The organism is Paenibacillus sophorae, from assembly GCF_018966525.1.
Lineage (GTDB): Bacteria > Bacillota > Bacilli > Paenibacillales > Paenibacillaceae > Paenibacillus_AQ > Paenibacillus_AQ sophorae.
Genome location: NZ_CP076607.1, coordinates 1,958,235 through 2,067,270, shown reverse-complemented (window position 1 = coordinate 2,067,270; position 109,036 = coordinate 1,958,235). Strand labels below are relative to the sequence as shown.

The window sequence follows — 109,036 nt, the reverse complement described above, 5'->3', positions numbered from 1 at the left end:
ATTTGCTCTCTTTTTCTCCGGGTCCAAATTCAAGAATTCCGGCGGACACCCGCTTACTCCGTTCAACAGGCGGGGGTTGGAACTTATGAGATTCGTCAAACTTGTTCTGTCTTTCAAACAGCGGTGCCGATCCGAATCCAACGGGCAATCTAAATTCCGGATCGTCAGCGTCTTCTTCCAAGAACTCCTCCTCTTCCGACTCACCCCACCCGATTTTCCCCATCCATGCAAGGCCGCTTATTGCTGCTAGCACAACCGTGGCGAATCCGCAGAGCATCAGCAGCAGACTTCCGGGATGGTCAAGATATACATATTTCCACAGCAGAGCGTCCAGCAGAATGCATCCGAGCAAAATATACGTTTTCTTGGAGGAGTTTCGGCCGTTAGATGGGCGGTCTGTATCAAGGGCTAAATCAGGCTCAGCATCGTCCTCGTCCTTCCATCGTCTCTTCTTTTCTCCGCCAAGCTTTATGTTATCCTGTTTGTCCTGAAAAAAAGAACTGCCGCCCCTCCATTCGGCAACCGGCAATTTGACAGCTTCCGTCGAAGATGAAGCCGCTGCCGCAGTCTCCGCATCCACTATAGAATGCCGCTCCCCGTCATCCTCCGTCAGCAGCTCCGAGAGAAGCTCCTTCCATCCCGAGGCGGTACATTCCTCCTCCCCGCAGTAGTGCAGCAGCCGCTGGACGCCATCACCATTCAGCTCCGTCACGCTTGGCATCAACGCCATTATTAGTCCCTTAAGACTCTCTCCCAACGACTGCGCCGGTTCGATCATCTGCAGAGGGACATACGCTAGATACACCTTCCCTGTTTGCAGCGGACCTTCGATAAAAATGTAATCCTCATGCAAAGCGTACTGCTCGGGACGCAGCATATGCAGTCTGCCGTCCTCCATACCTTGAGCGATCTGCAGCAGCAGCCCGTAGAGTTCGGCGAGGCTCAGTCTTGCTCTTTTGAGAAGATGCGAGAGCAGTTTTTTGCCGGATACCGAATATTCCAGTGTTACACTCAGGTCCACCTCTTTGAGAAACAAGCGCAGATGATGCGGAATGCTTAAGGAGGACAGCATGCGGCTCTGGACCGTATTCAGCCTCGATATCGGCATTCCCTCCCGTCCTCCCAGCACCATCCGGATGCCGTCCTGCTGCACAAAATCCCGGGTTAATCCAAACAACGGCGCTCACCCCCAATTCCAAATAAACAGATACTAATTATGTCCAGCCTCCCAGAAAAGCCGCTACCGCTCCGGGAAACACCGCCAGCATGAAGGGAAACCGCAGCGTTTCTCTGTCACGGCCTTTAAACAAAGTCCATCTTGGTAAATAAAAGATTCCCATAAGCAGTCTTGCGACACTCTGCAGCCTCCGGAAAGTTTCCCGTCTCTTAAGCATAATTATCCAGCCTATCACCGCCGCGAACAGCAGCGAGTAAATGATTACCTGAGCGGTAAACGAAAACCCGGTCCAAGCGCCGATTCCGGCAAAAAGCTTAACATCGCCCGCCCCGACAGCCCCGATAATATGCATCAGTAAAAGGAGCATAAATCCTGCGGCCGCTCCGGCACCCGCGAACAGCAAACCTTTCCAGCCTCCGGCCAGCCCTTGAGTCAGAAGGCCCGCAAGCACGGCCGGCGCTGTAATCCAGTTCGGTATTTTCATCGTCAGCGTATCCGTCAGGAACGCCGCTGCCAAAAAGGGCAGACAACCCCAAAATGCCCATTCATCCATTTCCCAAGCTCCTCTTTTTGTAAATCAGTCCGGCTTATCCGCTACGAAAAATTGGCCTTCCGCCGATTGGCCATCCTCTGTCTCAATGACGAATGTTGGCCAGGAACCCGGCGTCGTTTTGCCGCCGATCCTCCATTCCCACTCGATGAAGCCGTTCTCGTCCGCTTTCTTCCACCCCAAATATTTGGCGGTACTTTTCCCGCTTTTATAGAAGACCGTAAGATTTGCCGAAGCATTCGGCGCTATTTTAATCCGGATGACTCCTTGTTTGTTCGGCCTTGCAGGATTCGGCTTCTCCAGAATGGCAATGGAGCTGGTATCTTCCTCTCCGCCTTCTTGATCGCCGCTCCCGCTTTCGCCCGTATCCCCTATCCACAACCGCTCGACGGAAGAGGCTTCAAGCACAATGCTCCAGTTCAGGAACGGCACCTTCATCGGCAGCTCGTAGCTGACCTGAAGGCCGAAGTAAGGCTTCTCGCCGTCTTTTAGCTTCGGAACAATTACATTCGAGACATGAATTCGCCTGTAATCCAGCATATCTGAAGCGATGTATGGCTTGAGCAGCGGCTTGACGGCTGCGTCCAAAACGGCCTCCGAGCCCTCGGCCTGAAGCTCCTGGAGAGGTCCTTCTCCTTTTTTTGCAGCGCTTCTGATCCACTCATCAAGCGGCGGAGGCAGCTCGGCGGCGTATTGTTCGGCCCAATCGGCAACCGACAACCGCGGGATGGTCCACACCGACGTCTTGCCTGAGCCAGTGGCTTCACTGCCTACGTTGTCTGAGGCTGACTGGTCATCGGTCCCGTTCTCGGCTTCTCCAGAGGTTGTTCTGGCCTGTTCCGCCTTTTCCGCCGTCAAAGCGACAGGGTACATATGAGTGGCCACCTCTTTGACGGTGTCGGATACTGTACTTTGAAGGGCGGTCGAATACAGCGTCATTTGCACGATAAAGATCAGGAACAGCACGAACAGCAAAAATACGGGCAGCACCATTGCCGCTTCCACGACCATGCTGCCTTCGTTTTTAGACATCCATCCCCTCTTGCGCCGATCCTCCATCTCCTTCGTATTCCTCCCGTTAGTACGCAAAGTCTGCCTTAACCGCGCTGAAATAAGTTTGGCCGTCAATTTCCCCCGGAACCGCGCCGGTGTGTTGAAGCAGCTTCATTATGCCAGGCAGGAACCAGAGCCGCATTCCTAACCTTATCTCTGCGGAGGCATAGGTGCTCCTGTCATCCGGATTAATGCCCGTATTCAGCCGGATCAGGGCCAGCATCCGTGAGAGCTCGGCTTCTCCCGAGCCATGCAGCACCATGAACAGACGTAGATAATCACGGTAGGTCAGCTTGGCAGGCACATATTCGGACAAAGGAACAGCTCCCTCCCGGCAGAGCATAATCATGTCTTTTACCGCTTCCGTCACCCCGTACAGTATTGCGGCAGCCACGACGAGCAGCGGATTGCCCAGCCCCGCTTTCTTCACAAATCCTTCCATTGTGCGAATAGCCAGCCGCACCGCGAAGATCTCACTGTATGCTGCCCCTACATTCAGTCCCGGCTGATCGAAGCCGTACAGAATGTACTCCAGTTCCTGGCTGTGCGGATCGAGTTGCTCCTTAAGTTTCTCCCCGATCTCTTCAGTGGAGCCTTCGGCAATGCCCGTAAGCTGAGTAATATCAAAATGCGGAAAATACTGAGCCGCATATTCGCTTTGGAACAGTCTGTCCCTCGAGGCAAGCATAACGCCGCTCAACGCTTCATAAAGATTGTCCATTTGATCCATTGCGGCGTTTTCGGCGGCGTATGGGTCGTTCTCTGCAGGATTATCCGGCGAATGTTCACGTAAGCCTCGGTTATAATCGAGATTTTCTTCGTAATATTGATTCAACATTTCGTAACGCTCCAGCGCTTCTTCAGCACCGCCACTCAAATTGCGAAGAGTGTCGGCAACTTTAAGCGCCTCCCCAAGTTTAGTCTTCGCTTCTCTTTCCAGCTCTTTACGCTGGTTGTCCGAGCCTCTGTGCTCCTCGATTCCAGACGCTTCCTGGCCGATAACGGCCCCTCCGTTTCCGTAATCATGCAAATAGGCATCTACGGCCTCCGCCGCGCCGGTCACCGCTGCTTTCATTGCGCCACTGTTGCCGTTAAGCCCCACCGATAAAGGGTTAATTCCCCCAGAAAGAGAGGAAGCTCTAGATTCCGCATTCCGATAAGCCGCTTCCTGCATCGCCAGATTATTCTCCATGCCTCGGAAGTCTGCGGAATCCAGCAGCAGCTGTTCCGCTTGCTCCAACAGGTTAGGACGGGCTGTAACATTCGCCTCTGAGTTAGGGATATCCCAGGAGACAGAAGAGTCATAACCGCTTCCTGCACTCGCGCTTCTAGCCTGTCGTATGGCTTCTCTCATTTCTTGGTTGACCGCCTCGGCTTCCTTAAGGGCATCGCCTGCCTTACGCATTAATGGGGCATGGTCATTCTGCCAATCAGCAAGCAGACTGCCCAGTTTGGAAATAGCCGCCGCGGATTGCGCTAGATAAGAATTAATAGCCCAGGTATATTTCGGCGATTCTTTCGGGTCCCTGTATAAATCCGCATAGTACTTGTTCACATAATCGTTATATTGGGCAGCGATATCCGCAGCGCTGGATATAGTTCCTATAGAACTGTCGGCAATGCCTCCGGCTGCCGGATTCTTAATAAGCGTGAGCGGCGTCCGCGCATTTTCCGCAGCTTGCCGCCTATGTTCCAGCATCCGGTCGAGAGCCGCCTCCCGCTTGTCATAAAGCGGCTGCAATTTAGCGAACAGGTCTGTCGTACGCGAAGCCTCCTCCATGGCTCCGGACAGCGGCTTGAACTTTCCCGCGATTTCGAGAGCGAAATCAACCGGCGCTTTGTATTTCATTTCCTCGTTGATCTGACGGCGGAATACATCATAGCTGCCCAGCGAACGGCTCCATTCCAGCGTAGAGGTGTCAAGACCGAGGTTCACCAGATTGAAGCCGTCCCCTCGTCCGCTTTTACGAAGAGAATCATCGAGAACCCGGGCCATCAACTCGTCTCCATCGCTCCCGCCGAAGGCAAACAGCCCGTATTGTTCCCGCAGTTCCACATCGTACGCGGACATCACCGACCGAACAGCTGCACGCGCCAGACGTTCACCCTGCACATTAGCGGCGGCCATTCTCGCATAATCAATGAGTACTGCGGAGAAAAGAAACACAAAGGCCAGCACCATGATCAGAAACACCGATACCGATCCTTCTGTTTGCCTTCTCCAGCGTTTAAACCGCATGGCGCAGCGGCTTAGGACCGTAATTCGTCTTTTCATCCTTTTTTCCTCTCATTTATACATGTGCAGTGATTGCGTTGGCCGCAAACCTTTAAGTACTATTACATCGGATGGTCTGCTGGCCCTTAGCGGTTCCCAAGTTTGGACATCATGGCGGAAGCATCCTGCTGCTTCATGGTCTGCTTCGGTTCATTATTCGCAGACTTCCCCCGGAATTTGGCTCCATAGTAGCGCATCAAATCCACGGTGCGGATAAACTCCACCGGCTCGGCTACAAGAGACTGGGCGGTAACCTCGGGCTGCGCTCCGTCCGAAAGAATATCGTCCAGAACGGGCAAATGCAGCATCCTACGAAGTCTGGCATTTACTTCTCTCCCCGTGAGCTTGTAGTTGTAGCTCATTTCTCCCAGCATATTGTCCGGAACCCGAACAGCGGACTTCCCTAGTTTGGCGAAAGGCAGATTGTCTTCTTCCACGCTGCCGCTTGGAAGCTGTATCACAGCGGCCCCGCCGTTCTCTCCAATCCCAAACAAGCTGCCCAGCAGGTGATCGTCCCCGATTCGCCAGTAGAGGGAATCATATTCCCCTTGCGGGAACGATCCGTCCCTGGCTTTATGGCTGTTGTCCCAGTTGTACGCTGCCCGCTCGGTCGCGGAAGACGCAACCTGAAGCAGCATTGATTTCTGGTAGCTGTACAAGCAGAAGAACAGCAGCAGCATTGTAATGCACATGATAATCGGCAGCACCATCGCCGCCTCCACGGTGAAGCTTCCTTCGTCGCTGCGCAGTTTTGTTCTCATCCAATACTCACTTATCTTCAAATACTTCCTGGCTCTTTTCACCCGCGGTATCAATCAGATTCGAAATTACCTCTCTGATCTTTTGGCGGAACAATACAACCACAGCGACCAGTACGGCAATAATCAGAATCATTTCGAGCGTGCCCAAGCCTTCCTCATCCAGCCAAAAGTTTTTGCTCTTCTCCACAATCGTTAACATGTTTCTCATCCTCCTACATATTCATCATCATAAAAGCCGGAGTGCCCACCAATACAATTACAATTACAAAAATAACGACCATCGGGAAAACCAGCTTCGAGGATGCCTGCTCCCCCCGCGTCCGGCTGACCGCCTTGCGCTTCTCCCACAGCTGCCGGGATAAATCCCGAAGCGCGAGCGCAAAATCCCCTCCTCCTCTGCGTACATTCAGCAGCACCGTCGTCGTGAAGAGCGAGACCTCCTGCACGGCGCAGCGCTTGCTGAAATTCTCGAATGCCTGCTGAAGCGAATAGCCGCTCTCCCACTCGCCGGTCATTGTTAGCAATTCCCGGTAGAGCGGATGGCTGTCATTCTTTCTGCTTTCCAGGCAGCGAGTAATCGCCCGCTGCACCGTCTCACCCGCACTGACCAGCAGTACAATCCCGCTCAGCAGATCAGGCAGTTCCATCATGATGAGCTGTTCGCGCACCTTGACCTTTTTGTGCAGATCGGCCGCAAGTGCGGCGGGAAGCAGTATAGCCAGCAAAATTCCCAGAACGAGCGCAGACGACTCTCCGCCGAGCGCTGCCAAGCCGCAGCCTCCTAAGACGAGCAGCCAGCTGTAGGCCAGCATCTCTCCCATAAACAGCAGCGTTATTTCCGCACTGTGGCGCTGCCCGTATATTCGCTGCACCGACCGCTGCAGCCGGAATGCGAATACCGGAAACTTCCGTGTAGCTCCACCCTTCTCCAGAAGCATTAGCAGCGGTTCCGAAAGACTGCGCAGCCGCAAGCCGTCCACAGGTATGCTCCGCAGGGCAACGTATCGCTTCCCGCTTCTGGCGCGCAGCGCTATCCAACCCACGATCAGCGCAAGGGCCGCCAATCCGCAAATCCATCTCAGATTCCCCACTCTCCTTACAGTGGAATGTCCATAATTTTGCTGATCCAGAAATAACACAGAACCAGCCCAGCCAGCGCAAACGTCGAGATAAGCATGCCGAACCCGGTGTACATAGGCTGCATATAGTCCCCGGCGCTAAAGCTCATAAATAACAGCATAATGAGCGGGGAAACAAGCAGGGCTTTGGACTCGAACCGTTTCTGGGAAATGCTGACCGCGATCTCCTGTTGGACATCCAGCTTCTCGCCGATGATGCTTGAGGTGCAGCGGACCACCTCCACCAGATCGCCACCCGTTCGTTTGCACACGGAGAAGACATCGGCGAACCGCCGGATATCCTCCATATCCGCCCTCCTGCTGAAATCATGCAGAGCTTCTTCAATGGGCTGTCCATATTCAAGCCGCGTGCAGATAATGTTCAGCTCGGCAATCATATCGCTGCCGCCCTCCGGATCAAGCATTTTCAAATCCTGCACCGCTTCACGAAACGCATTTTCCACCGACCTGCCCGCGGACAGCGAGGAGGAGAGCGAGAACAGCATTTGCTTGAACTGAAGGTTAAGCATAGCGCGGCGGCGCTTCTTCAGATAATCCCTCCACATACGCGGGGTGAAGTATCCTCCTGCCGACAATAACAAGGCAATAACCGGGTTGTGATAGAACAGATAGCCAACCCCAAACAAAATGAGGCCGCCTGCCGCCGCCGAAATGATTCTCTGCCGCGAATTCAGCGTGTATACGGTGTAATCCGGCAAGCGCGGCGCAGCGACATGCCCGCTCCCCGCCTGCTCTCCGCTGGCATGACTCCGTTTAACCGTCTTGGACCGGGATGGTCCCCGGATAGCCGGTTCACGGATGACCGGGTTATGATCGGATGCTGCACGATCAGCCGGACCCCGATTCTTTCTCAATATTTCGGGCAATAGTCCCGCCTCCCTTCCTTATTTAAACTTCTCCCTTAGAAAGCCTCAGCGAAGTAACGGTCATTCCCGCCATGGTTAGCTTCTCCGTATCCCGTAAAGGATTGCCGCTTGCTTCCAGCGCGCCCCGCAGGCGTCCTCCGCTCTCGCCGGTTTCCCGGAATTCGTACAGCGAATTCAGCCGCACTTCTCCGTCATCCAGCCCGACTACCTCGCTGATCTCTGTGACCCGCCTCGAGCGGTCGCGCAGCCTCGCCAGATGGACAAAAATGTCGATGGCCGAGCTGATCTGCTGCCTGACGACGGCAACCGGAAGATCGGCGCCGCTCAGCACCATTGTTTCCAGACGGCTGACCATATCGCGCGCGCTGTTGGCATGGCCGGTGGATAACGACCTATATAATAGAATGTGGTACGGACACATTTTGCTTATGAATTGCACAATCTACTCAATGGACTCCTATCTATAGCTTTGTGGTAACGATAAAGGCCCTCCCGGTTTGGGAAGGCCTTTATCGTTCTTATGTAGTTGCCAACAGGATCTCATCCATCTCAATCCAGTCCCAATCATCATCCGACCACCGTAACTTAATACGCTTCAGTTGCGGATCTACTGCCAGTACAATTCCCTTGGCCTCACGGTCGAGGAATGGGTCCCAAAGCTTGAGTGTAACCGGAGCGCCGTCGCGCTTAGAGTAATACAGCGCTTTGTCGATCTCCTCCAGTTGCTGCTCATCCAGGATGGGCTTCTCCCGACACTGGCTCTCCCGCAGATCCCGCTCCATCCGAGCGCGATGTTCAGGTAGAATGAACTTGCTCTCCCATAATCCGCCTTCGAGTTTCTTCATAGACAGTCTCTCCTATCTTCTCCGCCGCCGCCGGCTCGGTCCGGTTTCCTCCCGCTCCCACGCCTCCAGGATGACCACTGTCTCCGGCAGCGCGCCTGGCTGCCACTTGATGTAACGCTCGTCAACCAGCTCCTGCAGCGCGGCCCGGATCTGCTCTGGCCGACGACTCGACCTGCGCTGCAGCTGCCACATCGGCGGCATGTATCCAAAATGATGGCGGTAGGCAACCATGATCCGCAGCAGCTTCCGCGCATTATCAGACAGCATGCCGCGTACCCGCTGGCTGCCAGGCCAGGATGTTCGCGGTCAGAAAGACGCGCGGCGCGCCAGTGGTAAGGCATGTCGCCCGAATACGGCCGTCCTTCATGCCCTTGACTTCAATCCGATGCTGCGTGATCTTTCCGGATTTATCTTGATATACGATTTCGACGATTTGACCAACGCTCATCTTCACATTGTCCGCCTCCAAAATAGGAACATTTGTTTGTATTATATTCGAACATTCGTTCTTTATGCAATGGTAAAAAGAGCCGTTAAGGTCTAATCCTGTAACGACTCTACGTTTTGACATTATGGGGAATGATTTATTTATGCTGGTATATCTTTAGCATCAGGTATCTTACCAATTTGCTTATAATTTGGGTTATTCTCTATATCATTTATTAAAAGCTCAACCTTAGCAAGACGATTTTCTATTTCAACATCCAATTCCTTTTTACTAGAAGCACCTTCTACATTAATGACTTTCTTAGCAATCTCCACTATTTTATTCAGAAAAGAAAGTATAAATTCCGAGCTAAATCCACATGTAAACATAATGATGTTAACGGCAAGTATACCAACTATTTGATTCCCGTTTATTTTGAAAAGATTCATAAAAACGACAGGAAATAATATTGTTATTAACATTCTAAAACTAAAATCCCTTTCTCCTCCAATTCCTTTAGTAAAGAGATTCAGAAGAGCACCTGCAACCCCCACCATTGTGAAGCATAAAAAACTGAAAAAATCATTGGTTAAGGGATCTTTTGAGTACAAGGCTATGTATCGAAATACAATCAATCCTAATCCGTAAATCATAAAAATATAAGTTGAACCAACGACCAAATTTGTGAACTCAGTGTCTGAGTAATTTTTATGTCTTATTCTAAGTTTAATGAGTCTATAATTAAGTTTGATAAGACCCTTCTGATTCAGTTTATCTTTGTTTAGCTTTATTTCTATTTTCTCGCACTCTCTTAAAAGCTTTCTATATGAACTATCGCCATCCTGAATTTCATTACGCAACCTTGTGATTTGTTCTAATAATCCCATTTGAGATAATTTCTCCAAAATTAGTATTCCCCCTAGTTTTTTCCTTTCTATAAATTTATCGGACATTCATCCGACATAGTTAATAAGAATCAAGTTTTACAATCATTTTCAAATATCAATATGATTAAAGAAATTCTCTTGTGACAAAAGAACTAAAAAATTGCAATTGAAAGGGGCTAAATATAAGTATAACGTAACGATTTAGATAAGAAGGCTATTTTTGCGAGGAAGCAAAGATCCCAAACCAACAAGATATTACATACATAATCTTTTGTATTTATAATCAATATATAATAAAGGAGATTTAAGTGCGTGAAGTATAAAAAGAAGTTAAATTATCTTTATAGAGTTTGGATGCACAAATATTTAATATGGACAAAAAATAACGTTAAATTAGCTTATCTCTTACTCCTGTTTTCAATTCTCTTTATTTTTCAGATTTCGGACATTATTGGCCCTGAAAATACAATAACTTTGATGAAACCAGTATGGATCATTACATTATTCGTAATAGGTGTTGATGCAGCATTCTCATTTTTATTTTCAAATGTAAATGAATACCTAGCCGTCAATAGGTTTACAGGAACCTTAAGCATGAGATCGGATATTAATATAAACTTTATACAGCTTACACATAGATCAACTGGTGTAGGGAGAGATGTTTTAATCTCTTTGGCTTTTGAAGATGGGATAGAAGAGATTAAAAGAATTCACACAAAAACAAAAATTCGTAAATTGTTGCTACCTTTCCTTTTCTACAAGAAAAATTTATTTACGAAGACAAATGATGCGATCTATAGTGTATTCGCAAAGAAATATAAATTTAATTATAAGGAGATTGAATCTAAAGCAATCGGCGAGAAGTTATTATTTATGACAGATATTCAAATTAAAGTAGCCTTAACAGAACCCAAAAAGAAAAATAAATCTGAAAAACAATATCAGAAAGAAAAAAGAAACCATGAAAGATGGAAAGCCCATCTGTTAAAAGAAGTGAAATGTTACAGGATAAACATTCCTATTAAAGAAATCGAAATTAACGAGAACTAAATATGACAAATAACCCACGAGACTCTTTGCTTGTCGGGTTATTTTATGTATGCCCTAAATTCGAACCGTTCCCGGAAAAACCGACTCCCGGCGATCTTAATTGTCTCTGGGGTGTATCCCTCTACTATCCCGCCGTAATCCATCAGGTGGCCGATTGGATCGGGGTCAAGCCGGAATCAGACAGACACTTTGGACTGCGTCAGGGCGGTCGTAATGCACTTGGTGTAGGTTGCAGAAATATTAACAACCACAATTTTATGACGCCTTGGTTAGTGTGGATGATTTTGTAAATATACTACCACATAGACATAAAACTATTTTATTCCTAAAATACAAATATTAAAATATGCTCTCAGGAGGTAATTATGGCAGGGAAAATCAAACTAATCCCGAATGCAAATTTGGATCATATTATCCCATCTGACTCACTTCTTACTACAACCGATTACTTATCTGATAAAGTATCTGATGAGGTTCAATATCATAAGAAAGAGTACTTAGATTTCAAGGACTTTCAGCCCGACTTTTCTGGTTTCTCAATATGGGACAGATTCAGAAAACCTGAATTTCAAAGACAAACAAATAGTTGGACTGACGAGAAATACATAAACTTATTAAAGACTCTTAAAAATAATCAAGTTATTCCAGGCGTCATTTTTTGGCTCAATCCAGAAACAGGTCATATTTTTGTTCTAGATGGCGCGCATCGATTATCTGCTATAAGAGGATGGATCACGAACGATTGGGGAGATTCAGACGAGGCCAAAGAATATGGATATTTAGAAGAAGATGAAATACGTGCTTCAGCAAGGCTTAGACAATCTGTAAAAGATTCAATAGGAGATTTTGAAGAATGTCGCAAAGCGATAAGTAAATTCAAAAAAATAGTCGATCAAAAAAAGAATCCCAAAGAAGAACTCGACCCAAAAATTGAAGAGATGGGCAGATTTATGTACCATTTAAATACATCATTAAAAGTTCCAATTCAATGGGTCACGGGTGGATATCAGGATGCTGAACAGTCTTTTGTAAATATTAATACTGGGGGGACTCCCTTATCAACCGAAGAAGCGCTATTTATTGAAAATAGGAGATCTCCAGTTGCAAGGGCTATGGCCGGGATTATAAGTAATGGTTCTAAACCCTCTCTTTGGATCGATCACGGTGAAAAATGTACAAAACTCAGCCAAACCCTTTACAAGTTACTACTTGCTCCCTCGGATAACATTCCATCAAAAATTAAAGTTTCTGATTATCCATTAATATTGTTGAAGAAACAAAACAGCTATGATAGATATCAGTTCTTGCAGTATCTCTTTTGTATAATTAAGCACGGTCAAACAGGTGACAATAATATCACTGAGACTTTAAAACATCTAGCTAATGAAAGTAATGACGAAGTTGTTGCAGATGCAACTTTAGATGAACTTGAACGGACACTATATCACATAACTAGCTTAATCGGTAATTCCCCTCAAAGTTTAGGTGTATTACCTGTCTTTTATTTCTATTCATCAAAAGGGCAATATAGTAATTTGTTATTCTTCTCTTTTTTGATGTGGCTATTTAAAGGTACCGAAAAAGAAATATTAAATAGAAAGCTAGAGTTCACACTCCATCGTAGTTATTTTGAAGAAATGTGGATATTAATAAAGGACCATGTAATTAAACATCTTGGACGAAAAGGAGGACCTAGTAGGCTATCTAAAAACCAGGCTGAATTATTCAACTCACTTATTGAGTGTATAAAAAAATGCAAAGTTTCTAATACGTCGCCCGATGAAGCTGTAGAAATATTCCTTAAAGATTTAGATTCAAAAGCCTATTCAGAGTACTTAAAAAAGAAAAATGAGAGCGGCAAACCATTCTCTCAATTTTCCTCTAACACAAAAATCCAACAAGAAGTAGCTGCATACTTTGAAGGATCATATAAATGTGAGCTTTGTAAGGGTGCGATAGACTTAGGTGTATCACAACAGTTTGATCACATTGAATTAAGGAGCTTAGGTGGCACCAATTCGATTAATAATGGTAGGGTTGTGCATCCATGGTGTAATAATCATCGTGATAAGTTGCCCAAACCTAGATACACAACCTCTAATCCCATTGATCCACCACAGATTGAACCAAAACCGGATTTAGTATACAACCAAGTTGAATTCAATTTCTAAATTTTATCCCGCCATTAAATAAAATGGCGGGATTGAGTTGTTTAATCTATTCTTTCGTTGTTCCCGTCCGATTATTAAACACCAGTTCAAACAGCCCTGTCGCTGATAACCCGGCCAATCCCCCGGACCACAACCGCAGCACCAACTCCAGCTCGGTAAACGGCGCAGCTGCCCAACCGATCACTAGGCCGATCCCAACGCCGATCAGCGGGATGATGTTCTTGGGCAGTGTGATTGTCCTCTTAACGAACTGCACTCCAGCCAGTACAAATACAGCCAAGACGCTGGCGAAGGCCAGAACGTCAGTGAGATTTTGATTATTCATGTGATTTATTCCCCTTTCTCAATTTGGGTCAGGCGCCGTTTCAGGGCCTCGATATCCGACACATTCCCGGCGATTAATTTGAGGAAGTTGCCCCGCAATTTATTAAGCACGACAGACGTCTCTTCCCTCGTGATCGGCGCGCCGGGCCGTATGCCATCGAAATAACCGTTCTCCTGCATTTCTTCCCAAGCATCTTTCGCCCAGCCACTTACTTTGTCGATATCCCGCTCTGCTTTTCCTTCTGCCACCTTAACCTCAGCCCCCTTGGTTTTTGTGAATCTCGCTTTCAGCTCCGCTACCGTACCGGCATACTCGTTCAGATCAACATACCCGCTAACGCCGGCTACCTTGCGCCCGCCTCCGCTCCGCTCTCCCCCGTTCTGCCCGTCGCTGTACTGCCAGAAATCCCAACGGGGCCAGGCAGTGACCTCAGTCGGCGCCTCCTTGCTGTACCGGGCAACCCAAAGCGGATACTTCCCGATGGCCGCGGCGAAATTGGCGGCAAAGGAATTGCCGGTGTAGACGATGGGGCGGACACCTGTCTTTTGCTCGATCTCAAGTAGAAATGCCGCGGCGATGGCATTGATCCTTGCTTTGCTGATGCCGCCTGGGTTGTTCTCGTAGTCCATGACTGGCGGCAGGTCAAGCACATCCATGCCTCCGGCAGCCTCGATTGCCGCGAAAAAGTTTGCCGCCTCCGCCTTGGCATCCGCCTCATTCACCGCTCTGACGAAGTGGTAAGCACCGACCAGAACGCCGACAGCGCGGGCGGCTTTGACGTGGACAGCAAACGTGTCGTCCCTGTAAGTCTGTCCCTCACTCGCCTTGAGAAAGGCGAACGAGATACCGTCCGCTTTGACCTTGGCCCAATCTACAGGACCGTTGTGGTGAGAAATGTCGATGCCCTGCGCGTTTTTGCTGTTACGTGCTTGCATTGTCGTAGTCCTCCTCGATCTTTTTATCCATTCGACGCAGCACCATGAACTGATCGTATTTTCCGGTAAACGTCAGCCAGGCCAGCGCGATCAGACCGGCAGTCGTACCCATCTGTGCCAGCGTCCAGCCGTAAAGCAGCCACTCCGCCAGCCGGGGCGATCCGAACCCAAAAACAGCGGCTGCCCTGAACAGCAAAACGATAACCATTTTGAACGTGTACGCAGCCAGGAAGAACAGCATTGCCAGCATAAAAATGCTGATGGTACCCTTCCGGAATCGTTCGTGGAAATATGCTTTATGGCGGTGAATAATGTACAGCGAGCAGCCGATGGCCACGATGTAAAGGACGATAAGCAAGTAATTAATGAGCATGATGATCCCCCTTGTCATAAACAAGAAACCGAGCAAACTTATTTCTTTCAATCTCGGCTTGTATCTCCTGAGACATATTTTTGTACCGGGCGATAGTTATCGTCACCCGGCCGGATGCTTGCACCAGCTCCTTTTCTCTCTTGCGGTGCTGGGGCGATAGGCGATTGATCCATTTCATCATCACGTTATCCTCCCCTGTCCTCGTCATTTCCGTTGCTGGCCGCGATATGGTCGATTTTAAGGCGCTGGAGGACTTCCAGCGTCGGGGCCATAAAGTCGGCCCGCTCTTTATCAAGGATGGCCTGTAGCCGGTCTCGGTCCTCCTCCGCTCGGTCCAGCAGCTCGCGCGGTACTAAGTCACCCCTGACGATCGCACGTAGCAGGAAAATCAATATAATGAGCAAAATGAGTGCGACCACATAGGCTAGGCCGTACTTGTCTGCCAGCGGCAGCAGTTTCTCCAGATTGGTTACGTCGTTGCTATCCATTCCCCCGCTCCCTTCTCTCTCTGATATTAAGGCAAAGCAAAAGCACGCCCTATGCCGAGCGTGCCGGTCCTTCCTGCGATTCTTCAGTTGCAGCCTTTCCCTCTTTCGCCTTTGCCTTCGCTCGCTGGATTTCCGCCATCGCCTCGCCGATCTTCAGGTCGAGCTGCTCCAGTATCTCTTCTTGCCGGCCGGGCAATGAGTTGGTGACGATTGATATCACATCTACGAGCTCGTTGACTGGATTGGCAAGGTCGATGCTAACGTTTATCCCTGATACCTTTGCCAGAGGGACCACCTCCTTTCCTCAAAAAGAAAAGAGCCCTCCGAAGAGGACTCACTTTGAACTTTAATCGTCTACCCATCCTGTCTCTTGAACATACCGCTGCGTATGTCCAGTGAAATTGTTCACCTTTATCTGAGTGAACGAACCACCATTCATATATTGCAAGTACCTATATGGGGTAGGGTAGATCAGCAGGCTGAACGCGACCATGAGCAGCAGAATGCCGATGAAATAGAGAATGGGCTTCTTCATTATTTTTGAAGGTCTGCAAGTTGCTTCTGCAATTCTGTGATCTGCTTTTGTAAATCGTTCAATTCAGCCTGTAGTGATTTGTTACCATTAGATACACTGGACCAGTTCGGGACAATAACTTTTCCCTGCTCGGTTGGGGCCAACTTAATTGTATCCCCGGACAGTGTAAGTTTATCGTGTCCTGCTACGACAAGGCCGGATTTCGGTGAATTAAAAATCACCGACTCTTTGCCATTGTCTTTTAGTATAATTTTGCTGAGGTCCGCATCGTAAGTCGGAATGAACAATCCACTATCTTTGCCGGAGTATACGGCTAATGCCACGCCAGGCTTACTATACTCGACTTGCGGATATTTTGTTGAATCCAGTGGAACGACTGTTCCAGGAACCGTGCTTCCCGAATTCTCACCGAAAACAGAAGCCGCTGACATCAGCAGCAACCCTGATATAAGTCCAGCAATAAATTTTTTCAAAATTCCTCTACCTCCCTATATGTTACCTTATCTTACCATTAATACGGAAAGGCGTAAATGAAGATTCATATTACTGAGAACCGGACGTTTGGAATGTCCCGCCCCAGTTTTGATTAGCAACATTACCATGGTTATGGGTTGGCAAAGTGACGGAATGTGTATGATTAGCTGAGGCTTTACCGGCAATAGCTGCCCATATTGCATTTAATTCCTCTTGAAGTGACGAGTAGCTACCTTCAGAATAAAGGCTGGACCATGAAGGAATGTGCACCTGTTGGGATGATGATAAATATATATGTGCACCTACAATGCGAGCATCGGCATAAGCGACAAAGTTAAATCCGGCAGTGGGGGAATTGTAGATTGCTGACTCGTTTCCGTTTGCAAGAAATTTGATTCTGCTCATGCCACCATCATAGGCCGGAATCAGGATTCCGTTGTTTTCGTCTGAGTAAACGCCGAACGCAATGCTTGACGGGTCGATTTCAACGCGCGGATAAACACCGGGGTCTGCCGTCCGAATGATGGCTCCGGTAACTGTACCTCCGGTATAAAAGCCCCCATCCGCATAGACGTATCCGGCGGAGCTGACCGTAAACCTTCCGCTACCGATATTGATCGAGGATCCTACAATATCCCCGTCTTGAAAATGGGAACTGAGAATATTTGCGTAATTTGCCGTGAGGCTATTCGCGAGCAGGTTCCCCGCCATGTCCAGCCTAAAAGGAGCGCTGTTGAAGTCGGCATGCCCGGCAGAAATCCCGTTTGTGTTGATCTTCGTTACGTTGTTTCCCTCGCCGATCTCCATGCTGACGAAGCTGCCGAGTACGCCAGCGATGACTTCCGCCGCAATCCCCCGGCCCGTGATGGCTGTCCTCGCCGTAGCCCCACCGTCCTCCGTGATGATGATCCCCCGGGAAGTCTGGATCACCTGAATATTGTGGTCGTCTACATCCTGCAGAACGATACCGCGGCTGTCATAAATGATCTCGCTCTTGCTGTTGTTGATGTCAATGACCGCCTGCTTCGCAAACTCCTCAAACGCCGACGCCCGCACCCTCCCGCCGGACAGAAGATCATTCAGAACCTGCTTGCTCCGCTCCAGGTCCGCCAGCACCTGCGTGTCATCCCGCAGCATGTAGTTGGCCAGCGTCGCCTGTGAATGCTTGTCCCGGGCGAAAGGATATTCAGTCAACTCCATGACACGGCAGCTAATGTTGGTCATCTCCATGTCTGGATCGTAGGCGTAGACGGTGTCGCCCAGGCCCGCCGGCTCCTCTTCGTTGTCGATCTTATGGATGTCGGCGGCGCTGACGCCGATCTCGAATTCCGGCATTTCCTTCTTCCGGAGCGCCTCGCGGGTTGCCTTCAGTAACTCGACTGGATCTTCGATATTCTGATCGATCAGCTCGCCGTCGTAAAAGGCGTTGACGTCATTGGTCCAATACTGCGCATAGGGCGAAATCAGATAATTGACCATGATTTTGCCGTCTTGGATGGAGCCGGGCACCGACTGCAGCAGGCTGAGCTCCTCCACTGTCAGGTTGTCGGTCGAAAGACCAATGAAGGTCCGACCGTCCTTCATCTGTGAATACATCCGGGTGACAAGAGAGTTGGAGTCGTCTTTGAAGGTGTCACTAATGATGTTTTTCCCCAACCGGTACTGGAAACCCTTGTCCGAGCCGATCTTCTTGTACAGGTGAATGACGAAGTTATCCGGCTCAATCTCGCAGCCGTACAGGTTAACAGTATCCTGCAGGGCGGCCAGCGCTGTCGTTCGGCCCCAATCCTTAACGTCCCGAAGGTCGAAGGTATCATGGGTGACAAAAGTGTAAACGCCGCCCGTAGCCGCGCTTATCTTGTCCAGCAGCGTGCTGATGTGAATACCGTACGCCTCGTCAATATACTGGTCGTACGGTATCTTGAAGTCAATCATCTTGAACATGATGTGTGTGCAGACGATTTGGGCTGTTAGCGCCTTGTTGCTCCGATCACGCGCCCGGCTCTGGACGACATAAAATTGGCCACGCTCGTCTTGAACGTGGCCTTTAGGGATGATCTTCTCTTTGTAGTCGTCGCTGGTCATCGGGACCATGAAGGAAAGCTCGTAGTCGCTGTTGATCCGGCGGCGGCGCTGGACTTCGGTTACGGAAACCAGCAGTCCGGTCGGGGAGCGGTTTCGGTCGAAGGATTTGAGGTACTGCATAGCAGTTCCCCCTTTCTAGGACATGAAAAAACCACACCCGGGATGAGTGTGGTTTTTAAAAATCTAATTACAAGGAATTGAAAATTTTTGTAGCAACGCTTCTCAGAGTGGGATCATTGTATGATCCTAATGGTCTTTGGAAGTCGAGATCAATTGTAACATCCCTGACGTCTCCATCTTTGACATAGAAGTTCAGGAAGCCAGTTTGACCTTTGAATGATACGTCAAAGAAGTAAAAATCTTCTTTACTTTTAGTCTCGTCCTTTTTGAAACTAAAATTATTCCACGCCTTGATAATTTTTTCGCCATCTCCAGCACTTCCGACTAATCGTGTCATTTTTATCACCCCTTTTAAACAATTTTACACTAAGTGGAAGAAAGTAAGAATGGAGAATTAGTAAACAATATGGCCCTACAAAAACAGACGTTCTTTATATTGAGTTGATAACAATTCCTCAAAATCCAAAATTTTGTGAGCTTTGATTACCAAGCCCAAATTCATAGGTATGTGAGAAAACGCTACTGGTCTCGGAGAAGTGGGGATATTCATCATTGCTATCTCTCCAGTAGCCGTAAATTGTGGGCCTCCATACATCACACCCAAAAACAACACCCTGGTTCCCGCCATTAATCCGTTTTTTGTAAGAAAAGACCCTTCATTAAAAACCAAAACAGGCGAACCACTTGACCCTGGATAACATGCAGCATCGATCATAATCTCTTCTTTTCCATTGTAATTAAACTTCGGATGTGTTGCTGTGATTCCTCTACGAATGAGAGGTAAATTGTTTATCTGGTCCCATATCCCAATAGGATAACCGACCATGGTTACGTCTTCACACGCGCTCAATTCTGATAACTGTTCGGTGGTAGGAATAAGGTCTTTTGTAAGACTGGAAAAGAATAATTTTTTTCCTATGTCGTCTGCTTGTTTTAATAATGGTGCAATTGGCATAATACACAGATCCACATTAGGATCTGGGTGAAATATCCACATACTTTGAAATTGATCAAACTGAAGAGGTAAGTGCTCTTCATTTTTAGGATTTCCTTCCGAATCAGATACCGTCATGAGAAATCTGCCTTGTATGGCTCCTGCAACGACATGTTTATTAGTCACTATAGCAGGTACGTGCATATTGCCATCCTCTAGAAAACTAAAGAAGAATCCAGTTCCTGTACTTCCGGTTCCGTCGCCAAGCAGACACTCAATTCTAACAGTAGAATACATTAGATGTTCTGAAAGCCCCGTTTTAATTTCCACATAACTCATCCCCCGTAAATAATTTACAAGGTTTATTATGGAACAATCGGAGGCAACTAGACAAGCTTTATTGTGAAGGCTTGAATTTACTCACTATGCGCTCATAGTCATAAGGTCTTTTCGACAAAGAGTACCTTTCGTTCCCTTTTTCGCCACATTTGCTGCATATCCATGGGTGTAAAGGTGGGTTGCAGTTGAGTACGTACATAGCATACACCTTTTCATGTTTACAATGACCCATGACATTATATCCCCCTTTACGCGTCCACTGCCTGCGAATGCTCTGGCAATGTTTTAAGATATTGATATCCTTGTTTGATAAAGTTCGGTGCGTCATCAGCTACAGAAGGGACGAAGTTATAAATTTTCTCTTCGATCCACGGGCAGCCAGCTTGGCAATTTTCCAAAGTGGTGTATGTGTGTACTCGAAGATTCACATTCCCTTTATCCCCGCTTTGCTCATCAATGCGAAGGTAAGCAGCGTCCAATGTAATACCGTGCGCTGTTGTCACTGTCATTTGTAAGGCCATTTGATTTCTCCTTTCTAGAACTGTGCATCAAGCATTAATACCCGTTGTATTGAACGTCCGCCAATTTGTGCCATTCCACCAGCACAGCTTATCCAGTGTTTGATCATGGATAATCATCCCAGTATACGGATTAGTCGGTCTATTCGCAGTCGTACAAGAAATTGCAAGTGGAGCATAGACCACTGTGCCGTCTCTCAACGTTCCACTGGTTTGGGCGATTCTTGCCCATCCAAGCACAAGGCGATTAGCAAAGTCAGAATTGAGGTAGAAATTATTGACCTTAGCGCCGCCATCCCACTGTACATCAGAACCATCAGCCGCAGTCGTCGGTCCTTTTAGCCCCATGATGATATTGTTAATGGGGATGGCTGGAGTATTTAAATACCAATCCCAGTATCCGGTTGAACGAAACGGCAACAGCCCAGTAGTTCCTTTGGTGATTGGTGCTTCAAGCGGACTCACGAATACACTTATATTGTCGCTGCTCATTGTGCTAATTTCTGAGTATTTAAACTTCGTCGGGCCATTCATTAATAATGCTTCGACGATAATATTTGAGTTCGTACCCGCTGTCCAAAGATACCCGGCTAAGGTAGCGCCCATAATCATATTAAGTTGCCTAATCCGCAAGGTGCTGCCGTTCGCATTGATCACAGTCCCTGCATCCAAATTACTTTGAAAAAAGTAAGCATTGTCGATTGTGACCTGACTATTACTTAACCTTATCATGGTGTCGCAGTTGGGACTCTCTCCGCCAATAGCGGTACAATGAACTGAGCAGAAGGAAAAGTGATACATCGTTCCATTGCAAAAATCACCGTAAGTATTGATTATCGTGGAATACACACCGACAATGTGATAGGCGGTTTTGTCAGTACTCGCAAAGCAATTTTCAAGTAAAGTGCTGGTACTATTAGACGCAATATAAAATCCATAATCACCGCTGAACGTACAGTCTCGAAGACTGCATGCCCACATAGACCTAATATAGAATGCGTACCTATCATGAGTAGAAACGGTTGGTAAATCTTTACTAGTAACGAATGAGCAATATTCCGCAATTACTCTTGACCCGTTATCTCCATATACAGCATAGGTGGTATTGCCTGTACTGGTATTCGTGATCCTAATATTTTTGAATCCTGCGGCGGAAAAAGCATCTGCCAGATTCATGGTCGAACCTTTAATGAGGATAACTGTCGCATCCAAGCCGTACGATTGAGCGGTTCCGACTTTAATAATGGCGCTTCCCCGATTTCCCTTTCCAAGAAAAACAATTGGAGGAAAATCATAACCTCCATCTGTAGCAGGTAGCTTCATTAAAATGGGTGCAGTCGTTTTGTAAGCTTCTTCGGGATAATATAGTACTCCACCACCAGAAGCATAAAGTGCATCAGCGGCGTTTTGAATGGCAATCGTATCATCCGTTCCTGTCCCTGTATCCGGATCATAGTCGCCGACGGCCCCAAATTTTGCGACATTGATAACCGTTGTATTTTTCGCAATCTCCGCCAACTGCGCACTAACGGCGGTATGCTCCGTGTCCAGCCGCACCTTAAGATTTCCGTAATCGTGGCCCGTTGCATCGATCGCCGCTTGCGCCGCTGCTGGCCCACTATCTCCCTCCATGACTGCCGTATTGAGCTGCTGCTGCACGCTGTCTACCGCGCCCTTAATGTCCGAGGCGCCAGCAACCGGTCCGGCATATGTGATGTGCTCAGCAGCATGCGCGGTCGTAGAAGCCTTATGGTTGTCGATATCATCCTTAGCGACCGTGATCCGCTCCTCGTGATCGGTCAGATCGGCTTCGATTTCGGCGTAGTTGTCATTGTGACGCTGAAGATCTACTAGGTCCAGAAACTTAGTGATTACTCTTCGATTAAAGATCATGTCTGGTCCTCCTTTCAGAACAGATATTTATAGCGGTAGATGATTTCCAGTGTGAAGCTTGGGCTTGTTGCCGATACGGTGAAGGTCGTTTCCCCGGGAGCCAGCGCGAAGAAAACCCCGTTGCTCCGCGAAAAGGCGTTCTGCCCGTTCAGGCGGACACGGCACTTCGACGGATTACAGTCAATCTCCAGAACATCATTTCCCCCGATTGAGCCGGAGAAGGTGAAAGCTTGGTCTCCGTCGCTTAGCGACAGGTCCGTGAATGCTCCGGTTATCCGGATCAGCGGATAAGCAACGTCGGAGCCATCATTATTGACAGTGACCGTCTGCCCGCTCGCCGTGATGGTAAAGTAGGAATCGCTGATATAGAAGTATCCCTGACCATATTCCAGCCCCTCGCCGTACTCCCGCAGCTCAGTTGTCTGCCGCGACTCCGGGAATGGGTCGTCCATCTTCAGTGGAACGTTAATCAGCCGGTTCCCGGTCGAGGTGTCGAAGCTGATGAACCCCCGATATTCGGCCATATAACGCTTGTCCATCCGGTCCGAGAAAACAATGACCAACGTGCCCCTCCGAATATTGATGATACTGGCCAGCTTACCGACGACACCGTCATAATCATCGCCCATGACAAAAAGGCCCAAGCCTATAGGCCGAGCACCATAAGTGCTGCCGAAATTCAGTTGTCCATCCCGCCCAGCAAGCTTGACGGCGTTCTCCTCCGTCTCCGGCAGCATCGGTATATCCCGGCTTACCAGCTGTGCGCCGATTTCCGAGAGCCACTGTCCATTGATCGAGACGTCAAAGTCCTCCATCTACTTCACCCCCATCGTCTGCAGTCGGCGTGCCGTCTTTTCCCGCTCCGAGTAAAGGATTTCGGTGTCAGCCCGGTCTTCCAGCGTCACACCGTTGACTGACATGTCGAAGGTGTTGTGAATGACAGTCTCTGACTTGGCGGCGCCTGCCGGGCTTACCGGGCGGGTGGAGTCCAGCAACCGGAATAGCATCCGCTGCTGTTCGGGATTGATAATGATCTCGCCGCCATGAGCAAGGATAGGTACTGGAGCGCCCCATGGTCCGGGCACAGTTCCCCCAACATCAAAGGAAGGAAGTTTTCCGGTATCGGTCGTGATCCCGTAAAGATCACGAATCTGCTGATTTTGCGTAGACAGCCGCGCCATTTCCGCCTTGTTCCCCGTCGCCTTTGCCGCATCGTAGGCATCCTTGTTCGCATTGTACTCCGCAAGGTCGGCGGCTTTTTTCGCTTCGGCATTGTTTGAAGCGATCTGCGCCATTTTGGCGTTGTAGTCGACTATAAAGGTATCGAGGTCCGAAAGGATTAGCTGATTTGCCCCTCCGGCGGAAGAAACACGGAAGGCTGCAATGCCGGATTCAATCGTCTTGATATCGCCGGAATAATTATCGAATGCCTCCTTTAAGGAATCGTACTGCGCTTCTTTGGCATCCTTCTCCGCATCAAAGGCGGCGGATTGCGCGTCCTTCTCTTCCTCCAGCGCATCCTTCTTCGACTGAAGCTCACGCTTTCGCAGATCACGACCGTGCTCAAGCACCATCTGATCTCGTTCCTTGATCAGCTGCTCGCGTTCCTTCTTGCCTTCTGGACCGACAGCGGTGGCCAGGAGATCAATACGGGCGTTTTTTGCAGCGAGCTGCGACTCGTAATCAGCATCGGCATTCATCTGCTCTTCTGCTGCCATCAAGTCCTCAATCGCCTTGATCTTCGCGTCCTGTGCGTTGACGTAAGCGTCCTTTCGGTCCTCGACCGCATCCAGGTCAGCCTGCTTCGCTTTCTCGATCGCATCCTTTTCCTTGTCAACCAGGTCGTCGGCAAGGTCTGTCAGCTTCTCGACAAGCTCCTTCCGGGCTTTATAAAGTTCCTCGTCGGCATTTGCATAATACTCAGAATCAGCAGCGTACTTGTCCCGAAGTTCAGTCCATTTCTTGACCTTGAGTTCTGCAATCTCGACTTCGGTTGCTCCAGAATCTTCAAGTCTTCTAACTTCCTTGTCAATCAGGTCTGACCGTTTCTCGTAAGTGTTCCGCTCCTCTTCGATTGTGGCTTGAGCCAAATCCTTCCGAGCCTGCCGCACCTGTTCGTCAGCCTGCTTATATTGTTCGGAGTCTTCAGCATACTTCTTCCGAACATTAGTCCACATATAAAGCCGCTGGTTCGCCATTTCCCTTTCTGACTTTCCCGCGTCCTCCATCCGCTTCATTTCCTGATCGATAACAGTGGCCGAGAAATCGTAACGATCCTTCACAGAATCCTCGTTCAGCCGCTTGATCTGAAGTGTGAGGGTCCGCGCATCATCCACGCTTTCCTTGAGAAACTGAGCATGCTTCTTCCGGAGCGCCTCGTACTTCTGAATCTGCTTCTCGGCGGACAGGTCATAGTATTCCGCCTGAAACTGGACCGTCTTTAGATCAGCCTCGTATGCCGCCTTGCGGGCTTCGGCGGCGAGTTCGGCAGCTGACTTTCCTGGTTTCTCCGTCTTAGGCTTGGACGTTTTAACTTTAGCCGGAGCGCTCAGATCGATTGGCGCTCCTTTGGTATTGGCCCCTAAGGAAAAATCGCCGGAGGAAAGGGAAGCCGCTGCCTTCTCAATCTCCCGCTGCTTGTCCGCTATTTTCACCTGTTGCTCGGTTAGTGCCTTCAATTCCGCCGCTGCCTGGGCTTTTGCCGTGCTCGTTACGATATCCATCACGTTTGGTGTACCGCCATTCATTCGCTGCTCGCCCTGCTTTACGGACTCAGCAAAGGTCGACGCCCTCGCTCCGGAAACAGCGGCCATGGCAGAGAGCAATTTGCTATAATTCTGAATTTGGGCCTCGACGGATGCCCGCTGCGCCTTTGCTTCGGCGGCAAGGTTCTCAATCCGAACCCGAGCATTGGTAGCCGCATTGTTGGTCATAGTCTTATCCGCATTGATCTGATCCTGAATCGTACCGATGTTCTGAACACGAATGCGTCCATCCTCTTCTTGGACTGCAAGCAAGTCTGGATACTCCCGCTTCAAGGCGTTCACCGCATTGATTAGCGCCTGCTTCTGGGCTTGATCAAGCTTTTGAGCAGCAGATAGTTTCTGGATGGTCGCTATTTCAGCTTCCGCTGACTCGACGCGCTGCTTTTTGGTGGCCAGCGTCGCCACACTGGCTTTTTGTTCCTCGAAAAGCGCGCTGACTGAACCGTTTATAGCCTTGTTCATATCATTGAGGCGGGCCGTCGCATTCTCTACACCGTCATAACCCATGCCACGAAGCTTCCTATCGATCTCGTCGAGCTTCTCGCTGATCTCGCCAGCCTGATTAAGGATTTCCGGTGCGTTTTCTCCTGCCTTGATCTGCGAATCAAGATCATTAAGCTGATTCTGCAGCTTGGCTCGCTCTTCAAGGACAGCGTTCAGATCTGCTGTCTTGTCCCGCAGGTTCTTCAGTTCATCGACCGTTCGGTTAATCGGAGACTCGTTAAGCGTCTGATTGAGCGCCTTCTGTGCCTCCTCGAAGTTCTTGGTTGCTTCTTTGGCGTCAGCATATTCACCAGCAAGATAGGCGGCTCCGGCTGCTACTGCACCAATTACTAATGCGATCTGTCCAACAACAGGTATGCTCATTCCCATAGCGGCCATCGATATGCGAGCGGCGTCTATGGCCTTCTTCAAGGTGTAGAATGCCGTCACCGATCCGAGTACCAGAGGCGTGACCGTTGTAAAGGTGACGATCGACTTCTGTGCTGCCGGATCAAGTTCAGTGAACCCAGTCAGCAATGCTGTAATCCCTTCAACAGCCTGACGCACCGAGGGGAGGAATGTGTCGCCTACCGTGATGCCGACAGATTCCAAGGCGCTGGTCATGTTATCGACCGAACCTTTGAGTGTATCCATCTGCGTACCGGCAACACGTTCCGCTGTCCCGCCTGCGTCTTGCAGCGATTCCGTATACCCATCGAGTGTCTCCGTCCCGGCTTCAATAAGAGCAATAAAGCCGGAAGCGGCTTCCCGGCCAACCAGCGTTGTGGCGACGTCGGCCTGCTGCGCTTGAGTAAGTCGTCCCCATACAGAGGTAAGCTGACCGATCAGGTTCGACAGCGGGACAATATTTCCGGCGCTGTCCTTGATGCTCACACCGAGGCGGTCCATGTAGAATGCTGCTTCCTTGGACGGGGACGCCAACGCCAGCAGGATCGCCCGGAGCGATGTTCCCGCTTGCTCCCCTTTGATGCCGGCGTTTGATAGCTCACCGACGGCAGCGGTCGCTTCTTCTACGGACAGGCCCATCGCTGCAGCAACAGGAGCAACATATTTCATCGCCATCCCAAGGTCGGTCACATTCGCATTCGTATCAATTGAGCTCTTCGCTAACACGTCTACAACGCGCGAAGTCTCCGTCGCCTGTAAGCCGAATCCGCGTAAAATAGACGAAGCAATGTCCGCTGTTGTCGCCAGATCGACATTGCCGGTAGCAGCCAGCGAGAGAACGCCGGGCATTGCCGCGATAATCTCTTTGGTCTTAAATCCAGCCTGGCCAAGTTCAGCCATTGCATCGGCAGCCTGCGACGCAGAAAACTTGGTGTCCGCTCCGAGCGAAATGGCTGTCTTACGGAGCTCTTCAAAATCCTGGCTCGTTGGCTCAATTATCGCCCGGACATTTTGTATAGCCTGCTCAAACTGCATCGCCGTCTGGACGGCCTTCGCTATAGCCGCAGCAATCGCAACAGCCAAAGCAGCGTAGGCAACTCCGAGAGCGTCAATCTCCGCACTTGTTGCACTGGTCGTCTTGTTCAGCCGTTCCATCTGATCAATGATGTCATCGATTTCCTTGCTACCGATGCCCAAGGATTGCAATTCTGTCCTAACGTTCGCCAGTTGCTGTTGCAGGAGTTCTGGATGGGATCGGCGTAGCGCGGCGTTGATTAGTTCTACCTGTTTAGAGTTGGCGCCTACATCCTGCAGAGCCATGTTTAAATCCATAAAGCTTCCGACAGCTTTATGTGAATGACCGCCGAGTTTGTCTACTGATTCACCGGTTATCTTGACCTTGTCGTCTACATCCTTGACCTTTTTGGCCGCCTCTTCAGATGAGTGAGAAAGATGATCCATCGATTCGCCTGCAACGTCAATCCCACTCTTCCCATCGCCAATCTTCTTGACAGCTTCTCTCAGCTCGCTTACTGACTTAGCCGCTTTATCGCCCTGCTCACCCAGCTTTTTGACAGCTTCGGCGGAAGCCTTGGCCCCTTTTTCAGGCTTGGTCATAGCCTCGGCTACCTTCTTGATCTGCTCAGCGCTCAATCCTGCTTTGGACAAAGCGTCGTTTAAGACCTTCAGATCGGCAGCCGTCTTCTTCGCCTGAGTCCCAAGGTCTGCGAAATCCTTCTTGGTACTCCGGATCTCCTGCTTCATTCCCTGAGCTTCAGCGGTCAGGCGCGCCCGCAATTCTCCGATCTGTACCGGCAATCCTCATCCTCCTCCTTTCATACGCGCGAGCTGAGCTTGGTACTGTTCCTCTGCGGACTTCGAAGGTGCCTTAGGCGGCTTCGGTAGATTCCGGGTGATCCGCTTCAATATCGCTTCCCGCGCCTTCTTGTCCATAATGTGCGGGAATGATTCAACATCGATCTGCTCCAGCAGCTCCGCCGCGTGGATCTGATCTTTTATCAGAAGGAGCTGCGGCAGATCGATCAGGCAATATTCATTCTCGACCTCGAACTGCGTCTTCCCGAGGATGATGCAGCAGCGCAGGATAAACTCATCCAGCGTTATTGTCCGGCGGCCTGATTCATCCTTTGAACGATCGACTGCACGAACTGCTGCGCCATCGGCGGAATCAGGCCCTTTAAGTTTCCCAGGGCGGCATTCATGTCGTTCTTTTGCCAAGTGAGCAGGAGGTATTCCGTGCATTCGGCAATACTTGCCTGCTCACTCAGCTCCTCTATATCGATATCGCTGAGCAGCGATGTGATTTCGTAAATTTCGTCAATCGTCACGTCCGCGCCGGCCACGATAAACACGGAACGGTCTTCTTGCGGTGTGAGAAAAAACTTCACCAAAAAGTCTCCAATCGTTCCGACATGCTCGGTCAGCTTCTTAAGCCGATTCCGAGTTAGCTTAGGGACCTCGACACGCCGGTTCCCGAGCTTCAGGACTTCCTTTTTACCAAAATTGAGCATGGGCCTTCCCCCTTGTTATAAATAAAAAAGGAGAAGGCTCGCGCCCTCTCCGTGATTAAAATTCAGTATTAAGCTGTGGCGGTGATGTCTCCCCAGGTGTAAAGCAGTCCCTTCGGCGTGGCATCGAGCGCCGGATAAGCCATGGCCGAGACGGTAAGCCGGAGGTTATTGTCCAAAACGAAAGCCGCATTCATGTCGAACTTGATACCAACGCTCTCGATGTAGATGAATCTCTTCGGATCGTCAACGCCTTGCGGCTTGATAACCGCCCGCTTCCGCGGAAGTTCCTTGCCGGCCAGACCGGTTACTTGGTACTTAACCTTTGTCGGCGTTGTACCGTCTACGATCTTATCCGCATTCGGGTTATACAGAATGACCTTTTCGAAGTCCATATCCGGAGTCTCAAAGTTGATTGCTCCAGTCGTTCCGGTAGAAATCGACTTCACCGGCGCTGTACCCGTCTGGTCCGTCGCCGGCTCAAAATAGGTCGTCGTGGTCGTAAAGGTGATGCCGCCTTGAGTCAAATCAATCGTAATTGCATCGGTTTCCTCCGTGCCGTCAGCCTCGATTCCCCAAATGAAAATACCAGGACCCGCATAGATATTGTTCACGTCACTCATGTGGTTGGTGCCTCCTTCGTATAGAAAATGAAATTGGTTGAATACATCGGCCGGTCCATAGCGTCAAGTCCGAGATAAATCGGCTGCTGCGCGGCTGTGCTTGAAAAGACATGCGTACTGCCCGCCTGGTAATTAGCAAGGCGGTGTAGCCGCTTGACCAGTCCCTTTGCGACAACTTCAGCGGCTGCCATGTTGGCCGGGTTGGTCTTGTAGGACTTGCCCTTCACGATAATCTGATAGGTCGGCCGCTCGGTCGGAACAAACTCTCCCGGAGCGTACCCGCCGGAGTCTTGGACAAAGAGGCACGGCAGCTTAGCATCCGGAATATCTGCAGGGATGAAATTGGCATCAGGATAAACGGTGTAGCCGGATGCCGACAGGAAGCTGATTAAGTCACTCGCAAGCACGGTTCATCCCTCCAATATTTTGGAGAGCTCGGTCCGGATCAGATCTTCGTTCATCTTGATCGCGTTCTCCAAATACTTTTTGCCGGGCGTATAGCCGTTGTACTGCCCTTTGCTTCGGGTTTTCTCGCCCGGCGTCAATTGGACTATGGCTCCACTCGCTGTCTTCCTGAAGCCCTCATGCTGCACGACTGCGTAGGAATCAACCTCCGGGCTTGTCCCGAATTCGATGTACCGCTCAGTCAGCATTTGTTTGACCTCACCGACGATAAGCGCAGCCTCCAGGTCGCCGCTGTCGATCGGCGCCAGTCGCTTGGCGTCGTGGATGATCTTCATGGCCAGCTTGGTCAATACGGCATCAATCCGGCGATCCAAATCTTTCTCCAGATCGTCCAGGTGGGAAATGATCTCTTCAAGCCCGGTCAATTCTATGAAGAATTTTCCGCGGCTACCCATAGATGACCACTTCCTTCACCTCGTCCGTTCCAAGGTACTTTCGGATCTCGTAATGCCGGACATCGATGCGAACCTCCGTGCCAAGGGCATTCGTATACTGCAGCCAGTCGTCGAAGCCGACGGCATTTACGCCCTCTAAATACACGGTGTAGGCAACCGTGATCTCCTCGCCTTGGGCATTTCGGATCAGGCGCTGCTCCTCGACGACCTTGGCCGCCTTCTCGACTGGCTCCGCCGGCAGCGGGCGGCCCCACTCATCGACGCTCGGGTGGTAATGCTGGACAGTTGCCGGGTAACCAAAAAGGCTCATATCAGGCACCCGCCATACTGCGGACCGGGGGCATCCTCGGCTTCTTCAGCCAGCTCGAATGCAGGCTTGCCGAGCAGCTCGCGCACCTCCGGCGCCACGACATCGCGGATGCCACTGTATGTGATACCCTCGCCGTTGTCGTTTAGCGACTTAACGGCGTGACGTTGAAATTTGAGAGCGGGGTCAAGGCCCTGCAACTCCCATATCGCCTGCAGGGATACGACCTCAACCATCAACTCTACCTCCGGGTACCAGCGGGAGAGGTTGCGCTCCGCTTGCTTGACGGCAAGCGGTTGTTTCTCCGGTTTCTTGTCCCACGCCTCCGTATCCAGAACGTTCCCTACGATCCAAGCGGCGACTTCTTCCGTTGTTGGCATGACCGTCACCTACTTTTTCTCAGCTTCAGCAATCGCCGCGATCAAATCCTCGACGGTTTTACCCTCAATGTCCTCAATGCCCAGCTCGGCAGCCTTCGTTCGCAGCTCAGCGTCCTTCTCTGCAATACCTTCCTTCAGCTTGGCCTCGCCCAACCGACCGGCATTAGGCACGCCGAGCACCTTCGCACGATCGCGCAGCTCCTGAAGTTCGGATGCATCCTCTTCAGGTTGAGGCTCGATTTCCTCGGCGACGCCGGCAGCGATCAGCTCCTCGGCGATCTCATCATCCACCTTCCGAATGATGTCGCTAGGCTTGCGCCATTTCCCGCCTTGCTTAACGACTCCCGTCAGTTTCAAGTCCACTTCAATCACCCTTTCTGATTATTGATAAAGAAAAGGAGCCCTCTAAAGAGCTCCTTAAATAACAGTCGCGGAAACGACAGAGTCGGCCCAAGCAAATGCCGGGAAGTTGAGGGCCACACCAGCGGTGCGAACGCGGATAGGATTCTTGGTCACATCTCTGAAAACATAAATGCCCATGTCTCCAGTTTGCTCTGCTTCAATCTCAGCCATCATTTCCTCTGTCGTCTTGGCCCACAGATAATTGCCAAGTGGACCTTCCGGAAGAAGAATAAACCGATTCTCCGGCACCATCCGGACCGTGGTAAAAGACAATTTTCCACCAGTGAGCGCGCGATCCTCGGTGCGGGCTTGCGTGTCATAGGCAACGATTGCCGGGAACTCCATCTCATCAAAGACAGATTGCAGTTGGCCGTTGGTAAGGGATGGCGGCTGCGCCGATCCGCTCGGGTCGCCGTGGTATTGCTTCCGGATGGACAGGTTACGGCGAAGCAGCGTGATAATCTTCTGCGACGTAAGTGCCCGGCGCAGGCGAATCCCTTTCGCTCTCCAAGCATCAACCCACGTTTGGATATCATCAAGCGGCGTGGAGTTTTCGATATCATCCCACTTATCCGTTCCGGCTAATACCGGCTTCTGTTCGGTTGTATAGCCAAAGTCCACGGTAACTCGAACATCACCCTCGACATAGTTGACTCCTCCGCTCCATACACTGGTCAAGGCAACCCACTCCCGACGCGCGCGGATGGAATCAACAGCGAATTGAGCATCATTCAATTGCCGGTTACGGAGTTGGTTCTGCTCCTCCGACCGCAATCCGTAACTTTGGGACGCCTGTAACGCAAGCCGGACAAGGCGTTCGTCCATATAGCGGCCCAACTGGATTTTCGGAATTTCGATGCGAGTACCCTTCAGTCCTTCCCGTGATGCGTATTCCACCTCGGTTCCGAGTTCCGCAATCTTTGCCATTACCGGCAGCCTCGGTGACTCTTCTTGAATAACGTCGACCGTCAGTTCCGCAGTCTCTCGGGGCGGGAACAGCAACGGGTGGAGATAATCATTCGACGTTTCGAGGTTCCGGGAATAGACCAGCAGGTCTTCCCCGGTCAGCGCTTCTTCCAGGGTAAGATCAATTGGATCGCCTGCAGCGAAAAGCTGAAGGTCGAGTTTGTAGCGATATTGGATCGTGTTCATGTTTTGAATTCAGTCCTTTCTATGACCAGGATTAGGCGAATACGATATTCGGCATCTTGCTACGGAGCGTGGCGTCAACGGTCACCGGAACGCGGGCGGCGATGATCTTGGCGACTTCGTACCCGCCGACGACATGGTCGCCGTCCTTGACGTTTACGGTTCGCTTCAGGATCGCCGTCGGGTTCTGGCTGCCGTCGGCTCCAGCGGAATTGTACGGCACATATTTGCCGGAAGCAGTCAGCTTCGCCATCGGCATGCCCTTCTTGATGATTTTGTCGCCATTACCGTCGGCTGTAATCGCCGCAGAATCAATGGTAATGCCGTTGGCTACCTCACGGATCACTTCAAACGAGGCGAGGATTTCATACTCATCCTGCACCGTCACGCGCTGTCTCGGTTGCAAATTCATGAATTATTCCCTCCTTATTTTCTGGACCACGGATCATGCACGGCCTGACCGCCAGTCATAGTTCCGCGACTCTTAGCCAAATTGACAATGTCCTCGCGGCGCTTCTTCTTGTCGTCGGCAGAACCTCCCGAAATGTCGGCGCCGATCCGGCCACTGCCCTGCTTGGCTTTCAGCAGATGCGGCTTTTTCTTGGCGAGGGCTTCAAGGGCTTCTTTTACGCCATCCAACTCGCCCTTGTCGTTCTCCTTCGCTGCAGACAGGTCGGCCAAGGCGCGGGCATCCTCCCAATCGGCAAACCCGAGTTCGTTTGCCAGTACCTTTACCTCGGCGTTAAGCAAGCGCTGAAAGGTCTTATCGTTCTGCTCTTTCTCGCGCGCCTTGATCTTCTCGTCGACCAGACGATCGACTTCGGCGGGGTCAAGTTTCCCGCCCTTGTCTTTGTCCTTCAGTTTCAGGGAGGTCTGCATGGCTTCGACAGAATCAAAGCCCAACTCTTTGGCCAGAGCGGTTTGAGCGGCTTTCTCGGCGCGGGAGACGCGGGACTGAATCTTAGCGTCAAGCTCGGCCTGAGAAAACTTCTTATCGGTTCCCTCACCACCGGCGCCACCTTCCCCGCCGGAACCGCCGCTGCCTCCCTCTCCCCCTCCACCGCCGCCTTCACCTCCACCACTATCAGCGGCAAAGAGTTGAAGATCCAAACGGTAACGGAAACGACTTACGATATATGGATACATGGTTAATGACCTCCTGTTTTATGCCCGGGTAGGCGTCCTCGATAGGCAGTTTAAAGTCATGCCACGGTTTGGACATAAGAAAAGGCCACTCCCTCGAGCGACCTACTCCCGCATATGCTGCATTACATCGTCTTTGCCACACTCCAGCAATCCAAGCGCCTCAATGCTCTGGACATGGCTCCATGTCGTCTGGATCGTACCGTCAGCCAGCTTCACGACGGCAACGAATGCCTCAATGCGCCCATGTTCAGCCGCCTGCAGCAGACTTTCAGCACAAGCCAGCGGCGTTACCTTGCCCGCACGGCGATCACGACGCTCCTTAATTTCATCCATGGCCGATCCCCCTAATAAATCCCGGTAACCGTGCAGTCATGGTAATCCAGACCATGGCCTTTCATTCGCTTCAGGCCATGCCGGCGGCCGAAGATTCGCACAAGAAAGTAACCGAGCTGTGTGAAAGGCAACTTCCATCCGTAAGACCACCGATCATGATGGACCCGGTGGATGCCGGTCAAGAATTGCACCAATCTGAATACCGGCTTTCTTGCCCTTGAATTCCTTGCCTTCATTCTCAATTCCACTATGTCATCCTCCCTGCTTTTTGATCTCGATATTCACCTTCCGGTAAAGCTCCTGCAGTTCCGCATATTTCTTCGTGCCGCGAACCTTATGGCTGGCGAACTGTTTCAGGTTCGGCGTGTCGTTTGGCAGGACCGCCTTGTAACGAATCCACTGCTTGCGGGTCTCATTCTTCCGGGACTTCTCGCGCTGCAGTTCCTCATACCTTCGGATATTGGCCTCGGTGCGATTGTCCTCAAACGGCCGATTGGAATCCTGTATGGCCTGCTCGATCTCCGCCGCCGACGTGTACTCCTCCACCCAAACGGACATTGAATGCACGCAATGGCTGTGATATGGCGGACGCCGCTCCAGCCGAGGGAAGCGCGGATCATTACCGCTGATGCTGTACACGCGGCCCTGATACTTGGCGCAGATCGAACAGGTAATGCCGACGTAATTAACGTATAGCAGATCACGGTCGTTCTGGATTGCCATTTGCTCAACTCCGGTGACATGCGCCTTACGCTGATGGAACTGCACGACGCTGGCCATGTATTTCTCCGCCGGTATTCGGGCTCCATTCTTAGCGACCATACCAGTGATGCCCTGGGCGTTGGCATCGGATATCGCCTGCTTCGTTGCCTTGCGCCGGCTCACGCCATCCACCATCGACAGCTGATTCGCGGCCTGCACGATGTCCCGAATGCGCCGCTTGGCGTCCGCAGTCATGTGCTCGGAAGCCTCCAGTATGGAGTAAAAGGCTTCGTCCATGATCGCCTGAGCCGCCTGCTGATGGATAATCGGTTCAAGTGAATCATTGATCAGTTCCACCGTTACCTTTGCTGCGGCCAGTTGTTCGACAGCAGCCATGGCGCCGGCTCGGTACTGTTCTCCAATCAGCTCGGCGAGTTGCTGCCCGACCTCTCCCGTCAGTTCGGCGATGATGGCATCGATCTGCTGCTCCAGTTCCCGTTGTCGGCGGGCGGTGAGGTTGCCGGACTCCAACTCCTGCAGAAGACGGCGAAGCCTTTCATCCGCCGCGATGTAAAGTGCAATGATTTCATCCGGCGTCGCCATCCTACACCGTCACCTTCGGTGGCTGCGTGTAGGTCGGGTTCAGTGTGTCGACTGCCTTTTCGTCCTGAATCTTCTGGATCTCGGCAGCGATCGCATCCTCCGACCAGTCCGGGTGCATCCGGCGGACCGTGGTTTCAAGCGACTGCACGCCGCCGGTGTACTTCCCGACTTCCTCAGTGTCGCGTTCGCTCTCGGCCTTCGGCAGCATGTCGCCCCACTCGATTACGGGATTCACCGGCTTCAGTCCGCCGGCGCCGATCGCATTTTCGAGAATCATGCACTTCCGGATGGCGTCTTTAATTGCGCCGTCGAATTTATCCTTGATGGCCTCAGCCTTGATGACCGACTGAATCCAGAGATACAGCAGCGCGATTCCGGTGTCGCCCTTGGCATCCTCCAGTCCGGCCGCTTGGACAGATGTCTTGGATACGGCCAGCATGTACTTGATCAGCCGATCAACGTGCTCAAATGACTGCTTCGTCTTGGCATCCCAAGTGATGTACAACGGTACGGCACCGTTATTCTCGTTGTAGCTGACGACTTCCAAGTCCGCATTTCTTACGAAGCGGGCACCGTAATTCGCCTGATTGGACTGTGCGACTGTGTCCCACAGCCCCCGCGGGATCGCCAGCTTGGGCTTGCCGTGCTTTTCAAACACGATGGAATCCCGTGTGATCGTCCAGTTGATTTCCTCCTGAATTGTGTCGATGTTCCGGAGCGCCGAGCGTCCGCGGGGATGCAGCAGCGACTCGTCGTTGGTAACGTATCCGCAGAGCAGCTCGCCGATGCCCGGGAGCTCGGCGTCCTCGGGAATGTCGAGCCCGTGATCGGCGGCGTAATGTTGGGTATCGACCTGGTCACCCACGTTGTCGCTGTCCATCTTGTAGACGAGCTGCTGAATGGTCAGATCATCCCCGCTCAGCTCCTGACGCTCGACACGAAGGAAGCGGTCCTTTGCTCCCTGGCCGTTATCCCACTCTTCAATCCACGTAAGGTCGGCGCCGCGGCCATCCTCATGTGGGAAGTATCGGTCTCCGAGCAGCCACTCGAACCAGACCTTGCCTCCGCCGTCCCGCCGGATGCGGTACGCGATCAGGCCGTCGACTTGGTGCTGAGTAACCGCGGACCAAATCTTATCGTTCGGCTTAGACGAAGAAACGACGCCTGAGACAAAATCCAGCTCCGGCCCCGTCTCCACATCCGCCGATACATTGCCGAGCGATCGGTTGATCAGGTCCGCTGGGACCTCAGCGACCAAGCTCGCGAAGTTAACCACGACGTATTGATGCTCGGTCGACACTTTGAACTCCGCCTTCTGACCGCGCCGGAAGAATCCCGGGCGAGACCGACGTATGATCCGCTCCGTGGTCTGGACGCTTCGTGCCCGCGGGAAGATCAGGTCATGATCGCCGTCGTACAGCAGCCGGAAATAGAGCATGTCCTCGACCTCGGCGTCGTATGGCGGCGGCGGGAAGCGGCGTTTGGAATAAATAATGGTCAATGAATTCACCTTCCTTTTACCAGCCTGACGGCCGTTGATTCGAATACTGCATATCAGGTTCAGTAACAAATGACAGAATTACTGCATCAGCACGGTCAGGCGAATCAAGGCCGCGTTTCTTCATGTCCTCTTTCCGCTCAAGAGCAATTCGCCCTTTGCTCGTCATGCGGTACTTCCGTTGTGAAAGCTGGGTAATCAGCCTCTCGTCTGGAGGAAGCTCAATCCCCATCGGTTCGCCTTGTAGATATTTTGAAAAGGCCTCCTGAAGGACTGTCCTCATGATCGCCCAAGACTCAGTTCCTCTGTTTTCGTAATGATCCTGCTCGTCATCGATTGGTTTGCTGCCGTTGTTGACCGGGATCACTCTCCATCCGGAGAGTCCTTCTTCCGCAATGACCTCATTCAGACGGTCAGTAACCCCGCCGCCGACTCCGCTGTCATCGACCTTGATCTCTACCCTGCGAAGACGCGGGTAAAGCTTCATCGTTTCTCTCCCCGCAGCGATCACACGACCGGCTGTAACCATGGTGTCCTGCTTGTTGTAGCATTGCAGCGGGAACACCTTCATCCCAATCCGAGGAGCAATGACGGTTTCGTCGTCTCCGAAACGCGCGACGTCGACTCCAAGATGAAGGATGTCTCCTGAAACCTCCACCTTCGCAGAAGCAGCAGTTTCGGCCAGTTCCAGCGGAATAAAAGCGTCGGCCTCAGCCTTTGGAAACTCGCCGAATACCCGGACGCGAATCACATCGCTATCGGCACCGTATTTCTCGATCAACATTTCGATGTTTTCGCGGCTGGTCCGCTTGCTGTCGCGGCTGTCGACCTTATGGGTCCGGAACTTTGCACGGTCCCGGTTATGGGAATCATAAAAAACCCCGCTCGTCCGAGTAGGGTTACCGCACATCAAAAGCTTATTTTCATCACCGGACAGCGTGCCGAGTATGGCTTCCATGATTGGGTCCGCAACCCCAGAGGCTTCGTCCACGATAAATAACATGTAGTCTTCGTGAAAGCCCTGCATATTCTCCGGCTTGGTCGCGGTTCGTGCGGTCGCAAACCAGCGCTCCTCATGCCCTACCATATAAATCTTGGTTTTGGTCCATTTAAGAAGATTCTTCACCAACGACTTCTCCAGCCACTTCGCTACCTCAGCCCACAGCACATCGTGAAGCTGCTGCTTGGTTGGAGCGGTGCAGACTACTTTAGGATTTGGCCGGCAACAAAGGAACCACATGACCAATGCCGCCTCAAAGGCTGTCTTCCCTACTCCCTGTCCGGACCTTACACTGGTCCGCGGATACTTGGAAACATCGGACATGGCTTTGCGCTGCCAATTGTCTGGGTCAAAACCGAGCATGTCCTCTGCGAAAGCGACGGGATCATCCCAATACAGATCAACAAGATCCGTCAGAGCTGCGAGGACATTGTATGGTTTAATGCTCATTCTGTTCACTCACCCTCGCCGCTCTACGACGTTCTGCAATCTCACGGATCGCATCCGTCCAGCTCGCTGTTGCTCCTTCGGCGCCCTGCAGCTTCTGCAGCTCGATCTGAAGGATTGCTGTTCGGACTTGCTTTTCATCGTCGACAGCTATGAGCCGGTTCTTGAGCTCAATGGCGCGGATCTTTTTATCCTGGATGCGGGTCAGGGATTCTTCCAGCTTCAGAATGTCGTCCAGTTTCCGAAACGAACTGATCTCCACCTTTGACTTCACCAGCTCATCCCGAGAAATAGGAACCTTTTTCGTGAGGCCCGTTTTCTCGTCGTGGATAACACCAACGTCCTTCTTCGTTTTCAGCTCATAAAGGACGCTACGCTCCTTCTCGTTAAGGCCGTCCATCAAGTCCTTTATGCGCTGCATCATACGACGTTCACGGAAGGAAAGCAGGGTAATCGATTCATTGGCCTGAACGATCGGGTCTGTATTGATCTGCTCCATGAGCTGCTGCTCAGCCTCCGTGAGCGTGTCCATCCAGATCGTCTCGTACTCACCGGTGGTGACCGCCTTCTTGTTGCCAAGCGGCCCGCCAGCGCCACCCCGATTACCTGCTGCGTTCGTATTGCCTGGCGGCGCACCGCCGCGATTGCCGACCGCGTTCTTGTTCCCTTTGGGAGCGCCACGGCGTTTGGAACGCTCCGTATTTTGCGGAACGTTCCGTTCGTCTGATCGGAGCGTTTCGTTCAGCTTGGCTTCCCACTTGTCTTTTGACTTCCACCCGCGGAGTGTACCATCTGATACGCCGAGCTGCGCTGCGATTTCCACAAGGTCGATCTTCCCGCCGCTGGCTTTCCATATCTCAAATGCCTCGTCACGTCTCGGGTCTCGCTTCTTAGCCATGCTACATGTCACCACCCCCGACAAATAAGCTTAGTTCTAACGAAAAGGAAAGAGGTATATATGAATTCGTGTATCACACAAAGGAGGAATTAAAATGATTGACGTTCACCAACAATGCAAAGGATGCGGAAAGAAAACTCCCCACATAATCGATCGGTTACTTCACGCTGGTCCGCGTCCAGGCGATCGGGCAGTATTCGGTCATTGTCAAGAATGTGAAGAGCAAAGTACCTGGTACAGTTATCTGCCTGATGATACCGACTATTTATAATTCATCCTTCTGCAGCTCAATATCAATCTCAATCAACTTCTTCAAGTCATCGACAGTTCGAATCTCAATCCGACCGTCCTGAAAGTCCTTGACCCACTTGGCTATACCGGCCTTAATGATTTTCCTGTATTGCGCCTTGCTTTCCAGGATGCCGGCCATCACTTCAAGCTCGTGTTGCAATAAATCTTCATCTTTTGTTCCCATTGTGTTCCCCTCGGCTTCCATGTAGTATTGGAAACGAGACAGCGGATGTCTGAGAATGCCACGCGTGGCGCGCCGCTGTCTCAGCCGGGGGATACCCTGGATGATGGGGAGGACGTTCGAGCGTCCTCCTTTTAATTTGGACAAAAGAAAAACCGCCCTTTTGCAAGGCGGCTGATTTTCTCTGTATTACTGAGGGAATGATATATAAGTCAAAAATTGATTTCCAAATGTGGTGGTCCTCGGCGCCATTACGCCACTTCCAGTCATCATTATATGGAGACTATCTATTCCAATTAACCCCTGAGTGTTCAAATCTTTGATAATGACATCATAAAAATCTCGTCTACCACGAAGTTCTGGAAATGCAGATTCCAGTAATTCAACCGGTGATCCTAATGAATAAAACTGCTTATTGTGTTCTATAGTCCAAGAGCTAGGGTTTTGGAATAATTTTAAGATACGAAGATGCCAAGGAGTAATCGTGTCAATTAAGCTTAAAAACATAAGCTGTATACTTTCCTCAACATCAATTCCAACAGCAGAATTAAGAACCGCATTCCTTAATGCAACCAATTTTTCTTCTTGGTGATTCCTAATCGCAATTTGGGAAGCTTGCAAAACTGTTGTGATGAAAACCTCATTTTCCGCAAGCGAATTGATATCGAATTCATGGATCTTCTCTTTGAGTTCTTCAATTCCTTCGGCTACTTTAACTAACCACCTGTCCCTTCTTTTTGAAACTGGTGGGGCAATTAAAAGTGAAAATAACTCAGATGCTCCGCCGCCGATTATTGGAATGGCCGATAATCCTGTCCTAACAACAGAATGGACGTAATCACCTGATGAATTTCCTAAATCTTTCTTTATATCGCTCAATAGATTCACCCCATTTATAGAATCAAATCTATTGTAAAATATTGTCGATAGGAAAGCTATGCCGCGGGATCGGCGCGGTGGAGAAGTTGCGGCTCTATGCCGGTTTTATCCTTATACCGCCGCTTAATGACATCGCAGAAGATCGGGTCTAGCTCCATGGTCCGGCAGATCCGACCGAGCTGGTCGCATGTCATAAGCGTTGAGCCGCTGCCACCGAAGAAATCAGTAACCGTGTCCCCGCTCCGGCTGCTGTTCCGGATCGGAATGGCAAGCAGCTCCAGAGGCTTCTGCGTTGGATGAACATACTTGGTGACGTCGCCGCGGCTTACCTCCCAAACTGTCTCAGGAAGCGGGTCCTCTGCTGGCAAGCCTGCACGCCATACCGTAGTCTGCTTGCGGTCTCCGTACCAGGCCGGAGCCTTCCCACGCAGGTGTGCGTAAAAGACCGGCTCATGTTTGAAGCGATATTGTGCCCAGCCAAAGGTGGCCGCGTTCTTGACCCAGATGCACTGCGTCCGGACCTCGATGCCGGCAGCATTCATGGCGTCTTCGAACTCCCGCTGATAGGACGACGGATGGGAGACGTAGATCGCGGCAGCCGGGTCCATGATGGCGGCGTATCTCTCGAAGACGGCATGCAAAAAGCCTGCAAATTCTTCTGCGGGCATGTCGTCATTCATTATGGAGTCGCGGCCGTCAGCGGCAAGGCGGGCGGAGCTGCTCTCGACAGCGACATTATACGGCGGGTCCGTCACCACAAGCGCGGCCCTGGCGCCGTCCATAAGCCTCCGAACATCATCCTCGCTGGTGGCATCGCCACACATCAGCAGATGCGGTCCGAGCTGCCAAATGTCTCCCCTCTGTGTCTCCGGCTCCTCAATAGCGAGCAAAGCGTGCTGCACATCAAAATTATCCTCTTCAACAAACACATTATCATCGCTGGGCTGCTGCAGCCCTGACAGATATCCTTCCAGATCGATTTGCAAATAGCCGGTTTCAAGGGCAATCTCCTCTAGCGTATACGAACCGGACAACTCCTCAAGCAATGAAGCCAAAAGTTCCTCATTCGTCCTGCCCCGGAGATTACTGAGGCTGATCGTCAGAAGCTTGGACTCTTCCTGGCTGGACTCTACGATGACACAAACCATTTCTGCTAAGTCCGCCTCTTTGGCGGCTCTCCAACGCTTCTCGCCCTTGATAATCGTCATATCCGCCCTAATCAAGATCGGCTGCAGCACACCGTGCTTCTTTACGCTGGCCACCAATGAGCGGTAACGATGATCGTCCATTTCATTCGGATTCCAGCCGTTACTGCGCAGCTGTTGAATTGGTATTGTCTGAACCCTCACCCTATTTCCCCCCAAACCATTGAAGATGTATTTGCTCTGCAATCCGATACATCATGAGCGGCGGAACGCTCATACCGCAAACGTACTGAACGTCCGCATCCATGAAGTCGTAATCGACCGGAAATGTTTGAATATGGACAATATCCTCATTTGATATACGGCAAGGTTCATCATGTCGTAGATAAACAGACGAGGACAGCAAGGTATTCGCTACCTTGTTATTGGCCAAGAGGCGGGTATTAAAGCTGCTCTGCCGGCCTTCTATCCGCTTGGTGATATCCCCGATATCCGCATCGGAGGGACGTCTCCGCAGCCACCGCTTGTAGGTCACTTTGTCGCGCTTGATAGGCGTTCCGGACCCGCTTCGAATGTCTCCGTACAACAGGGGGGGCTCATCAAAATTCAGCCGCAGCGGAGAGAACGGCTGATCCGACCGCGCCGCGATAAAAAACAGGCGCTCCCGCTTTTGAGGAACGCCCATCGTGGCCGAGTTTAGATGAAAGAGCTGCGGCTGATATCCAATTTGCTTCAACCTAGACAGGATCAGACTGACGTATCCCCTTGCCCGTCCCCGGATCATGCCGGTTACGTTCTCCGCTACAATGACCCGAGGCTGGAGTTTCGCGGCCACATCCAAGAAATCAAAGAAGAGGTCATCCAACCGCTGCACGGCCTGCCCCTCCCGAAAATGGTGTTCGCTCCCCCATTTGGCTTCCCGCTGTCCAGCCATGGAGAACACACTGCACGGCGGTGATCCGTCCAGAATGTCCAGATTAAATAATTCCAGCGGCAGCTCCGCATCTGGAATCGACTTGAAGTCCTGAATCGGCATCAGGAACGGATAACGCGGGCTATGGTTGCGCTGGTAAATACGCATCATCTGTGGATCAATCTCCACGTTCCCCAAGACCGTGTATCCGGCCAGCTTGTACCCCATCGTGGAGCCGCCTCCGCAGCTGAAGCAGGAGAACACCGTACGGCCATGCTGCGGAACATCCGCCAAATCGGTTAGACGCCAATCCCAAGCGGGCCGTTTCATGACGCATCCGCTCCTGATTGATCAAAGACGAAGCCGCAGCGCGGACATTTGCAGTCGAAGCGGGATTCATCGAAGTCCGCTACATCCATCTCCCGGTTTTGAAAGTCTCCAAGCTGATCCGCCGGCGGCTCCGTAAATTCCGCGATTAAGTCGTCAATTTCATCCGCATCAAAGCCAGACAGTGATATGTCCAGGCCGCCTTGCTGCAGCTCGCCCAGCAGCCGCGCCAGCGCCTCGTCATCCCAGCGTCCTGAAACCTTGTTTAGTGCAAGATTAAGCAGCTTCTCCCGCTCCGGGTCCAAATTCACGACGGAAACGGCCAACTCCGTGCATCCCTGCTCTTTCACCATCACCTTGTACCGCTGATGGCCGCCGACCATATTGCCGGTCTGCTCGTTCCAGACGATCGGGTCCACATAGCCGAATTCATCTAGGCTGCGGCGGAGCTTTTCATACTCCGGATCTCCGGGTTGAAGGTCGATACGCGGGTTATAGGCGGCTGCGTTGATCTGCTCTATCGGTATGGTTCTGATGTCCATAAGGACCTCCTTTATGTTGAGTTGGTTTTTTATCATGGGACTGCCACAGGTTTCGACACAGGCCAACAGAATCGGCTCATGCTGCCATTCTGGCGCTTCACCCCTGCAAACGGACGTTCCCACGAACTAGCGCTCAGAACAGCTCACAGAAGGCTGTTTTCGCGCATGAAAAAAGCACCCTTAAAAAGGATGCTTTTCGGTTACTTGTGTTTTTTAATTGAGCGTATTATTTTATTTAAACGGTCGCGTTCTTTTTTCTTTTCCTGACGAGAATAAAAGGGATTCTTTCTAGCATTTTTTTTCTTTTTCCTTATTTCTTTAATTCTCAATTTTCTTCTTAATCTACTGCTCATATGAAAGTCGTTATATAGTTCTCCATAACTCTTTTTTATTTGTTTCAGAAAATTCAAATACGATCTATACTTCTGTATTGCGATATCTTCTGTAACATATTCTTCTTGATCTCCCGCTACAACTTCAAGCCATTTTATTAAGTCTTCATATCGTATAAGGTGTATATTTTTATAGATCATTTCTGCAGTTTCATCAATCGCCTTAGTCCACAAGGAAGAGTCTTCAATATAGGGAACTTCTATAAAGTACTCTTTACCATTTTCATCAACGTTATAAAGTTCGTCTCTAGTTGAAATAATTAGTAGCTTTTCATACTTCACACTTATTGTGAATAAATAGTTATATAAGTCTATTAACATTTTTTCCGCTATATTTCGTTTAGTAGCACCCTTCTTTTGAATCCAATCTTTTACCACGAGGATTATTGTAGTGAATAGAGCTGTGGTCAATGGAATAACAAAAAGTCTTATTAATTCTTCCCTTTGCATTATGCGAGAATCTCCTCCTGACATCGTTAATAAGTAACTTTCGACATTCAGGGATTTTTTTCCTTCTGGCACTTCACCCTGCCACAAAACTGTGCTGATCCTTCCCACCGGCCCCAGATACAATCCTTGCATCGGATCGGCTGCCTGGGCGGGTCTTTTAACCGCTGCTGCTGTTGCTTCTTCTTTTTCAAGAACAATTCCCCCAATAGAAAAAAAGCCGCTCATAAATGAACGACTTCGACTGTGCTATGTACGCTTTTCAGCGATAAAATAACGCTTTTCGCGAAATTCACACGCTTTTTAAAGAATGGCGTCCGCTCCGCGCCCGCAGCAAATGCGCTGCGCTCTTTGCTATAAAAGCATCTGTACTTTGTAACAAGAGAGGAAGAACAAGACCATTTTACTGATCTGCTGAAATTGGAGTCAAAAGCTTCAACAGCGATTACAGGTGATCTATTAATAATATCCCCCGCCAGACTCCTTATTGCTCACTCTTTCATATTTGAGCAGTAAAACAACTGAAGGAGCATAGCCAGAAACTCTTATCAGGAGTTTCCCTTTGCTCGACTGCCTCCCGGTTGGCCCATCAGTTGCTTTACTCCTGAAATAGAAAAGACGAGAGGAGGTACGCCCCGGTTCATCGCCGCAGTTCGCGGCCGTGCGTGTCACTCTCGCCTGATTTCCACAGTACAAATTTATCATGAATAAACCATAATGAACGGCCATTGTGCGGTCATAAAGCGGCCCAAAGACGGCCAAATTTTTATTTATATCGGATATTAAATCCTGAAGTAAGATTCGAACTCCTTGCAAAGAACTCATATAAAATTAAAGAAAGGATATTCATCACCTTTGCGGTTATTAAACTGATCTTATACAGCAGTTCACTTTCTGAAAGCTCGTATTGTTTACCTAGCTCAAATAACCAATTTATTTGTATTTCCTCAGCGAAATAAAAGTCATGCTCTCCACTCATTACTCCAAGTTTATATCCTGTGTAAAAGTTTTCATCGTACATAGACTGAAGGACCTTTTCAGTACTCTCGAAATCATACTCTTTTGACTGATCAATCCAATTTCCTTTATTGTAATGAAAGATATTATTTCTTGCATTGAATAAGACATCTCTATAGAAAGAGCCTTTGCTTTCTCCCTCACACAATTCTAATAGTTCATCATAATTATCTTTAAACCCTTTAATCTTTAAAAACTCATTCCATATAATTTGATATTTTTCTCTTGCCTTTTTTAAAAGTCCTAACGACTCATTTACATGTCCAATTGACATTTTGGCGTAGTAGATAAAATTTTCTCTTTCAGTAGTGTCAATCAATCTTGCTATTTGGTTATTCACAAAATATAGGTCTTGTCTAGCGACCCCTACCGATGTAATCCATAAATGATATTTATTATTCTTGTTTATTACATCAGCTAATCTGAATCTTTTCTCTAATTTTATTGCCATCTGCTTACCACCCATTTGTAGGAATTTATATAAATAGTAATTTCGATAAGTAATATAAATCCCCTTTAAAATGCAAAAACTGGCTTACGCCAGTTAAATAATCACAGTCGGATAATGTTCTATTAATACTTCTAACCCCAACGCACATGCCAACACATAAATCGCTCTCGACTTCACTCGCCGATACTTCCGTTCACTCATGCCCAGTTCACCGCACAGGATCGAATCATACTCGTCCTCATAGTCCAAATAACGCCGTTGAATAATATCCCGCTCAGCTTTCTTCAGCCTCCCCATCGCCAAATCCAAAAGCTTCGACTGCCGCTCGAGCTCCGCCGCTCTATCGGTATTCCATATCGCTATATTCTCCGTCTGCCGACTGATTGCATTGGTTGATCCATGATACCGCGGTTCCGGGCTGGCCGTCATAGCCGCCTGGCGCCGCACGAAGCCGATCTGTCGGTACACGCGGACCGTCTCCAAATACTCTTCCACCCGGCGACGGGTCTCTGTTTCGTCGATCGGGAGGATGTCAAAAGCTAGTTGGATTGCTGTTTTGTCGCTTTTCCCCATGATAATCCCCTCACTCGTGGTATAATTCGAATGAAGGTAAGAGATTGGACCCCCGCGCCCGGCCAGGTTATGGGGGTCTTTGCATTACTTTAGATATCGGCTCCAGCGGTCTTGCCTCGGAATCATGAAGAGCCTCCATATACTCTTTTCAAAACTGCCCGCGCCCGTTCACCGCCATCTGCCAACACTGGCGCGGATTTATCGGTGATGAATTCCCAATTCAACCGATCGGCGTAGAACTGCAGGACCTCCTTCATTCCTTCCACTATAATTTCTTGATTATCTGATCCTCGGAGTATACGAATTGTTCGCGGTCCATCTGAGCTCTTAGAAATGTATCCTTTTTGACAAAGCAGATCAATATGTCGGAACGCTGTCGATGAAGAATAGAGATTAAGCAGATTCGCAACCTCACGAACAGTCGGGGAATATCCGTTTTTAGCTATGAATGACTGAATGACTTCCAGTGTCCTGGCTTGTTTCGGTGTTAAATTCTTATCGGTCATAGTATGAGTGCCTCCCAATTCCACAGGCCTTGCTGCCCCTTGGCCGGGAATGGCTCCGGCAGCGGTTGAACGTCCGCCAGCTCCCAGGCATATCGGCCTTCGGAGTAGTATCCAAAATCGCTTTCCGGCTTACGGATGAACTCGACCTTGTCGAAGTCGTATTTACCATTTGGACATCTGACAATATGTGTTCCGTTATCTATCGTGTCGTAGATCGTGTAGCACCCTGCCAGTTGTGCTATTGCCACTACTACCCCTGTCGGCAGATTATCCGCCGTGAATCCATGTCGGGCCAGTGCTGCGCGGATCTCCACCTGCTCGCAGACTTCTTTGTCCACCTGCTTGCCCGCGTGAATAGCGAGGGGGCCGCGGTGCTTCGTGGCCCAAGAACGCGTCTCGAACCGTTTCTCACCGAGCGCGATCAACGTCGCCCAGGGCTGCTTTATGGTAATGGCCTTCATGCTTTCGCTGCCTCCTGAAGCTCTTTGTATTCTTTCTCCGAAACTTCGTTCACCTCGATCCCGGGATATTCCCGCTGAAGAAGATTAATCTGATCAGCAACCATATCTGGGCAGTTGGATTGGAATAATCCAGCAAGCACCTGGCCGCGTGATACTTTGTAATATTTGATAGGCCCAGCCTTCTGCATGTCTTATATCCTCCCTTGGGCCTTAGCCCGGATTAATCGATGCTTAACTGCCAATCCACATAATGCCGGTATTGCCGATTGGCAAAAACCTCGAATGTATCACCGTCGGGTCTCGCGCCGAAATATGGGCTAGGACGAAGCGTCTTTACCACTTCAAGCACGTACCGCTCTTCCTCCTCATTTGATTTATCCTCGATTATCTTGACCTCTGCTTTCCAGCCACTTTCCCGAAATATTCCCTTTTTCATATTCATTTCTCCTTTGTGGGGAAAGGGTGTAGCCTCTCCCCCTAAAATAGCTGCAGCTGTCTGACCTGACCAGCGGCTACAGGGTTTATCCAGAGGACTTCCGTCCGGCTTTGCCCTGTCTCGATAACCTGCTGTCGTTCTTCTCGCCTCCATCCTGCCAAACGCTCGTTATAAAGCTGATTGTCGTAACCGCTAAGGAATGTAGGCCCCTGATGGGCTGCGAGTGCGGCGAGCAATGCTTCGTGGTCGGCATCCGTCATTTCGTTGTCGTAGATTGCCCCATTCCTGGTTTCGAGAAGATATGGCGGATCGGCATATATCAGAACGTCGGGCCTGTTATACCGAGCAATCACCTGCATCGCCGGGCGATTCTCTATTTGAACGTCTTTCAGGCGCTCGGCAACCGCGGCGATTTTTACCGGCAAATTGTTCCACTGCTTCACCCTGTAGGAGTCATCTGGCGTTCCGCGGCACTTCCAACCGCTGATTGACCCAGTCTTTACCCGGATGCTTTGCCAACAGCGGACCAGGAACCGGCGGGCCCGCTCTAGATCCGTATCCCCGCCTTTCTGGCAAACAAGGTATTCCTGTCGAGCATATGGTGACCAGTACACTGCACGGGCCAGTTCATCAGGCTGATCACGGATGACACGGAAGAGGTTAACCACGTCCTCGTCCAGGTCGTTCACCGTTTCCAGTGCAGACGGTGGCTTGTTAAACAGTACCGCCCCGGAGCCGAAGAAAGGCTCCAGATAGGTCGTATGCGGCGGCATATGGCTGATAATCTAGTCGGCCATGCTCCATTTTCTGCCGGGGTAGTGCAAAATCCGAGGAACTTTCAAACTAATTCCTCCTTTCATATTCAACATGACACTGGTGTCATGTCATGGATACCGAATCTTTTGACGACGAAGATGTCGCTTCATAAGGCGGATGCCCGCTTGGCACCGGCACCGACGGGCCGGGATATAGCTGCCAGCTGGGCCAAAACCGAATGCAGCCTTACTTATGGTCGGAATCATGCATGGGTGCGTTGTTCCGACATATTCGCTGACGATGGTGTTCACGCCGACCATGGCTATCGCTGCCAGCGACGCGTCTACCCGACTGAGCTAAGGCCCCAAGCAGAGCGAGTACGATGGTCGTCTGGGAACTTACGCCACCGGTGGAATGTTTGTCCGCCGGCTTGTAAAGCTCCAGTGTCAGTGTCTCCCGCCCCGCTTCCTCTCTCCGATCTTCTTATAGATATCTGCCATAATGACACCGGTCCGCGTCAGCTCTGCATCATTCTGAATGAGCCCTCGTTTGTTCATGATGGCCAATTGCCCGCGGGTGACCATGATCAAGTTATCCGGATCAAAGTTACGCCGATTGCCATCCCCGAAGATAACAGCATTCCCCTTCGGAACGTGGCGTCCGTGGTGCCGCTCCCAGACTATCAGGTGCTTTCCCCGCCATTGATTCGGATCAGCAACCTTGATATCTACATAATCATCGCCGTTTACCCTTTCAGAACCTACAGGAACATAATTGTGCGGCTTGTGACCCTTTTTGAACTGCGTCTCCACTCCGCCTTGACTAAGCCCCTTCTTCCCTTTGTTGGGTGGAACGCTTCCTGGTTTAATCCTTGCATCGATGCCACTTTTAAGGCCATTGTTCTTCACAAAAGCCCGAATTTGTGAGGACTTAAGGTTAATGCCAAAATGAGCATTAACCATCTCCGTCAGTTCCTCGATGTAACGACCTTTGATATTGGTTTTAATAAAATCGACCTGATCAGATGTGAATCGGAACATACATCATCCCTCCAACATCTTGGGGATGGTCGTGTTAGCATTCAACTTGTCATCAGCAATTTTTATCGCATCCAAAACAAGAGATCCGTTTGCAATAATTTGAGAAGCAACGCTTGTCACAGCCTTCGCCCTGCTGATCTCGTCCACCAATTTTTCTCCGGTCAGTTCCTCGTCGCTCAGTCGCTCTAATTGAGCAAATAAGTGATTGTTCAAATCTCCTAAAGTATTTCGCATGCCTACACCCCCACATTTTGAAATTCTTTGCCTTCCGTCTCCTCAATCGTAATTGTGGCCATGCCGTCCCAGGTCTCGCGGATCTCGTTGGCCTTTGCTTTAACCGCTGCGGCCTGCTTCGGCTGCAGGACAATGGACATTGCCTCATCATAATGCTGAGCTGCTGCGGCGTAGGCCCGGGAGTGTACGAAATTCATCCAGCTCCAAAATTTAGCGTTCGACAGCGACTTGACCCATTGAAAAGCCTTACGGCGCTGTTGATCATTCATGAGTCCCACTCCTTTCAAAAAGTGAATCTTATTCCCACTATTTCCCGTAATAGAGAATGAGGTGATATAGTGACAATTAGAAAAATGAAACGATGGGTAAAAATTGTATTTGGACTTCTATTTATCTTTGCGACAGTAGGAGTAATCGGGTTAATTGGCCTAATGATTTTTCTTGCTTTCATTGATGACCAGGTAATCACAAATGCAGCTATAATTAATAGAATCACTCTGCTTCTAGCAGGAATATCGTTGCCTGGACTGATCATCCAACTACTCTCACTGCTTACTATTAACGAAAAGAAGACTTTCACATTGGAAAAAAAATGTCCTCATTGCAAGCAACTCATTGAATTGAAACTTACTGAGGATTAAGCGGCTGGGCTTTCAGCCGCTTTTTCATTCAATCCCACCGCGAGATTCTCTTGATCCGTACTTTCAGCCCATTAAGCAGGAGCTTGGGGCTACGGACAATGTAGTAATCCGTCCCATTGTGCTCAATCCGGGAATATACCCATCGCGGGTCGTATCCATCGTAGCCCGCGTCCAGATATTCGATCGATTGGCCGGTGGTAAACTCTGAGCCGTTCAAACTATACCGACCGTTTTTGCCCTTTCTCAAGATCCCCTCTTCTGCCACCGGCGCTGCAGCCACACGGAGCAACTGCTCAACGTCACCCAGTTTATCGCCCACCACATTAAAGATATCTCGAAGGTACATGTCATCCGGATTTGTCCGATCATAATGTGCCGTCCAAGAATCCTCTGCCTCCTGGATCATCTTCGTAACCCGCTTGAACTGCGGCATTAGCTTCTGCAGCTCCGCTTGTATTTGATCTTTCATTCGATTTCATCCTTTCTAATCCCGGCCAGCTCCGCCGAATATCGATAGAATGCTTTGGCATCCCGCTGGTCCAGCGCCTGGTCGATCAACATGCGTATCCGCTTTTCCCGGAATCTCTTTATGGCGTTTTCCAAAATCACTTCTGCCAGCACACCACGAGCCTGTTCATACCGCATCTGCATATAAGCGTCGATAAACATTTCGGCTCCTCCTTCTAATAGAAGAAGCAGCTTTACGCTGCTCCTCCGCCTCCTTGCATTTTCTTCGCCGCCAGTTTGCGGTAAGCGGACCATTTGGACGATAACTGCCCGCTAGTCATACCGCTCTCGATAGCGATATCACGCCAAACTTTATCTTCACGCTTTCGCTTTTCCAAGAGATCGGGAAAAGGGATAGGTTCACCGTTGAATTCGATTTCCGGAAACAATGGACGTTCCTTGAGAATAAATTCATCGAGCGCTTCCTTGCTCACTTCGACCTCAGCGGCAGGATCTTCCTGATCGGCGCCGCCGGATTCCCCACCTTCGCCAGAAGCGGACTCTCCTGAAGCTTCACCTTCAAGCCCATCACCTTCACCGTCAGCCGTCGGATCAGCCCCCTCTTGTTTTTCGCCTTCAGAATCCGCATGGTGTTTATCGTCCGGACCAGGTGCCGAGCCTGCCGCTGCCGGTTCAGCCGGCGCCTGGCCTTGCCGCCATTCGTCCCATTTGGCGGCCATTGGTGCCACGCGCTTCCGGTACTCGTCCACCATAACCACAAATACGCCGACACCCATGTCCACATCTGCAGCGATCTTCAGATAGGTTTCACCGTCAAGAAGGCGCTGCTCGATTTCTTGAAAGTCATAATCCATATCTTCGAAGTGAGGCGCCAGCCCATTGAGAATGAAAGCTTGAATGACTTCAAGATCGATATGCTCCGGTTCTGCCTTAACCTCCACTTTTTCCGGTGGCAGACCCAAATCCATAGAAAGCTGCTCACCTTCCGGTTGGGCTACGGACACGACCCCGCCGTTGTCCACAGTATATTTCGTAAGCGGCTGTCCAGTTTTGGCGTTTTTCATAACCTTGTACGTGACAATCTGCGAGTCCAACCCGCCGATAACCTTAAGCTCCAGCATGCTTTGCAGCGTATTATATTGACCGTCCAACTCCTCAGCAGGAATGCTGATTGTGATTTCCGTCTCATCGGCAGATTTCAGGTTAATCTTCTTGACCGTCCCTTTGAAATTGATATAGCTCATCTTTAAGCCACTCCCCTGATATATTTTTGGTGGTACGCCCAGCACAGCGCCAAAGCGTCGGAAGGATCGAACAGCCGCTGCTGTACGTCCCCCTTCTTGTACTTGCCTCTTGGGTCGTCTTTTTTGTACAGGACCGGGATCGCCAGCTCGTCGTAATCAATACCGAACAGCATCTGCATTTCAACGGCGACCGTTTCCTTGTCTGCATTGCCTTTTCCGGTCTGCATTTTGAGCTCGGAAGGCCGGATCTCGCCGATCTGTACGCCGAGATGCAGGGCGGCCAGCGTCACCATGGAGTAGGCGCCGACCAAAGCCAGTACGCTGCTCGCATTCTTGAAGTGAACCGGCCGCTCCAGGATCACCATTCCCGGCTGCTCCTGCTCCATCATCCGGAAAGTATCCTGATAGATCGCATCCAGCACATCCGGCATCTTGATTTTGCTGTAGTCACGAAGGCCGAGTTCAATCGGCTTTCCGTTCTGCATGGTGGCCCATCCTGCGTAATTTGTTCCGTGATCGATGCCCATGAGCTTCATGTTTACGTACTCCCTTCTTCCGCTGCGGCATCATGGCTGAATCCAGCACATAAACCGTTCCGACGATCTGACCGCTGTCGTCCCAAATGGTGAAGAAATGCTTCCGCTGGAAAAACGGGTCCGGCAGCGTGCGTTTATTCTGCAACTTCCGCATCGTTCCCGCCCCCCTTACGCTCGCCGAAAGCAATCTCGTATTCGGCAATGCCTTCATCAACCACCGAAGCCTGCAGGTCTGCGAATTCGGCCAGTAGATCTGCCCGCTCAGGATGCTTACCGGTATCCATCACCCGGCGCCGGATGTGATTGTAAACGTGCCAATAATTACGTCCGCTCATCAGGCACCTTTATTGATCGTCTTCGGCTTGCCGGATTTTCGATGAATCAACACAAGCTGTGTCGGAGTTTCCCGCTCCACCAACCAATTCTCCAGCACCAGCCCTTTTGCCGCTGCAATCATGATTTTCTGTTTCTTCGTTGGCCGCTTCCCCTGCTTCATTGCCTGTTTCCCCCTTATTCAATTGCTTCCACTCTTCCGGCCAGACATATTGGCCGTCGATCATCTGGACGACCGTAAAATCGCCACTATCGGTGACACGGACCTCACGAAACATTCCGGTTTTACCGTGCAACTGCGTATAGCGATAAACCTCCTCTGGCGTATTTAGCGTCACCGGGGGCGTATGCCAACCATCCGGCTCCGGGAAACAGTACCCGAAAAATTGTTCTTGCTCTCCCATGAGTACCTCCTTCACGCCCATTTGCGCTTGTCCATATTTTTCACGTTGCCGGCCGGCGGCGGCGACTGATCCGCATGCGACCGCTCATAGTTGACGAATTTATTGAATTCCTTCAGGAATACGAGTTCCACCGTCCCAACTGGACCATTCCGCTGCTTGGCTATAATGACCTCAATGATGTTCTTCTTCTCGCTCTCCTTGTCGTAATAATCATCCCGGTACAAGAAAGCAACGATGTCGGCATCTTGCTCAATGGCGCCGGATTCCCGAAGGTCCGACATCATCGGCCGCTTGTCCTGACGCTGCTCCACACCGCGGCTGAGCTGGGATAAGGCGATTACCGGCACCTCGAGCTCCCGGGCAATTTGCTTAAGTGTCCGGCTAATTTGAGACACCTCTTCCTGCCGGTTGGCCCCGCGGCGCCCGCTTCCCTGAATCAACTGCAGGTAGTCGATGAGGATCATGCCAAGGCCATTATCCTTCTTGAGCCGCCGGCACTTGGCTCGGATCTCGTTCACCGTTATGCCAGGCGTATCGTCTATATGGATGTCTGCCTCTGAAAGTGAGCCGACAGCTGTAGCCATGCGCTCCCAGTCATCGCCCTCAAAGCGGCCTGTCCGCATCCGGCTGGCATCGATCTGGGATTCTGCGCAGACCATCCGCTGTACCAGTTGGGCCGCACTCATCTCCAGGCTAAAGATCGCCACCGTCACTTTTGCACGTACCCCGACATTCTGAGCAATATTCAGGGCAAACGCCGTTTTCCCCACCGATGGCCGCGCCGCCACAATGATCAAGTCGTTGTCTTGAAACCCTGCTGTCATCCGGTCCAAATCCGCGTATCCAGACTCTATACCTGTGATGCCACGGTTAATATCGCGGACGTTGTAACGCTGCTCTGCCTCTTCCCAGACTTGCATTAAGGCATCCTTGATTCCAACAAACTCACGAACCGGGACCGTCTGGTCTGATAGCTTGGATACCGCTGTCTCGGCCATTGCCAAAAAGCCTTTAACGTCCTGCTCTTCCCCGGCGTTACGGAGCAGATCCATCGCCGTATCAATCGCCTGACGCCGCAGAAACATCTCCTGTACCCGCTCAGCATAGTAGGTCGCATTGGTTGTCGTCGGAACCGCATGTGCGAGCTTCGCCAAATAACTGACCCCGCCTACCTTTTCGATCTCCTCGCTGTCCTGCAGTTGAGAAGTCAGGCTAACCAAATCAATCGGTTGGCCCGCATCACTAAGCCGACGCATTGCTCTATATATCCGGGCATGGCCATCGTCGCTAAACTCGCCGCCCTGCAGGATATCCGCCACGGTGTCATAAGCGGCTTGGTCAATCAGTGAAGCCCCAAGCACCGCTTGCTCGGCCTGCAGGTCAACTGGCTTCTCGATGCCCAGTTTCTCAAGTAAATCATCACGTTCAAGCATCCGTTCCACTCCGTAATTTCTGCTTCATGGCTTCCCAGTAACCTTCCGGTGGAGGGGTGTTGTTCGCGCTCCATGCATCAAGCTGAGCGAAATGCTCTGCGGCAGCCTCCTTACTACGCCGGCTGTCCAACTGATCCCCCATCCGACCGCGGATATGCGCGATCTTAGGCTCAGTAGTCTCAGTGAGTATGTGCTGATCTACGTTGGCGCGAGCCTCATCAGCCGGGAAATCCTTCAGGTATCGGTAGTCCTCTTTGACCTTCTCGACGGAAGCGTCGAAGAACGGATAATGCCTCTTAATGTGTTTATAGAGTTCCGCAATTTCAACCATTTCCACGCCTTTTTTCCTCCTCGATGAAACGGTCCAATTCCTCAAATTCCCGTTGTCGCTTAGTTTTTCGCTGCGGCTGCGGACTCCCAATGGTGACAGGCACGTGCGGCACCGCACCTGTTATGGGCTCTTCCTGCTGCAACTTCATCCACTCGTCATAGCAGCGAGGAATGCAGTAGGTGATGCTTCGGATTTCATCGAGCTTATGCTTCGGTTTGTAGCTGTCAAAGGATTCGTCAATGACTCGGTTTATGAGTTCCACCGGAAGCCCATCGACGATCATCCGCCTGATCTCGCTAAAGTCTGACGGGGAAACGCTGAACCCTTTTCCCCGTCTCAAGCAGAAGTGTCTCTCGACTTGAGAAACGGAATCTAAAATTCGATCATCGCTAGAAGCAGAAGAAGCAGCTTTATATATCTCTGTAATATCTTTATTAGATCGGCAGTTTTCTGCCGCGTGATCGGCAATATTCTGCCGATCACTTCCATCCAGAGTGGCAATATTCTGCCGCTCTCCATCGTCAGAGCGGAAGTTTTCTGCCGATCTGTTTTGGTACTTTTTAGAGTTACGAACGCTAAAAATGAGTCCATACGGCGCTCGGGTCACGCGAATGTAACCATAGTCTTCGAGCGTTTTGATCCAAGATCGGACGGTTCGATTACTGACTCCGAACGTCTCTTCAAGCTCATTGATTCGGATAGGCTTGTTCCCGAGGACGATGCCCCAGACAGTCCCCTCTTTCTCCTTCTCCGCTGTCGTGGAGCTGATACACCACAGGAAAAGCCATATCGCGCTGCCTATTTGTTTGTAATGTCGCGGCTCCAAAAGCCCTGAGTATGTCGGAAAAGGGTAACTGCCTTCAGGCATCAAAAATCATCCCCTAACTTGCCATCAATCCCGCTTGATTGTAATAAGAGTCGATTTTACTCCGTTCATTTCAAGACCAGCATGGACGCCAGCAGTCAATGCTTCGACCAGTTGAGCGAGAGAAGGACCGATTCCTTCCGGAGATACTGAATAAGGAAGGAACGTTCCGATTGTGAATGCCGCAGTGGTAAAGAAGTGATCTACTCCTTCCGCGCCGTCCGCATGCGCTTTATCCCATTGCCGCTCAAGCGCCTCAAGGATCTCCTTTGTCCGACGATCCGTCTTATCAAGTGGCATTTGCACTACCTTGCTCATATAGCACGCTCCCTTTTAGTTTTTTCTTGCCATTCACGATCCAGGCCGCAGCCCTTCGCCGAGACCTCATAATGCCGGTGGCCACGGACGAAGGAAACAAATTTGTCCGTCGCCCGCTCGTAGTACATGCCATTAAGGACCGGCGGCGCTGTGTCAAAAAGGTCCTCTTCACCGAATAAGTCCAGTTGCACAACATCATTCATGCTTGCTGCCCCCGATCATCGCGGATATAGATATGCGGGTATTTGGCCCGAATCACTGTAAAGTCAGGATGTCCTCGAGCGAAATACTCTTTTACGGCTGTCTTAAAAGCTTCCTGATCGCTCTCCATCAGCGCCCAAATGTGCTCTCCGATCATGCTTTTCCAGACCCGTCCGCCAAGCTCATCGCCGTTCATCGGTCGGCCACCCGGACGACAGCACCGGTCAACTCCTGGATTTCCCGTTTGAAGAGCTCGGCATCCGAATTCCCGTCCGATAAATGCAGCAGCCAAATCTCCTCGACATTCCGGGTATCATTGGCTTTCAGAAAATCCTTAACATGCTCCAAGCTGAAATGAGAACGCAGCAGCCGCTTTTTTTGGGCGGGATGAAGCTCTCCGGCCAGAACGCGACGATTGACAATCTCCAGCGAATAATTGCACTCGATCATGATGTGGGTTAGGCCCTGAAACTTGTATCTGCAGTAATAGGAGTCCGTCAAAAACACCAGCTTGTCGCCGTCCTGATTCGCCAGCAGGAAGCCCAGCGGCTCCGCTGCGTCGTGTTCGATACCAAAAGGCATGATTGTCCATGAACCAACCTCGAACGGCTGCAGCGCGGTTACGGTGTGTAGGCGGTGCCCGGAAAGCCCAAGGGCATCAGCCGTACCGCTACTGGTGTAAACCGGGATACCGGCACGCATGATGTCCGCTGCAGCGCGGCTGTGGTCGCCATGCTCATGAGAGATCAAGCAGCCGGCGATGTCGGTCATCCGGAAATGCAAAGTACGCTGAATCGACTTATACGGAAAACCGGCTTCCAGCAGCAGCGCGGTCCGCCCATCCGTGATACGGTAGGCATTACCGGCGCTGCTGGAGCCGAGGCATTGAATGTCGATCATAGGCTAAAACAGCACTTCTTCCTCCGGGTTCCCGCCAGCGGGCGGGTCCATCGGAGGAACGTCACCGGAGAAATCACCCGGAGTAGACGGGGCATCTGCCCCTTCAGCATTCGGAGTAACATCAATGATATTCTTATTCGCATTAGCTCTAATCTCTTCATTAACTTCTGCCTCAGCAAAATCTTGCTCCATTTGCTTCAAGCGCAGATAATCATCGTCGATCTTCTGACTATCAATGGTGATGTCGCTGTGAGCAGCACGGTAAACGGTTTTCCAGCACATTTTCTCATACCAGCCCTCAACCGTTTCTTTGCCGACCTTCTTTCCGTTCTCCCACTTGTCCTTCTCACCGCCCCAAAACTCAGGGCTGGCATGATCCGGCTTCCGTTTTTCAATATCCTTGACAGTCATCATGACAAGTTTGTTTTTCTCGGGATTTTCAATGTATGAGTGGAAGTAGAAACCTCCCACGATCTTTCCTCGATCAAAAGCATTGGTGATTTCAAATTCGTACCCCTCATATTGATGGGTGGCGTCTTTCTTGATTGGTTTGAATCTATCAGTCGAGTAAACCAGTTCGACCGTTACATGGTTTGGAACATCCAGGCCATACTTCACAGCTTTAAGCTCAAGCCCTCTGTACCCTTCGACAAAACCGATATCATACTTGTTGGTATTGTTATTTTTGAAAGGAATCAGATTGATGTGATTCGGCTGCGCTGGGTCAAACCCGATCCGGGCATAAGCAACAACATCACGGGCCAGTTTGTCCATGTTCACGTTCGCCCAAGTCACAGGCAACTGATCCCGGTATTTTTCAGATTTCTTGAGCCGCTTTTCCTCGGTAGTTTTCAGCACTGCATCCAAAGCAATAAAGTAATTCTGAGCCAGCCGCTTCTGGAAATTTGTCAGAGCGACCTCTCCCACGCTCGAGCCAAATTCGGAAATGACTTTGGTCATGAAACGTTGGGACTGTGATAGTTCTTGCTTGGCGACAGCTTGCTCCCCGTTTTGGGGAGCTTGTTGTTTTTGTGTAGTCAAATCAAATCGCCTCCTGAATAGATTTGCTTTCCAGCCGAAGTTGCTTGTCTGGCGCGCTGACCACCAACCGGATAACTTGGGCATCCGTATCGATCAGTTGAGTGACGGCCTCCGCGTTGTCCACGAAGATCGGAGCCGAGAATCCGTAATGGGCGCTCAAAGTGTTGATGATGTCCAGACCGACATTGATCCGGGCTGCATTATTAAGCCCGCCATCATACGGCACACCGTTGTATAGCGTGTCGCAGACCTCATCCATCCCCCCATTGACCTGCGTTTTGAAGAGACGGAAACGGGCCAAGTGGAACTTACTGTTGATCTTGGCGTCCAGCATGCTGACCTTGGTCTTGGTAAACTCTTCACACAGATAAAGCTCATGCTGCAGCCGTTCGTACTCGCCAGCCAACTCCCGCTCCTGCTTCTCCAACTCGGCGATCCGCTGCTCCGCACGCCGAATGCCTTCGAACTTGACCAGGTCGCGCTCCATGTCCTCCACTTCCCGTCGAAGCCGCCCGATCTCTTCCCGGACGGTTGCCGCGGCGGTTTGACTCGAGTCACGAAGCTGCCTGATCTCCTCCTGCAACCGGGAGGATTCCGCCTGCTTACCGGCATATTCCGGGTCAGCGGCGGGGTCTTTGACGCCCGCGCGCAGATCAGCCAGTTCCCCCTCAGCGGCGGAAATCTCCGTTTGGAGCACGGCCAGAACATCGTTTAAACCATCGATCTCGCCTTGTAGCCTGCTAATCTCCTGCTCAAACTTCTCGGCCTCGGCAACTGCTGCTTTTCCATCGGCATTGATGCGCTCCTTCCGATCAGCGATCCGGCGATTGAAGTCGGCTTCGGCCTTGTCATGAGCGGCTTGAATCTGCTCAACCGGCAGTGCCTGGCCGCAAGTCGGGCAGTTTTCGTCATGCTGATTCTCAAAGACTTCGTTCTTGAGAGCAGCGAATTCAGCCCGCAGCCGGTCTACCTCCTGCCGGCGCCCGGCAGCCAGCCGCTCGTTTTGACATATACGCTGCTGTTTGTCCTCGCCATTGCGGCGGTACCGGTCCTGCTCCTGATGAAGCCGATTGACCTCATCGCGCTTGATTGCCACTTTGTCCAGCACGGCCGACTGCATCCGGGTTTTAATCTCCAGTTGCTCCGTCTCAATCTCGCGGAGCCGCTTCTCTTTGACGGAGACCTCTCCGCCGGAAAGGATGCGGGAAACCTCCGCTTCCCGCGCCTCAATCCGGCTGCGGAGCAAAGTAATATCATCCTTCAGGAGCCCTTCGTCCAGCTCGGAGACATCCGGCATCTGCCGCTGAACCTCGCTGATTCGGACCGGCAGCTCTTTGATCTCCTTATTAATAGAAGAAAGCCTAGCGGAAACGACCTTTTTGTGGGAATCCATATCCCTTCCAGCGAGGATGGTCGGCAATGGCTCCAGTTCCTTGTTACCGTGGATGACCTCGGAGTCAGTCAGATCTCCGCACACCTCCAGCAGCTTCTTGCGGCGCTGGTCCTTGTTCAACTGCTCATTGAAATAAGAAGGGCTGGTCAGCAACCTAAACAAATCCTCTTTAATAATGGAATCGACCTCGGCCTTGTACTCCCCCGCCTTGGCTGGTACGCCATCGATGAAATAAGAAGTGGTGTGGCCGGTGAACTCTTCGATCGCAGCCCCGCGCTTCTTCGTCCAATCCTCTTTGTAAACACGACGGAAAATCCGGCGGCGGTCGTCTATGAGGAGCGAACCCTCAATCTCATGCTCCAGTTTGTGTTGAAACACATTACCGGAACTATCCAATGTTTTGATTTCAAAGGTAGCACTGTTAGTGCTGTCCTTCCCGAAAAGCAACCAAAGGAATCCGTCGAACAGGGTAGTCTTCCCTGTGCCGTTATCCCCATAAATGTCAACGTCCCGGCCGTCAGCCGGAACATTGAATTCCTTAATCCCTTTAAAATTACGGAGCGTCAAGCGCTCCAAAACGATACGCTTCAAGCGATCTCCTCCTCTATCGCTGCATTGCACTCGGCATGCAGAATCATTTGCTGATCCGGTGTTTCCGGGTATCGGATACTATCCAGATGAGTCCTAATGGTGAATTCCAGATCAGCCAATTGCTCATTGCTGAGATGAAGTTGAATTGATTGGTTCCCCTGCTGAATTGCAAGAACCGGAGGATTATAATGAGTCTCAGGATTAATTTCGAACCCGATGACTTCTTCATCCAAAAGAAATGAGTGTGTCCCACGCATGGAAAATTCCTCCCTCTTGTGTAATGCGCCCTCACCTGCTAAGATGAGGGCAAGAATGTATTTGATTGTCAAAGATCAAGATGGTCCCGGTGCAACGGGACTGTTTTATTTAGAGCGATTTATCCGCCGCGCGTCCCGTGCGGCTTTTCTGCGTTTCTTCCGCTGCTCCCGCGCCCATTTGGACAGCCGGCCTCCGGATGACATGCTGACCGTCGCGCTATCGGCATCGCCCAGCTTTTTACGAGCCGCTGCCTGCAGGGCGGCCGGTAATGGTTCAAACTCTCCGGCTACTGGCTTGACATCAGGCTGCTTTAAGCGGATCAATTCGCCTGTATCGATGTTCATGTAGGTACGCTCCCTTCCTCGTCGTGCTCAGCAATCGTCTTCCAGTCCACTATTGCCGGAGCGTTCTCGACGCTGGCGATCAAATCGCCGTTCTCGTCTTCGATTAAAAACTCTGAATGCACCGAGTTCTCAAATTCCTGCCCGACTTGCTTGATTGAGATCACTTCATGACCATCGATCTCCGAGCCGACTTCATAAATTCGGTTCGGTGTACTCAGTACCGTCAATCTCTGAATGATTTGCATATAAGTCCTCCTTTCTATGTACTTTTCAAGGTGGGCGAGGGATTTCCACCCTTGCATGGGAGGCCCCCCTGCGCTTATGTGCTTCTCTTGCCACATTGCCAGGGCGTCCGGTCATCTGCCGTCCTTTTGACCGCGTCTTTATTGATTCCGCCACCACCTTGGATGCGTCAGCCGCATCTTGGAGCACCGGAAGGAGGAGTGCCCCGAAGGGCTCCGATGCTCCAAGACAGGGCCGAGGCCGCTGTCACAAGCGCCTATTCATCGGGCGCCTGAATGATATAGTTGAAAATGAACTGCCTGTCCGCATCCGGGTAAAACGGAAGGCCGGCGATCTCATTCCGGCACCGAAGGTGAAGCTCATCGCGTCTGCGCCAGATTGCTTGAAACTCTTCCGACAACGGGGACATCGTGCGCAACGCTTGAAGAGCCTCTTCGGTGTTTTGCTTTAGCTCTTCCCGAGTTTCGATATACCGACGGGCATATGGTAGAGCGATTTCTGCTGTACTCACGCCGCCCCCTCCTTGCGCTTTTGGCGATCAAGGGTTAAAATGGACGCAACGAGATACTTTAACCGAGTGCTCAACGATGACTGCCCTGGCCGGCGGTCATTTTTCATTTCCAGTTCCGCAATGCGAATCATATTGTTCAGGTATGCCGAGGCATCCTCAATCTTTCCTGGAAGCATGACTTCCGGATTCTGCCGGATCACTTGCAGGTTATGCACCGCCCGCTCCCCCGCCGCTCGTGCTTCAGCGACCAATTGTGTTCTGTCCATCTTCAACCCTCATTTCAGATAATTTTTTGAAGCCAACTCCGAATGATGTTCTTTCCATAATCCAAGGTAGGAGAATCCATATTTCCGGCATTGGACGGCTACGTTATGCGTTAGAGCTGTGATCGCTTCTAACTGTTCAAGCAAGGCGCCTTTGATCTGCTTCCGCTCCGGCTCGCTCAAATGTTCAGGGTGCTTGGTAACCGGCAGCTTAAGTAGGCACTCCTCTGCCTCGCGGATCTCCTCGAGCGTCTTTATGTAGGCAGAGCTTGGATGCAGGTCCGCCCCATTCAGCCATGGAACGGATGCCCCGCCGGTTACCTCTGCCGCAGCCGCGATGTACAGTTGCCCGTCGTCGTAATGCTGAACTGCAGTCTGCATAACCGACTTCGTGGCCTTTCTACTCCCCCTGATTACCTTGCCGACTGTTGATGCATCCGCATGAACGATTCGGCCGACTTCTCCCCGGGTGTTCCCCGCTTTCTTCATGACCGACTCAAGCGCTTTTCCAAATTGTCCGATTGCCAACCGATCTACCACTCCTTTGTCCGTTTTATGGGATGCTATCGGACAGGAGCCTGATGTATGATTTTCTTAAGCAATTCCCCTTACCTCATCCCCAGCCCGCCGGTGCCGGTACAGCTCGGCGGGTTTTCCTTATCCAGCAGCATCTTCTTGTTTGGATTTGCGATCCTGCTGGATCTGATCCGCGTACTTGATGTTCGCGGCAGCCAATAATTTGTGGAGCTTGTCCCATGCTTTATCGGAAAGCCCGGGATTATAAGGTGTTGGTTTTTCCATGACCGGAACCTCCTTTAAAATTTGAGCAATACATAACGGGTTTTGTTTTGATCGGGCCAGATGCTGTGCAGCGTCCAGCCTTCCTGAAGGAGCTTGTCCGCTTCGGCCCAGTCATTGGTTTCACGGACGCCGCTGGCGTCGCTCAGTTGGTGTTCCAATTAGATGACCTCCTTTCGTATTGTGGACTCCAGAAACGTTTCGTTGCCTACATCTTCAAAAAAAAAGTGTCCAATCAAAATTAAGAACAGAAGCAATTCTTTTTGCGAGGTCGACACTTGGATTCCGATTACCAGCTTCGATCATTCCGTAATATTGGCGACTGATACCAGAACTTTCTGCGATGGAATCTTGAATTTTACCATCAGCAATACGTAAATCAATCAACCACTGCCTAGTCATTTCACCACCCCTATGCAACATTTCGTTTCGTTAATAAACCTAATATAAAGCAACGTTTTGTTTCTGTCAATACTTTTACGCTTCTTTTTGTTGCGTATCCTTTTTAGCAACAATAAGTTGCGTTATACTCCTCCTAAAGAGGTGATAACGTGATCCGTCTCGATCGTTTAAGAGAACGAAGGATTGAAAATAAGTTGACCCATGAAGAATTGGCTGAGAAGCTTGGAATTTCACGCCAAGGATATGGAAATTACGAGTCTGGAAAACGTGATATCGATACTGATACGCTCGCCCGAATTTGCCAGATTCTTGACACTGACTCCGACTATCTACTTGGACTTACAGATAAACCGAAGTGGGAGCCAAGCCTTTCATTCTACGGAGGTCCTGAAGGTTTGACAGAAGACGAGTTGGAAGAAGCTGAAGCTGCTGTGAGACGGTACCGTGAGATGAAAGAACGAGCTGCAAGAGAGGCAGAGAAAAAAAGTAACGCGGGGGAAATATGAAAAAGCTGATGGTGATTCTATTTTCAATGCTACTCTTGGCAGGCTGTGGTACATCCAAGGCCGATGAGGCAGCAGATTTGGCAAATCAGGCGGATCAACACTATAACTCAGGTGATCTACAGAGCGCAGAGGCAGTATATCAGAAGTCACTGGATATGGCAGAAGTTCCGGAAGTCAGAAAAAAACTTACCACTACCCAAAATGAGATCACTGCACTCGATGCTGTGAGGAAATCGCTGAATGAACTCAAATCATCTAAGCTTGAGATTTTACAAGCGACTGAGCCTGCAGATCAGTTGGAAGTGACTAAAAGAATTGAGACAATCGTTACTGATCTTCCAAATATTACGGCACCTGAATCAACCGGCATTGCCTACTATCTGGAGAAACTTAGAAATGACACGGATTTATTCATGGTCCAAACAAACGTTGGTCTTTATATAAATTTCCTTCAAACCGGCATTTCAGGAGAAGATAGTTTATCAAAGCTATCAGACTCCATTGATATCTTCTTGAAGGAGCATTCAACAATAAGCAATTACAAATGACACCAAGCCAGCAATGGCTTTTCTTTTACAGCAAAAACAGAACATATGTACGCTAAACGGAGGATTTTACATGGATATGAACAAATATTTCAAAACTCCACTGGAGCAGAGCATCGAAGAATACTACATCGCAAACGGCATTTTAACTCCAGATTATCTTGTAATCGACCGAATCGCGGAAATCTTCGGCGTTGATGTAGCTTGCAACGAACTACGGACATTCTCCGATAATGAGCTTCGTGTGATCTTCCTATGCCTTACCGATGATCTTAATGCACAACGCCTGTCATTCTTTCATGAGCTCTGTCACGTATTACGGCATGCCGGCGATCAGCGGCGGATGCCTGAACTATTCCTCCAGTTACAGGAGGCCGACGCCGAAAGGTTCAGCCTATATGCTGCTCTCCCTTTTTTTATGCTTAAAAAGATCCAGCTTCCGGAATCAGAGGATGAAGCCGCTGGTTTAATCGGAAAGGTATTTCGGGTACCACCCAAATTTGCCAAGCAGCGACTGACTCAAATAAAAGAACGAATCACCGGCGCTGAATTCATGGCGACCTTAACATATACAGCGGCAGCCCGGGAAGAACGCATACCAGAACCGATAAACTCAGATCCAGTCATTCGTGGGATATACGGCCTCGAAGACCTCTCCCGCCCCCACACTCTCGTTATTGAGCAGCGCGGTGGGTTTGACTGGGAGCAACCTTTACATATTGTGGTCGACGGTTGTTTTAAAAGCATCGATGCACATCCCTATAACAAGCGGGACACGGCCGTTGTAAGTTCAGGCGACCTTTCTATCTCCCGCAATCGAGCAGACTGCCTCACCATCAATATGTCCCGCGTCGCCTGGCGGCATGGGAGGACGGCCAGCCGGCTATTTCTTCCGATGGAAGCTGTCGACGATGCGATAAATTTTTAAATGATACCAAATTCAAAGGAGAGATTTAAATGAAAGCAGCTATTTATGCAAGAACAGCTACAAAAGAACAATCAATCGAAGCCCAAATCACAAAATGCAAGGAATTTATCGAAAGTCTAGGTGGTGAAGTTACATGTATTTATTCAGATGAGGGATTCAGCGCAAACGACCATAACCGTCCATCGCTGCGAAAATTAATAGAAGAATCATCAAGCGGAGATTTCAACACAGTGGTTTCGTTCGGTTACGCAAGAATATTCAGAAATGTTTTCGATCTCAAAGAATTTGAATTTGGATTAAACCAACAAGAAATAGAACTTTTAATAGCTGATATCAAAAACCAATAGTCCTAAGAAAACAATCATAATACTGTAGGGGTGGTAATATGGTCGCAAAAGCAGATGGAACAGCAATTGGCGTTATGAGGGCAGCCATATACATCCGCGTCTCAACTGATATGCAAGCCGAAGAAGGATTCTCGATCGAAGGCCAGCGGAGCCGTTTGACCAGCTTTTCCGAATCCCAAGACTGGAGCATATACGATTTTTATGTGGATGATGGGTACTCAGCCAAGGATTTAAAACGTCCGGACATGCAACGTATGCTGGCTGATATGGAGGAAAGGAAATTCGACGTCGTCCTAGTCTACAAATTGGACCGTCTCACCCGCTCTGTTGCTGACCTACACGCCCTGCTTAAAACATTTGATTTGCACGGCGTCAAGTTTAAGAGTTCCACGGAGATTTTTGAGACGACGACGGCCATGGGGCGATTCTTCATCACACTCGTTGGCGCAATGGCTGAGTGGGAGCGTGGGACGATCTCAGAGCGCGTACGCTTTGGCGTTGAGCAGATGGTCGCGGAAGGGCGGCGTCCAGGCGGAGTGTTGCCGTATGGGTATACGCAACAAGGTCAGCTGATTCCCGAAGAGGCGGAGCTGATCCGCGAGGTCAGAGATATGTATTTGAGCGGTATGGGGTACAAGACGATCGCAATGAAGCTCAATCGATCAGACAAACAGCGCCGCGGCCATGACTGGACAGATGGGACCGTGGGGTACACTCTGGAGAATCCGTTCTACGCCGGCATCATACGGCTGGGTTCGAAAACAGCAGCCGGGACCTACGTAAACAGCAAACGCGACGAGAGGGTGAAATGTATCTACGGCAAAGGAAGTCACGAAGCGATATTTACCCAGGAGGAGTACGACGAGATCAAGGCATTTATGGCCCGCAAAGCGAAGGGCGGATACAGCCGGATTAACACTTACTGGTTCAGCGGCGTGCTGCGCTGCGGACGATGCGGGGCAGCCATGTTTGGCCGCCTGACTACCAAGCGGACGACCACAAAGGGAGACGTCCGGACCCAGTATTACATCTGCTCCAATCGGCATCACATCAAGACGTGTGACCTTCCGATCTTCCGGCAGATTCATGTCGAACATCTAGTCCTCCAGTACATCGAGCGGCTACAGGTTGACATGGAAAGGCTTAAAGAGGAAGCTCAACGAATTACGGAAGATGAGGGCAAAAAGAAGACGGAGATTGATAAGGAGAAGCGAGAACTCGCTAAGATTTCAGAGCGGCGAGAAAAGTGGCAATACATGTTCGTGGAAGGGCTGATCTCGAAAGAAGATATCCGGAAGAAAATAGCGGAAGAAGACCTGAAGGAACGAGCAGTTCGGCAGAGGATCGCCGATAACCAAAAATCCTTATCGGGCATCCCCCGGCTAACCGAACTGGCCGGCCTGGCAGACGCCTGGCCTTACCTGGATGATCAGGAGAAGAAGGATCTCGTTTACACCCTCTTCTCCCAGATCGTGATCAATACAGACCTCAAGCAAGTCAAGGGCGTGAAAAACAAGTTTTTTGATGCTTATATTCAGGACATTACGTTCAATTGAATCCACAATATAGTTGATGGAGATCCGTCGTGTCCTGTGTTCATCGCCTGAAGCATATCAAGCGCCTCTGCGCCACGAACCTCTCCAACGACGATCCGGTTCGGACGCATCCGCAGCGACGAGCGGATCAGATCGCGGATGGTGATTTCCCCCCTGCCCTCCGTGTTGGCGTTCCTGGTCTCAAGGGATACCAGATTAGGTACAGTCACAATTTGCAGCTCAGCCGAATCCTCAATTGTAATGACCCTCTCCTGGGGAGGAATAAACTGGGATAATGCGTTCAGAAAGGTGGTCTTGCCCGAACCCGTTCCACCGCTGATAAAAATATTGTATTTAGCAGCTACGAGCGTCTTCAGCAGATCGGCCGCTTCCCGGCTGATGGCCTCCCGGCGGACAAGATCATCCATTGTCATCGGCGACTCGGGAAACTTTCGGATCGTCATTGCTGGACCCTTCAGCGCGACGGGCGGAAGCACAATATTGACCCGCGACCCGTCTTTTAAGCGGGCATCAACTATCGGCGACGATTCGTTGACTACGCGGTTGACGTCGGAAACGACGATCTGGATAATATCCTCCAGCCTGGACGCCGATTCAAACGCCAGCGGCAGGCGGCGGATCTCCCCTTCCTCTTCGACAAAAATATCTTCATGGCTGTTAATCATAATCTCGCTAATGGCAGGATTATCCACGAGCGGCTGAAGCACATCCAGACCGCGAAAGGAATCGAACAGTCTCCGGACAAGCGCGCGCTTCTCCTGGGCCGTTAACGGCCGCAGCTCTTCCCGCTCAAAAATCGTTCTTTCAATATGCGAGATCAGTTCGCCGTTCCCCACGGAGGAGGTCACATCCAGCCCTGAACGTATATCGCTGCGAAGAGCCCGGAATAATTCGTCATTCATGAATTTCCCTCTCCGCCTGACTGAAGCTCAGGCTGCGGCATCCCCGCAATCATTCCGCATAATTTCTGGATACCGCGCTGGAACACCGGCGAATTGAGACTTAGCTCCCCCCTATTGGGCAGATTCCATGAGGAGATGAAGGGAAGCAGGACATCAGGCTCTATTCCCTCGGTGAACGGTATCTGCGGAACATTCTCCCTGGCGAAATTTACTGCAAACAAGCTCTTGCCGGATAAATCCGCCGTCATCCCGGAATGCGGAGATGTGAAGTGCGACAGCCACCTTTCGGTTTTGTAGACACCCACCTCGTCGTCCCGCAGCACCCAAACCAGACGTCCACAGCATTGCAGCACCGCCCCAGCGCGTTCTTCCCCGATGCTGCCCGTATCGACGATGACGATATCATAGCCGCCGTCCCCGGCCAGCAGTTCCATCAACTCCTGCGCATCCCCTGCGCTCATATGCACCATTTCTTTAACATTGCTCACAGGTCTGAAAGTATCGCAGTGCAGCGCGTCCAGTCTTACAGCATAACGCCTTATGCCGATTTCCGAAGCGTGTCCTCTATCTTTGGAGACTTGAATCTCGTACAGAAGCCGCTCCAGCCCCGGGCCTTTTCCCCAGGAAGGATGCAGAAACAACCCGCTGCTGTTCACCGTCTCAAGATTCAGATAAAATACGGACAATCCTTGGCACCCAAACTGCTTGGCTAAGTTCATCGCGACCGTCGTCTTGCCGCTGCTGCCGCTTCCCGACACAATTCCAAGCAGCAAAGTGCCTTCGCCCAAACCGAAAGCTGTGCGGTTTCGCCGCACTTCACACAGCTGAAGCATGGAGGACAACAGCGCCGGCAGCGCTTGATATTTCGCAATCCGTTTGCCGCCTGCAGCACCCTTATTCTCCGTGAACGCCGCACCGCCGGCTTCCTCCAGAATCGCCCAAGGTACAGCCGCCCGGCCCCCAACGAGCCACGCCTCGATGAACGCGGGTTCGCCGACAACCGCGTCAGGCACTTCCCCGCCCTTCATGTACTCGGTAAAAACCTCCATTCGGCTGAACGCCTTAATATTCAGCATTTCTCCATACTCGCTATGGTGAATATAGTGCAGCAGCGGTTCGATATATTGGGTTTCACGTACGGCGAGCACGATGTTAGCGGCCATTAATCTTCCCCCTTTCTTTAACATCCTCACAATTTACTTATAAGAAGACAGCAAAAAAAGCACCGCCAATAACCGCGACAAACGGTTAATGAACGGTGCTTCCGTCACTATTCCTATAATTTACAGCTATACTAGCATATTTATTGAAACACGGCAATATTTAAAAATCAGAATAATTCACTCCCCTTTTATTCAGAGGCTATCACTACAAAAAGCGCCCCCGGATCTCCGGCGTAGGCAAAAGGCACTGATCATCACGGCCGAACCAGCGGTAGCGATTCTTTGCCACGTACCGGTACAGCCTGTTGCGCAGCGGAGCCGGTACGGCGATAAGCAAATAAGCGGTCGGCCAGGGAAAGCGAAGCCTGCGCAGAATACGAAGAGCAGCAGCCGATTCCGTATAATACTTCCCGTTTTCTACAAGCACTACCGTATCCAGCCGATGAGCGTCCAGCCCGCCTTTTTCCAGCAGCTTTTGCCCGATGTCGCTCTGCAGCGGCGCGAAACGAAAACGTCCTTCGGGATCACGGGGAATAATGAAGGTTACCAGCCACCCGCACAAATGGCAAACGCCGTCGATCAGCACGATGGATGCCCCGTCGGCATCAGCGAATTTTTGGGGCTCTGCCGCCTCTGCCCGCTCTTTCGTCTTTGATGATTCTTTCGCCTTTTTCTGCTTCTCCGTCTTTCCTTGCTCTTCCGGCATCTCCCGCTCGGTGGATTGCGCCCTTCTCACATCAGCCATCCGGCTCCTCTCCTTCCCTTCATATTCTATCTTTCCCCGTTTTACGGCAAAACAAAAACGCGGGAATCTTCCCGCGCCTCCAGGTTCCTGTCTGCTGCTGTTACTCGGCAGTGGTCTTCTCAATCCAGTTGTCACCGATCATTTGATCTTCCAACTCTCCGGTGAACGCCTCCATACATTTGCAAATAAAGTCCTTGCGGCAAATCGGGCAGGGAGTCTTCAGCAGTCGGCTGATGTTCGTCATTCTCCATTCAGGAAGCCGATGGTAAAACGCGCGGCATTCCGTTCCGTCAGCGAGCTTAATAATGAATTCATACAGCCCATCCTTGTCGTTGCTGCTGGCCTTCGTCACGTTCGTGATTACCGGTTTATAAGACATCTTCATCACCTGTTATTTTAAATTTTGGCTAATCCAATGTGTAAATGACCGTATGCTCAGATACTTAGACATCTTAAAGAATTTTAGGGGTGATGTCAACCAAAGGGAGGATGAGTTCGAAGCTGAGATTAATGAAGGAAAAAATCGGGCTTATCAGCCTGTGATCAAAATCTTCCAAAAAGCTATGTCAACGAACGCGAATTCCGCCGTCGTACCTATTCTAATTATATCTATTTATATATAAAAATAATGAATATATGCTAAATGTCATAACAATATTAATCTTTTTATATCAAAATGTAAAAAACTTAGGCTTTCAAGCTGGTTTCAGAAAAATTCAGAAAAAAGGAGGCTGAAGGATGAACGCAAAAATGACACAAACTTCCGAAATGTTGGGGCAAACGACGAATTCCTCCGGCAAACACAAACGGGTGATCCGAATCGTTCTGACCGCCGGACTGCCGATTGCCGTGCTGCTCCTCTCCTTCACACTCGGACGTTACAGCGTCTCGCTGTCTCAGATGGCTGATATCTTCCGGGCCCGCCTTCTCGGACTGCCCGACCCGGGACCGGATTCTGTCAGCACCGTCCTGTTCAATGTGCGCATTCCGCGAATCGCCGCCGCCCTGCTCGTCGGCGGGGCATTGGCCGCCGCCGGAGCTTCGTACCAAGGCCTGTTCCGCAATCCGATGGTGTCGCCGGATATTCTGGGCGCCTCTGCCGGGGCGGGATTCGGTGCGGCGTTAGCGATGCTGCTGTCGCTTGGCCCGGCGGGCATTCAACTGCTGTCCTTCCTGCTCGGTATTGGAGCGGTGGCGCTGACCTACTCCATTGGATCGCTTGTCAGCCGCAGAGGTGGGGCGGTGCTTTCCCTGGTGCTGACCGGGATCGTCATTTCCACCGTGTTCGGCTCGTTCACCTCGATTATTAAGCTGGCTGCCGATCCTGACAACAAGCTTCCCTCCATCACCTTTTGGCTGATGGGCGGATTGTCTCTTGTCGGACTGGATGATTTGGCAATCCTTGCTCCGCTCGTGTTAATCGGTTTGATACCACTGCTTCTGCTGCGATGGAAGCTGAACGTATTGTCTTTTGGCGAGGAAGAAGCCCAGTCGCTCGGTGTCAATACGGCCAGAATCCGCATAGTCACCATCGTATGCTCCACCCTGCTGACCGCCGCCTCTGTATCCGTCAGCGGCATGATCGGCTGGGTAGGTCTAATCGTGCCCCATCTCGCACGTATGGTCGTCGGGCCAAACTACAAGGTGCTGCTGCCCGTCTCCGCGCTATACGGCGCATCCTATCTCTTGCTTGTCGATGATATTGCCCGCAGCGCGCTTACCATGGAAATCCCGCTTGGAATCCTGACTTCCCTGATTGGCGCTCCCTTTTTCATTGTGCTGCTCCTTACCGGAAAAAGGGGGTGGGACTGATGCTGGAAGTCGAGAATCTCTCCTGCGGTTATGGCAGTCAGCCGATCGTCAAGGAGGTTTCGTTTTCGGTTCGGTCCGGGGAGATTATGTGTCTGCTCGGTCCCAACGGCGCAGGCAAAACAACCTTGTTCAAGACCTTGCTGTCTTTTCTGAAGCCCTTAGGGGGAACCGTCAAAATTAAAGGGCAGAGCACCGAAGGATGGTCCAGACAAATGCTGGCCCGTGCCGTTGGCTACGTCCCCCAGGCGCACGGCGCCCCTTTTCCATTCAGCGTCTTCGATGTGGTCACCATGGGCCGCACCGCTCATCTCGGACTGTTCGCCGCACCGAGTTCCAAAGACCGGAGCATTGCCGATCAGGCTCTGCAAATGCTTCAGATCACTGCTCTGCGGGATCGAATATACACGGAGCTGAGCGGAGGAGAGCGGCAGATGGTCCTAATCGCCCGGGCGCTGGCGCAGCAGCCGGACATCTTGATAATGGACGAGCCGACGTCCAATCTGGATTTCGGCAATCAGATCCGAATGCTGGAACAAATCCGGCTGCTCAGCAACCGGGGAATGACGGTAGTCATGACGTCTCATTTTCCAGATCATGCCTTTTTATGCTCAGACAGGGTAGCGCTCTTGCGCCGCGGGCTTCCCTTTTTGGCGGGGTCTGTGAAAGAGGTGGTAACATCCGAGAATTTGAAATCCGCCTACGGCATCGATGTCGAGATCGCGGAACTTACCGCCGCCACAGGGCAGAATGTGAAGACATGCGTTCCACTTATGCGGACGGAAAGTCAAATGCTTGAGGAGTTGTCTTAACCAAACTTCATTATTCACAAAAAACAGGAGGTACTATCATGCAAAAAAGATTCAAAGAAAAAAGCTTGCTGGCGTTCATACTATCGGCAGCATTAATTCTGGTTCTGGCAGGATGCGGAAGCAATAATACAAATGGGAATGCCGGTGACACCGGAACCGCAGCATCGCCGGCACCTTCTCCGCAGGCGACTTCCTCGCAGACAGCCGAGGCAGGCAAGACCATTACGGATACCGACGGACGCCAGGTGACAGTCCCTTCGCAAATCAACAAAATTGCTGATGCCTGGCCTGCTCATAATGAAGTTGTGACGATCCTTGGAGCCGGCGGAAAAATCGTGTCCACCATCTCTACGCCCAAGTCGGTCCCTTGGCTGTACAAAGTAAATCCGCAGATGAAAAATGCTGTGACCGCCTTTACCAAATCCGAAGCGCAAATGGAAGAGGTGCTGAAGAACAAGCCTGACATCGCCTTTGCGTCGACCGGTTCTCCGCTGATTCAGCCTCTGGAGAATGCCGGGATTCCCACAGTAACGCTGAACTTTACGAATTTCGAAGAGATGAAGGAATGCTTCCGGTTGACGGGAGACATTCTCGGGGAAGATGCGCGTACCCGGGCCGATTCCTTTATCAGCTATCTTGATGGCAAGCTCGAACAGATAACTGCTGTAACGTCCAAAATTCCCGAGTCGGATAAGCCTAAGGTGCTGCATATTCAGTCCCTGTCGCCGCTTCAGGTGGACGGCAAGGACACGATGATCCAGAACTGGATTGAAGTAGCTGGCGGCGTTAATGCCGCTCAAGAGATTAGCGGCAACATGAAGCCTGTAAGTCTGGAGCAGATTATAGCCTGGAATCCGGATTATATCATGATCGGCAGCGGCCTGACGGATACCGACCACATCATGGACGATCCCGCATGGAGGACACTGAATGCCGTCAAGAACGGCCACGTTTATAACAACCCGAGCGGCGCTTTCCTCTGGGACCGCTACGGCGCCGAAGCCGCGCTGCAAATCCAATGGGCGGCCAAGACGCTGCATCCCGATCTGTTTCCCGACCTGAACATCGTCCAAGAAACCGTAAGTTTCTATAAGCAGTTCCTGAATTACGACCTTACTAATGAAGAGGCGCAGCTGATCATTGACAGCAAACCGCCGGTAGAGTAATAACGGTTTAAACTTCAGTCGTTCAGAAAATCAAATAAGACCCGTTTTCGCATCATCAATGCGGAAATGGGTCTTATTTATGCATGCCTTCAATAGTTTCATCTGCCACCTTAGCGAAGGGATTACTGCCGGCTCATTTCCAGCACATTAAGCTCCACCTCGATATTTCCCCTCGTCGCTTTGGAGTACGGACAGAAATCATGGGCTTTTTTCGCCAAATCCTCCGCTTTGTCATGGTCAACACCCGACATTTTCACATCAAGCCGTACGGACAGCTTGAATCCTCCGTCGCTCTCATCTTTACCGATGGATACGTTCGACGTAACCTCCACATCCTGAAGCTTGACGCCTTCCTTACGGGAAATAAAGGCCAGCGCGCTCTCATAGCAGGCTCCGTACCCCGCAGCAAACAGCTGCTCAGGATTCGTGCCTGTTCCGCCCGAACCGCCCAGCTCTTTGGGCATGCTCAGATTATGCTTCAAAGCGCCGTCAGAGGATTCAAATGAGCCTTCACGTCCGCCGCGAACCGTTGCGGTAGCCGTATACAATGCTTTCATTAATATCGTCTCCTTTGTAATCCAATTTTTACCCTAGCACTACCTTTAATTAAACTTGAGGCGCGATTTGAAACGAGAAATTACAAAAAATTTTAATATTTTTCAAAAAGTCTTGATTGTGATTATAAATCGTTTAAAATTAAATTGTTATAAACATATTATGGTTTGAGGAGGACCCCATTTATGAGCGTCTATGATTACCATGCAAATACCCTGCGCGGTCAGGAAGAATCGTTGTCCAAGTATAAAGGCAAGGTGCTGCTTATTGTGAACACGGCCAGCAAGTGCGGCTTCACCCCTCAATACAAAGGTCTCCAGGAAGTCTACGAAAAATTCAAGGGCCGCGGCTTCGAGGTACTCGGCTTCCCCAGCAACCAGTTTGCGGCGCAGGAGCCCGGCAGCAGCGAGGAAATCCAGGAATTCTGCCAGCTCAACTACGGCGTCTCCTTTCCGATGTATGAAAAAATCGATGTTAACGGCGACAATGCCCATCCGTTATACAAATATTTAACGAAGGAAGCTCCCGGCGCGCTCGGCTCCAAAAGCGTAAAGTGGAATTTCACCAAATTCCTGGTCGACCGTGAAGGACATGTGCTGAAACGCTTTGCCCCGACGACGACACCCGAAAGCATCGAAGATGAAATTAAGACTCTGCTTTAATTGAACAGCGGTGACATTCCCCCGGGAAAAAGAAAAAAAGGATTGCGCAGCATGATTCTCCTGCACAATCCTTTCGTTTATCCAATCGGCATTCGTTCCGGAGGCACTCCCCCGGCTAGTGCATGACCTGACCGCCCGTCACGTTAATGGATTGCCCCGTCATATAAGACGCTTTGTCGGAAGCGTAAAAAATAACGGCATTGGCGATATCGTCATACGTGCAGCCCCGCTTCAGCGGCACTTTATCCGTATATACCTGCTCCACTTCTTCCGGTTTGATGCCAAGCTTCTGGGCGTATTGGGGAATCAGGCTCTGGAACATCGGCGAGTTCAGCAGATTGCCCGGCATAATCGAGTTGACACGGATATTGTGCTCCGCCAGATCAAGCGCCAGGCTTTGCGTCAGCCCGACCCCGCCGAATTTGGAAGCGGAATAGGCCGAATTATGCTTGCTGCCGACCTTGCCCGATTTCGAATTGATCTGAATGATATTTCCCCCGCCCTGCCCGATCATGACTCGCGACACTTCTCTTGCGCACAAAAAGTATCCGGTGAGATTTACGTCGACGGTTAAATTCCAATCTTCCAGGCCAAAGTCGGTAATTTTACGGCTCTTGGCGACACCCGCCACATAAACCAGCAGATCAATGCGCCCAAAGGCTTCCGTTGCCTTGCCCACCATCTCGATTACTTCGTTTTCATGGATGAAATTTACCGCTACAGCCAGCGCTTTTTGTCGATGCTGTTCCTCAACGGTCCGAGCTACGCTCTCCGCATGTTCACCATTTAAATCAGCCACAACAATATCATAGCCTTCGTCAGCGAGACGATAGCAAAGCGTTTCTCCCAAACTTTGACCTCCGCCGGCAACTATTGCCACTTTACGTTCACTCATATCCTTAGCACTCCTTTATCGATCTTTTTATTTTTTAATAATTTTTATTTCGCCGCCGATTCCCGGTTTATGAAAATCCTTGTTCTCTAAATACAGCGTGCCGGGCAGCCCTTCCGTTTCTCTTCCGTCAAACTGAAGGGTGATATGCCCGAGCAGCTTTAAATTTCTGGCCACTTTGCTTCCGACCGAAGTGATCGTATACTCGATGCCATCCAGGAGCAGAACATCTCCCTTTTCGATTTCGCCTTCCACATCGTTAACATGGATCAGAAGACAATAATCCGCTACATCCGAAGGCGCGTTCTCACCGAACAGTACAAAGATTTTATCTTCAATAAAATCAAACACCGACGAACCGATTTGCGTAATCCGGGTTTGATAAACGGTTTGCATAACAGAGTCCTCCATTCAGTTCATTAACTGTACAGCCCAAAGCTGGCCAACCAAGCAATAAAGACCGTGGGCGCCCCGGTAAGAAACCGGCCGTACAATACGGCTGGCACACCTACTTCGATCGTCTCCACCTCGGCCTCCGCCAGTCCCAGTCCCACTGGGACGAAATCGGCGGCAGCCTGGGAATTGATAGCGAACAGCGCTGGCAGCGCCAGATGAGGCGGGATATTTCCTTTGCCGATTTCCACTCCGATCAGGGTTCCGACAACTTGCGCGATGACCGAGCCCGGTCCCAAAAAAGGGGATAGCAACGGAAATGAGCACACCAGTGAGATCAGGAGCAAGCCAGGCAGCGAGCCCGCGAACGGCGAGAGAAATTTGGCGAATACGTCGCCGATTCCCGAGGCGTTAATTATGCCGATCAACATCGCCACAAAAGCCATGAATGGCAGAATAGTTCGGATAACCGTATCTATCGCTTCCCGTCCCGCCTGATAGAACACGCTTACAATGGAGCCCATTGCCATGCCGACCCGTGCCAGCAAGCCTTTCGGCTTTTGCTGTTCACTTATTTTTTGCTTTGCGCTATACTTAGGTTGGGTTTTTATTTCTGCATCACTTTTTTCGGGCTGGGCTGTATGGGGTGTTGCAGCACCTTCATACGGCTCAATGTCCGAAACCTTCACTCCGGATACATAAATATCCTCGGTAATATGCTTTGCCAGCGGTCCGCTTTTCCCCGTTGGAAGCACATTAATGGTCATAATTCCCTTTTGCGGATACACGCCGCAGCGCAGTGTCCCTCCGCAGTCGATGATGACGCAGGCGATTTCCTTTTCAGGGACGCTTGTTTTAAAGCCGTCTACCAGTTCTGCCCCGGTAAGCTCCGCAATGTGGTCGGCAATATCCGGTTTCGTTCCCCCCGTTATGTAGACCACCTTATTTTTTTCCTCAGTCGGCCTGATAATGAGCGGACCACCAAACCCGCCTGTTCCCGCTTTGATAATAACCGCGTTGTAATTACTCATGTCCCCCACCTCCTACAAGTTAACGGTTTCTTTCAGTTTTACTTTCTGCTGTTTCTCGACGATGGAAGTGGTGAGATCGGTTACCCAGCCTCTGAAAAAGTTCGTCACAATCCCTACCAGGAAGTACCGCAGCGCCAGCTCCGTCGTGTTGAGACCCAGTGTGGTGATACCAGCCGCGATTCCAAGGAATACGAACAGTTCTCCGGGATTCACATGCGGGAATAACCCGTTATGCGTATGGCAGGAATATGAGGCCGCGGCATAGTAGCTGGGTTTGTATTTTTCGGGCAGGAATCTTCCCAGCGAGAGGGTCATCGGGTTGGCAAGAATAAAAGTGCCTACAATCGGAAGGATAAAATAGCGCGTAAAGGGATTTTTTGCCGATTTCCTTGCGACTCGCTCCACCCGTTCCTGGCCGATCAGCTGAATCAGCGCATTCATAGCCACCAACAGCATAATCAGTAGCGGGACAATTCCTGTAACCAGATTGGTAAAGGTCACGCCTCCCTGCCTGAACAGATTCATAAAGCCGTTGGCCAGGTTTGTTACAATTTCCATACTTTCACCCCATTTTGTTATTTTTTCGCCGGTATTAGTCTTTCGAGCCAGGTCTTCTTAAGCTTGAGTTCACCTCCATTTGAAATAATCTTATAGCTGCTTATGGCATCCCTGATAGCGCCCTTTGTCAGCTTGTCGAACCCCGCGAGATCTCCCTCTTCCAGCTTCGGCAGCGGCTTACCTTCCAGACCTTTCAAGGATCGCACTCTGGAAAAGACCGTGACTCCCTGCATCCTAGCGGCTTTCAGAATCTTTCCCTGCGAGTCGATTGCGAGCATTACGACGGTACCTGCCCTGAACCTTCCCGTCTTCTTGCCGATGGCAACTCGCCCGATCCGCCTCAGTTCCGTGTAATGTCGGTTGAAATGTCTAATTTGCAGGAACCCGAGCACACTTTGCAAAAGCCAGGACAACGCAATCACAATAATGATATATCCCATAGTATTCACCCCCTTCAATTCATTGCGTGCGATTTCTTCTGCGCCTCCAGACCGAGCATCTCTACCGCGGTTTCTTCATTGGTGACCAAGGTGTTGATATATTTACCCTTGATGGCTCCGATAATGGAAGGCGCCTTCTCTGCCGATTCTGCCAGAGCAATTGTATACCGGGTGTTCCGAAGCCGTTCCAGCGGAATGGCGATCGTGCGATCGGTTAATTCGGATTCGATTAACTTCCCTTCCAAGTCGTAGAACCTAGAGCAAATATCGCCGATCGCGTTATGCCGATTCAGGTCGGCAATTTCCTTGTCGCCGTAAAATCCGGTCCAGATCATGTTCGAATTGCTGATAGGAGCGCCGATGCCAACTACAGCGACCGTAAGACGATCCCACAGATCAGATATTTTGCGAAAATAATGCGCTTGCACAATTTCGTCTCTCGTTTCCTTGCGTTCCACAACGGCCGCTGCGTCAATCAGATACGCTTCTCCTCCGAAGTCATTCGCGATGCTGTACACGATGGCATTGACATGATACTTCGTTTCCATCGGCCCTGGCCCCCCAACCAAGGGAACGAAATGCGCGGAACGCTGCTCGCAATCGGTAAATTCCCCAATCAGGCTTCCCATCGTGGTGCCCCAGGCCAATCCGACAACATCGTCGTCCGTTATCACACTTTTCATAAGCTCGGCCCCAGCTCTCGCTACGGCCTTCTTCCGGCCCGACTCGGACAATTCAGTGTTGGAGGGCACGACAATTGCCCTTTTCAGTTGAAATACGCTTTCCAAACGCTCCTCAATTTCGTATTTGCCTTCACCCTCCGTAATCTTGATCTGAACCACGCCTTCTTCCCGCGCTCTTTTCAGCAGACGGCTAATTGAAGTGCGGTATATGCCCAGCGCCTTTGAAATTTCGCTCTGTGTCATGTCGTCGAGGTAATACATTCGAGCAATTTGAGCCAACAGCCTTCTATCTTCATCATGGATTGTCATCGGCTTTCTCTCCAGACCTTTTATATTATCGGCACATATGTGCTTTTTGTTTTATCATTTGTGCTTCGTGGCTTTAGTATACGCTTACAGGTTCTTTTCGTCAATACGTCGGACAGGCTTTTTTCTATTAGTTAAAAATAAAGACCGGTCAACGGGCATTTCTGCTCGGCGACCGGTCTGTTGACCGCTGCTTGCGCGGCTTGCATGCCGCTTCTCGCTCTATTCCTCGGGAAATAATTCGGTTGAAATGTACCGTTCGCCGGTGTCCGGCAGAAGGACGACGATGTTCTTGCCGATGTTTTCCGGCCGTTTGGCCAGCTGATAGGCGGCGAATGCCGCAGCTCCGGAAGAAATCCCAACAAGCAGCCCTTCCTTCCTTGCCAGTCTTTGCGACGTTGCAATCGCTTCTTCATTCTTTACCGTGATGATCTCGTCCACAACGGCCCGGTTGAAGTTACCCGGTACGAAGCCAGCACCGATGCCCTGAATGGCATGAGGGCCCCGCTGTCCGCCGGATAGAACAGGTGAGCCGGACGGTTCCACAGCGACGATCCGCACCTGCGGATTGCGCTGTTTCAGAACCTCGCCGACTCCCGTAATCGTTCCGCCGGTGCCGACGCCTGCGACAAAAATATCCACTTTTCCATCGGTATCATTCCAAATTTCTTCGGCCGTAGTCTTCCGATGCACATCGGGGTTGGCCGGATTCTCGAACTGCTGCGGGATATAGGAATTGGGTATATCTGCGGACAGCTCCTGTGCTTTGCGGATCGCGCCCGCCATGCCTTCCGAAGCCTGGGTCAGCACCAGCTCCGCCCCGAGCTGTTTCAGAAGCTTTCGACGCTCTATGCTGAAGGATTCGGGCAAAATAATAATCAACCGGTAGCCCAGTGCCGCCGCCACAAAGGCAAGACCGATGCCGGTATTTCCGCTGGTCGGTTCGATAAGGGTCGTCTCTTTGTTTATGAGCCCCTTGTCTTCGGCATCCTTGATCATGGCGTATCCGATCCGGTCCTTCACGCTGCTCGCCGGATTGAAATATTCCAGCTTGGCCAGGATGTTCGCAGCCGCGCCTTCCTCTTTGAAGCTGGACAGCTCGAGTAGCGGCGTATTCCCAATCAGTTCGGTCAAGTTCTTAACGATCTTCCCCATTGTGCATTGCCTCCAAAATTAGATTTTTCAAATTATAGCTTTCATCTATTCCCATGCAAAAACTCGGTATAATGAGCATACCGGAAATTCCATCACTTGTAAATCGCATGTGCAGAAACAAAAAAAGCCTTGCTGCGCAAGGCTTCTTTCTATATGCGGTAGAGAGGACTCGAACCTCCACGGGCGTACGCCCACTACCCCCTCAAGATAGCGTGTCTGCCATTCCACCACTACCGCGCGGTGAATCATTTTTTTGAGGCCAACACATGTTATTATACTCGCTTCTTTCTCAAAAGTAAAGCTAAATTATTCAGGAAGCTGCTCCTCCTGTTTCCGTCTGCGATATTCGGCAAAAGCGAGATACTCTTTGATAAATTCCTTCTCCCGGGGCTGCAGTTCATCGAAATGGCAATTGGATTGCCGTATTTGCTCAAAAAAATAATCCTCGCTTCCTTCACGCAGTATGGACGGGGAAGTCTTGCCCAGAATAAGCCAGTCCAGACTGACGCCGAAAAAAGCGCCGATTTCGATTAATTTATGCGTTCCGGGTGTCGACTTGCCCCGTTTCCAATCTCCCATATTTCCTGTACTGATGCCAAGCTGCTCACAGAACGCTTTTTTGGTCATGCCTTTTTTGTCAATCAAAAGTTCAATTCGATCATAAATGGACTGCATTTCCAGACCGCCTTCCGAAATTATAACAAATAACGTAAATAAGTCATTATTTTATTGTAAAATGACGTAAAAAAGTATATAATTAACTAATCTTATGCTTTAGCCCATTATATCATACGGCTGGAATGTCGATAAGAGGTGAGCAAGATACGCAGCAAAAAGCCCATAACCCCTTACGGATGGACAATCAAGCAGCGCCTAGCGGAGATGATGCTGAGTCAAAAAGAATTTTGCCAAATGAACGGCATACCGCCCTACCGCCTATCCAATCTAATTCACGGAACGCGCAGCGCCTTACGGTACCGCCGACAGGTGGACCAACTGCTCGATATAACCCCGGACATCACGAGTGAAGCGGGAAATAACTAAGCTATCTTTTTATCCGCTTAATCTTAGTATCCCATCCTGAAATCTGTCAAGGAGCGATCCCTTTGTCCAAAAGCGCCTTATCCCTCGCAATCCGATTGATACACTCTCTGCCGGGCAGCGCACTGGCTGTCGATAGACACGGATTGATCGCCGCGGCGAACGAACCATGGAAGAGCTTCGGTATCGCTTCGGGTCTTTCCATGCGCTTCGAGTGGACGGGGACAGACTATTTTGAAATGATGCGTGAGCTTGTTCTTCCACCAGACTCTATGCTGGAGCTAACCCAGGCCGTCCATTCCATCTTCTCGGAAGAACGGCTCGTTTACAATGGCAGGTTTCCCAAACCTCCTTCCCTGAAGGGAAGAAAATGGTTCCAAATTGAGGCCTTTGCTATTCCCGAAGAGACTAAGCGCTCGATCTCTTTTGTTCTGCTGTCCCACCGCTTTATCTCTCACGCCGCAGAACCGCACCAAGCCAAGCCGCCTGTCGACTCACTCCATCGGAAGTCATATCATTATCTGCCGGTCTGCGCTTCCTGCAAATCCATCCGCAAGGGCAGCGAATGGATTCCGGTGGAACGTTTCTTGCAGCAGAAACTGCATACCGAACTAACCCACGACATCTGTCCCCAGTGTATGGCCCAACTGTACCCCCAGTATCCCGGCGCCTTGGAACGGTTGGCGGATTAACTCCGTAACCGGCGTATCCCCCTTTCCGCCTGAATTCACGAGATATTGGTCCGATCTCCCTCTAAAGTTCCCTTAATGAGAAAAAAAACCCTGATTTCTCAGGGTTCTTCCTTGGCTATTATGCGGTAGAGAGGACTCGAACCTCCACGGGCGTACGCCCACTACCCCCTCAAGATAGCGTGTCTGCCATTCCACCACTACCGCTTATGGTGACCCGTAGGGGATTCGAACCCCTGTTACCTCCGTGAAAGGGAGGTGTCTTAACCCCTTGACCAACGGGCCATGCTTTAGTGTCACAACAAAAATGATTATAGCAAATCCCAAATCATCTGGCAAGAACTATTTTTCAAAAAAACACGGCGGCTTACTTATAGATGCAAACCGCCGTATATGCCTGCCTCCGCCCTTCCCGCGGAGATAAGCAGTTATATAATACGCTCTAAACGAGTCCTGTTTCCTTCAAAGCTTCCAGCCCGTCCATAAACGCATAGCCCAAGCTTTGGGCCACGGCTTGGTTGGTAACATGTCCAGCCGCTACATTAATTCCGCGGGCGAGCGAGATATTGCCCGTCGCTGCTTCAGACATGCCGAAATTCGCAATTTGCAGCGCATATGGAATCGTCACATTTGTCAGCGCCAGCGTCGAGGTGCGGGCAACCGCTCCCGGCATATTGGCTACCGCATAATGGACAACCCCATGCTTGATATAGGTCGGATTCTCGTGGGTGGTAATCCGGTCGATAGTCTCTATCGAGCCTCCCTGGTCGATGGCCACGTCGACGATAACCGAACCCTCGGTCATCTGTTGAACCATATATTCCTTGACCAGCTTCGGCGCGCGGGCGCCCGGAATGAGTACGGCGCCAATCAGCAAATCCGCTTTGCGGACCGCCTCCTCAATATGATAGGAATCCGACATAATGGTCATCAGCCGGCCGCCGAAAATATCGTCCAGTTCCCGCAGCCGGTTTGCGTTTAAGTCGAGAATGGTGACCCTCGCGCCCATGCCGATAGCGACCTTTGCCGCATTGGTTCCGACAACGCCGCCGCCAATGATAACGACTTCGGCGGGCTTGACGCCGGGAACGCCGCCCAGCAGAATCCCCTTGCCGCCGTGCGGCTTCTCGAGCAGCCCAGCGCCGATCTGAACGGCCATCCGCCCCGCTACTTCGCTCATTGGCGTAAGCAACGGCAGCGAGCCGTCGTCAAGCTGAATCGTCTCGTAGCCTACGGCGACAACGCCGCTGTCCGCTAATGCCTTCGTAAGACCCGCTTCGGGAGCAAGATGGAGATATGTGAACAGGATTAGATTCTGGCGGAAGAAGCCATACTCTTCCGCCAGAGGTTCCTTCACCTTGATCACCATCTCCGCTTTAGACCACACCTCCGAAGCGGATGACAGAATTTCAGCGCCTTTGTCCCGGTATTCCGAATCCTCGAATCCACTGCCTTTACCGGCGGAAGTCTCAATCAGCACGGTATGACCTGCCTTTTTAAGCGCTTCGACACCGGCCGGCGTGATGCCCACACGGTTTTCGTTATTCTTGATTTCTTTCGGTATGCCGACAATCATGCTTATTCCTCCTTCTCGTATATGGCAAGATAGCAGGATAGCCGCCCCATTGATAAATGGAGCGGCATCCCAAGCGGCCAAGCGATATTTGGAAGTAAATTGTCTGTTGCGAAAGATGGATCAAATCAAACTTGCCGTTATCCTTAGCGCTGTGATGTTTCTTTTGGCTTACGGATTAACCTTGGTTTCGAAAGTTTGCTTGCCGCCCACGAATTTCAGTACGACAGCCGCTTTAACCGGGTCATGCGTTTCGTTCAACGTAATTTTGCCGGTAGCCAGTTGGAGATCCTTGGTCGCTGCCAAGGCGTCTTTAATCTTGGCTGCATCGGCTGCTCCTGCGCGGGAAATAGCGTCGGCTACCAGTTTGACAGCGTCATAGCCAAGGGCTGCCATGCCGTCCGGTACTGCGCCGCCGTTGGCGGCTTTATATGCGTCAACGAAAGTTGTAACTTCAGGAGCAGTATCTTCCGGCGAATAGTGATTGGACATGAAGGTGTTGTCCAGAGCCGCTGCGCCTGCGATTTCAGCCAGCTGTGGAGAATCCCAGCCGTCGCCGCCCAGGAACGGAACCGTAATGCCCATTTCGCGTGCTTGTTTCAGGATTTTGCCGACCTCTTCATAGTAGCCAGGCAGATAGATAACATCCGGATTGGCTGCCTTGATGCGAGTCAATACAGCTTTGAAATCGGAGTCTTTTTGTTGGTAAGACTCTTGGCTCAGGATTTGTCCGCCATTCTTCTTAAAGGTTTCTTCGAAGAACTTCTGCAGACCTTTCGAGTAATCACTGGAAGTATCCGTGTAGATAACAGCCGTTTTGGCTTTCAGCGAGTTGGTTGCAAAGTTAGCCATAACCTGTCCTTGGAAAGGATCGATAAAGGCTGCGCGGAACACCCATTCGTTCACTTTGTTTGTGCGCTCGTCAACAGTAACTTTAGGGTTGGTAGCGCCAACGGCTACGAGTGGAATTTGTTTTTCCGTAGCAACCGGAACGATACCCAGAGTGTTGGTGGAAGTCGATGCACCGATAATGGTAACAACCTTGTCGTCAGTGATCAGTTTTTGAGCAGCTTGAGTTGCTTCCTCGGATTTCGAAGCGTTATCGGCTACAACCAGCTCCAGCTTCTTGCCAAGCACGCCGCCAGCATCGTTAATTTGCTGAACAGCCAGCTTCGCGCCTTTCGATGCGGAGTCGCCAAAGGAGGCTTGGCCGCCTGTGAGCTCAAGGTCAGCTCCGATTTTGATAGTGTCTCCGGCAGAGTTGCTGCCGCTTGCGGAATTTCCGCTGTTCTCTGTGTTGTTGCTGCCGCAGCCTGCTGCCAATACGGCAGTCAGCACTGTCGACAAAATAATGGCCCCGATTTTCTTCATTGTTCTCCCAGCCTCCCAGATAATTTAATTTATATGTTGGTTCTGTGATGCCATGATTATAGCTAACTGCGTTAGTGCCCAAGATAAGCCATTTTGATTTCTTCGGAATCCGCCAATTCCTTGGCGTCTCCTTCCAGCACGACTCTGCCGGTTTCCAATACATATGCGCGGTGGGCGATTTTGAGTGCCTGATGCGCATTTTGTTCAACCAGCAGCACGGTCGTTCCGGCCGCGTTCACTTCCTGAATAATCTTGAAAATATCCTGCACCAGAAGCGGGGCGAGGCCCATGGACGGTTCATCCAGCAGAAGCAGCTTCGGATGTCCCATAATAGCGCGCCCCATGGCGAGCATTTGCTGTTCGCCGCCGGACAGTGTTCCGGCCTGCTGCTTCTTGCGTTCCCGAAGTCTCGGGAATGTATTGTAGACTTTCTCGAAGTCGGCTGCCAAATTGCTGGAATCCTGCAAATAAGCGCCAAGCTCCAGATTTTCCTCTACAGACATATTGGCAAACACGCGTCGTCCTTCGGGGCAATGAATCAGCCCCTGCTTGACGATCGCCTGAACGCTCTGGTTCGTAATGGATTTATCCAAAAAATCAATGCTTCCCGTCTTCGGCTTAAGCAATCCCGAAAGCGTCTTGAGAAGCGTCGACTTGCCGGCGCCGTTGGCTCCGATCAGCGTAACGATCTCTCCCTGATTGACGCTGATGCTGAGGTCTTTCAGAGCGTGAATGGCTCCGTAGTAAACGTTGATTCCCTGTACTTTAAGCATAGCCTTTACGCCTCCTGTCCCAAATACGCTTCGATAACCTTCGGATTGCTCCGGATTTCGGACGGCGTACCGTTTGCGATGAGCATTCCGCGGTCGAGTACATAAATCCGGTCGCAGACTCCCATAACAAGCGACATATCGTGCTCGATCAGAAGAATCGTAAGGTCAAACTCCTTGCGGATCCAGGCAATGAGATTCATCAAATCGCGCGTCTCGTTCGGATTCATACCGGCCGCCGGCTCGTCGAGCAGCAGCAGCTTCGGTCCGGCCGCAAGCGCCCGCGCGATTTCAAGGCGCCGCTGGTTGCCATAGCTGAGATTGCCGGCAAGCTCTTCGCTTTGATCATCGAGATTGAATATTTTCAGAATATCTATCGCCTTCTGCGTAATTTCGCCCTCCCCATTGAAATGCTTCGGCAGGCGAAGCATAGAGGTGAACATGGAGTGCTTGGCATGCTGGTGAAAGGCAATTTTGACGTTATCCAGCACTGTCATAGCCGTAAACAGGCGGATGTTCTGAAAGGTACGTGCTGCTCCCTTGTGATTGATCTTGTATGGTTTCATGCCGCCGACCGACTCATTGTTAAGGATAATACTGCCCGTAGAGGGCGGGTAAACACCGGTCAGCAGATTGAACAGCGTTGTTTTGCCGGCGCCGTTCGGTCCGATCAGACCGATCAACTCGCCTTTATTGATATGAAGAGAAACCTCGCTGAGCGCCTTTAGTCCCCCGAAGGAACGGCTGGCTTCCTTAACATCAAGAAGCACTGCTGTCGCCGATGCCGCCATTTGCCTTCGCCTCCTTTTTGCCGAACTTCTTGAGAGAGAATTTCGTGCTTCCAAGCAGACCGCCTGGACGGAAAATCATCATCAGAATCAGAACGATCGAATAAATAATCATACGCCATTCCGGGAAATCCCGAAGGTAAGTATACAGAAGGGTGACGAATACAGCGCCGACGATCGAACCGGCCGTGCTGCCGAGCCCTCCGAGAACGACCATAACGAGAATCTCGAACGACTTCAGGAAGTTGAAGCTGCCCGGAGTGATGACGTAGAAGGTATGAGCCGACAGACCTCCAGCCATCCCGGCGAACAGAGCGCCGAGCGTAAAGGCAATAACCTTGTACAGCGTCGTGTTGATACCCATGGCTTCCGCCGCGATTTCGTTCTCGCGGATGGCGAGACAAGCCCGGCCGTGTGTGGAGCGGATAAAGTTATTAATCAGTACAATTGTAATTAACATAAAGAAGAACATGATCGTCCATGTCGACTTTGCCGGAATACCGCTGAGGCCCGAAGCGCCGCCGACGTATTCCGTGTTGAGCATGATAATCCGGATAATTTCGCCGAATCCGAGTGTTGCGATCGCCAAATAGTCGCCGTTCAGACGCAGCGTCGGCATCCCAATCAGCACGCCGCATATTGCAGCCACTACTCCGCCCGCGATAATGGCGAGAATAAACGGAGCGTTATGGTCAAGCGTCAGAATCGCCGATGTATAGGCGCCGACAGACATAAAACCGGCGTGGCCGATTGAAAACTGCCCGGTGATGCCGTTAATCAGGTTAAGCGATACTGCCAACATAACGTTGACGCAGATCAGAAGGAGCATTGATCTTTGAACATCATCCAAAACTCCCGTTGTTAGCAGAACTTGCACGACCCCATATAAGACCAGGGCAGTGATAATGCCCAGCCAGAATTTTTTGTTCATCTTTTTCACACCGTTTCCCTCCTACACTTTCTCCCGGACATTCTTGCCGAACAGCCCGGATGGTTTAAAGATAAGGATCAGGATCAGTACGGCAAAGGCTACGCCGTCACGCCAGGAGGAATATCCGAGCGAGGAAATTTCCGTCTCTACCGTTCCTAGCAGCAGGCCGCCTACAAGCGCACCCGGAATGCTTCCGATGCCTCCAAGCACTGCGGCGACGAAAGCTTTCAGTCCTGGCATAACGCCCATCAGCGGATCAACAGAGTTGTAAGTCATGCCGAAAATTACGCCGGCTGCTGCCGCAAGCGCCGAGCCGATGGCGAAGGTTGCCGAAATGGTACGGTCTACATTGATCCCCATCAAACGCGCCGCTTCCATATCGAACGATACCGCCCGCATCGCTTTACCGGTCTTGGTATAACGTACGATGTATTGCAAAATAATCATCAGAATAATCGTCGTAACCAAAATCATAACCTGGTTCGATTCCACCTGGATGGAAGTCCCGAACAATTGGTACTGCTTCTTAGCCATAATGTCAGGGAAACCTTGAGCTTGCGGCCCAAGCACGAGCACCCCGGTATATTCCAGCAAAAAGGATACGCCGATTGCCGTAATCAGCGCAGCAATCCGTGTGGATTTACGCAGCGGCTTATAGGCCAAACGTTCAATTGTGATGCCAAGCAGCGCACTGACCGTCATGGAAAAAATCAGAGATATTATAAGAACCAAAACCGGAGGGAGACCCGCCGATGCCAGATATCTGGCACTGAACAGTCCAATAAACGAACCAACCATAAACACATCCCCATGTGCAAAGTTGATCAGCTTGATGATCCCGTAAACCATGGTATAACCCAAGGCGATCAGCGCATAAATGCTGCCTACGGAAATTCCGTTAATTAACTGTTGAATAAAATACTCCATCGCCATCCCCTTTTCCCTTTTTCATCGTCAAACCCTCTTCTCTCTTTCATTCTTTTCTTTTTAATGATGTTACCTATATTAACATATGTCCTTTTTTTCGTCACTAAGATTTTGAGGGGTTCCAAGAAATTTCGAATTTCGGCGTTACAATTACTAACCTAATAGGTAATAACTAAGTTATATAATGTAACAAAAGATTAGAAAAACAGAGGAATATCGCGTAAAACAAAGAAAAACGAAGGCGTCGATATGTGGAATTTATTCCCTGAGTAAATGCAAAGCTTTATTATGTAGCATTTAATATAACATTCTTCACTTTAATGCATCATTCCTTCAAATAAATAAAGAGTTAATGCATCATATTTCTTCAATTAGTGCTCATAAATCTGGCCGTCGTTTTGCCCTTAAGCCGAAAGCTGACATATATCCAACATTAAAAAAGCCCCCTTGCGGGAGCTACCTCTTCTAATTAGATAGATCGTTATAGATAAATCGTTGAGATTAAAAAATTCAGCCGCACAATTCGGAAGAAATGTGGCGGAGAGAGAGGGATTCGAACCCTCGCACCGCTTACGCAGTCTAACCCCTTAGCAGAGGGTCCCCTTATAGCCACTTGGGTATCTCTCCAAGAAAATGGCTCCCCGAACAGGACTCGAACCTGTGACAACTCGATTAACAGTCGAGTGCTCTACCAACTGAGCTATCAGGGAACATTTTGATGTGAACAAGAAATAATTTATCATGATTTCATCCCTCAGTCAAGCGCAGGAAACTCCCCGTCCGATGGAATGAGCACCCTGCCGAGTAATCCTTTATCTTCAAGCCGTTCCCGCAGTTTATCCCTTGTCAGATGGCAGTGGTTGATCGTATCCATATGGACGGCTACCACTTTCGTCTTGGGAGCATGCACGCACAGCCTTGATATATCTTCATCGTTCATCGTAATGGGGCATCCGGTAACAAACCGCGCTTCCCCCGCATTGATCACCACCGTTTCCGGCTGATACCGGTCTAGTGTTTCCTGCACCTCTTCACACCAGATCGTATCTCCGGCAATATAGAGCACGGGCTCATCAGGCGCTTGGAGTATAAAGCCGGACACCGGTCCCATCAGCCGCCCGATCTCTCCGGTACCATGTCTGCCTCTTGTACGGATTAACCGGACTCCACGGAATTCCGCCTGCTCTTGGATTGGAGTAACCGCTGTAAAGCCTTGGCCGCCGATCCGATCCCCGTCCTCTATCTGGCTAAATAGCGGAATATCCTTTGGAAGCAAGGAAACGGCAGCATCGTCCCAGTGGTCATTGTGAAAATGGGTTACAATTACGGCATCCGGCTTAAGCCACCTGTTCACTGGACCGGGAAGACCAACGAGCGGATTCCGCCGTTCATTGCCGCTGTTCACAATCGGCGGATAGGCTCCGGGCTCACCGAGCATCGGATCGATCAAAAAGACGGAACCGCCGTACTCCAGCCAAAGAGCCGCATGTCTTATTAATTGAAGCTTCATATGGATGCACTCCTTCTTTTTCATGAGTTCTGCTACAATTAAGTATAATTTTCCTCATGGGTTGGAGTACATAATGCGGTGAAAGGATTACAGCGTATCTATTTTCATTCGGAAAGGAACTCACCTAAAGATGAGCCAAGCGCTTATAGACGAGATCGATCTGCTCATTCTGCGGCAGCTGATACACGACTCCACACTCAGCCATAAGGAGATTGGCCGTACGGTTCATATGACGGGGCAGGCTGTGGGGGCGCGTATTCGCAGGCTGCGGGAACTGGGCGTAATTACGGGTTATTCGATTGGCTGGGATCCGGAAAAGCTGGGACTTCACGTGCACGCCTTGATCACGGTATTTCTGAATTCAGGCGGCGCCCACCAGACATTCCTGCAGTTCGTTGCATCCGAGGAGGAGATTGAAGAGGCTTACCGCGTCAGCGGCGAGGGCTGTTATTGGATGCGGGCACGCACGCAAAGCCCGGAACGGTTGAACGCGCTGCTCGACCGCCTGCTAAAGTACGGTAACTATAAAGTGAGCCTCGCTATCGGCCAGGTAAAATAGGCAGCGGATTTTATGTTCATTAAAAAAAGCGCCTACTCCCTGCCCTATCGCTTCGCTTTAGGCTCTGCCCCCTCGATCACCGCAAGCTTCAGCGGACCGGCGCATTTCCCGCAGCGGTAGCGCTGCGGATTCACCTTGCGCTTGCGCAGATACTCCGCGCTGCACTGCGTGCAAATGAGCTTATAGCGGTAAGGCATCGGCCTCCGCGCTTTCGCTCCGGGAAGGTTCTGGCAGTACCGGCTGCCTCCTACGCGGGCGAGCAGCGTTTTAAAGTCGGCGTCCCGGTGACGGTACCCTCTTTTTGCCAGATGGAGATGGTAGTGACAGAGCTCATGCTTGATAATTTTCTCCGTTTCCTCGGGCCCGTACGCCGCTAGCTGGTGGGGATTAATCTCTATGTTATGGGTTTTCATAAAATAACGTCCGCCCGTAGAGGACAGCCTGCTGTTAAAAGACGCTTTATGGCGAAAGGGCAATCCGAAGCTTTCCCGCGACACCCGCTCAATCCAGCGCTGCAGTTCTTCGTTGGTCATGCTCATCATTTTGGCTGGCTCCGTTCTTTAACGCGCGCTCGGCGCTTGCTGCATTCTGTACTTGAATTGTAACTTGCGCATACGCTACACTTCAAGAAGGAAGACAAGGACGGAGGGAGAATGACTATGCCGAAAATGCGGTATGTAATTTTGCAGCAAAATCAGGAGCTTCAATTTGTGGAAATGCCGGAGGACTATGCGTATCAGCTCAGCGCGCTCAATCTTAGATTGAATAAAGAGATCGACAAGCTGACGGCCGAGAACGTGCCCGATTTGCCGCTTGCGGTGGCCGAATGCGACTCCCTGGAGCTGCTGCGCGAGCAGTATTTATTAGAGTCCGGGCTCGATTATATCAATCGGCTGGAGCGGGCTTTCGCAGCCATTCAAGAACAGAACTATCCGCTCGTCTCCCTGCTGACGGAAATCCGGGCGCTTCAGGCGCAGCTTGAGCAATGGTATGAAGAGGAAGAAGAACGGGCACAGTAAGATCCGCATGCAAGCAGAAACACCTGTGGCGTCTTGTCTTGAAAAAACTTCCCGGCAGCGGCGGTATTCATATCCATCTTCAGCTTATGGCGCACCATCGCCTATCTCTGCACATATGCTAATCTACGCAAGCACGCAGAGGAGGGATTCCCTTGCCGCAATGGCTCAGCCATCAGCTCATGAAAGCCTATTACAAAAAGGACCGGAGACAGATCAAGCTGCTGAACGAATGCTGGTTCTTCTACCGGGATTCCGCAGTAAAGCGTTAGGCCATAGTCTGGTTTGACGCCCCGGGTCCAATAGCCGTTACCGGTTTGCCGCCTCGGCAAGCCTTAGGAATACCTTACAATCAGAATCCATCTCCTTCCCGAAGGGATGGATTTTGTTGTGTTCTATGAAGAAGTCAGAACTTTGGAAACAGATATATGACCAAGAAATACAGGAATCCCAAGAAAATAATAAAGTATGCGGCATACTCAATAAAGGCGGAGGCGATAAGGCTGGAGTCTGCTTTTTTGTGCGTCTCCAGATGTTCCGCTTCCACACTGCTGTCTTGGTAACGCGGGTCCATGATCGATCACTCCTTTTCTTTTTAGCCTTCATTACCCGGAGATATTTAAATTTGAAACAAACAGCCGCACCCCGCTGTTCCCGGCTGCTGCCTGAAGCGGAAGTGCGGCATAAAGGACAGAATACCCGAATAGCTGCCAAAAAAGCGGAAGCATACCGTGATTACAAGGCAAGCCGACAAGCTTCTCTAATTAAAACTTCGTTTGGACGGCCAGGAGCCCTGCAGCTTACGAACCAACACAATTTGTCCCGTATGATAAGCATCATGCAGAATAAGGCTCATTACTTCTTCTCCGGGAGCATGCCCCGAACCGCCCCAATCATATGCGCCTTCCCCCAGCGCCTCAATAATTTCACGCAGGTCGGCATGGACTTTTTTGAGATGGGAAACCGCCTGCTCCCACGCTTCTTCACTGCTTTCCGTCACTGTAAATGTAGCGTCGTTGCTCTCCAAATCTGGTAGCTTAGGAAGGCCCTTCAGCTTCCGCAGCAGCCGATCCTTGTAATAAGTCAGATGATTGACCGTCTCCCAAATCGAGTTGGCGGCTTCTCCCTGCGGCTTCCAGAGAGTCTGCTCACTGCTCACCCCATCCAGCGCATCCTTCAGCGGCGGTGCCCAATCCTCCTGATCCATTGCATAATCCCAGTTTTGGAGCAGAACCTCACTAATTTTGTTTTGCATGTAAAGCTTCCTCCTTGTTTGTAACTATCTACAGACAGAACAATGGTTACAAAAGGACTGTACCATACTAAGCAGGCAGAATACAAGTAACTAGCAAAACTTATTTTTAACTGTTACAATGTAGTCGTATGAAAGGAAGGATCGATTATGCTGTGGGATGATTTTATTAACAGCTACTGGCGGGATTGGCGAACGGGAGACAAGAGCAAAGACAGGGACCGTCTGGAAGATCCTCATTGGATAGAGCCTTGGCTCTCCGCACACGGACTGCCCGCTCTGCCTATGCCGGACTGCGGGCAATTGCAGGAACTTAAGAAGCTGCGCGGCTATCTTTTTGATACAGTCCGGGAGGTAGTGGAGGGCAAAGAGCCTGTCGGTCTGCCGGAGCAATTGAACCATTATATGGCGGCCGGTCCCGTAATGAGGCAGGCGGTAAGAGACGATGAGGGACGGGTTAAAATGTCGCTGCTGCCGCTGCGGGCAGACTGGGAACAGGTGATGGCGGAGATCGCCGCTTCTTTCGCCTCTGCCCTGGCGGAAAAAGAGCAGTCGCGATTTCGCATCTGCGATAATCCCGACTGTCTCTGGGTCTATTATGACGATACGCGCAACCGCTCCAAGCGCTACTGTGACGATAAAGCCTGCGGCAATCTAATGAAGGTCCGCCGTTTCCGGGCCCGGAAGAAAGCTGAAAAGTGAGCGGCTTCAGCGGGGCAATAATATAAAAGAACGACCCGGGAGATCCGGGCCGTTCTTTTATTATGAGGCTATTATTTTTTCAGTCCTATATTAAACGATAGAACGTTTGGCACTTACTTCGATCTGCTTCTCTGCGTCTACAAGCGGCTTCTTCCACACTCCGAATACCAGAGCGGAGATTACCGCGCCGATGGCAACCGCCAGCAGGAACAGCAGTGCATGGTTTGCGAGTGCGGCTACGAAGATGCCGCCGTGCGGAGCCGGAATATTAATTTTCCAAAATTGGGTCAATCCCCCGGCAACAGCCGAACCCAGGATACAGGAAGTCAGGACACGCATCGGGTCGGCAGCCGCAAACGGAATTGCGCCTTCGGTGATGAAGGATAGGCCAAGCACATAGTTCGTTATGCCGGATTTCCGTTCATCTTCCGTGAATTTATTCTTGAACAGTGTGGTAGCCAGTGCGATTGCAAGCGGAGGAACCATGCCGCCCGCCATAACAGCCGCCATCATCGCACCGTCGCCGGTGGATGTGAAGACGCCAATGGCAAACGTATAAGCCGCTTTATTGAAGGGACCGCCCATGTCAATCGCCATCATGCCGCCAAGGACAAGTCCCAGCAGAACGGCGTTGCCGGTTCCAAGATTGTTCAGAACGTCGATGAGACCCGTGTTGATCCAGCTAAAGAACGGATCGAACAGGTAGTACATAATAGCGCCGGTAACAAGCAGACCGAATACAGGATACAGCAGAATCGGTTTCAGACCGTCAAGCGTCTTGGGGATGCCTGCAAACACCTTGCGCAATCCGATAACAACATAACCGGCCAGGAAACCGGCGGCAAGACCGCCAAGGAAACCGGCATTGGAGCTCGCCGCCATAAAGCCGCCGACAATACCCGGCATCAATGCAGGACGGTCACCGATGCTCATTGCAATGAAACCAGCCAGGATCGGAATCAGGAAGTGGAATGCTCCGTCACCGCCGCCAATGGTTTGCAGAAGCTTAACAATCGGATTATCTACACTTGCAATCTGCTCAAACAAGAAGGAAATTGCGAGTAAAATACCGCCGCCGACCACAAAGGGCAGCATATGGGAAATACCGTTCATCAAATCTTTATAGATTTTGCTACCGATGCTGGTCTTGCCCGCAGACGGCGCATCCGAAGCGGCTTTGCCTTGGCTGTGGAAAATCGGAGCATCGCCGGCAGCCGCTTTGCTAATCAGTTCTTCCGGCTTGCGGATGCCGTCGCTTACCGGTCTTTGCAGCAGTGGCTTGCCGTCGAAACGGGCCATTTCTACCTGCTTGTCAGCCGCAACGATAACACCGCTCGCCCGGCGGATTTCATCGGGAGTCAGCACATTCTTTGCACCCTCGGAACCGTTGGTTTCGACGCGGATATTAATTCCCATCTCTTTGGCTTTCTTCTTAAGGGCATCTTCAGCCATAAAAGTGTGGGCAATGCCTGTCGGACACGCGGTAACGGCGACTACAAACGCTTCCATATTGCTTGGATTGCCGACGATCATTCCGCTTGTGGACGATTGCTCGGCTTTCGCTTTTGCTTCTTCTTCCTGTTTGGCTTTTGCCTCTTCCGCCTTTTTGGCCGCTTCTTGCTCCTCCTGTTTGGCGTCGAAGAGTGCCGTTACTTCATCCGGCGTCTGGGTATTCTTCAGTTTGTCGATGAATTCAACATCGATCAGCAGCCGGGAAAGGGCGGCAAGCGTACGCAGATGCGTATTAGCTGCGCCTTCCGGAGCGGCGATCATGAAGAATAGATGCGCCGGTTCTCCATCCAAGGATTCAAAATCTACGCCGCCGGCGCTTTTCGCAAATACAACCGTCGCTTCATTAACAGCTTTGGTCTTCGCATGAGGCATGGCAATCCCGCCGCCGATGCCCGTGCTGGACTCTTCTTCACGCTTCAGAATCATTTGCTTAAACAGCACCGGATCGTTAATCCGGCCGCTTGCGGAAAGGCTGGCAATCAATTCATCGATTGCCGCATCCTTGGTTGTGGCTTGCAAATCCATGACCATTGTCTGTTTGATCATCAGGTCTGTAATTCTCATGTAAGTTCAACTCCCCTTAAATTCATAAATGTGCATCACACGTCTTGTAAATGACTCTCCTACTAGCTACAGCTTACTGATCTTAACCTGCGGGCGCAGCCGCTCAATCTCCTCCTTCGTTGCCAGGTCATCGGAGAATGCAGTGGCGCTTCCTGAGGCAACTCCTGCACGAAATGCCTCAATCGGATCTCCCGTAAGAAATAGCGTGCCGACAAATCCGGCTATCATTGAATCGCCCGCGCCTACTGAATTTTTCACCGTCCCGGACGGCACGGTAGCGCGGTACACCTCATTTTCGGTAATGAGCAAAGCTCCTTCGCCAGCCATGGAAATCAGCACATGCTTCGCGCCTTCTTCCAGCAGCTTGCGGCCGTACGTAATGATCTCTTCCACAGAGTCAATCGTAACGCCGTACAATTCGGCCAGCTCGTGATGATTCGGCTTTACCACCAGCGGTTTATGAACCAGAGCTTTCATCAGAGCCTTGCCGGTAGTATCGATGACGAATTCCGCTCCGGACTGTCCACAGGCCTCGATAAGTTTCTGATAGAAATCCCCTCCAAGAGAAGGGGGCGCGCTTCCGGACAATATGACAATGTCGTTCTGCTGCAGATGGGACAATTTGTCCAGCAGCTGCTGCGCTTCTTCGTCACGGATAACAGGCCCAAGGCCGTTAATCTCCGTCTCGTCCCCGTGTTTGAGCTTGATGTTGATCCGGGTGTCATCCGCTACGAACACGAAATCGCTCTGGATCGAGTCTTCACGTAATTTGTCCGCGATATACCGGCCGGTGAACCCTCCTAGAAAGCCGAGAGCCGTATTTTCTACCCCCAGCTGGTCCAATACGCGGGAAACGTTAATCCCCTTGCCGCCAGGAAGCTTCAAATCCCGCTTCATCCGGTTCAAGTCGCCGAGCTTCAGGTCTTCAACCTCCACGATGTAATCGATGGAAGGGTTAAGCGTTACAGTATAGATCATATTTTACCCCTCAATTATTTTGGTTTTACTTGCAATGGATTGGCGCAGCCTTTCCGGAACGGTATCCGTTATCACGGTAGCCTCATGCAAATCGAACAGCTTGGCAAAAGCGACCTCGCCAAATTTGCTGGAGTCCGCGAGCACATAGGTTTTGCCAGATAACTGGTGAGCCCGTCTCTTAATCAGCGCTTCTTCGGGATCAGGCGTTGTATACCCCATCTTGGCATCTACACCGTTTGTACCCAGAAAGCATTTATCGAAACGGAAGTTCTCCATATTCTGAAGCGCAATGCTTCCGACTACGGCTTTGGTATGGCTCTTCATCATACCGCCGAGAAGATAACTGGGGATTTGCTTCCTAACCAGCTCTTCAATATGCGACAAGCCGTTAGTCACTACGGTCACATTTTTGGCCTCAATAAGGGAAATCATTGCTAACGTTGTTGTTCCCGCATCCAGATAAATACATTCACCATCGAGCAGTTGACAGGCGGCCAGTGAGGCGATGGAGTTTTTTTGCTGAATGTTCTTGGAGGTTTTCTCTTCCATACCGAGCTCCTGGCTTTTATGAGGCAGCAGCGAAGCTCCACCATGAACCCTTTTCAGCAAATTACGGCTCTCAAGATCAATTAAATCCCGTCGTACCGTCGATTCCGAAGCCCCGAGCAATTCGGTAAGCTCCTGCATCTTGACGACGCCCTTCTCTTGTAAGCGCTGTATTATCATTCCGTAGCGTTCTTCGGTTAGCATCTTCATTCCTCCAACTGACCATATAGTAACATAAATCGAGCAAAAAACAATCATTATTATCCAAAATCCATCAAAAATCTTCATCCCCCGTTACAAAGTTGTGAACGCTTACTTTTTGCTTCCATGCCGTGGCAGTGAGGCGGTTTATTTTTTTATACAAAAAAGTATAGAAAAAAGAAAAATCAGACAAACTTTCACCTCCCTGCAACCTTTTCCCCGTATTGGGCATCTATGAAGGTAAGAGGTGAATAATGATGAACAGACAGACATTCAGGCATAATACCAAAAAAATGACCATAGCATGCGGGATTGTGGCTGCGTCGGTATTATTCGGGGCGTCGGCTTTCGCTTTTTCCGACCTTAAGGGAGATCCGGCCGAGGCCAAGATCAACGCATTGCATGAAGCCGGGGTGATTAACGGGGTGACCAGTCAACTCTTTGCTCCCAAGTCCAAAATGACATACGGCCAGGCTGTCCAGCTTATCGTTAGCGGGCTTGCGCTTGAACAGAATCCAGCGGCGGGAGGACCGTCCAAGGCAGGCGATTATTTTGCCAAGGTCGATGATAAGTCCTGGTATGCTTCTTCCTTCCTGATCGCCGTCCAGAATGGCTTGCCGCTTGATAAGGCGACTAATCCGAATGCGGCGGTTTCCCGCGCCAATTTTGCTCAGCTGCTGGATGCAGCCTTGAAGTCCAAGGGCGATTTTCCGGTGACGGAGATGTATTTCAATATCTCAGATGGCGGCAAACTGAGCGCAGAGGCAAACGGCAGTCTCCAAACGCTCCTCAACATGCGCATTATTTCGCTGGAATCAGGGAGCAAGTTCCGTCCAAATGACGTCGTTACCCGCTCGGAGGCGGCCGCATGGGTGCATGACGCAAGAGCCTACGTCCAGCGCATGCTGGGAACGGTTGAAAGTGGAGACGATTCCCCAAGTACGAGCCAGGGCGCAGACATCAAAGTGGAAAAAGTGGCGGATGGCGTGAACAAAGTGTCGGTTACGGTGAGCAATCTGCCCAATCCGGGTTACGGCCTGACGATTTCGAAAATCGAGTTTGGCGAGGGGAAAAAGGCTGTCATTTATTATGAAATCACCAAGCCGGGACCGGGCATGTATCCGCAGGTAATATCTAAGGCGACAGCCGTTGCTTATCTGCCGGAAGGTTATACGGCTAGCGCGCAGCCTATGCCCGGTTCGTATACGCCGCCGGAGCCGGACGCTCCGCAGTTCTGAGGCTCCGTGCCGAGCTCGCGGGAAGCAGTAGCGGCACTGTTCCCTCCGGGCCGGGACTTTTCCCGGCAGAAAAACCAAAAAACCTCCAGACAACTCCCGGCCCAACCTTCTTTCAGGTTGAACCGGGAACGTTTGGAGGTTTTTTATTCGCCGCGCGGCGGGCGCATGGTCAGGCTGACCCGGCCTTTTTTCAGATCGACGCTGAGCACCCAGACGGTCACATTGTCGCCTACGGAGACGACGTCCATCGGATGCTTGACGAAGCTTGAGCTAAGCTGGGAAATATGCACCAGCCCGTCATTCTTGATGCCGATATCGACGAAGGCGCCGAAGTCGATGACGTTGCGCACCGTACCCTGCAGCTCCATGCCCGGCGCCAAATCCTCGATCTTCAGCACATCGGTACGGAAGATCGGCGGCGGCAGCTCCTCGCGGGGGTCGCGTCCGGGACGCTGAAGGCTCTCCAGGATGTCTCGCAGCGTCGGCACACCGACGTCCAGCCTTGCGGCCAACTCCTCAGGATTCTGGGCCGCGAGCTCCGGCGCTAGCTCTTTGCTGCCGATCTGCGACAGCTCCAGCCCAAGCTCCTGGAACAGTCGGCTGACCACGGTATACGACTCGGGGTGAATCGGCGTGCGGTCGAGTGTATTCTCGCCTTCCGGAATGCGCAGGAAGCCGATGCACTGCTCGTATGACTTCGCGCCGAGACGCGGCACCTTCTGCAGCTGCTTGCGGTTCTTGAAGCTGCCGTTCTCTTCGCGGAATTTGACGATATTCTTGGCGATGGTCGAGTTGATTCCCGCCACGTAGGAGAGCAGCGACGGAGAAGCGGTGTTCACATCGACGCCGACATGGTTAACCGCCGATTCCACCACGGCCTTAAGGCTCTCGTCCAGATTCTTCTGCGACACATCATGCTGGTACTGCCCGACGCCGATCGCCTTCGGCTCGATCTTAACAAGTTCCGCGAGCGGGTCCTGCACGCGGCGGGCAATCGATGCGGCGCTGCGCTCGGCCACATCGAGGTCGGGGAACTCCTCCTGCGCCAGCTTGGAGGCAGAGTACACGCTGGCACCGGCCTCATTAACAATGAGGTAGGCCAGCCCCGTGTCGCCGATCTCAGCGATCGTCTCGGCGGTGAACTGCTCCGTCTCCCGCGAGCCGGTGCCGTTGCCGATAACGATGAGCTGGATGCCGTACTTCGCGATCAGCTCTTTGAACTTCTCCGCCGCCTCTCTTTTCTTGTTATGCGGCGGCGTCGGGTAAGTTACCGCCACCTCCAGCAGCTTGCCGGTCTCGTCGACGACCGCCAGCTTACAGCCGGTGCGGTAAGCGGGGTCGACGCCGAGCACGCGGCGTCCCTTGACCGGCGGCTGCAGCAGCAGGCTGCGCAGGTTGCCGGAGAAGATGGAGATGGCCTGGTTCTCGCCTTTCTCCGTCATATCTCCGCGTACCTCGCGCTCCACCGAAGGAGCGATCAGCCGCTTGTAGGCGTCCTCGGCCACGGCTTCCAGCAGCTCCTTGACCGGCGACGGGCCTTTGACCAGCTTGCGCGTGATATGCGCATGAATACGGGCCGCATCCACCTCAATGCCAACCTTCAGCACATTCTCCCGCTCCCCGCGATTGATGGCGAGGATGCGGTGCGGCGGCATTTTGTGGACCGGTTCGCGGTAGCTGTAATAATTCTCGTAGACGGATTCCTGCTCCTTGTCTTTCGCCTCGGAGACGAGAATGCCCTGCGAGGCCGTATACTGGCGCACCCAGGAACGGATCGCCGCATCGTCGGCTATGGCCTCGGCAATAATATCCTGCGCTCCCTGCAGGGCCAGCTCCGCCGACTCGACGCCTTTGTCTGGATCGACATATTTGCCGGCCTCCGCTTCCGGGCTTCCAACGCGGCGCTGCTCCATGATCCAGTCGGCCAGCGGTTCGAGTCCCTTTTCCTTGGCGACGCTTGCCCGGGTCTTGCGCTTCTGGCGGTACGGCCGGTACAAGTCTTCGACTTCCTGAAGCTTGACCGCTCCCGCTATTTGCTCCCGCAATTCATCCGTAAGCTTGCCCTGCTCCTCAATAATGCGGATGACTTCACGTTTGCGCTCGCCAAGTGAACGCAAATAGCTCAGCCGTTCCTCAATATCACGCAGCGCGTTCTCGTCCAGCTCCCCGGTCATCTCCTTGCGGTACCGGGCGATGAACGGAATCGTGTTACCCTCATCCAGCAGCCCCGCCGTGGTTCCGACCTGCCGCTCGGACAGTCCGAGCTCCTTCGCGATCTGGCCGATCATCATCTGCCGCTCCCGTCGCGCCGCTTCATCCGAAACGGTATTCATGTCCTGTTCAATCAATACGTCTCCCTCTTTTCTAACATCCGATACGTCAAATAGTATCATATTTGCCCAAAGACGTTCCAGCTGAAGAATCTCTTGAACAGCTGCGAATAATAGCTCCGGTGCAGAAGCCCAAAAGGCTCACCGCAGATTTGCGATGAGCCCTTTTTACATTTTTATGAAATGGCTGTGCCTGTCCTGCTCAAAAATCAATCAGACCCAGACTGATCTGCAGCGAGTCATCCACCTTTTTCATCGTTTCGTCGTCAAGATGGGTGATCTTATCCGTCAAGCGCTGCTTGTCGATCGTCCGAACCTGCTCCAGCAGAATGACGGAATCCCGGTCAAAGCCGTGGGATGACGCATCAATTTCCACATGGGTAGGCAGTTTGGCCTTCTGGATCTGTGCGGTAATTGCCGCAACAATTACCGTTGGACTAAAGCGATTGCCAATATCGTTCTGAATTACAAGAACAGGCCTTACTCCGCCCTGCTCGGAACCAACTACCGGCGAAAGATCGGCAAAGAAAACGTCGCCGCGTTTTACGATCAATATCTACACCCCGCTTACTAAGCGGCCAAGAGTGCTGTCTGCATCTTCCTCGGCAAGGAACGCTTCGCATGCCATGGTCAAGTTGATCTTGGCCATTTCCATGTATCCGCGCTGCATGGACTCCCTTATGGAACGCTTCCTCCGTTCGCTGAGATACAGCTTCATGGCTTGCCGGATCAATTCACTGCGATTGGAATTCTCCATCTGGACAATTCCGTCCACCTCCTGCAAGAGATGATCGGGCAAGCTGATCATGATTCTTTTGGTGTTATGCAAATTGGCCAACTTCTCTTCCACCCCCACAAACCTTCTGCCCTTGTATATCCAGTGTAGCATTATGCAAGGAATTTTATACAAGGAATATATGCCGCCAGTATATCAAGTATGCTGCATCCCATTATAAACTAGAAACGGCGGTTCGTATAGACCATAAGTCACAACGTCGTCTACGATTTAATACTCCTTGAACATCTTCCCGCTTAACTTACCGGATTGGGGCTTGGGGTTTGCAGTAAGGCATTTACCAGGCGGGGAGCCGAGCCTTCGCGAATATAGACGCGCGGCACCCGGTGGGCCAGCATGCAGGTCACCTCGTAATGAATCGTTCCAAGAAGGAGAGCCAGCTCGTCTGCCGTAATGGAGACGCCAGCCTGGCGGCCGATGAGTACAACCTCTTCGCCGGCTTTGATTTGTTCCGCCTCATTGGCGAAAGATTTGAGCGATACCATACACTGGTCCATGCAGATGGTTCCGACGACAGGAACGCGGCGGCCGCGTATTAGCACCTCTGCCTTACCGCTCAGCATGCGGGAATAACCGTCCGCGTACCCGATGGGTAGCGTGGCAATATATTCGCCGCTGTCTGCGCGGTAGCGGGTTCCGTAGCTGACGCCCCAGCTCTCCGGCAGGCTTTTTACATAGACGGCTTTCGTCTTCAGCGTCATGACCGGGTGCAGCTCGACCTGCTGCCTGTTCACCTCGGTCGACGGGTAGAATCCGTATATGCTGACGCCCACACGCACCATGTTCGGAGATAAATGAGGGGTATCAATGGCCGTAGCGCTGTTGCCCGTATGTATGATCGGGATATGAATCTGTCTTTCCCGAAGCGCTTCCGCCACGCTCATGAACCGTCGGTACTGCTCCAGTGTATAGCTTTTGTCTGCTTCATCCGCTTTGGCAAAATGAGTAAACATCCCCTCCAATTCGATCTGCCGGACACGCTGCGCCTCTTCGATGAACAGCGGCGCATCGTCCGGAAGAAGCCCTAGCCGGCCCATGCCGCTGTCAATCTTGATATGCACCTTAAGCTTCCGGCTGTCATTTAAAGGAAGTCTGGATATCGCCTCCAGCACTTCCAGGGTAAAAAGCGTCACGGTCACATCGTTCTCCCAGGCGGCGGCAACAGCTTCCGGCGGCGTATAGCCGAGCACCAAAATCGGCAGGACAATTCCCGCTTGACGGAGCTCGATCGCCTCATCCAAAAAAGCCACGCTTACATAGTCCGCGCCCAGTCTTTCCAGTTCCCGCGTCACTTCCACGGCCCCGTGGCCGTACGCATTGCCTTTAACGCATACCATAAACTTCACTCCCGCCGGCAAATGCCGTCGAAAGCTTTCATAATTGGCACGCAAGGCATCCAAATCAATCTCGGCCACAGTCGGTCGATAGCTTTCTTGCACTTCCAGTCACCTTCTCGTTTGTGATAAGCGTCACCCTGCCGAACATTCACATGAAGCACTTTCTTAATCGTAATGGTAATGCTAACGGAAGGCACTGTCAATGTAAGCGAGGGTTTGACGTTCACCGGGCGAAAGGGAAGCGTGCAGCCATCGAATGAAAGCAAAACGGATACCGCATTGTAGAGGAAATCATCCCACAATTAGCAGTATCCGCCTACAACCTTTTATTTACCCGTTTGATCCTGCATAGAAGCGGCAATTTCCATCATTTCACTACGAGGAAGGTTCGCGCTTGTAATCCGGAACTCCACTCCATCACCCGACATCCAAGTCAAGGTCAGCTGTTCATCCCCGGTCAGCAGTCCCGCCGTAAAACCAAGATCGATGAGCGTTCCCGGCGCGAGTGACACAGCTTGATCCAGCGGACGCGATTCCATGATCGTATACTGGTAAGTTCCGTCATACCGCAGAAGCACGGCGTGATCATCACTGTTCTCGACTTTATTGGAATCCTTGAATGTCACGCCTTCCGGAGTATACCCCGGCTCAATAATGCCGAAATCGCCGAGGTCCGCGTTCGCCTGAGCCTGCGTTCCCTCTCCAGTTTCGGCGGCGGGCAGCGGATTGCCGTTCTCGTCGACCTGGGCCACCGTATTTTCCGAAGTTCCTTGGGAAGCCATATTCTTCTGCATATCAAAGGAATCTGCGGAAAACTCCGGATTGAAAGCGAACTTGTTGAACTTCACGTCCACCACAACCTTGGCTTCCGAATCGGATACCTGCACCTGCTTAGGCGCATAGGTCTTTTTGTCCAGCCAGATCTTCTGGCGTACCAAGGCACTGCTCTGATAATTGGCGGCAACTTCGAATACATAGCTGTCTTTGTCATCCACGAACTGGCGGTTGTTGTCGGCGACGATGCCTTTCACCAGCGTCTGATACAGGTAGACCTGCCCTTGGTTGTCCGGCCAGTCGCTTTGGAACCGGAAGCTCTTGCCGAGGCTCGGCGTCAGCACGAACACGCCTTCGTCATTGCGCAGCACGATCTGCGTAATGTTCTTCTGCACATTGGCCAGACTGATACGATAGTAGGAAGGGTTTTTATACCATACCTCAACCTTGTACTCCTGAGGCTGCTCGCCGGTATAGAGGGTCATTGTTCCCTCCCCCTGATAGGCTCCCGTCTTGCTCTCCAGCTTGTCGGCAACGTCGTTCAAATCCTTAACCACAGACGCGGAGTCCTTCTTTCCGCAGCCTGTCATGATCAGGGTAACGCTCATAATGATCGCGAGTACCCATGCTATCCGGCGCATGACATCATCCCCTTAACCTGTTTTGAATGCAGTGATTAGTACATGTCTATGAAGGACTTGGCCGCAATATGCAGACGGGCTTGACAAGCGGGGGGCTTGGGAGTGGAACAATTGCAAGCATGGTAAAAAAACTCCGCCCACCTGGGTTTCCCTCAAGTAGGCGGAGAATTAGTCTTTAATGAAGCGGCGAGCAGCCGCGTTTCGTTGGTACTCCCGGAGCGGCAAAATCGTCATCCGCTTAGAGCTCGGACAATTTTTTCAAATGCTTCTCCGATATTTCAACTACTTTACCCACGCGACGCTTGTATTTCTCAACGTCTCCCTGATGGTCAGTTGTCATCCACACCTTTACGATTTCCAGAGCAAGCGCCGAGCCGATAATTTTTCCGCCGATGCACAGTACGTTGGTGTCAGAGTGAGACCGTGCCAATTCCGCACAGAAAGGGTCCTGACAAACCGCGGCATACACCCCATAGATTTTATTAGCAATCATTGCGCTTCCATAGCCTACACCATCAATAAAAATCCCGCGATCCACCTTCCCTTCAGACACTGCCAGAGCCGCAGGATAAATATAATCGGGCAAATCGCAAGCTTCCTCATTGTTCGTTCCGAAATCCACAACCTCATGCCCTTGGCTGGTTAGTAAAGCCTTTACTTCTTCTTTTAAGGAATAACCCGCATGATCGCCAGCAACCGCAATTTTCATTTGTGTGACGCCCCCAATTCATTGATTTTCCAAGTTGATATACAATTCCAGCACTTCTATCTTATCGCTTCACAACTGCGATTTCCAGTTATTTTCAGTCTTGCTCCGCAAGAGGTGCGAACCTCCCGGGGTTTTTATATGCGCTTGGGATTCGTACCGGAAAATGCTCTACCACTTTGGACGGGGACCCTGAACAGGGAACAACAGAACAATACAAGCCTTTCACGATTCGATTGAAAATTTTGTGATTGAAATCACTAGCCGTCTTTCTGATTCTTATACAATCTAATTATTACCCGATACAGTCCTTAATTTTAGAAGGGGATTGACTAATTATCGGCAGAAAAATCGGCGAAAGCCTGCTGGTCCACAGCATGGATGAGTTGCTTGACTGCTTTCGGGAACTGCAAATCGGAGAGCCGCGAATATAGTCAGCCAAGACTACGATAAGATGCGCATCGCCGTCGAGGATTGCTCTATAAGGGACTTCCCATCCTGGAAGAAAGCATGGTATGCGACCTGGAAGGCTCGATTATGGAAGGCGCGTTAGGCAAAATTTTCAGCAAGAAAGCTCATGCCAGAGAAGTCAAATGCAATGTGAACGGCGACGAGTTCTGCGAATACGAAATCCGGCTGTAAAAGCCTGATTTAATTCAAAACAAGGAGAGTGATTTCAAATGGAAAAGAAAGAGCTTGTTCAATTTCAGGAATATCAGGCGGACCGATTCACCAAGCGCGTTGTATTTAAAGAAGATAAGCATACGGTTTTTGTCTTGAACTTTGGACCGGGGCAGCAATTGCCCGTTCACAAGCATCCCGGAGCCAGCGTGTATATTCTCCTACTTGAAGGCGGCGGAGTAGTAACAGCCGATGGACGAGAAATCTCCGTATCGCAAGGCGATGTGGTTCAGATATCAGGGGATGAAGATTTCTCTTACCGAAGCGGCGAAGGCTCCAATTCGAGTTTGTATGTGACGTTGATCAACATCCCGGGCGAGCAATACGCGCAGAACATCTGATCCTCTGGACCGGCGGCTTACAGGCCGTATGCATTGTGGCCGAGCGTTTGCCTGATTAAAGCCTCCTTTATAAGGAACAACGAACGGGCTGTCCCCCGGTCATGTTCATGACTCACGGGACAGCCTTGAAATGCCGGGGTTGGCAATGAGATTGACTGAGATTCGTATAAAGCCGGCCTCATTGCCATACCGGTTATTCCCTCAAGATTACTTCATCGGCTTCAGCATAATCCCCAGTTGATCTTGGTAGGGCTCCAACTGCCGGATCAATTCCTTCAATTGCTCCGCCTCCTCTTTCGTAAACGCATGAACGCGGCCGTCCGGTCCAATTGCTTGAGCTTCCAGCTTTTGAATCCCGCCGATAATCCCTTTGACTTTGACGAAATCTACTTTGTCGAGTTTTTGCTTCGCTTGAACAAGAAGATCATCCCAAAATTTCACATTGTCCGCCTGTTGCCCAGTTTCCTTCGCGGCTCCCCCCGCATTCAGCTTCTCAAAATAAGGCTCCAGCTCCGCGAGCAGCTTCTTATATGCTTCCCGATCTCCGGAACTTAGCCGCTCGGGATGCAGCACTCCCTTGTCATCGGCCATTTTCAGATTATAATCGCCCAATTCTTTAAGCAGGCCCATCAGCTTGGCGAACTCCTGCGGGTCAAAGCTCTGTTTCGCTGCCTGGAGTTTCGCTTCAAGGTGTTCATACTGCTGCTGGGTACCGCCGAATTGCTCAATCCGCTCCTGCGAGCCGTATATGGAGTCCGCCAGATAATGGTACCCGGCATAAGCTCCCGTAGGCACAAGCAGCACGGCGGCCAGAATGCCTGCCACGATCCATTTTTTCATTCTTTTCCCCTCCGTTTTCCCGATTTCAAAATTAAGTATTCTGTCCTTCAGTTCCAGCGAAGCCGTCCAGCCCCTGCTTTCTTCCCGCAATGCCTCTCGCAGCTCTTGCTCAAGCTTCATGTAAATCCTCCACCTTTCCCCTAAGCAAAATCTCGCTGCTTCGCTTGCTGCGCAGCTTCGTTAAAGCGGCGTGAATACGGGATTTTACCGTTCCGAGAGGGATGCCCAGCGTATCCGCGATTTCCTCCTGGGAGTACTCGTTCAAATAGTGCAGAATCACGACCTGCTTAAGCTTGAACGGAAGGCGTTCCACGCTTGCAATCAGGGGGCGGTACGATACTTTGTCCACCACTTCCCCCGAAAAATCGTGATCCAGGGTGATGCTATGCTGCGCTTTTTTAATCAGGCGGATATGATTCCACCTCTTTCTCCGGTATGCCCGGATTTGCCGCATGACCACTCCCATCAGCCACGGACGAAAAGGCCGCGTCGTGTCATACTGTCCAAGAGACCGGTACATCTGAATGTAAATCTCCTGGACGACATCATCCGTATCGGATGACTCGCCAATGAGGAAACGGACGGTTCGATACACCTCGGTTATTGTTCTTTCATACAGCTCGCTGTACGCTTCATGGCTGCCGGCAAGCACAAGCGCTGCGAGCTCCGAATCTTGTTTTGGATGATTCATCCGCCATTCCCCCTTCGGTCTTACACTCTATATTGGAGGGTACCGGATTTTTCGTTCGCTTTTTTTAGAAATTAGACTGGAAAAGCTCCCGTTTATCCTCCCCTCGGGGACGTATTCAGAGTAACAAACGGGAAAAGCTCCATCTTATTTCTGAGAAAAGGGCCTATTCTAAGGAATTGCTTCTATTAAGAGGGAGAAAACCCCTTTTATTCGCGTGGATACCCGGTTTTGGCTCTGATAAGCTCCGCTTTTTCCCGCTCAGCTCTCTAGTTAGCCCACAATCCAAGCACTTCTCCTTACAGGCGTAACGATATATTAAAATCAACGCAAAAAAGCCCGCAGCTTATGCGGACTCGGACTTCCCGCTTAACGCTTGAGGGCCAATCGGTATCCCAGGTTTATAATAAAATTATAAAAGAGATGCGTCCTTGAAACCCGCATCCGTCGGATAAAAGATGGCAGCGAATAGAAGCGGCGGCGAAAGTAGAGATATCCCTCGAACAGTTGCTCCGAAGTCATATTCCGGGGATTGAACACGACGTCCGTCTTGCCGTTGTACAGACTCCAGTCTTCATTCAGCAGCCGCTGTTCCTGCTTCATTCCAGTATATACAGGTGTTCGGGGGAGCGGCGTAAGCAGGCTAACGGTAACCCCATCGATCCCCAGTTCCTCGCAGGCCTCCAGCGTATGCCGGAAGGTTGCCGGAGTATCCTCGTCAAAGCCGAATACAATGCCGGCCTGGATCATGATTTTGTGCTTGTGCAGCTTTTGGATGATTTCACGGTACGAATGAACACGGTTGATCCCTTTGTTGACGCCCCGCAATGCGGATGGCGAGAAGGACTCGAGCCCCACAAACAGATACAGACAGCCGGCTTCCATCGCCCTCTTCAGCAGTTCATCGTCATTGCAGTCGGCGAGCGTCACCTGCGCCGCCCATTTTTTGCCCAAGGGCTTTAGACTCTCCATCAGCTCGATGGCATGAGCTTTATCCGCAAAGAAATTATCATCCCAAAAGACGAAAAACTTCGATTTCAACAGCGAGATTTCGCGAATAACTTCCGGGATTGGACGGGCGCGGAAGCGGTCGTGGTAAATTTGCTTCAGATTGCAGTAGGCGCAGCGGTAAGGGCATCCCCGGGTCGCGAACACCGCGCCCTTCATCAGCCTGTTTCTCTTTAAGAGATCCCATCTCGGCAAAGGGATGCTCTTCAGGTCCGGCATACTCTCCGAGCGATACACAGCCCGTTCCTTTCCTTTATGGAAATCCTCCAGAAATTCCGGCCATGTCTCCTCCGCTTCACCGATCAGGATGCTGTCGCAGTGCCCGGAAGCCTCTTCCGGAAGCAGCGTAACATGCGGTCCTCCCATGACCACCTTAGCCCCTTTTACCCGGAACTTCTCCCCGATTTGGTAACAATGGTAGGCGTTCGGCGTATTCACTGTGATGGCTACCAGATCAAACATGCGGCGAAAAGGGATTTTTTGCCGGTACTCATCTACAAGCGTAATCTGATACTTGCTCTCATCAATGAATCCCGCCAAATAAGGCATCGTGATCTGGACAAAGTTGTTAAACTGCTTCCTTCTGAACCGGTTGATTTTCTCGTTCTCCGGCTGAATCAGCAGAATCTTTTTCCTCATGCGTCACCTTCCATATAAAACCATTTACTTAAGTATAGCATGGAAGGATAGCCGAAAATGCGGAGAACTATA

General features: G+C 51.0%; 140 protein-coding genes, 5 tRNA genes and 2 pseudogenes (1 of these 147 running past the window's edge). 21 read left to right on the top strand and 126 right to left on the bottom strand.

Translation table 11 applies throughout. The features are described from left to right. The 13 genes and pseudogenes from KP014_RS09855 to KP014_RS09795 all read right to left on the bottom strand — a co-directional run. Positions 1-1,177, bottom strand: the 5' portion of a protein-coding gene (locus tag KP014_RS09855; protein WP_036604847.1) for a DUF6382 domain-containing protein. It extends 407 nt beyond the left edge of the window; 1,177 of the gene's 1,584 nt are visible here — the first part of the coding sequence; it begins with the start codon at positions 1,175-1,177; its stop codon lies beyond the left edge, outside the window. Between the two features lie 37 nt (positions 1,178-1,214). After that, positions 1,215-1,730, bottom strand: coding sequence for an A24 family peptidase (locus KP014_RS09850; RefSeq protein ID WP_036604850.1), 516 nt, complete (start codon positions 1,728-1,730; stop codon positions 1,215-1,217). A gap of 24 nt (positions 1,731-1,754) precedes the next feature. After that, complete coding sequence (locus KP014_RS09845) at positions 1,755-2,759, bottom strand: TadE/TadG family type IV pilus assembly protein (protein ID WP_246590689.1); 1,005 nt, start codon at positions 2,757-2,759, stop codon at positions 1,755-1,757. A 46-nt stretch (positions 2,760-2,805) separates the two neighbouring features. Next, positions 2,806-5,055, bottom strand: coding sequence for a hypothetical protein (locus KP014_RS09840; RefSeq protein ID WP_051500687.1), 2,250 nt, complete (start codon positions 5,053-5,055; stop codon positions 2,806-2,808). An 86-nt stretch (positions 5,056-5,141) separates the two neighbouring features. Continuing rightward, the gene (locus KP014_RS09835; RefSeq protein WP_036604852.1) at positions 5,142-5,816 is read right to left on the bottom strand and encodes a TadE family protein; all 675 of its coding nucleotides are present in this window, start codon (positions 5,814-5,816) and stop codon (positions 5,142-5,144) included. A 7-nt stretch (positions 5,817-5,823) separates the two neighbouring features. Further along, the gene (locus KP014_RS09830) at positions 5,824-6,015 is read right to left on the bottom strand and encodes a Flp1 family type IVb pilin (RefSeq protein WP_036604854.1); all 192 of its coding nucleotides are present in this window, start codon (positions 6,013-6,015) and stop codon (positions 5,824-5,826) included. Between the two features lie 13 nt (positions 6,016-6,028). After that, positions 6,029-6,907, bottom strand: coding sequence for a type II secretion system F family protein (locus KP014_RS09825; RefSeq protein WP_036604855.1), 879 nt, complete (start codon positions 6,905-6,907; stop codon positions 6,029-6,031). 5 nt (positions 6,908-6,912) lie between these two features. Continuing rightward, entirely contained in the window at positions 6,913-7,740 is an 828-nt protein-coding gene (locus KP014_RS09820) for a type II secretion system F family protein (protein ID WP_036604867.1), read from the bottom strand. Between the two features lie 103 nt (positions 7,741-7,843). Beyond that, positions 7,844-8,212: pseudogene (locus tag KP014_RS09815) on the bottom strand (CpaF family protein); the annotation flags it as partial. A gap of 127 nt (positions 8,213-8,339) precedes the next feature. Next, complete coding sequence (locus KP014_RS09810; RefSeq protein WP_036604858.1) at positions 8,340-8,666, bottom strand: YolD-like family protein; 327 nt, start codon at positions 8,664-8,666, stop codon at positions 8,340-8,342. Positions 8,667-8,678: 12 nt separating this feature from the next. Further along, entirely contained in the window at positions 8,679-8,933 is a 255-nt protein-coding gene (locus tag KP014_RS09805) for a hypothetical protein (RefSeq protein ID WP_051500689.1), read from the bottom strand. Continuing rightward, positions 8,923-9,114 (bottom strand): hypothetical protein, encoded by a 192-nt coding sequence (locus KP014_RS09800; protein ID WP_036604871.1) that lies wholly within the window; start codon positions 9,112-9,114, stop codon positions 8,923-8,925. The genes KP014_RS09805 and KP014_RS09800 overlap by 11 nt, the downstream gene beginning before the upstream one ends. Before the next feature lie 140 nt (positions 9,115-9,254). Further along, complete coding sequence (locus KP014_RS09795) at positions 9,255-9,998, bottom strand: hypothetical protein (protein WP_090834017.1); 744 nt, start codon at positions 9,996-9,998, stop codon at positions 9,255-9,257. A gap of 294 nt (positions 9,999-10,292) precedes the next feature. Here KP014_RS09795 and KP014_RS09790 point away from each other — a divergent pair, with 294 nt between their 5' ends. Both KP014_RS09790 and KP014_RS09785 read left to right on the top strand, forming a co-directional pair. Beyond that, complete coding sequence (locus KP014_RS09790) at positions 10,293-11,030, top strand: hypothetical protein (protein WP_036604861.1); 738 nt, start codon at positions 10,293-10,295, stop codon at positions 11,028-11,030. Positions 11,031-11,395: 365 nt separating this feature from the next. Then, positions 11,396-13,201 (top strand): HNH endonuclease family protein, encoded by a 1,806-nt coding sequence (locus tag KP014_RS09785; RefSeq protein WP_036604863.1) that lies wholly within the window; start codon positions 11,396-11,398, stop codon positions 13,199-13,201. 46 nt (positions 13,202-13,247) lie between these two features. On the opposite strand, the gene KP014_RS09780 is transcribed toward KP014_RS09785, so the two are convergent. From KP014_RS09780 to KP014_RS09540, 48 genes are all read right to left on the bottom strand, one after another. Beyond that, on the bottom strand, positions 13,248-13,526 hold the full coding sequence (locus KP014_RS09780; protein WP_036588995.1) for a holin: 279 nt from the start codon (positions 13,524-13,526) through the stop codon (positions 13,248-13,250). Between the two features lie 5 nt (positions 13,527-13,531). Then, positions 13,532-14,461: a glycoside hydrolase family 25 protein gene (locus KP014_RS09775; protein WP_051499380.1), complete on the bottom strand. Its 930-nt coding sequence runs from the start codon at positions 14,459-14,461 to the stop codon at positions 13,532-13,534. After that, positions 14,448-14,834 carry a hypothetical protein gene (locus KP014_RS09770; protein WP_036588993.1) on the bottom strand — a complete coding sequence of 129 codons (387 nt, stop codon included), beginning with the start codon at positions 14,832-14,834 and terminating at the stop codon, positions 14,448-14,450. The genes KP014_RS09775 and KP014_RS09770 overlap by 14 nt, the downstream gene beginning before the upstream one ends. Then, positions 14,824-15,015, bottom strand: coding sequence for a hypothetical protein (locus tag KP014_RS09765; RefSeq protein WP_246590688.1), 192 nt, complete (start codon positions 15,013-15,015; stop codon positions 14,824-14,826). Before KP014_RS09765 ends, KP014_RS09770 begins: the two co-directional genes overlap by 11 nt. A gap of 4 nt (positions 15,016-15,019) precedes the next feature. Then, positions 15,020-15,322 (bottom strand): hypothetical protein, encoded by a 303-nt coding sequence (locus KP014_RS09760; RefSeq protein ID WP_036588991.1) that lies wholly within the window; start codon positions 15,320-15,322, stop codon positions 15,020-15,022. Positions 15,323-15,371: 49 nt separating this feature from the next. Beyond that, positions 15,372-15,542 (bottom strand): hypothetical protein, encoded by a 171-nt coding sequence (locus tag KP014_RS09755; RefSeq protein WP_175491824.1) that lies wholly within the window; start codon positions 15,540-15,542, stop codon positions 15,372-15,374. 126 nt (positions 15,543-15,668) lie between these two features. Further along, complete coding sequence (locus tag KP014_RS09750; RefSeq protein WP_036588988.1) at positions 15,669-15,857, bottom strand: hypothetical protein; 189 nt, start codon at positions 15,855-15,857, stop codon at positions 15,669-15,671. Beyond that, positions 15,857-16,330 (bottom strand): hypothetical protein, encoded by a 474-nt coding sequence (locus KP014_RS09745; protein WP_036588985.1) that lies wholly within the window; start codon positions 16,328-16,330, stop codon positions 15,857-15,859. The genes KP014_RS09750 and KP014_RS09745 overlap by 1 nt, the downstream gene beginning before the upstream one ends. A gap of 70 nt (positions 16,331-16,400) precedes the next feature. Beyond that, on the bottom strand, positions 16,401-18,536 hold the full coding sequence (locus KP014_RS09740) for a phage tail protein (RefSeq protein ID WP_036588982.1): 2,136 nt from the start codon (positions 18,534-18,536) through the stop codon (positions 16,401-16,403). A 67-nt stretch (positions 18,537-18,603) separates the two neighbouring features. Next, entirely contained in the window at positions 18,604-18,873 is a 270-nt protein-coding gene (locus tag KP014_RS09735) for a hypothetical protein (protein ID WP_036588978.1), read from the bottom strand. A gap of 75 nt (positions 18,874-18,948) precedes the next feature. Next, positions 18,949-19,800, bottom strand: coding sequence for a S1 family peptidase (locus tag KP014_RS09730; RefSeq protein WP_246590687.1), 852 nt, complete (start codon positions 19,798-19,800; stop codon positions 18,949-18,951). 257 nt (positions 19,801-20,057) lie between these two features. Then, complete coding sequence (locus tag KP014_RS09725; protein ID WP_036588976.1) at positions 20,058-20,330, bottom strand: hypothetical protein; 273 nt, start codon at positions 20,328-20,330, stop codon at positions 20,058-20,060. Between the two features lie 27 nt (positions 20,331-20,357). Then, on the bottom strand, positions 20,358-22,220 hold the full coding sequence (locus tag KP014_RS09720; RefSeq protein WP_036588972.1) for a pectate lyase family protein: 1,863 nt from the start codon (positions 22,218-22,220) through the stop codon (positions 20,358-20,360). A 14-nt stretch (positions 22,221-22,234) separates the two neighbouring features. Continuing rightward, a complete protein-coding gene (locus tag KP014_RS09715; protein WP_036588969.1) occupies positions 22,235-23,035 on the bottom strand; it encodes a phage distal tail protein in 801 nt (266 codons plus the stop codon). Beyond that, positions 23,036-27,694, bottom strand: coding sequence for a phage tail tape measure protein (locus tag KP014_RS09710; protein ID WP_090834018.1), 4,659 nt, complete (start codon positions 27,692-27,694; stop codon positions 23,036-23,038). A 3-nt stretch (positions 27,695-27,697) separates the two neighbouring features. Further along, positions 27,698-28,114, bottom strand: coding sequence for a hypothetical protein (locus KP014_RS28710; RefSeq protein ID WP_246590686.1), 417 nt, complete (start codon positions 28,112-28,114; stop codon positions 27,698-27,700). Further along, on the bottom strand, positions 27,997-28,407 hold the full coding sequence (locus KP014_RS09700) for a hypothetical protein (RefSeq protein WP_036595763.1): 411 nt from the start codon (positions 28,405-28,407) through the stop codon (positions 27,997-27,999). The genes KP014_RS28710 and KP014_RS09700 overlap by 118 nt, the downstream gene beginning before the upstream one ends. A 68-nt stretch (positions 28,408-28,475) precedes the next feature. Then, positions 28,476-29,027: a hypothetical protein gene (locus KP014_RS09695; protein ID WP_036595762.1), complete on the bottom strand. Its 552-nt coding sequence runs from the start codon at positions 29,025-29,027 to the stop codon at positions 28,476-28,478. Beyond that, entirely contained in the window at positions 29,024-29,434 is a 411-nt protein-coding gene (locus KP014_RS09690; RefSeq protein ID WP_036595761.1) for a minor capsid protein, read from the bottom strand. Before KP014_RS09690 ends, KP014_RS09695 begins: the two co-directional genes overlap by 4 nt. A gap of 3 nt (positions 29,435-29,437) precedes the next feature. Continuing rightward, positions 29,438-29,887, bottom strand: coding sequence for an HK97 gp10 family phage protein (locus tag KP014_RS09685; RefSeq protein ID WP_036595760.1), 450 nt, complete (start codon positions 29,885-29,887; stop codon positions 29,438-29,440). Next, the gene (locus KP014_RS09680) at positions 29,880-30,197 is read right to left on the bottom strand and encodes a hypothetical protein (RefSeq protein WP_036595758.1); all 318 of its coding nucleotides are present in this window, start codon (positions 30,195-30,197) and stop codon (positions 29,880-29,882) included. The genes KP014_RS09685 and KP014_RS09680 overlap by 8 nt, the downstream gene beginning before the upstream one ends. Beyond that, on the bottom strand, positions 30,194-30,574 hold the full coding sequence (locus KP014_RS09675) for a hypothetical protein (RefSeq protein ID WP_036595756.1): 381 nt from the start codon (positions 30,572-30,574) through the stop codon (positions 30,194-30,196). The genes KP014_RS09680 and KP014_RS09675 overlap by 4 nt, the downstream gene beginning before the upstream one ends. Positions 30,575-30,583: 9 nt before the next feature. Further along, on the bottom strand, positions 30,584-30,946 hold the full coding sequence (locus KP014_RS09670; RefSeq protein WP_090834019.1) for a hypothetical protein: 363 nt from the start codon (positions 30,944-30,946) through the stop codon (positions 30,584-30,586). A gap of 45 nt (positions 30,947-30,991) precedes the next feature. Then, on the bottom strand, positions 30,992-32,128 hold the full coding sequence (locus KP014_RS09665) for a major capsid protein (protein ID WP_036595752.1): 1,137 nt from the start codon (positions 32,126-32,128) through the stop codon (positions 30,992-30,994). 31 nt (positions 32,129-32,159) lie between these two features. Further along, a complete protein-coding gene (locus tag KP014_RS09660; protein ID WP_036595750.1) occupies positions 32,160-32,537 on the bottom strand; it encodes a head decoration protein in 378 nt (125 codons plus the stop codon). A 14-nt stretch (positions 32,538-32,551) separates the two neighbouring features. After that, entirely contained in the window at positions 32,552-33,271 is a 720-nt protein-coding gene (locus KP014_RS09655; protein WP_036595748.1) for a hypothetical protein, read from the bottom strand. Between the two features lie 102 nt (positions 33,272-33,373). Then, positions 33,374-33,604: a hypothetical protein gene (locus tag KP014_RS09650; RefSeq protein ID WP_036595746.1), complete on the bottom strand. Its 231-nt coding sequence runs from the start codon at positions 33,602-33,604 to the stop codon at positions 33,374-33,376. Positions 33,605-33,615: 11 nt separating this feature from the next. Continuing rightward, positions 33,616-33,852: a hypothetical protein gene (locus KP014_RS09645; RefSeq protein ID WP_090834020.1), complete on the bottom strand. Its 237-nt coding sequence runs from the start codon at positions 33,850-33,852 to the stop codon at positions 33,616-33,618. 4 nt (positions 33,853-33,856) lie between these two features. Then, positions 33,857-34,909 carry a phage minor capsid protein gene (locus KP014_RS09640; RefSeq protein WP_036595745.1) on the bottom strand — a complete coding sequence of 351 codons (1,053 nt, stop codon included), beginning with the start codon at positions 34,907-34,909 and terminating at the stop codon, positions 33,857-33,859. A 1-nt stretch (position 34,910) separates the two neighbouring features. Next, positions 34,911-36,419: a hypothetical protein gene (locus KP014_RS09635; RefSeq protein WP_246590685.1), complete on the bottom strand. Its 1,509-nt coding sequence runs from the start codon at positions 36,417-36,419 to the stop codon at positions 34,911-34,913. A gap of 7 nt (positions 36,420-36,426) precedes the next feature. After that, entirely contained in the window at positions 36,427-37,857 is a 1,431-nt protein-coding gene (locus KP014_RS09630) for a DEAD/DEAH box helicase family protein (protein WP_051500134.1), read from the bottom strand. After that, positions 37,847-38,752, bottom strand: a complete 906-nt coding sequence (terS, locus tag KP014_RS09625) for a phage terminase small subunit (protein ID WP_036595741.1) — start codon at positions 38,750-38,752, stop codon at positions 37,847-37,849. The genes KP014_RS09630 and terS overlap by 11 nt, the downstream gene beginning before the upstream one ends. Positions 38,753-39,017: 265 nt before the next feature. After that, the gene (locus tag KP014_RS09620; protein ID WP_036595738.1) at positions 39,018-39,227 is read right to left on the bottom strand and encodes a hypothetical protein; all 210 of its coding nucleotides are present in this window, start codon (positions 39,225-39,227) and stop codon (positions 39,018-39,020) included. A gap of 186 nt (positions 39,228-39,413) precedes the next feature. Continuing rightward, positions 39,414-40,103 carry a hypothetical protein gene (locus KP014_RS09615; protein ID WP_036595737.1) on the bottom strand — a complete coding sequence of 230 codons (690 nt, stop codon included), beginning with the start codon at positions 40,101-40,103 and terminating at the stop codon, positions 39,414-39,416. A gap of 56 nt (positions 40,104-40,159) precedes the next feature. Beyond that, positions 40,160-41,452, bottom strand: a complete 1,293-nt coding sequence (locus KP014_RS09610; RefSeq protein WP_036595736.1) for a DNA modification methylase — start codon at positions 41,450-41,452, stop codon at positions 40,160-40,162. A gap of 1 nt (position 41,453) precedes the next feature. After that, positions 41,454-42,491 carry a DNA cytosine methyltransferase gene (locus KP014_RS09605; protein ID WP_036595735.1) on the bottom strand — a complete coding sequence of 346 codons (1,038 nt, stop codon included), beginning with the start codon at positions 42,489-42,491 and terminating at the stop codon, positions 41,454-41,456. Next, complete coding sequence (locus KP014_RS09600; RefSeq protein ID WP_036595732.1) at positions 42,488-43,030, bottom strand: ParB N-terminal domain-containing protein; 543 nt, start codon at positions 43,028-43,030, stop codon at positions 42,488-42,490. Before KP014_RS09600 ends, KP014_RS09605 begins: the two co-directional genes overlap by 4 nt. Positions 43,031-43,230: 200 nt before the next feature. Continuing rightward, the gene (locus KP014_RS09595) at positions 43,231-44,097 is read right to left on the bottom strand and encodes a hypothetical protein (RefSeq protein WP_036595730.1); all 867 of its coding nucleotides are present in this window, start codon (positions 44,095-44,097) and stop codon (positions 43,231-43,233) included. 538 nt (positions 44,098-44,635) lie between these two features. After that, positions 44,636-45,337: a hypothetical protein gene (locus KP014_RS09590; protein ID WP_036595728.1), complete on the bottom strand. Its 702-nt coding sequence runs from the start codon at positions 45,335-45,337 to the stop codon at positions 44,636-44,638. A gap of 93 nt (positions 45,338-45,430) precedes the next feature. Further along, positions 45,431-45,910 carry an ArpU family phage packaging/lysis transcriptional regulator gene (locus tag KP014_RS09585; RefSeq protein ID WP_063619489.1) on the bottom strand — a complete coding sequence of 160 codons (480 nt, stop codon included), beginning with the start codon at positions 45,908-45,910 and terminating at the stop codon, positions 45,431-45,433. A 122-nt stretch (positions 45,911-46,032) separates the two neighbouring features. After that, positions 46,033-46,416 (bottom strand): LexA family protein, encoded by a 384-nt coding sequence (locus KP014_RS09580; protein ID WP_051500133.1) that lies wholly within the window; start codon positions 46,414-46,416, stop codon positions 46,033-46,035. Further along, complete coding sequence (locus tag KP014_RS09575) at positions 46,413-46,877, bottom strand: ASCH domain-containing protein (protein ID WP_036595725.1); 465 nt, start codon at positions 46,875-46,877, stop codon at positions 46,413-46,415. The genes KP014_RS09580 and KP014_RS09575 overlap by 4 nt, the downstream gene beginning before the upstream one ends. Continuing rightward, positions 46,874-47,065, bottom strand: a complete 192-nt coding sequence (locus KP014_RS09570; RefSeq protein ID WP_036595723.1) for a hypothetical protein — start codon at positions 47,063-47,065, stop codon at positions 46,874-46,876. The genes KP014_RS09575 and KP014_RS09570 overlap by 4 nt, the downstream gene beginning before the upstream one ends. 32 nt (positions 47,066-47,097) lie before the next feature. Continuing rightward, entirely contained in the window at positions 47,098-47,313 is a 216-nt protein-coding gene (locus KP014_RS09565) for a hypothetical protein (RefSeq protein ID WP_036595720.1), read from the bottom strand. A gap of 41 nt (positions 47,314-47,354) precedes the next feature. After that, the gene (locus KP014_RS09560; RefSeq protein ID WP_343223080.1) at positions 47,355-48,086 is read right to left on the bottom strand and encodes a DNA adenine methylase; all 732 of its coding nucleotides are present in this window, start codon (positions 48,084-48,086) and stop codon (positions 47,355-47,357) included. A gap of 429 nt (positions 48,087-48,515) precedes the next feature. Continuing rightward, the gene (locus KP014_RS09550; protein ID WP_036595717.1) at positions 48,516-49,109 is read right to left on the bottom strand and encodes an HNH endonuclease signature motif containing protein; all 594 of its coding nucleotides are present in this window, start codon (positions 49,107-49,109) and stop codon (positions 48,516-48,518) included. 3 nt (positions 49,110-49,112) lie between these two features. Next, positions 49,113-49,343 (bottom strand): hypothetical protein, encoded by a 231-nt coding sequence (locus KP014_RS09545; RefSeq protein WP_036595712.1) that lies wholly within the window; start codon positions 49,341-49,343, stop codon positions 49,113-49,115. A gap of 2 nt (positions 49,344-49,345) precedes the next feature. Further along, positions 49,346-49,612 (bottom strand): hypothetical protein, encoded by a 267-nt coding sequence (locus KP014_RS09540; protein ID WP_036595709.1) that lies wholly within the window; start codon positions 49,610-49,612, stop codon positions 49,346-49,348. 69 nt (positions 49,613-49,681) lie between these two features. Between KP014_RS09540 and KP014_RS09535 the strand changes: the two genes are divergently transcribed. Beyond that, entirely contained in the window at positions 49,682-49,984 is a 303-nt protein-coding gene (locus KP014_RS09535; RefSeq protein WP_036595706.1) for a hypothetical protein, read from the top strand. Positions 49,985-50,012: 28 nt separating this feature from the next. Here the strand turns inward: KP014_RS09535 and KP014_RS09530 are convergent, their stop codons facing one another. From KP014_RS09530 to KP014_RS09410, 25 genes are all read right to left on the bottom strand, one after another. Next, entirely contained in the window at positions 50,013-50,453 is a 441-nt protein-coding gene (locus tag KP014_RS09530) for a DUF5348 domain-containing protein (RefSeq protein WP_036595704.1), read from the bottom strand. Continuing rightward, positions 50,450-50,653, bottom strand: coding sequence for an IDEAL domain-containing protein (locus KP014_RS09525; protein WP_036595702.1), 204 nt, complete (start codon positions 50,651-50,653; stop codon positions 50,450-50,452). Before KP014_RS09525 ends, KP014_RS09530 begins: the two co-directional genes overlap by 4 nt. Positions 50,654-50,685: 32 nt before the next feature. Then, on the bottom strand, positions 50,686-51,696 hold the full coding sequence (locus KP014_RS09520) for a hypothetical protein (RefSeq protein ID WP_036595701.1): 1,011 nt from the start codon (positions 51,694-51,696) through the stop codon (positions 50,686-50,688). A gap of 2 nt (positions 51,697-51,698) precedes the next feature. Next, positions 51,699-52,181, bottom strand: a complete 483-nt coding sequence (locus tag KP014_RS09515) for a crossover junction endodeoxyribonuclease RuvC (RefSeq protein WP_246590684.1) — start codon at positions 52,179-52,181, stop codon at positions 51,699-51,701. Continuing rightward, positions 52,159-52,386, bottom strand: a complete 228-nt coding sequence (locus KP014_RS09510; protein ID WP_175491825.1) for a hypothetical protein — start codon at positions 52,384-52,386, stop codon at positions 52,159-52,161. Before KP014_RS09510 ends, KP014_RS09515 begins: the two co-directional genes overlap by 23 nt. Then, on the bottom strand, positions 52,367-52,567 hold the full coding sequence (locus tag KP014_RS09505; protein WP_036595699.1) for a hypothetical protein: 201 nt from the start codon (positions 52,565-52,567) through the stop codon (positions 52,367-52,369). Before KP014_RS09505 ends, KP014_RS09510 begins: the two co-directional genes overlap by 20 nt. Continuing rightward, positions 52,567-52,689, bottom strand: a complete 123-nt coding sequence (locus KP014_RS29350) for a DUF6906 family protein (protein WP_425517279.1) — start codon at positions 52,687-52,689, stop codon at positions 52,567-52,569. Before KP014_RS29350 ends, KP014_RS09505 begins: the two co-directional genes overlap by 1 nt. A 291-nt stretch (positions 52,690-52,980) precedes the next feature. Continuing rightward, the gene (gene dnaB, locus KP014_RS09495) at positions 52,981-54,402 is read right to left on the bottom strand and encodes a replicative DNA helicase (protein ID WP_051500131.1); all 1,422 of its coding nucleotides are present in this window, start codon (positions 54,400-54,402) and stop codon (positions 52,981-52,983) included. Beyond that, complete coding sequence (locus KP014_RS09490) at positions 54,395-54,733, bottom strand: replicative helicase loader/inhibitor (RefSeq protein ID WP_246590742.1); 339 nt, start codon at positions 54,731-54,733, stop codon at positions 54,395-54,397. Before KP014_RS09490 ends, dnaB begins: the two co-directional genes overlap by 8 nt. Then, positions 54,726-55,601, bottom strand: coding sequence for an HTH domain-containing protein (locus tag KP014_RS09485; RefSeq protein ID WP_051500129.1), 876 nt, complete (start codon positions 55,599-55,601; stop codon positions 54,726-54,728). Before KP014_RS09485 ends, KP014_RS09490 begins: the two co-directional genes overlap by 8 nt. 24 nt (positions 55,602-55,625) lie before the next feature. After that, positions 55,626-55,916 (bottom strand): hypothetical protein, encoded by a 291-nt coding sequence (locus KP014_RS09480; protein WP_036595696.1) that lies wholly within the window; start codon positions 55,914-55,916, stop codon positions 55,626-55,628. Next, positions 55,913-56,119: a hypothetical protein gene (locus tag KP014_RS09475; RefSeq protein WP_036595694.1), complete on the bottom strand. Its 207-nt coding sequence runs from the start codon at positions 56,117-56,119 to the stop codon at positions 55,913-55,915. The genes KP014_RS09480 and KP014_RS09475 overlap by 4 nt, the downstream gene beginning before the upstream one ends. Continuing rightward, the gene (locus tag KP014_RS09470) at positions 56,116-56,313 is read right to left on the bottom strand and encodes a hypothetical protein (protein WP_036595692.1); all 198 of its coding nucleotides are present in this window, start codon (positions 56,311-56,313) and stop codon (positions 56,116-56,118) included. Before KP014_RS09470 ends, KP014_RS09475 begins: the two co-directional genes overlap by 4 nt. Further along, the gene (locus tag KP014_RS09465) at positions 56,310-57,017 is read right to left on the bottom strand and encodes an MBL fold metallo-hydrolase (RefSeq protein WP_036595689.1); all 708 of its coding nucleotides are present in this window, start codon (positions 57,015-57,017) and stop codon (positions 56,310-56,312) included. The genes KP014_RS09470 and KP014_RS09465 overlap by 4 nt, the downstream gene beginning before the upstream one ends. Before the next feature lie 3 nt (positions 57,018-57,020). Beyond that, positions 57,021-58,058 (bottom strand): recombinational DNA repair protein (RecE pathway), encoded by a 1,038-nt coding sequence (locus tag KP014_RS09460; RefSeq protein WP_051500128.1) that lies wholly within the window; start codon positions 58,056-58,058, stop codon positions 57,021-57,023. Between the two features lies 1 nt (position 58,059). Further along, positions 58,060-60,042, bottom strand: a complete 1,983-nt coding sequence (locus KP014_RS09455; RefSeq protein ID WP_090834023.1) for an AAA family ATPase — start codon at positions 60,040-60,042, stop codon at positions 58,060-58,062. Then, positions 60,039-60,299: a hypothetical protein gene (locus KP014_RS09450; RefSeq protein WP_051500598.1), complete on the bottom strand. Its 261-nt coding sequence runs from the start codon at positions 60,297-60,299 to the stop codon at positions 60,039-60,041. Before KP014_RS09450 ends, KP014_RS09455 begins: the two co-directional genes overlap by 4 nt. Before the next feature lie 105 nt (positions 60,300-60,404). Beyond that, the gene (locus KP014_RS09445; RefSeq protein ID WP_036603396.1) at positions 60,405-60,644 is read right to left on the bottom strand and encodes a hypothetical protein; all 240 of its coding nucleotides are present in this window, start codon (positions 60,642-60,644) and stop codon (positions 60,405-60,407) included. Beyond that, positions 60,641-60,889, bottom strand: coding sequence for a hypothetical protein (locus KP014_RS09440; protein ID WP_036603394.1), 249 nt, complete (start codon positions 60,887-60,889; stop codon positions 60,641-60,643). The genes KP014_RS09445 and KP014_RS09440 overlap by 4 nt, the downstream gene beginning before the upstream one ends. A 254-nt stretch (positions 60,890-61,143) precedes the next feature. Continuing rightward, a complete protein-coding gene (locus KP014_RS09435; protein ID WP_036603391.1) occupies positions 61,144-61,398 on the bottom strand; it encodes a hypothetical protein in 255 nt (84 codons plus the stop codon). Then, positions 61,395-61,664: a hypothetical protein gene (locus KP014_RS09430; RefSeq protein ID WP_036603388.1), complete on the bottom strand. Its 270-nt coding sequence runs from the start codon at positions 61,662-61,664 to the stop codon at positions 61,395-61,397. Before KP014_RS09430 ends, KP014_RS09435 begins: the two co-directional genes overlap by 4 nt. Before the next feature lie 9 nt (positions 61,665-61,673). Next, complete coding sequence (locus tag KP014_RS09425; protein ID WP_036603385.1) at positions 61,674-62,189, bottom strand: hypothetical protein; 516 nt, start codon at positions 62,187-62,189, stop codon at positions 61,674-61,676. Between the two features lie 129 nt (positions 62,190-62,318). Further along, entirely contained in the window at positions 62,319-62,462 is a 144-nt protein-coding gene (locus KP014_RS09420) for a hypothetical protein (RefSeq protein WP_175491826.1), read from the bottom strand. Between the two features lie 14 nt (positions 62,463-62,476). Continuing rightward, positions 62,477-62,620, bottom strand: coding sequence for a hypothetical protein (locus KP014_RS09415; RefSeq protein ID WP_175491827.1), 144 nt, complete (start codon positions 62,618-62,620; stop codon positions 62,477-62,479). A gap of 55 nt (positions 62,621-62,675) precedes the next feature. Further along, positions 62,676-62,861 (bottom strand): helix-turn-helix transcriptional regulator, encoded by a 186-nt coding sequence (locus KP014_RS09410; protein ID WP_036603383.1) that lies wholly within the window; start codon positions 62,859-62,861, stop codon positions 62,676-62,678. A 149-nt stretch (positions 62,862-63,010) separates the two neighbouring features. Here KP014_RS09410 and KP014_RS09405 point away from each other — a divergent pair, with 149 nt between their 5' ends. The 5 genes from KP014_RS09405 to KP014_RS09385 all read left to right on the top strand — a co-directional run bounded on the left by KP014_RS09405 (position 63,011) and on the right by KP014_RS09385 (position 66,743). Further along, positions 63,011-63,367, top strand: a complete 357-nt coding sequence (locus KP014_RS09405) for a helix-turn-helix domain-containing protein (protein ID WP_036603382.1) — start codon at positions 63,011-63,013, stop codon at positions 63,365-63,367. Beyond that, positions 63,364-63,915 carry an outer membrane protein assembly factor BamD gene (locus KP014_RS09400; RefSeq protein WP_036603380.1) on the top strand — a complete coding sequence of 184 codons (552 nt, stop codon included), beginning with the start codon at positions 63,364-63,366 and terminating at the stop codon, positions 63,913-63,915. The genes KP014_RS09405 and KP014_RS09400 overlap by 4 nt, the downstream gene beginning before the upstream one ends. Positions 63,916-63,985: 70 nt before the next feature. Then, entirely contained in the window at positions 63,986-64,840 is an 855-nt protein-coding gene (locus KP014_RS09395) for an ImmA/IrrE family metallo-endopeptidase (protein ID WP_051500597.1), read from the top strand. Positions 64,841-64,869: 29 nt separating this feature from the next. After that, positions 64,870-65,187: a recombinase family protein gene (locus tag KP014_RS09390; protein ID WP_036603379.1), complete on the top strand. Its 318-nt coding sequence runs from the start codon at positions 64,870-64,872 to the stop codon at positions 65,185-65,187. Between the two features lie 38 nt (positions 65,188-65,225). Next, positions 65,226-66,743: a recombinase family protein gene (locus tag KP014_RS09385; RefSeq protein WP_051500596.1), complete on the top strand. Its 1,518-nt coding sequence runs from the start codon at positions 65,226-65,228 to the stop codon at positions 66,741-66,743. 11 nt (positions 66,744-66,754) lie between these two features. Here the strand turns inward: KP014_RS09385 and KP014_RS09380 are convergent. The 4 genes and pseudogenes from KP014_RS09380 to KP014_RS09365 all read right to left on the bottom strand — a co-directional run. Then, positions 66,755-67,645, bottom strand: a pseudogene (locus tag KP014_RS09380) (TadA family conjugal transfer-associated ATPase); the annotation flags it as partial. Beyond that, entirely contained in the window at positions 67,642-68,808 is a 1,167-nt protein-coding gene (locus KP014_RS09375; protein WP_051500595.1) for a P-loop NTPase family protein, read from the bottom strand. The pseudogene KP014_RS09380 and the gene KP014_RS09375, both read right to left, overlap by 4 nt. Before the next feature lie 205 nt (positions 68,809-69,013). Then, positions 69,014-69,553, bottom strand: a complete 540-nt coding sequence (locus KP014_RS09370) for a thiol-disulfide oxidoreductase DCC family protein (RefSeq protein ID WP_343223078.1) — start codon at positions 69,551-69,553, stop codon at positions 69,014-69,016. Between the two features lie 100 nt (positions 69,554-69,653). Then, complete coding sequence (locus KP014_RS09365) at positions 69,654-69,932, bottom strand: hypothetical protein (RefSeq protein ID WP_036603374.1); 279 nt, start codon at positions 69,930-69,932, stop codon at positions 69,654-69,656. A 359-nt stretch (positions 69,933-70,291) separates the two neighbouring features. Here KP014_RS09365 and KP014_RS09360 point away from each other — a divergent pair, with 359 nt between their 5' ends. The 3 genes from KP014_RS09360 to KP014_RS09350 are packed head-to-tail and all read left to right on the top strand — an operon-like array spanning position 70,292 to position 73,340. Continuing rightward, complete coding sequence (locus KP014_RS09360) at positions 70,292-71,365, top strand: FecCD family ABC transporter permease (RefSeq protein WP_090834026.1); 1,074 nt, start codon at positions 70,292-70,294, stop codon at positions 71,363-71,365. Continuing rightward, positions 71,365-72,174, top strand: coding sequence for an ABC transporter ATP-binding protein (locus KP014_RS09355; RefSeq protein ID WP_246590683.1), 810 nt, complete (start codon positions 71,365-71,367; stop codon positions 72,172-72,174). Before KP014_RS09360 ends, KP014_RS09355 begins: the two co-directional genes overlap by 1 nt. A 38-nt stretch (positions 72,175-72,212) precedes the next feature. Then, the gene (locus KP014_RS09350) at positions 72,213-73,340 is read left to right on the top strand and encodes an ABC transporter substrate-binding protein (protein WP_036603369.1); all 1,128 of its coding nucleotides are present in this window, start codon (positions 72,213-72,215) and stop codon (positions 73,338-73,340) included. Between the two features lie 122 nt (positions 73,341-73,462). Here the strand turns inward: KP014_RS09350 and KP014_RS09345 are convergent, their stop codons facing one another. After that, a complete protein-coding gene (locus tag KP014_RS09345) occupies positions 73,463-73,897 on the bottom strand; it encodes an organic hydroperoxide resistance protein (RefSeq protein WP_036603366.1) in 435 nt (144 codons plus the stop codon). A 183-nt stretch (positions 73,898-74,080) separates the two neighbouring features. Between KP014_RS09345 and KP014_RS09340 the strand changes: the two genes are divergently transcribed. Next, the gene (locus KP014_RS09340; protein WP_036603363.1) at positions 74,081-74,557 is read left to right on the top strand and encodes a glutathione peroxidase; all 477 of its coding nucleotides are present in this window, start codon (positions 74,081-74,083) and stop codon (positions 74,555-74,557) included. 115 nt (positions 74,558-74,672) lie between these two features. On the opposite strand, the gene srlD is transcribed toward KP014_RS09340, so the two are convergent. The 9 genes from srlD to KP014_RS09295 form a co-directional block, all read right to left on the bottom strand. Continuing rightward, the gene (srlD, locus tag KP014_RS09335) at positions 74,673-75,452 is read right to left on the bottom strand and encodes a sorbitol-6-phosphate dehydrogenase (RefSeq protein ID WP_036603360.1); all 780 of its coding nucleotides are present in this window, start codon (positions 75,450-75,452) and stop codon (positions 74,673-74,675) included. Positions 75,453-75,479: 27 nt separating this feature from the next. After that, a complete protein-coding gene (locus KP014_RS09330; protein ID WP_036603359.1) occupies positions 75,480-75,845 on the bottom strand; it encodes a PTS glucitol/sorbitol transporter subunit IIA in 366 nt (121 codons plus the stop codon). 23 nt (positions 75,846-75,868) lie between these two features. Beyond that, positions 75,869-76,873, bottom strand: coding sequence for a PTS glucitol/sorbitol transporter subunit IIB (gene srlE, locus KP014_RS09325; protein WP_036603356.1), 1,005 nt, complete (start codon positions 76,871-76,873; stop codon positions 75,869-75,871). A 12-nt stretch (positions 76,874-76,885) separates the two neighbouring features. Continuing rightward, the gene (srlA, locus tag KP014_RS09320; protein WP_025691383.1) at positions 76,886-77,431 is read right to left on the bottom strand and encodes a PTS glucitol/sorbitol transporter subunit IIC; all 546 of its coding nucleotides are present in this window, start codon (positions 77,429-77,431) and stop codon (positions 76,886-76,888) included. A 17-nt stretch (positions 77,432-77,448) separates the two neighbouring features. Continuing rightward, positions 77,449-77,871 carry a transcriptional regulator GutM gene (locus KP014_RS09315; protein WP_036603352.1) on the bottom strand — a complete coding sequence of 141 codons (423 nt, stop codon included), beginning with the start codon at positions 77,869-77,871 and terminating at the stop codon, positions 77,449-77,451. A gap of 14 nt (positions 77,872-77,885) precedes the next feature. Then, positions 77,886-78,863, bottom strand: coding sequence for a sugar-binding transcriptional regulator (locus tag KP014_RS09310; RefSeq protein ID WP_036603349.1), 978 nt, complete (start codon positions 78,861-78,863; stop codon positions 77,886-77,888). Between the two features lie 219 nt (positions 78,864-79,082). Beyond that, entirely contained in the window at positions 79,083-80,015 is a 933-nt protein-coding gene (cysK, locus tag KP014_RS09305) for a cysteine synthase A (RefSeq protein ID WP_036603347.1), read from the bottom strand. 154 nt (positions 80,016-80,169) lie between these two features. Continuing rightward, a tRNA-Leu gene (locus tag KP014_RS09300) sits at positions 80,170-80,252 on the bottom strand. 69 nt (positions 80,253-80,321) lie between these two features. Beyond that, positions 80,322-80,690, bottom strand: coding sequence for a helix-turn-helix domain-containing protein (locus tag KP014_RS09295; RefSeq protein ID WP_036603344.1), 369 nt, complete (start codon positions 80,688-80,690; stop codon positions 80,322-80,324). Positions 80,691-80,837: 147 nt separating this feature from the next. Here KP014_RS09295 and KP014_RS09290 point away from each other — a divergent pair, with 147 nt between their 5' ends. Next, positions 80,838-81,059, top strand: a complete 222-nt coding sequence (locus KP014_RS09290) for a Rha family transcriptional regulator (protein WP_090834052.1) — start codon at positions 80,838-80,840, stop codon at positions 81,057-81,059. Between the two features lie 62 nt (positions 81,060-81,121). Beyond that, positions 81,122-81,748, top strand: a complete 627-nt coding sequence (locus KP014_RS09285) for a hypothetical protein (protein WP_036603342.1) — start codon at positions 81,122-81,124, stop codon at positions 81,746-81,748. 121 nt (positions 81,749-81,869) lie between these two features. Here the strand turns inward: KP014_RS09285 and KP014_RS09280 are convergent. The 11 genes from KP014_RS09280 to KP014_RS09230 form a co-directional block, all read right to left on the bottom strand. Further along, a tRNA-Leu gene (locus tag KP014_RS09280) sits at positions 81,870-81,952 on the bottom strand. Positions 81,953-81,955: 3 nt separating this feature from the next. After that, positions 81,956-82,030, bottom strand: a tRNA-Glu gene (locus KP014_RS09275). Between the two features lie 157 nt (positions 82,031-82,187). After that, positions 82,188-83,321, bottom strand: coding sequence for an alanine dehydrogenase (gene ald, locus KP014_RS09270; RefSeq protein ID WP_090834027.1), 1,134 nt, complete (start codon positions 83,319-83,321; stop codon positions 82,188-82,190). A gap of 168 nt (positions 83,322-83,489) precedes the next feature. Beyond that, positions 83,490-84,689, bottom strand: coding sequence for an ABC transporter substrate-binding protein (locus KP014_RS09265; protein ID WP_036593161.1), 1,200 nt, complete (start codon positions 84,687-84,689; stop codon positions 83,490-83,492). A gap of 71 nt (positions 84,690-84,760) precedes the next feature. Continuing rightward, positions 84,761-85,462 (bottom strand): ABC transporter ATP-binding protein, encoded by a 702-nt coding sequence (locus tag KP014_RS09260; protein ID WP_036593159.1) that lies wholly within the window; start codon positions 85,460-85,462, stop codon positions 84,761-84,763. Positions 85,463-85,467: 5 nt separating this feature from the next. Further along, positions 85,468-86,250 carry an ABC transporter ATP-binding protein gene (locus tag KP014_RS09255; RefSeq protein ID WP_036593158.1) on the bottom strand — a complete coding sequence of 261 codons (783 nt, stop codon included), beginning with the start codon at positions 86,248-86,250 and terminating at the stop codon, positions 85,468-85,470. Continuing rightward, the gene (locus KP014_RS09250) at positions 86,219-87,178 is read right to left on the bottom strand and encodes a branched-chain amino acid ABC transporter permease (protein ID WP_036593165.1); all 960 of its coding nucleotides are present in this window, start codon (positions 87,176-87,178) and stop codon (positions 86,219-86,221) included. Before KP014_RS09250 ends, KP014_RS09255 begins: the two co-directional genes overlap by 32 nt. 21 nt (positions 87,179-87,199) lie before the next feature. Continuing rightward, positions 87,200-88,105, bottom strand: coding sequence for a branched-chain amino acid ABC transporter permease (locus KP014_RS09245; protein ID WP_090834053.1), 906 nt, complete (start codon positions 88,103-88,105; stop codon positions 87,200-87,202). 535 nt (positions 88,106-88,640) lie between these two features. After that, positions 88,641-88,732 (bottom strand) — tRNA-Ser (locus KP014_RS09240). Positions 88,733-88,739: 7 nt separating this feature from the next. Then, positions 88,740-88,815 (bottom strand) — tRNA-Asn (locus KP014_RS09235). Between the two features lie 44 nt (positions 88,816-88,859). Further along, positions 88,860-89,615, bottom strand: a complete 756-nt coding sequence (locus KP014_RS09230) for an MBL fold metallo-hydrolase (protein WP_090834028.1) — start codon at positions 89,613-89,615, stop codon at positions 88,860-88,862. A 130-nt stretch (positions 89,616-89,745) separates the two neighbouring features. Here KP014_RS09230 and KP014_RS09225 point away from each other — a divergent pair, with 130 nt between their 5' ends. Beyond that, the gene (locus tag KP014_RS09225; RefSeq protein ID WP_036591313.1) at positions 89,746-90,174 is read left to right on the top strand and encodes an Lrp/AsnC family transcriptional regulator; all 429 of its coding nucleotides are present in this window, start codon (positions 89,746-89,748) and stop codon (positions 90,172-90,174) included. A gap of 44 nt (positions 90,175-90,218) precedes the next feature. Here the strand turns inward: KP014_RS09225 and KP014_RS09220 are convergent, their stop codons facing one another. Beyond that, positions 90,219-90,707 (bottom strand): SprT family protein, encoded by a 489-nt coding sequence (locus KP014_RS09220; protein ID WP_090834054.1) that lies wholly within the window; start codon positions 90,705-90,707, stop codon positions 90,219-90,221. Between the two features lie 126 nt (positions 90,708-90,833). Here KP014_RS09220 and KP014_RS09215 point away from each other — a divergent pair, with 126 nt between their 5' ends. Together KP014_RS09215 and cmpA are read left to right on the top strand one after the other, a co-directional pair. Then, complete coding sequence (locus tag KP014_RS09215; protein WP_036591318.1) at positions 90,834-91,193, top strand: hypothetical protein; 360 nt, start codon at positions 90,834-90,836, stop codon at positions 91,191-91,193. A 152-nt stretch (positions 91,194-91,345) separates the two neighbouring features. Further along, positions 91,346-91,462, top strand: a complete 117-nt coding sequence (cmpA, locus tag KP014_RS09210) for a cortex morphogenetic protein CmpA (RefSeq protein WP_090834029.1) — start codon at positions 91,346-91,348, stop codon at positions 91,460-91,462. A gap of 134 nt (positions 91,463-91,596) precedes the next feature. On the opposite strand, the gene KP014_RS09205 is transcribed toward cmpA, so the two are convergent. After that, positions 91,597-91,764 carry a hypothetical protein gene (locus KP014_RS09205; RefSeq protein ID WP_175491828.1) on the bottom strand — a complete coding sequence of 56 codons (168 nt, stop codon included), beginning with the start codon at positions 91,762-91,764 and terminating at the stop codon, positions 91,597-91,599. A 186-nt stretch (positions 91,765-91,950) separates the two neighbouring features. Continuing rightward, positions 91,951-92,445, bottom strand: a complete 495-nt coding sequence (locus KP014_RS09200) for a DinB family protein (RefSeq protein ID WP_036591320.1) — start codon at positions 92,443-92,445, stop codon at positions 91,951-91,953. Between the two features lie 147 nt (positions 92,446-92,592). Between KP014_RS09200 and KP014_RS09195 the strand changes: the two genes are divergently transcribed. Further along, positions 92,593-93,144: a CGNR zinc finger domain-containing protein gene (locus KP014_RS09195; RefSeq protein WP_036591321.1), complete on the top strand. Its 552-nt coding sequence runs from the start codon at positions 92,593-92,595 to the stop codon at positions 93,142-93,144. A 90-nt stretch (positions 93,145-93,234) separates the two neighbouring features. Here the strand turns inward: KP014_RS09195 and KP014_RS09190 are convergent, their stop codons facing one another. From KP014_RS09190 to KP014_RS09180, 3 genes are all read right to left on the bottom strand, one after another. Next, complete coding sequence (locus KP014_RS09190; protein ID WP_090834030.1) at positions 93,235-95,220, bottom strand: PTS fructose transporter subunit IIABC; 1,986 nt, start codon at positions 95,218-95,220, stop codon at positions 93,235-93,237. A 66-nt stretch (positions 95,221-95,286) separates the two neighbouring features. Then, positions 95,287-96,198, bottom strand: a complete 912-nt coding sequence (pfkB, locus tag KP014_RS09185) for a 1-phosphofructokinase (protein ID WP_036600675.1) — start codon at positions 96,196-96,198, stop codon at positions 95,287-95,289. A gap of 3 nt (positions 96,199-96,201) precedes the next feature. After that, positions 96,202-96,948 (bottom strand): DeoR/GlpR family DNA-binding transcription regulator, encoded by a 747-nt coding sequence (locus KP014_RS09180; protein ID WP_036600678.1) that lies wholly within the window; start codon positions 96,946-96,948, stop codon positions 96,202-96,204. A 251-nt stretch (positions 96,949-97,199) separates the two neighbouring features. On the opposite strand from KP014_RS09180, the gene KP014_RS09175 reads away from it, so the two are divergent. Then, positions 97,200-98,183 carry an S-layer homology domain-containing protein gene (locus KP014_RS09175; RefSeq protein ID WP_036600680.1) on the top strand — a complete coding sequence of 328 codons (984 nt, stop codon included), beginning with the start codon at positions 97,200-97,202 and terminating at the stop codon, positions 98,181-98,183. A 143-nt stretch (positions 98,184-98,326) separates the two neighbouring features. On the opposite strand, the gene KP014_RS09170 is transcribed toward KP014_RS09175, so the two are convergent. The 6 genes from KP014_RS09170 to KP014_RS09145 form a co-directional block, all read right to left on the bottom strand. Further along, positions 98,327-100,516 (bottom strand): Tex family protein, encoded by a 2,190-nt coding sequence (locus KP014_RS09170; RefSeq protein WP_090834055.1) that lies wholly within the window; start codon positions 100,514-100,516, stop codon positions 98,327-98,329. 199 nt (positions 100,517-100,715) lie between these two features. Then, positions 100,716-101,066, bottom strand: a complete 351-nt coding sequence (locus KP014_RS09165) for a type II toxin-antitoxin system PemK/MazF family toxin (RefSeq protein ID WP_025691534.1) — start codon at positions 101,064-101,066, stop codon at positions 100,716-100,718. 3 nt (positions 101,067-101,069) lie between these two features. Further along, positions 101,070-101,351: a CopG family ribbon-helix-helix protein gene (locus tag KP014_RS09160; protein ID WP_036587267.1), complete on the bottom strand. Its 282-nt coding sequence runs from the start codon at positions 101,349-101,351 to the stop codon at positions 101,070-101,072. Positions 101,352-101,545: 194 nt separating this feature from the next. Continuing rightward, positions 101,546-102,748 carry an alanine racemase gene (alr, locus tag KP014_RS09155; protein ID WP_036587240.1) on the bottom strand — a complete coding sequence of 401 codons (1,203 nt, stop codon included), beginning with the start codon at positions 102,746-102,748 and terminating at the stop codon, positions 101,546-101,548. A 224-nt stretch (positions 102,749-102,972) separates the two neighbouring features. Continuing rightward, on the bottom strand, positions 102,973-104,061 hold the full coding sequence (locus KP014_RS09150) for an outer membrane lipoprotein-sorting protein (RefSeq protein WP_036587242.1): 1,089 nt from the start codon (positions 104,059-104,061) through the stop codon (positions 102,973-102,975). Between the two features lie 238 nt (positions 104,062-104,299). Beyond that, complete coding sequence (locus KP014_RS09145; protein WP_036587243.1) at positions 104,300-104,770, bottom strand: RpiB/LacA/LacB family sugar-phosphate isomerase; 471 nt, start codon at positions 104,768-104,770, stop codon at positions 104,300-104,302. A 507-nt stretch (positions 104,771-105,277) separates the two neighbouring features. On the opposite strand from KP014_RS09145, the gene KP014_RS28705 reads away from it, so the two are divergent. Both KP014_RS28705 and KP014_RS09135 read left to right on the top strand, forming a co-directional pair. Beyond that, positions 105,278-105,409: a V4R domain-containing protein gene (locus KP014_RS28705; RefSeq protein WP_246590682.1), complete on the top strand. Its 132-nt coding sequence runs from the start codon at positions 105,278-105,280 to the stop codon at positions 105,407-105,409. A gap of 38 nt (positions 105,410-105,447) precedes the next feature. Continuing rightward, the gene (locus tag KP014_RS09135) at positions 105,448-105,789 is read left to right on the top strand and encodes a cupin domain-containing protein (RefSeq protein ID WP_036587244.1); all 342 of its coding nucleotides are present in this window, start codon (positions 105,448-105,450) and stop codon (positions 105,787-105,789) included. Positions 105,790-105,996: 207 nt separating this feature from the next. Here KP014_RS09135 and KP014_RS09130 read toward each other — a convergent pair whose 3' ends face one another. The 3 genes from KP014_RS09130 to KP014_RS09120 all read right to left on the bottom strand — a co-directional run bounded on the left by KP014_RS09130 (position 105,997) and on the right by KP014_RS09120 (position 108,964). Then, positions 105,997-106,749: a DUF3600 domain-containing protein gene (locus KP014_RS09130; protein WP_036587246.1), complete on the bottom strand. Its 753-nt coding sequence runs from the start codon at positions 106,747-106,749 to the stop codon at positions 105,997-105,999. Beyond that, positions 106,739-107,320, bottom strand: coding sequence for a sigma-70 family RNA polymerase sigma factor (locus tag KP014_RS09125; RefSeq protein ID WP_036587247.1), 582 nt, complete (start codon positions 107,318-107,320; stop codon positions 106,739-106,741). Before KP014_RS09125 ends, KP014_RS09130 begins: the two co-directional genes overlap by 11 nt. A 366-nt stretch (positions 107,321-107,686) precedes the next feature. Continuing rightward, positions 107,687-108,964 carry a B12-binding domain-containing radical SAM protein gene (locus KP014_RS09120; RefSeq protein WP_036587248.1) on the bottom strand — a complete coding sequence of 426 codons (1,278 nt, stop codon included), beginning with the start codon at positions 108,962-108,964 and terminating at the stop codon, positions 107,687-107,689. Between the last annotated feature and the right edge of the window lie 72 nt (positions 108,965-109,036).

Excerpts from the sequence above, each read along its gene's own strand:
- KP014_RS09850 (WP_036604850.1), bottom strand. The coding sequence starts at position 1,730 with ATGGATGAATGGGCATTTTGGGGTTGTCTGCCCTTTTTGGCAGCGGCG.
- KP014_RS09845 (WP_246590689.1), bottom strand. The coding sequence starts at position 2,759 with ATGTCTAAAAACGAAGGCAGCATGGTCGTGGAAGCGGCAATGGTGCTG.
- KP014_RS09840 (WP_051500687.1), bottom strand. The coding sequence starts at position 5,055 with ATGAAAAGACGAATTACGGTCCTAAGCCGCTGCGCCATGCGGTTTAAA.
- KP014_RS09835 (WP_036604852.1), bottom strand. The coding sequence starts at position 5,816 with ATGAGAACAAAACTGCGCAGCGACGAAGGAAGCTTCACCGTGGAGGCG.
- KP014_RS09830 (WP_036604854.1), bottom strand. The coding sequence starts at position 6,015 with ATGTTAACGATTGTGGAGAAGAGCAAAAACTTTTGGCTGGATGAGGAA.
- KP014_RS09810 (WP_036604858.1), bottom strand. The coding sequence starts at position 8,666 with ATGAAGAAACTCGAAGGCGGATTATGGGAGAGCAAGTTCATTCTACCT.
- KP014_RS09805 (WP_051500689.1), bottom strand. The coding sequence starts at position 8,933 with ATGCTGTCTGATAATGCGCGGAAGCTGCTGCGGATCATGGTTGCCTAC.
- KP014_RS09800 (WP_036604871.1), bottom strand. The coding sequence starts at position 9,114 with ATGAGCGTTGGTCAAATCGTCGAAATCGTATATCAAGATAAATCCGGA.
- KP014_RS09785 (WP_036604863.1), top strand. The coding sequence starts at position 11,396 with ATGGCAGGGAAAATCAAACTAATCCCGAATGCAAATTTGGATCATATT.
- KP014_RS09780 (WP_036588995.1), bottom strand. The coding sequence starts at position 13,526 with ATGAATAATCAAAATCTCACTGACGTTCTGGCCTTCGCCAGCGTCTTG.
- KP014_RS09775 (WP_051499380.1), bottom strand. The coding sequence starts at position 14,461 with ATGCAAGCACGTAACAGCAAAAACGCGCAGGGCATCGACATTTCTCAC.
- KP014_RS09770 (WP_036588993.1), bottom strand. The coding sequence starts at position 14,834 with ATGCTCATTAATTACTTGCTTATCGTCCTTTACATCGTGGCCATCGGC.
- KP014_RS09765 (WP_246590688.1), bottom strand. The coding sequence starts at position 15,015 with ATGATGAAATGGATCAATCGCCTATCGCCCCAGCACCGCAAGAGAGAA.
- KP014_RS09760 (WP_036588991.1), bottom strand. The coding sequence starts at position 15,322 with ATGGATAGCAACGACGTAACCAATCTGGAGAAACTGCTGCCGCTGGCA.
- KP014_RS09750 (WP_036588988.1), bottom strand. The coding sequence starts at position 15,857 with ATGAAGAAGCCCATTCTCTATTTCATCGGCATTCTGCTGCTCATGGTC.
- KP014_RS09740 (WP_036588982.1), bottom strand. The coding sequence starts at position 18,536 with ATGCAGTACCTCAAATCCTTCGACCGAAACCGCTCCCCGACCGGACTG.
- KP014_RS09735 (WP_036588978.1), bottom strand. The coding sequence starts at position 18,873 with ATGACACGATTAGTCGGAAGTGCTGGAGATGGCGAAAAAATTATCAAG.
- KP014_RS09725 (WP_036588976.1), bottom strand. The coding sequence starts at position 20,330 with ATGGCCTTACAAATGACAGTGACAACAGCGCACGGTATTACATTGGAC.
- KP014_RS09720 (WP_036588972.1), bottom strand. The coding sequence starts at position 22,220 with ATGATCTTTAATCGAAGAGTAATCACTAAGTTTCTGGACCTAGTAGAT.
- KP014_RS09715 (WP_036588969.1), bottom strand. The coding sequence starts at position 23,035 with ATGGAGGACTTTGACGTCTCGATCAATGGACAGTGGCTCTCGGAAATC.
- KP014_RS09700 (WP_036595763.1), bottom strand. The coding sequence starts at position 28,407 with ATGCTCAATTTTGGTAAAAAGGAAGTCCTGAAGCTCGGGAACCGGCGT.
- KP014_RS09695 (WP_036595762.1), bottom strand. The coding sequence starts at position 29,027 with ATGAGTGACGTGAACAATATCTATGCGGGTCCTGGTATTTTCATTTGG.
- KP014_RS09685 (WP_036595760.1), bottom strand. The coding sequence starts at position 29,887 with ATGGGTAGCCGCGGAAAATTCTTCATAGAATTGACCGGGCTTGAAGAG.
- KP014_RS09680 (WP_036595758.1), bottom strand. The coding sequence starts at position 30,197 with ATGAGCCTTTTTGGTTACCCGGCAACTGTCCAGCATTACCACCCGAGC.
- KP014_RS09675 (WP_036595756.1), bottom strand. The coding sequence starts at position 30,574 with ATGCCAACAACGGAAGAAGTCGCCGCTTGGATCGTAGGGAACGTTCTG.
- KP014_RS09665 (WP_036595752.1), bottom strand. The coding sequence starts at position 32,128 with ATGAACACGATCCAATATCGCTACAAACTCGACCTTCAGCTTTTCGCT.
- KP014_RS09660 (WP_036595750.1), bottom strand. The coding sequence starts at position 32,537 with ATGAATTTGCAACCGAGACAGCGCGTGACGGTGCAGGATGAGTATGAA.
- KP014_RS09655 (WP_036595748.1), bottom strand. The coding sequence starts at position 33,271 with ATGTATCCATATATCGTAAGTCGTTTCCGTTACCGTTTGGATCTTCAA.
- KP014_RS09650 (WP_036595746.1), bottom strand. The coding sequence starts at position 33,604 with ATGGATGAAATTAAGGAGCGTCGTGATCGCCGTGCGGGCAAGGTAACG.
- KP014_RS09640 (WP_036595745.1), bottom strand. The coding sequence starts at position 34,909 with ATGGCGACGCCGGATGAAATCATTGCACTTTACATCGCGGCGGATGAA.
- KP014_RS09630 (WP_051500134.1), bottom strand. The coding sequence starts at position 37,857 with ATGAGCATTAAACCATACAATGTCCTCGCAGCTCTGACGGATCTTGTT.
- terS (WP_036595741.1), bottom strand. The coding sequence starts at position 38,752 with ATGGCTAAGAAGCGAGACCCGAGACGTGACGAGGCATTTGAGATATGG.
- KP014_RS09620 (WP_036595738.1), bottom strand. The coding sequence starts at position 39,227 with ATGGGAACAAAAGATGAAGATTTATTGCAACACGAGCTTGAAGTGATG.
- KP014_RS09605 (WP_036595735.1), bottom strand. The coding sequence starts at position 42,491 with ATGAAACGGCCCGCTTGGGATTGGCGTCTAACCGATTTGGCGGATGTT.
- KP014_RS09600 (WP_036595732.1), bottom strand. The coding sequence starts at position 43,030 with ATGGACATCAGAACCATACCGATAGAGCAGATCAACGCAGCCGCCTAT.
- KP014_RS09595 (WP_036595730.1), bottom strand. The coding sequence starts at position 44,097 with ATGAGCGGCTTTTTTTCTATTGGGGGAATTGTTCTTGAAAAAGAAGAA.
- KP014_RS09590 (WP_036595728.1), bottom strand. The coding sequence starts at position 45,337 with ATGGCAATAAAATTAGAGAAAAGATTCAGATTAGCTGATGTAATAAAC.
- KP014_RS09585 (WP_063619489.1), bottom strand. The coding sequence starts at position 45,910 with ATGGGGAAAAGCGACAAAACAGCAATCCAACTAGCTTTTGACATCCTC.
- KP014_RS09580 (WP_051500133.1), bottom strand. The coding sequence starts at position 46,416 with ATGACCGATAAGAATTTAACACCGAAACAAGCCAGGACACTGGAAGTC.
- KP014_RS09575 (WP_036595725.1), bottom strand. The coding sequence starts at position 46,877 with ATGAAGGCCATTACCATAAAGCAGCCCTGGGCGACGTTGATCGCGCTC.
- KP014_RS09570 (WP_036595723.1), bottom strand. The coding sequence starts at position 47,065 with ATGCAGAAGGCTGGGCCTATCAAATATTACAAAGTATCACGCGGCCAG.
- KP014_RS09565 (WP_036595720.1), bottom strand. The coding sequence starts at position 47,313 with ATGAAAAAGGGAATATTTCGGGAAAGTGGCTGGAAAGCAGAGGTCAAG.
- KP014_RS09560 (WP_343223080.1), bottom strand. The coding sequence starts at position 48,086 with ATGCCGCCGCATACGACCTATCTGGAGCCTTTCTTCGGCTCCGGGGCG.
- KP014_RS09550 (WP_036595717.1), bottom strand. The coding sequence starts at position 49,109 with ATGTTCCGATTCACATCTGATCAGGTCGATTTTATTAAAACCAATATC.
- KP014_RS09545 (WP_036595712.1), bottom strand. The coding sequence starts at position 49,343 with ATGCGAAATACTTTAGGAGATTTGAACAATCACTTATTTGCTCAATTA.
- KP014_RS09540 (WP_036595709.1), bottom strand. The coding sequence starts at position 49,612 with ATGAATGATCAACAGCGCCGTAAGGCTTTTCAATGGGTCAAGTCGCTG.
- KP014_RS09530 (WP_036595704.1), bottom strand. The coding sequence starts at position 50,453 with ATGAAAGATCAAATACAAGCGGAGCTGCAGAAGCTAATGCCGCAGTTC.
- KP014_RS09525 (WP_036595702.1), bottom strand. The coding sequence starts at position 50,653 with ATGTTTATCGACGCTTATATGCAGATGCGGTATGAACAGGCTCGTGGT.
- KP014_RS09520 (WP_036595701.1), bottom strand. The coding sequence starts at position 51,696 with ATGAGCTATATCAATTTCAAAGGGACGGTCAAGAAGATTAACCTGAAA.
- KP014_RS09515 (WP_246590684.1), bottom strand. The coding sequence starts at position 52,181 with ATGCAGAACGGAAAGCCGATTGAACTCGGCCTTCGTGACTACAGCAAA.
- KP014_RS09510 (WP_175491825.1), bottom strand. The coding sequence starts at position 52,386 with ATGCGGAAGTTGCAGAATAAACGCACGCTGCCGGACCCGTTTTTCCAG.
- KP014_RS09505 (WP_036595699.1), bottom strand. The coding sequence starts at position 52,567 with ATGAGCGGACGTAATTATTGGCACGTTTACAATCACATCCGGCGCCGG.
- KP014_RS29350 (WP_425517279.1), bottom strand. The coding sequence starts at position 52,689 with ATGATTGCAGCGGCAAAAGGGCTGGTGCTGGAGAATTGGTTGGTGGAG.
- dnaB (WP_051500131.1), bottom strand. The coding sequence starts at position 54,402 with ATGCTTGAACGTGATGATTTACTTGAGAAACTGGGCATCGAGAAGCCA.
- KP014_RS09490 (WP_246590742.1), bottom strand. The coding sequence starts at position 54,733 with ATGGTTGAAATTGCGGAACTCTATAAACACATTAAGAGGCATTATCCG.
- KP014_RS09485 (WP_051500129.1), bottom strand. The coding sequence starts at position 55,601 with ATGCCTGAAGGCAGTTACCCTTTTCCGACATACTCAGGGCTTTTGGAG.
- KP014_RS09480 (WP_036595696.1), bottom strand. The coding sequence starts at position 55,916 with ATGAGCAAGGTAGTGCAAATGCCACTTGATAAGACGGATCGTCGGACA.
- KP014_RS09475 (WP_036595694.1), bottom strand. The coding sequence starts at position 56,119 with ATGAATGATGTTGTGCAACTGGACTTATTCGGTGAAGAGGACCTTTTT.
- KP014_RS09470 (WP_036595692.1), bottom strand. The coding sequence starts at position 56,313 with ATGAACGGCGATGAGCTTGGCGGACGGGTCTGGAAAAGCATGATCGGA.
- KP014_RS09465 (WP_036595689.1), bottom strand. The coding sequence starts at position 57,017 with ATGATCGACATTCAATGCCTCGGCTCCAGCAGCGCCGGTAATGCCTAC.
- KP014_RS09450 (WP_051500598.1), bottom strand. The coding sequence starts at position 60,299 with ATGCGTGGGACACACTCATTTCTTTTGGATGAAGAAGTCATCGGGTTC.
- KP014_RS09445 (WP_036603396.1), bottom strand. The coding sequence starts at position 60,644 with ATGAACATCGATACAGGCGAATTGATCCGCTTAAAGCAGCCTGATGTC.
- KP014_RS09440 (WP_036603394.1), bottom strand. The coding sequence starts at position 60,889 with ATGCAAATCATTCAGAGATTGACGGTACTGAGTACACCGAACCGAATT.
- KP014_RS09430 (WP_036603388.1), bottom strand. The coding sequence starts at position 61,664 with ATGGACAGAACACAATTGGTCGCTGAAGCACGAGCGGCGGGGGAGCGG.
- KP014_RS09420 (WP_175491826.1), bottom strand. The coding sequence starts at position 62,462 with ATGGAAAAACCAACACCTTATAATCCCGGGCTTTCCGATAAAGCATGG.
- KP014_RS09410 (WP_036603383.1), bottom strand. The coding sequence starts at position 62,861 with ATGACTAGGCAGTGGTTGATTGATTTACGTATTGCTGATGGTAAAATT.
- KP014_RS09400 (WP_036603380.1), top strand. The coding sequence starts at position 63,364 with ATGAAAAAGCTGATGGTGATTCTATTTTCAATGCTACTCTTGGCAGGC.
- KP014_RS09395 (WP_051500597.1), top strand. The coding sequence starts at position 63,986 with ATGGATATGAACAAATATTTCAAAACTCCACTGGAGCAGAGCATCGAA.
- KP014_RS09390 (WP_036603379.1), top strand. The coding sequence starts at position 64,870 with ATGAAAGCAGCTATTTATGCAAGAACAGCTACAAAAGAACAATCAATC.
- KP014_RS09385 (WP_051500596.1), top strand. The coding sequence starts at position 65,226 with ATGGTCGCAAAAGCAGATGGAACAGCAATTGGCGTTATGAGGGCAGCC.
- KP014_RS09375 (WP_051500595.1), bottom strand. The coding sequence starts at position 68,808 with ATGGCCGCTAACATCGTGCTCGCCGTACGTGAAACCCAATATATCGAA.
- KP014_RS09370 (WP_343223078.1), bottom strand. The coding sequence starts at position 69,553 with ATGGCTGATGTGAGAAGGGCGCAATCCACCGAGCGGGAGATGCCGGAA.
- KP014_RS09365 (WP_036603374.1), bottom strand. The coding sequence starts at position 69,932 with ATGTCTTATAAACCGGTAATCACGAACGTGACGAAGGCCAGCAGCAAC.
- KP014_RS09360 (WP_090834026.1), top strand. The coding sequence starts at position 70,292 with ATGAACGCAAAAATGACACAAACTTCCGAAATGTTGGGGCAAACGACG.
- KP014_RS09355 (WP_246590683.1), top strand. The coding sequence starts at position 71,365 with ATGCTGGAAGTCGAGAATCTCTCCTGCGGTTATGGCAGTCAGCCGATC.
- KP014_RS09350 (WP_036603369.1), top strand. The coding sequence starts at position 72,213 with ATGCAAAAAAGATTCAAAGAAAAAAGCTTGCTGGCGTTCATACTATCG.
- KP014_RS09345 (WP_036603366.1), bottom strand. The coding sequence starts at position 73,897 with ATGAAAGCATTGTATACGGCTACCGCAACGGTTCGCGGCGGACGTGAA.
- KP014_RS09340 (WP_036603363.1), top strand. The coding sequence starts at position 74,081 with ATGAGCGTCTATGATTACCATGCAAATACCCTGCGCGGTCAGGAAGAA.
- srlD (WP_036603360.1), bottom strand. The coding sequence starts at position 75,452 with ATGAGTGAACGTAAAGTGGCAATAGTTGCCGGCGGAGGTCAAAGTTTG.
- KP014_RS09330 (WP_036603359.1), bottom strand. The coding sequence starts at position 75,845 with ATGCAAACCGTTTATCAAACCCGGATTACGCAAATCGGTTCGTCGGTG.
- srlE (WP_036603356.1), bottom strand. The coding sequence starts at position 76,873 with ATGAGTAATTACAACGCGGTTATTATCAAAGCGGGAACAGGCGGGTTT.
- srlA (WP_025691383.1), bottom strand. The coding sequence starts at position 77,431 with ATGGAAATTGTAACAAACCTGGCCAACGGCTTTATGAATCTGTTCAGG.
- KP014_RS09315 (WP_036603352.1), bottom strand. The coding sequence starts at position 77,871 with ATGGGATATATCATTATTGTGATTGCGTTGTCCTGGCTTTTGCAAAGT.
- KP014_RS09310 (WP_036603349.1), bottom strand. The coding sequence starts at position 78,863 with ATGACAATCCATGATGAAGATAGAAGGCTGTTGGCTCAAATTGCTCGA.
- cysK (WP_036603347.1), bottom strand. The coding sequence starts at position 80,015 with ATGGGGAAGATCGTTAAGAACTTGACCGAACTGATTGGGAATACGCCG.
- KP014_RS09295 (WP_036603344.1), bottom strand. The coding sequence starts at position 80,690 with ATGCAGTCCATTTATGATCGAATTGAACTTTTGATTGACAAAAAAGGC.
- ald (WP_090834027.1), bottom strand. The coding sequence starts at position 83,321 with ATGATTGTCGGCATACCGAAAGAAATCAAGAATAACGAAAACCGTGTG.
- KP014_RS09265 (WP_036593161.1), bottom strand. The coding sequence starts at position 84,689 with ATGAAGAAAATCGGGGCCATTATTTTGTCGACAGTGCTGACTGCCGTA.
- KP014_RS09260 (WP_036593159.1), bottom strand. The coding sequence starts at position 85,462 with ATGCTTAAAGTACAGGGAATCAACGTTTACTACGGAGCCATTCACGCT.
- KP014_RS09255 (WP_036593158.1), bottom strand. The coding sequence starts at position 86,250 with ATGGCGGCATCGGCGACAGCAGTGCTTCTTGATGTTAAGGAAGCCAGC.
- KP014_RS09250 (WP_036593165.1), bottom strand. The coding sequence starts at position 87,178 with ATGAACAAAAAATTCTGGCTGGGCATTATCACTGCCCTGGTCTTATAT.
- KP014_RS09245 (WP_090834053.1), bottom strand. The coding sequence starts at position 88,105 with ATGGAGTATTTTATTCAACAGTTAATTAACGGAATTTCCGTAGGCAGC.
- KP014_RS09230 (WP_090834028.1), bottom strand. The coding sequence starts at position 89,615 with ATGAAGCTTCAATTAATAAGACATGCGGCTCTTTGGCTGGAGTACGGC.
- KP014_RS09225 (WP_036591313.1), top strand. The coding sequence starts at position 89,746 with ATGAGCCAAGCGCTTATAGACGAGATCGATCTGCTCATTCTGCGGCAG.
- KP014_RS09220 (WP_090834054.1), bottom strand. The coding sequence starts at position 90,707 with ATGACCAACGAAGAACTGCAGCGCTGGATTGAGCGGGTGTCGCGGGAA.
- KP014_RS09215 (WP_036591318.1), top strand. The coding sequence starts at position 90,834 with ATGCCGAAAATGCGGTATGTAATTTTGCAGCAAAATCAGGAGCTTCAA.
- KP014_RS09205 (WP_175491828.1), bottom strand. The coding sequence starts at position 91,764 with ATGGACCCGCGTTACCAAGACAGCAGTGTGGAAGCGGAACATCTGGAG.
- KP014_RS09200 (WP_036591320.1), bottom strand. The coding sequence starts at position 92,445 with ATGCAAAACAAAATTAGTGAGGTTCTGCTCCAAAACTGGGATTATGCA.
- KP014_RS09195 (WP_036591321.1), top strand. The coding sequence starts at position 92,593 with ATGCTGTGGGATGATTTTATTAACAGCTACTGGCGGGATTGGCGAACG.
- KP014_RS09190 (WP_090834030.1), bottom strand. The coding sequence starts at position 95,220 with ATGAGAATTACAGACCTGATGATCAAACAGACAATGGTCATGGATTTG.
- pfkB (WP_036600675.1), bottom strand. The coding sequence starts at position 96,198 with ATGATCTATACTGTAACGCTTAACCCTTCCATCGATTACATCGTGGAG.
- KP014_RS09180 (WP_036600678.1), bottom strand. The coding sequence starts at position 96,948 with ATGCTAACCGAAGAACGCTACGGAATGATAATACAGCGCTTACAAGAG.
- KP014_RS09175 (WP_036600680.1), top strand. The coding sequence starts at position 97,200 with ATGATGAACAGACAGACATTCAGGCATAATACCAAAAAAATGACCATA.
- KP014_RS09170 (WP_090834055.1), bottom strand. The coding sequence starts at position 100,516 with ATGAATACCGTTTCGGATGAAGCGGCGCGACGGGAGCGGCAGATGATG.
- KP014_RS09150 (WP_036587242.1), bottom strand. The coding sequence starts at position 104,061 with ATGCGCCGGATAGCATGGGTACTCGCGATCATTATGAGCGTTACCCTG.
- KP014_RS09145 (WP_036587243.1), bottom strand. The coding sequence starts at position 104,770 with ATGAAAATTGCGGTTGCTGGCGATCATGCGGGTTATTCCTTAAAAGAA.
- KP014_RS28705 (WP_246590682.1), top strand. The coding sequence starts at position 105,278 with ATGGTATGCGACCTGGAAGGCTCGATTATGGAAGGCGCGTTAGGCAAA.
- KP014_RS09135 (WP_036587244.1), top strand. The coding sequence starts at position 105,448 with ATGGAAAAGAAAGAGCTTGTTCAATTTCAGGAATATCAGGCGGACCGA.
- KP014_RS09130 (WP_036587246.1), bottom strand. The coding sequence starts at position 106,749 with ATGAAGCTTGAGCAAGAGCTGCGAGAGGCATTGCGGGAAGAAAGCAGG.
- KP014_RS09125 (WP_036587247.1), bottom strand. The coding sequence starts at position 107,320 with ATGAATCATCCAAAACAAGATTCGGAGCTCGCAGCGCTTGTGCTTGCC.
- KP014_RS09120 (WP_036587248.1), bottom strand. The coding sequence starts at position 108,964 with ATGAGGAAAAAGATTCTGCTGATTCAGCCGGAGAACGAGAAAATCAAC.